The following is a 91,309-nucleotide window of genomic DNA, read 5'->3' as shown; positions in this document are numbered from 1 at the left end:
CTCCCACCGCGCCCTGCGAACCGGCGGAGCCCTGCGCTCCCGTCGAACCCTGGAAGCCCTGCGGGCCCGTCGTGCCGGCCTCTCCCTGAACCCCCGTGGACCCCTGCGGGCCGGCAGAACCCTGGTTCCCAGCGGAACCCTGCGCACCCTGGGGCCCTTGGCCGCCGGTATCGCCCTGTGCCCCGGTAGCCCCCTGCGGGCCCGCAATACCCTGCGAGCCGGTCGAACCCTGGAAGCCTTGTGTGCCCTGAGCGCCTGTCACGCCCTGGACTCCGGTGGAGCCCTGGACGCCTGTCGAACCTTGCGGTCCACCAGCGCCCTGATGGCCCTGCGGGCCCTGGGTTCCCGTATCCCCCTGTGCTCCCACCGCGCCCTGCGAACCGGCGGAGCCCTGCGCTCCCGTCGAACCCTGGAAGCCCTGCGGGCCCGTCGTGCCGGCCTCTCCCTGAACCCCCATGGACCCCTGCGGGCCGGTGGGTCCCTGGGAACCGTCCGATCCCTGGAAGCCCTGCGGGCCCGCGACCCCTGCCTCCCCCTGGGCCCCGGAAGCGCCCTGAGCACCGTCGCCGCCCTGGGCACCGGTCGCCCCCTGGGATCCCGGAGTGCCCTGTGGTCCCACCGAGCCCTGGGAGCCCTGTGCGCCGGTCGCCCCCTGAGTTCCCGCGGTCCCCTGTTGACCGATGGCCCCCTGAGAGCCCTGCGGACCCGGTGTGCCCGCCTCTCCCTGGACGCCAGTGGCGCCCTGGGATCCTGCCGAGCCTTGTGGTCCACCAGCGCCCTGAACGCCCTGTGGGCCCTGGGTTCCCGTATCTCCCTGTGCTCCCGCCGTCCCTTGCGTCCCGACGGGGCCCTGAGCGCCGGTGGAGCCCTGGAAGCCCTGCGGACCGTTGGCACCCTGCGCTCCTGTCGAGCCCTGCGGACCACCGGCACCCTGCGCTCCTGTCGAGCCCTGCGGACCACCGGCACCCTGGGCCCCTGTCGAGCCCTGCGGACCACCGGCACCCTGGGCCCCTGTCGAGCCCTGCGGACCACCGGCACCCTGCGCTCCTGTCGAGCCCTGCGGACCACCGGCACCCTGGGCCCCTGTCGAGCCCTGCGGACCACCGGCACCCTGGGCCCCTGTCGAGCCCTGCGGACCACCGGCACCCTGGGCTCCGGTGGGCCCCTGCGTCCCTGCGGAACCCTGGAAGCCCTGAGGGCCCTGAGGCCCCGGCGCACCCTGAGTACCCGATCCCTGAGGCCCCTGGGCTCCTGTCGCGCCTTGCGCGCCCTGCGCGCCCTGCGTTCCTTGGGCACCCTGTGGCCCTTGCTGCCCTTTCGGCGGTCTCGGCCATGGGCCGTGGGAGTCGTGTCCGTCGCCGCCCTGGGGCCCGTGGAGCGCATCCGTCTGGCGTTCATGCGCGTCGGGGTGCTCGTCACCCGCGGGCATCAGGCGCCGGGGCAGGACATCGGCACTCACGGCACCCTTGGGACCAAGACCGGCATGCGCTCTCTCCAGAGCGTCGGCCACCGCAACCGCCGTCGGGACCATGGGGGAGACCATGGCCAGGGCGCCGGCCCAGGAGAGCAGGCCGACCATCTTGAGATGGGATCTCCGAAGCGAAGTCCTCATATGCGAAATTATGCCTCTGTAATTTATCTGAAAAATGCCGGACGGGGAAGGCGTCTACGCGCATTTGAAGGCGTGATTTCACTTCCGCCAACTATTGATACCTACCGACCGCCACTTTTTCCGGAGGCTGTCCGGGAGCGGCCGGGAAATAGATACGGAAAGCGAGAGGTATATGCCGCAATGATATGCGGTGCGAATCGGTCGCGTCAGGAGAACGGGCGGTTGCTGCGAGGCGTACGCGCCCCCGCTCTCACGGCTGGTTCCGGTGGGAGTCTTCGTCAGGACGTCGCGTGCGCGGCTGCGCTGCAAGAGCGCGAGCGGCGCGGTCGCTGTCGGCGCCGACCGCACGCCCACCCCAGCGAGTACGTGAACGGCGTGCACCGCATCAGGTTGAACTGCCCGCCCGCCCCCCCAAGCCGGACGCCCCCACCGACGTCCTCGAACAGCCGCCGTACGCCGCCGACGAGTGCGGTCGGCCCGACTGAACCGCGGCGCTCGCCGGGGCCCTCGAGCGTGCACGGCGTGCGACGGACGCCTACGAGGCGCTCCGCGTCGACGTCATCACCGCGGCGAAGTACATCGCCCAGCAGCAGCGCCTCGGCCGCTTCCGGCGCTCCAGCCGGACCACGATGCTCGCCGCGCTCGCGGGCGCAGGGGAAGGAACGGCAGGCCGTCGCCATTGCCGCCGCGCTCGTCTTGATCGCGCTCGTCGCCAGCCACCTGTAACCGGCATGCCGAGGGTGCCGTACGCGATGCGTGCGGCCCCCTCGACGTTCCCGGCGGCCGTTACCGCTTCACGATGCTCGGGTCCGCACCCGGCTGCTGGATGTACCAGTCGTAGGGGACGACGACCGACTTCGGGCGGCCCTTGTCCTCGATCAGCTTGTGCTCCGGGCCCCGCTTACGGCGGCGCGGCACGTTGTGTGCGCGAGCGATGAGCCGCACCTGTTCCTCAGCCCACGGCACATGCGTGGCCATCTCCGCGTTGGTCAGGGCCGGGTTGGCCCTCAAGTCGTCGGCGATGGCCTCGTCCACTGCCGCGCGGGCCTTCTTCTCGTCGTCCAGGACCTGGTGCCAGTCGGCGAGCAGGTCACGGAGCTGCTCGCTGGGCTTGCAGACCGGCGGGTCACCCTCCTCCTTGCGGTGCCGCTCGCGCGGCGGCACGCCCCGGCCGGCCATGAGGAGGCGGATGTTCTCGGCCGTCCATGGCAGATGCTCAGCGAGGGTGGGCAGGTTCAGCCGGGGGTTCTCGGTCAGCTCGCGCGCGATGCCGAGGTTCAAGTCCGGCTCCGGGCACCACCTCCCTCTCGACGCCGTGTCGACGCCGGCGGTCTCACCCCTCGTACACCGTCATCACGGCACCCCCCACCTGGATGTGCCGGCCCGCCCGCAGGCCCCCCGCCCGCAGCGTGCGCAGACAGGTGTGGAACAGCTCCAGCTCCTCCGTGTCCAGGATCGCGGCGGCCAGGTCCATCAGCTCGGTCACCGCGTCCTCGGTGAGCACCTCGGGCAGCTCGCCGGAGAGCAGGACGACCGATTCACCGGCGGGACCCCGGACCACCGCGGTGGCCGGCCCGCCATGCACGAACAACACGTTCCCCCCAAAGAGCCCGGGGACGTGCGGCTGTCGCTCCTCGGGCAGGACGAGAGACTAGCGGGGGATCTCGCCGCATTCGGGTGCAGTCGGATATTTTTCCGATGCGACGGAGAGCGGGCGGTTTGCGGTCACTTCTCCGGGGTCGACTGTGCGGAGCGCCCCAGCAGGGACTCCACCAGGGCGGCGACATGCCGGCGGTCCTCGGCCGACAGTTGCTGCACGCTCGCGATCAGCAGGTCCACCTCGGGGTCGGCGGCCCGGACGGCCGTCTCGTCGGCGTCCCGGCCGGAAGGGGTGCCGTACACGTGGATGCCGCAGGCCTCGGCCGCGGCCCGGCGCACCGTGTCGAGCGGCAGTTCCAGGCCCTTCGCCAGGCCCTCCAGCGTGGCCGACTGGGGCATGCGGACGACCCGGTCGGTGGTGGCCAGGTGGTGGACGGTGGAGCGGGGCACGCCGCCGCGGCGCGCCACGTCGCCGTAGGACCAGCCCTTGCGGTCGAGGCGCTCACGGATCAACTGCTGCAGTGCGTTGGCCACCGAAGTCCACTTCCTGCTCGCCGTTCGACCGGACCGTCCCTGTCGGCGCCGATTCTACGGGCGGGTAGGCGGGCCGCCGAAAGGGTGATTCCCCGAACGGGTTGCGGACCGGTGCCGCGAGGGCCTAGTGTCCAATCTCGTTGGACAGCTCGTCCGACCAAGTTGGACAGAGTCCGGGGGGAACCTGACTCTCTCCGACCGGAACCGCCTGTTTCCCGAGGGGGAATGACATGTTGAACGCCCACGAGCTCGACGCCGAGTCCGCGGAGCTGCTGCCGGGTCGCGAGGCCCTCGGCCGGCTGAAGTTCAGCTTCGGCAAGACGGTCAACGTCACCAAGCACGTCGCGAACATCAACGCCCACAACGAGTCCGCCGCCCTGAACGACCACTCCTCGTGGTCCGTGGCCGACTCCGGCGCCGGCCAGACCATCAGCGTCACCCAGTAACGCTCGCGCCCCACCACCCGAAACCACAGGAAGGAACACCATCATGAGCATGGACATGCGCGAGCTGGACGGCGAGTCCGCGGAGCTGCTGCCGGGCCGTGAGGCCCTCGGCCGGCTGAAGTTCAGCTTCGGCAAGACGGTCAACGTCACCAAGCACGTCGCGAACATCGACGCCCACAACGAGTCGGCCGCCCTGAACGACCACTCCGCGTGGTCGGACGCCGAGTCGTCGGCCCAGCAGACGATCACCGTCAAGCAGTAACGGCACCGCCGCGACGACGGCTGTGGGGGCGGATCGCACATGGGCGTGCGGGGCGGTCCGCCCCTCGGCCGGTTTCCGGGGGGAAAGCGGTGCCCACGTGGGGGGAGACCACATATGACGGTGCTCGGAGACGGGCCCACGCTCTACGACACCGGTCCGGTGCCCGGCCCCGGGGGCTGGCCGGTGACGTACGAGCAGGTGACGACCGGCACTCTGCCGATCGTCGGAACGCCGACGGGCCCCGTCCCGCGGCTCAGCGCCGGGCTGCAGTTGCACGGCGAGTACCAGGGCTCGGGCTTCACCGACCCGAAGTACATCGCCCGTCGGGGGGACGGGCAGGTCGTCCAGCTGTCCCGGCTGCTGTACCTGGTGGCGTCGTCCGTCGACGGTGTGCGCGACGTCGACACGATCGCCCACCGGGTCAGCGCCCGCTTCGGTCGCGAGGTCAGCGGCGAGAACGTCCGCTACCTGGTGGAGAACAAGCTCGAACCACTCGGCGTGTGCGTGCCCGAGGGTCAGGAGGACGGCGAGGTCGACGCCCCGCGCTCCGACCTGCTCCTCGCCCTCAAGGGCCACCGGGTGATCTTCGACGAGCGGCGCACGGCGTGGATCGCGCGGTCGCTGGCCTGGCTGCACCGGCCGGCCGTGGTCGCCGCCGTGCTGCTCGCGGCCGTCGCCATGGACGTGTGGCTGTTCGGCTTCTTCGGGGCGATCGAACCGGTGCTGGAGGTCCTGGACCAGCCGGTGCTGATCCTGATCGTCTTCGGCCTCACCGTGGCCTCCCTCGTCTTCCACGAGTTCGGCCATGCCTCCGCCTGCCGGTACGGCGGAGCCCGCCCCGGCTGCATCGGCTGCGGGCTCTTCCTCATCTGGCCGTCGATGTACACCGACGTCACCGACGTCTACCGGATCTCCCGCGCCGGGCGGCTGCGCACCGACCTCGGCGGGGTGTACTTCAACGTCGTCTTCATGCTGGCCATGGCCGGGGCCTACTTCGCCACGGGGGCGCAGTTCTTCCTGGCCGCGGTCTACCTCGGGCACTTCGAGATCCTGGAACAGCTGATGCCGGCCGTCCGCCTGGACGGCTACTACATCCTCGGCGACCTCGCCGGAGTCCCCGACCTCTACGGCAAGATCAGACCGATCCTGCTCGCCCTCGTCCCGGGCGCCAAGGGCCGGGCGGCGCGCGCGGAGGTCGCCGGACTGAAGAAGTCCGCGCGCACCATCGTGGCCACCTGGGTGCTGACGATGGTGCCGCTGATCGTCGGCGAGATGGGCTACGCGCTGTGGAACCTGCCCCGGATCCTCACCACCATGGTCCGCTCGCTGACCGAGCAACTCCTCGGCACCGGATCGGCGTTCGCCCACGGACAGATCGTCGCCGGACTCGTCGGGGTGATCGGCAGTGTCATGCTGCTGTGCCCGATGGCGGGTGTCGTCTATCTGTCCGTGAAGATCGGCGGCCGGCTCTTCCGGGCCGCGAAACGCGCCACGGCCGGCCGGCCCCGGCTGCGGCTGGCGCTGTGCGTGCTCGCCCTCGCCGGACTGACCGGGCTCTCGTACGCCTGGGTGTCCGGGGTGACCCCGAAACCCCTGCCGAAGAAGCCTCCGATCGCACCGATCCTGCAGCCCGGGGTGCCCACCCGGGAGCCCGCGCCGGGGGGCACGACCACCCCGGCCGACGGCGAGGACGGAGCGTACGGCACCGGTGGCGACGCCTCCGCGTCCCCGTCGGCGCTGCCCGGGGCGTCCGTGTCGCCTGGCGGGAGCCCGTCGGCCGGGGCGTCGGAGAGCGCGTCCGCCTCCGCGCCGCAGTCGTCGGCCTCGGGAGCACCGGGCGAGCCGACCGGCACCAGGCCGCGGCAGCCGGGCTCCTCCTCCGGCGGGACCAGTGCGCAGCCGGGGCCGCCGCCCACCACCTCGGACCCGACTCCGCCCGCCTCCCCGACCCCGTCGGAGAGCGTGCCGGCGTCGCCGTCCTCCGAACCCTCGTCATCCGCGCCCGGCGAATCGCCCGCGCCGGCGTCGTCCTGACGTCCCGTCCACTCCCCGAAGGGAGTCCTCATGACACCACAGGAGATCCCATGAGCAGCCATCGCAAGGCACGCCCCGGCCCCCTCACCCAGCGCGCTCTGCGCCTCGGCCTCTTCGCGGCCGGGGTCGCCGGTGTGGCCACCACCGTCCCGGCCCAGGCGGCGACCGGCAGCGCGCACGCGGCGTTCGCCTCCGACCACGTCTTCAGCCATGCCGACCGGGCGCACCACACCCAGAGCAGGGACTCCTTCACGGTCCGCCAGTTCGGCACCGTGAACGCCGTCGGCGCGCGCAACCAGGCCAACGCCGTCTCCGCGGGCTGCTCGGCCGACGACCACTGCCGGTCGGTCGCGCTGTCCTTCCAGATCGTCACCGTCGCCGGGGAGCACACGCACCTCAACGCCTCCAACTACAGCGACGCGGCCAACAAGGAGTGCACCGGCTGCCAGACCCTCGCCGGGGCCTACCAGTTCGTGGTCTCCACGCCCACCGCGTTCAGCCTCGACGCCGGCACCCGGCACCGGCTCGACGACATCCACCGCCGGCTGGACGCGCTGACCCGCTCCACGCTGCCCGCGGCCGAACTGAGGACGCGGGCCGACGGCCTGGCGGGCGAGGTCACCGCGGTCCTGCGCGACGCCGTGGCCCACGCACCGAAGGCCAAGGCCCAGCCCACCGTCACACTCCACCGGCACCTGGACGGCTGGCCGGGCCACTGACCCCGCAGCCGTCCCGCCCGGCCGCCCGCCGGGTCCGCGAGCGCCTCCCGCGGACCCGGCGGGCGGCCCACCCCTTACTCACCCGTTGACACCGGATGCCCCCCGGCGCAGACTCGACGCCCACCGGAAGGTGAAGGAAATTTCACCAGGCGAACTCAGATCGCTGTGAAGGGGCGGAGTCGATGCGCACCACCGTCGGGATCATCGGAGCGGGCCCGGCCGGGCTGCTGCTCGCACGGCTGCTGCACCGCGCCGGAATCGACTCGGTCGTCCTGGAGAGCCGCGACCGCGCCTACGTCGAACAGCGCCAGCGCGCCGGAATCCTGGAGCAGGGCACGGTCGACGTGCTGCGCGCCGCCGGGGCCGGGGAGCGGATGGACCGGGAGGGGCTGCGCCACGACGGCATCGAGCTCCGCTTCGACCGGCGCCGCCACCGCGTCGACTTCCCTGCCCTGACCGGCGGACGGTCGGTGAGGGTGTACGCCCAGACGGAGGTCTGCAAGGACCTCATCGCGCTCCAGCTGACGGAGGGCGGCCCGCTGCTGTTCGAGGCGGAGGCGTTCGCCGTCGAGGGCGCGGACGGCGACCGGCCGCGGATCCGGTTCCGGCACCAGGGCCGCGAGGACGTGCTGGAGTGCGACCACGTCGTCGGCTGCGACGGCTTCTGGGGCGTGGCCCGGGAAGCCTTCCCGGCCGGGACCTCCCGGGTCTTCGAGCGGTCGTACCCCTACGCCTGGCTCGGCATCCTCGCCGACGTCCCGCCCTCGCACGACGAACTCGTCTACGCCCGCCACGAACGCGGCTTCGCCCTGCTGTCCATGAGGTCACCGTCCGTCTCCCGCCTCTACCTCCAGGTCCCCGCCGGGACGGACGCCGGGCGGTGGAGCGACGAGCAGATCTGGGACGAGCTGGAGCGCCGCTTCGAGACCGACGACGACTGGCGGCTGGAGCGGGGCCCGGTCACCCAGAAGTCGGTCACGCCCATGCGTTCCTTCGTGCACGAGCCGATGCGCCACGGCCGGCTGTTCCTCGCCGGTGACGCCGCCCACATCGTGCCGCCGACCGGCGCCAAGGGGCTGAACCTCGCCGTCGGCGACGTCGTCACCCTCGCCCGCGCCCTCGTCCACGAGAAGGAGACCGGCTCCTCGGACCTCCTCGACGCCTACTCCGCGACCTGCCTGCGCCGCGTCTGGCAGGCCGAGCGGTTCTCCTACGACATGACGACCCTGCTGCACCCCGCCCCGGACGCCACGGCCTTCGACGCCCGCCTCCAACAGGCCCGACTGGCACGGATCGCCTCCTCCCGCGCGGCCGAGACCGACCTCGCCGAGGCGTACACGGGGTTTCCTCTGTAGCGTGTGGCGCAGCACGGTGAAGGGAAGATCCGTAAGGGAAAGATCCTCCCGAGGTATTACGGACGGTCTTTTGCCAATCCATTACTCTTGAGCCAAGGCCGCGCAGGGTGGCCATGGAGGAGTGAAATGAGGAGCAGCAACCCGGTCTTCTCGCGACGGGGGTTCAGCCGCGACAACGGCTACGCCGGCTTCAACACCGCACCGCAGGCCGGGTACGCAGGCAACCCCTACGCGCAGAACCCCTACGCGCAGAACCCTTACGCCCAGCAGGGCGTGCAGTACGGCGCCCCGCCGCAGGCCCCGGCCACCACCGACCGGATGACCATGGACGACGTCGTCGTCCGTTCGGCCCTCACGCTCGGCACGGTCGCCGTCGGCGCCGTCCTCGCCTGGGCGCTGCTGCCGGTCTCGACGACGAGCTACGGGCTGGCCGTCGGTTCCGCGCTGATCGCGTTCGTCCTGGCGATGGTCCAGAGCTTCAAGCGCACCCCGGTTCCCGCGCTGATCCTCGGGTACGCCGCGTTCGAGGGCGTCTTCCTCGGCGTCATCAGCGAGATGTACAACAGCCGTTGGAGCGGCGCCCCGTTCCAGGCGGTACTCGGAACCATGGCGGTCTCGGCCGCGACCCTGCTCGTCTACAAGGCCGGCTGGATCCGCGTCACCGCCCGCTACGCCCGCATCGGCATGGCCATCGCCATGGCGTTCCTGGTCGTCATGGCGGTCAACCTGCTGCTGGTCGTGTTCGGCGTCGCCGAGAACGGCGGTCTGCGCAGCTTCGGCCCGCTCGGCGCGCTCGTCGGCATCATCGCCATCGTGCTCGGCGCGTTCTTCCTGACCCTCGACTTCAAGCAGATCGAGGACGGCATCGCCTACGGCGCCCCGCGCAACGAGTCCTGGCTGGCCGCGTTCGGCCTGACCGTGACCCTGGTGTGGATCTACCTGGAGATGCTGCGACTGGTGGCCATCTTCACCAACAACGACTAGCGCACGCGCCGGTCGCGCAGAAAGGCCCCGGGCTGCACGGCCCGGGGCCTTCGCACGTCTAGAGCAGCTTGCGAGCCGCCCTCCTCAGGTCGTACTCGTGGACGATCGCCTTCGCGTGGCCGTACGCGAGGTCGTACTCGTGCCGGAGCCAGCTGACCTTCTCCTCGAAGCGGAACAGTGCCGGGCCTTCTTCGACGGTGCGCAGCCAGTCGGAGACTTCCCGGCCGGTGCAGTGGGGGATGCGGGCGAGCAGATTGCGGTGGGTCTCCTCGGAGAAGAGCTGGGACATCGGCGCCTCCGAACGCAAAGGGGATGTAAGCCGGTCCTTCACGTCACCGTGCCTGAGCGTTCGCGTATTGGCAACAGTGCGGCGCGTTACGCTCGGCGCGTGGTTGATACGACGCCCTTGACCCAAGCAGTGGATCACTTCGCCGACCGGCTGCGGGCGGCGCCCCAGAGTCGCCTCCAGCGGGGCGCCGCGGCCGAGGCCCTGGCGCTGGCCAGGGAGTTGGCCCTGCGGGCCCAGCGGATCGAGGATCCGGCCCGGGAGCCGCGTGAGATGCCGGACGCGGGGATGTTCGCGGCGGCCGATCAGGTCCTCGTGGCCGCACACGACTTGGCCGTGGTGCTGACGAGTGAGGACGAGGTCGCCGAGGCGGTACGGGTGGTGGAGGAGGCGCGGCAGCGGGCGGGGGTCTGAGCGCCGCCGGCGGGCGGCGCCGGCTCAGAGGGACGCGATGACCCGGTCCGCCAGGATGTAGACCGTCTCCTCGCCGCAGGCGAAGGTGAGGGTGTAGGCACCGGAGATGCCGGAGCCGCCGAGGAGGTACGGGGTCTCGCCCGCCGCCACGGCCGCCGCCAGGCGTTCGGCGGTGTCGCGGTGGCCCGGAGTCATGCACAGGGTGGTGCCGTCGGCGAAGACGTACACGTCGAGGGTGCCGAGCGGGCCGGGGCGCACGTCGGCGAGTTCGACGCGCTCGGCGGCCAGTTCCTCCAGCGTGGTGACCGTGCGCTCGTGGTCGTTGACCGCCGACGACTGCACCGGGACGAAGTCCGGGTGCGAGGGGTGGCGACGGCGGGCCGCGGCCAGCTCCGGGGAGTCCCCGGGGAACTCCTCGGGCTCGGCGGACGGCTCGGACACCGGCTCCAGGCCCACGAAGTCCGCCTGCCGGGGCAGGAAGAGATCGGTCTCGGTCAGCCCGAGCAGGGAGGGCGTGTCCGAGGCGTCACGCGCCTCCTGGGCGGCCCAGAAGGCGCGCGCCTCGGCCAGCTCGCGCTCCCGCTCCTCGGCGAGCGCCTCGGCCACGGCCGCACGTATCTGCTCGGCGTCGGCGTGGCTGCGGGCGTGCGGCAGCAGGGCGCGGGTCGCGGCCGCCTGGTCCTCGGTGAGCTGCCGCTGCAGCTCCGAGAGCTGACGGCGGAGCTTCAGGACGGTGCGCAGGACAGCGACGCCCACGGCGCCCGTGGCGGCCGTGGTGAGCAGCAAGGCGATCGGCATGGCGCTCACTGACGTACTCCCGGTTCAAAGTCGACCCCCGACTTCCTACATCAGCTTGAAGGGCGGACTAACCAGCTGTCAGTGCGTAACGTCACGAAACGGACATGACTTTGGGCCGCTGGGTTCGTCGCCCGGTGCGCTGACCTGTGTTGACCTGCACCGATGCGTCCAGGGGGCGATATAGGTCACATCATGAGGGAGATTGGATCACAGAAAGGCCCAGAACCTTGGGGTTTCCTCGGTTCTGGGCCACTTCCTGACGTAAGGTGTCCGACTCGCTACGGACGGTGTGTCAGCTGAGACGCTCGATGACCATCGCCATGCCCTGGCCGCCGCCGACGCACATCGTCTCCAGACCGAACTGCTTGTCGTGCCACTGCAGGGAGTTGATGAGCGTGCCGGTGATGCGGGCTCCGGTCATGCCGAAGGGGTGGCCGACGGCGATGGCGCCGCCGTTGACGTTCAGCTTGTCGAGGTCGATGCCGAGGTCCCGGTAGGAGGGGATCACCTGGGCGGCGAAGGCCTCGTTGATCTCGACCAGGTCGATGTCGTCGATGGTGAGGCCGGCCCGCTGCAGGGCCTGCTTGCTGGCCTCGACCGGGCCCAGGCCCATGATCTCGGGGGAGAGGCCGGAGACGCCGGTGGAGACGATGCGGGCCAGCGGCGTCAGGCCCAGCTCGCGGGCCTTGGTGTCGGACATGATGACGACCGCGGCGGCGCCGTCGTTGAGCGGGCAGCAGTTGCCGGCGGTGACGAGCCCGTCGGGGCGGAAGACCGGCTTCAGACCGGAGACGCCCTCCAGGGTGACGCCGGCGCGCGGGCCGTCGTCCTTGCTGACGACCGTGCCGTCGGGAAGCGTGACGGGGGTGATCTCCCGCTCCCAGAAGCCGTTCTTGATGGCTTCCTCGGCGAGGTTCTGCGAGCGGACGCCGAACTCGTCCATGTCCTGGCGGGTGACGCCCTTGGTGCGGGCCAGGTTCTCGGCGGTCTGGCCCATCGCGATGTAGGCGTCGGGGACCAGGCCGTCCTCGCGCGGGTCGTGCCAGGTGGTGCCCTCCTGCTCCGCGACGGCGGCGGTGCGGGCCTCGGCCTCGGCGAAGAACGGGTTGTGCGTGTCGGGCAGGCTGTCGGAGTTGCCCTTGACGAACCGGGAGACCGTCTCGACGCCGGCCGAGATGAAGACGTCGCCCTCGCCGGCCTTGATGGCGTGCAGGGCCATGCGGCTGGTCTGCAGGGACGAGGAGCAGTACCGGGTGACGGTGCAGCCCGGCAGGTGGTCCATGCCCATCTGCACGGCGACGATGCGGCCGAGGTTGTTGCCCTGCTCGCCGCCGGGCAGGCCGCAGCCGAGCATCAGGTCGTCGATGTCCCGCGGGTCGAGCTCCGGGACCTTGGCGAGGGCCGCCTGGATGATCGTGGCGGTCAGGTCGTCCGGGCGCAGGTCCTTCAGGGAGCCCTTGAAAGCGCGGCCGATGGGGGAGCGGGCGGTTGACACGATGACGGCTTCGGGCATCACGGCTCCAGTGAACAGGTTCTTCGGGCAGGGCTGGTTGGGAAGTTACCGCTACGTAGAGGCCGGGTCACGGGGACGACGGTGTGACACTGGCCGCATCTTACTAAGCGCTTGCTTGGGTCTGTGGCGGATGGCTTCCCGGGAGCGGGCGGGAAAGGGCGGTCACACCGAGGGGCGTGCGGGCTCGGCCTCCGGCACCCGGCGCCGCCGCCGGCGCTTCAGCAGCGCCCACGGTCCCCGCGGGCCCGTCGGCATCGCCGCCGTCACCTCGGTACCGGCCTCCGAGGCCGCCTCGGCCGCGGCGCGGGCGACCGGCAGGAAGCCCTCGCGGCGGAAGACGTCCGGCCGCTCCTCCTCCGCCGGCCACAGCCCCAGCGCCGCGCACACCGTCGGCAGGACGGCCATCGCCGCCGTCGCGTAGCCCTCGGCCGAGGGGTGGTAGTTGTCCGGGCCGAACAGCTCGCGCGGGTTCGCCTCGAACTCCGGGCCCAGCAGGTCACCGAGGGACACCGTCCGGCCCCCCTGCTCCACCACCCCGATCGTCTGCGCCGCCGCCAGCTGCCGGGACGCCCGCCGGGCCAGCCAGCGCAGCGGCTGCTGCACCAGCTCGATGGTGCCGAGGTCGGGGCAGGTTCCGACCACCACCTCCGCGCCGGCCGTGCGCAGCCGTCGTACCGCCGCCGACAGGTGCCGTACCGAGCGGGTCGGCGGCATCCGGTGGGTCACGTCGTTCGCGCCGATCATGATCACGCAGATGTCGGGGACGGGCAGGGGCGACGACAGCACCAGGGTCACCTGGCGGTCCAGGTCGTCGGACTGGGCCCCGGGCAGCGCGACGTTGCGCAGCTCCACCGGCCGTTCCGCCACGGCCGAGAGCCCCGACGCCAGCAGTGCGCCCGGTGTCTGCCCCGACCGGTGCACGCCCTGGCCCGCCGCCGTGGAGTCGCCCAGCATGGTCAGCCTGAGGGGCGGCGCCCCGGGGGCGTCGTAGGCGTGGCCGTAGACACCGTCGGCCACCGGCACGCGGCCGCCGCTGCCGTTGCCCACATGGCGCCGCGCCAGCCGCACCTCCGCCAGCAGCAGCCCGACGGTGGCCGCGCCGACCAGTCCGACCCCGCCGCCGCCGTACGCCGCCCCGGCCGCGATCCGCCGGGCCACCCTCGCCCTCGACATGCTCGTCATGCGTCGCCGCCACCTCCTCGTAGCCGTACATCCACTCCTTGCCCCGTACGGCCTGTGCATCAATCTCAACGGGGAGTGAACGCCCGCCCCGCGTCACCCGGGGGCCTTAGGCTGGCGACACAACTACGACCACAGTTTTTTGCAAGCAACCGGAGACAACGGTGCATTTCCACGACTCGATGATCAGCCTCGTCGGCAACACCCCGCTGGTGCGGCTCAACAGTGTCACCCAGGGCATCCAGGCCACCGTCCTGGCCAAGGTGGAGTACTTCAACCCGGGCGGCTCCGTGAAGGACCGCATCGCCCTGCGCATGATCGAGGCCGCCGAGCAGAGCGGGGAGCTGAAGCCGGGCGGCACCATCGTCGAGCCGACCAGCGGAAACACCGGGGTCGGACTCGCCATCGTGGCCCAGCAGAAGGGCTACAAGTGCATCTTCGTCTGCCCCGACAAGGTCTCCACCGACAAGATCAACGTGCTGCGGGCCTACGGCGCCGAAGTGGTCGTCTGCCCGACCGCCGTGGCTCCCGAGCACCCGGACTCGTACTACAACGTGTCCGACCGGCTGGTCCGTGAGACCCCCGGCGCCTGGAAGCCCGACCAGTACTCCAACCCCAACAACCCGCTCTCGCACTATCACTCGACCGGCCCCGAGCTGTGGGAGCAGACCGAGGGGAAGATCACCCACTTCGTGGCGGGCGTCGGCACCGGCGGCACCATCTCCGGAACCGGCAACTACCTGAAGGAGATCAGCGGCGGCAAGGTCAAGGTCGTCGGCGCCGACCCCGAGGGCTCCGTGTACTCCGGCGGCTCCGGCCGGCCGTACCTGGTCGAGGGCGTCGGTGAGGACTTCTGGCCGACCGCCTACGACCGCAAGGTCGCGGACGAGATCGTCGCCGTCTCCGACAAGGACTCCTTCCAGATGACCCGCCGTCTGGCCAAGGAGGAGGGGCTGCTCGTCGGCGGCTCCTGCGGCATGGCCGTCGTCGCGGCGCTGCGGGTCGCCGAGCGGCTCGGCCCGGACGACGTCGTGGTCGTCCTGCTCCCCGACAGCGGGCGCGGCTACCTCAGCAAGATCTTCAACGACGAGTGGATGGCCGACTACGGCTTCCTGGAGGACGAGGGCCCCAGCGCCCGCGTCGCCGACGTCCTGAACGACAAGGCCGCCGGTGCCATCCCCTCCCTGGTGCACATGCACCCCGAGGAGACCGTCGGCGAGGCCATCGAGGTGCTGCGCGAGTACGGCGTCTCGCAGATGCCGGTCGTCAAGCCGGGCGCCGGTCACCCGGACGTGATGGCCGCCGAGGTCGTCGGCTCGGTCGTCGAACGGGAACTGCTGGACGCCCTGTTCTCCAAGCGTGCCTCCCTCGACGACCCGCTCGAGAAGCACATGTGCGCCCCGCTGCCCCAGGTCGGCTCCGGTGAGCCGGTCGGCGACCTGATGCAGGTGCTCGGCGCGGCCGACGCGGCGATCGTCCTGGTCGAGGGCAAGCCCACCGGTGTGGTCAGCCGGCAGGACCTGCTGGCCTTCCTGGCCAAGGGCGGGAAGTAGCGGCGAACCTGCGGTGAACCGCGCGTGGCCGAGGCGAACTTCCGGTGTCCCGGGCCGGTCGAGCCGTACCGCAAGTGTCACGTGCGCGCAGTACCCGCTTAACACGGGTCCGGCACATTAGGGGGTGTCGGCAGGGAGGGAGCGGCTCCCCTCCCGGGCCGGCGCCGAACGGCGCCAAGGACCTCCGGAGCGGCTCCCGGACCTCCATGGACGCCACGGACGCGCAAGCCAGGCCCTGACCGGCCCGCGTCCCTCGCGGGGACCGCCGTCGTCCCGCCCCCCGGCAACGGGGGTGCGGCGGTCCCCGCGAAAGTCTTCTCAGCGGGCCGCGCCGCTCGACTCCCAACTGCCCAGCAGGGCCAGGCGTTCCGCCGTCTCCGAACCCGGCTCCGGGGTGTAGACGACTACCGTCTGGTCCGGGGCCGCGGGGAGGCTCAGGGTCTCGTACGGCAGGGTCAGCAGGCCCGCCACCGGGTGCCGGAGCTTCTTCACGCCGTACGCGCACTCCTTGACCTCGTGGTCGGCCCACAGTCGGCGGAAGTCCTCGCTCTTCAGGGAGAGTTCGCCGACCAGCGCGCACAGCTCGGGGTCGTCGGCCCAGCGGCCCGCGCTCAGGCGCAGATGGGCCACCGTCTGGGCGGCCACCGCGTGCCACTCGGGGTAGAGGTCCCGGCCGGCCGGGACCAGGAACACCTGCCGGGGCATGCTCCGCTCCGCCGGCGCCATGCGGCTGAAGCCCATCACCGCGTCGCCCAGGGCGTTCCAGGCCAGGACCTCCATGCGGCGGCCCAGCACGAGCGCCGGACTGCGCTCCATGCCGTCGAGCATGGTCTGGACCCCGGGACGCACCCGGTCCGCAGCGGCCCGCTGCCTCCCGCGCTGCCGGCGGGGACGGGCCACCGTCAGCAGATGGGCGTGCTCGGTCTCGTCCAGCCGCAGCACCCGGGCGATCGCGTCCAGCACGGCATCGCTCACGCTCGGCCCCCGCCCCTGCTCCAGCCGGATGTAGTAGTCGACGCTGACCCCCGCGAGCTGCGCCACCTCCTCCCGGCGCAGGCCCGGTACGCGGCGCCGCCCGTGGCTGGCCAGCCCCACCTCCTCGGGCCGGATCCGAGCGCGGCGCGAGCGCAGGAAGTCGCCGACTTCCCCTTCCAGCCAGTCCCCGTCCATACGCCGATCGTAGGGGAGCGGCCGATCGCCGTCCTGGTACTGGCAGACCCAGGAAAAGCGCATCCCTGGGTACGGCCGCGGAGCCCGGCGAGGGTGGTGTCAGCCGCCGGGGAGACGCCCCGGCGGGAGGAACCAGGGGGAACACCCATGTCGTACGAGAACCTGTCCGGCCGCACCGCCGTCGTCACCGGGGCCGCCAGCGGCATCGGCGAGGCCCTCGCCCGGCAGCTCGCCGCCGAGGGCGCCCGGGTGGCGCTGCTCGCCCGGCGCGCGGACCGGCTCCGGGCGCTGGTGGAGAAGATCCGGGCGGACGGCGGCGAGGCCCTCGCGGTGGCCGCCGACGTCACCGACGACGCGTCCGTGACGGCCGCCCGGGACCTGGTGCACGAGACGTTCGGACCCGCGGACCTCGTCGTCAACAACGCCGGTGTCATGCTCCCGAACCCGGTCGTCGAGGGCCGGATCGACGAGTGGCAGCGGATGCTCGACACCAACGTCACCGGTGTGCTGCGGGTCATCCGCGGCTTCGGTGCCGACCTGGTCGCCGCCGCCGGCGAGGGCCGCGCCGCCGACCTGGTGAACATCTCCTCCATCGGGGCCCACGTCCCGTTCCCGAACTACGCGGTGTACGGCGCCACGAAGGCCGCCGTCACCTACCTCTCGCAGTCCCTGCGCACCGAGTTCGGGCCGCGTGACGTCCGGGTGACGAACATCGAGCCGGGGCTGACGGAGACCGAACTGGCCTCGCACGTCGACAGCACGGAGCTGTCCGGGCAGCTGGACGGCATGTTCGAGGCGATCGGCGGGCTGGCGGCGGCCGAGGTCGCGGACGTCGTCGCCTACGCCACCAGCCGGCCCCGGCACGTCAATCTCCGCCAGATCATGGTCCTGCCGACCCGGCAGGCCTGAGCCGGGCGGGTCCGCTCAGTCCCGCTGCGCGGACCGCCCGCGGAGTCCGTCGAGGAGCTCCGGGTTGAGCCGCACGGCCTGGGCGATGTTCACACCGACGATGCCGCCCCAGGTGACCGCAACCCCGCCGATGCCGGCGAAGACGCCGCCGAGCGCGGTCAGCGGGATCGCCAGGACCAGCGAGACGATGGCGAAGCCGAACCGCTCGCCCCAGGAGTCGGCCGACCTCGGCTGCCGGGTGCCACGGGCCACCGTCATCTGCTGCTCGGCCAGGTGCCGGCGCACCCGGCGGTCCACGGTGTCGTCGATCCGCTGCTCGACCTTCTCCAGGAAGGAATCCACCAGGACGGTGTCGTAGTCGTCGCCCAGTTCCCTGCGTGCCCGCACGGTGGCGTCGAGGTCCTTCTTGAGGTCGACGTCCCGGGCATCCGGTGTGCTCATGCCGTTCAGCCTAAGGAGCGGTCAGACCCGGCGCACTGGGGTTAGCCCCCCTGTCCTGCGGGTGCTCCGCCGGGGGCGCCGCGTCCTTCCGGGCGACCAGCCGGTACAGCAGCGCCGGTACGGCCAGGCCGACGATCCAGGAGACGTCCGCACCGCCCGGCGGGTCCACCAGGGGACCGGTGTAGAAGCCCGTGGCGAGGAACGGCAGCTGGGCGAGGAGGCCGGCCGCGTACACGGCGAGCGCGTCCCAGCGCCATGCCCCGTAGCGGCCGTGCGGGTCGGACAGGGCCGGGATGTCGTAGCGCTCCTCGGAGATGAGGTGGTAGTCGACCAGGGGCGTAGGCGTTCGCCACGTCCACGTCGCCCTTCTTCAGGGCGCCCTTGACCGGCGGGCCGTCGGAGTCCAGCGACTTGAACTCCTTGAACTCCACGCCGTACACCTCCTTCAGGCCGACCGCTCCGACCTGGCGCTTCTTCACTTCGGGGGCGGCGCCGACGACCAGGCCCTCCGGCATCTCCAGGCTGAGGTCGTGGACTGCTGTGGTGCCGTTCGGGAAACGCTTGTGGACCGCATCGCACTGGATCATGAGATGTCCCTTGCCCGGCTGCATAACGTCATGCAGAGTTCTTGGTGTCTGAATAGGTTGTCAATGCTCCGGTGTTAAACCGAGGTAATCGATGACCGCAGAGGAAGAACGGATGTCCGGGATGAGGGGAGTTTGGGCTTGATGTCGTCTCGCATCGTGGACGCGCCGGTGTCCGTGCGGTCCGCGCCCGTCGTCCTCGACGGCGCCGCACTCGGCGTCGAGGACGTCGTACGCCTGGCCGACGGCGCGGCGCGGCCCGTCCCCGACCCCGACGCGATGAGGCGGGCGGAGGAGTCCTGGAACGCCGCCCGGAGCATCGCGGCCACCGGACGCGTCTACGGCCGCTCCACCGGCGTCGGTGCGAACCGGAACGAGGACGTGCCCACCGACGCCGCCGCAGGACACGGCCTGCGTCTGCTGCGCAGTCACGCCGGCGCCATCGGGGAGCAGCTCCCGGCCCGCCAGGTGCGCGCGATGCTCGCCGTCCGGGCCAACCAGCTGCTGGCCGGGGGTGCCGGGCTGCGGCCCGGCGTGGTCACCGCGCTGTGCGAGGCCCTGCGGGCGGGCGCGTACCCGGTCGTCAACGAGTTCGGCTCCGTCGGCACCGGCGACATCGCGGCCCTGGCCCAGACGGGGCTCGCGCTGGCCGGTGAGCACCCGTGGCGCGGCGCGGGCGCTCCCGAGCCGCAGCTCCTCGACAACAACGACGCCCTCGCCCTGATCAGCAGCAACGCCCTCACTCTCGGCCAGTCCGCGCTCGCCCTGCACGAACTGCGCGGGCTCGTCGGCGCCACCCAGGTCGTCGCCGCGCTGTCCCTGCTCGCCGTCGACGGCTCCCACGAGGCGTACGCCGCCCCCGTGCACGCCGCCCGACCGCACCGGGGAAGCACCGAGGTGGCCCGGCGGATGCGGGAGCTGATCGGTGCCGCCGACCGCCCGACCCCGCCGCTCGGCCGGATCCAGGATCCCTACGGCTTCCGCTGCCTGCCCCAGATCCACGGCCCCGCGCACGACGCGGCCGACACCCTGGAGCAGGTGCTGGCCGTGGAGATCAACGCGGCGGCCGAGAACCCGCTCATCGCCCCCGAGGACCTCGCCGCCTACCACCACGGCGGCTTCTACCAGGCACAACTCGCCCTCGCCCTGGACCACTTCCGGCTCGCGGTGACCCAGGTGGCCCGGCTGTCCACGTCCCGCCTGTCCACCCTCAACGAGCCCGCCTACACCCGGCTGCGCCCCTTCCTCGCCGACCACGAGCCGGCCTCCTCCGGCGTGATGATCCTGGAGTACGCGGCCGGGGCGGCCCTCGGTGACCTGCGGGCCTTCTCCGCCCCCGCCTCCCTGGGCCACGCTGTACTCTCCCGGGGCGTCGAGGAACAGGCGAGCTTCGCCTCGCTCGCCGCGCGGCAGACCCTGCGCGCGTGCGGTGCGTACCGCCTGGTGGTCGGCTGCGAGCTCGTGGCCGCCGTCCGGGCGCTGCGCCAGCGCGACCTGAGGCCCGACCCGGGGCTGCCGGCCGGACGGGCGTTCGCGCTGGCCGAGTCGCTCCTCGAGGACGCCCCGGCCGACCGGCCGCTCACGGACGACGTGACGACGGCGGCCGCACTGCTCGACCGGTTCACGGACATCTGGAGGGGGAGCGCGTCATGAGCGTGGACGGAAGCGTCGACAAGAGCACGGGGCAGAACACGGAGAAGAACGCGGACAGGAACGCGGACCGGAGCGCGGACAGGACTGCCGACAGGAGTACGGGGATGACATCCGGCGTGACGGACAGCCCGGCCAACCGGCTGCAGGCGCTCTTCGAGGGTCACCGCCTCACGCCGACCCAGCGCCGGATCGCGCACAGCATGGTCCGGCGCGCCGCCGACGTACCGTTCCTGTCCAGCGTGGAGCTGGCCGAACTGGCCGGGGTCAGCCAGCCCTCGGTGACCCGCTTCGCGGTCGCCCTCGGCTTCGACGGCTACCCCGCCCTGCGCAAGCACCTGCGCGAGGTCGTGCCCGCCGAACCGGCCCCCGAGGGCGGCGTCCACAACGAGTACCAGCTCGCCGTCGAGGCCGAGATCGAGAACCTGAGGCACCTGGCCGAGCTGCTCGCCGACCCGCGTCCGGTGCAGAAGGCCGGCCGTGTCCTCGCCGCCTCCCGCCCGCTGCCCGTGCTGGGGCTGCGCGCCGCCGCCTCCCAGGCGTACGGCTTCGCCTACTTCGCCGCCAAGGTCCACCCGGACGTCCGGCTGCTCAACGAGGGCGGCACGATGATCCAGGACCGCATCGACGCCGCCGTCCGCGCGGGCGCCACCGCGCTGCTGTGCTTCGCCCTGCCCAGGCATCCGCGCGAGGTCGTCGACACCCTCGCCTACGCCCAGGAGGCGGGGCTGAGCGTCGTCACGGTCGCCGACTCCGCCTTCGCGCCGGTCGCCAAGCACTCCGACCTGCTGCTGCCCGCCGCGGTCGGCACCGGCCTCGCCTTCGACACCGCGTGCGCGCCGATGCTGCTCGGCCGGGTCCTGCTGGAGGCGATGTGCGACGACCTGCCGGACGCCCAGGCCCGCCTGGAGGACTTCGACGCGGGCGCGGCGGCGCGCGGCCTGTTCGTCGAGTGAAGGCCGGGCGTTCTCAGATTCGTCTCACGTTCTGCCGCTAGCGTGCCGAGGAAGTCGTTGACGAGACGCAGGCGCTGTGTGCGGACGTGACACGGGAGGCTGACGTGGCGCGCGGAGGACAGGGGCTGGCCCGGGTGGCCGTCGTCGTACGGGCCGGGGCCGCCCCCATGTGGTGGTTCGGTGTGATCGCCGCCGGGATCGGCGGAGTGCCGGAAGGGCTGACCGGGCGACGGATCGGGGTGTCGGCCGGGGCCGCGCTGTTCCTCGTGGGCGCGGCCGTGGTGGCGCTGGCGCGCCGCAAGCGCTACGCCGCCCTCGCCCGCGGGGCGGCCCGTGCGGGCAAGTACGACGTGCTGCAGGACCGGGCGGTGACCGTGCGCAACTGGCGCCGGGGCCATCGATGGTGGCTGCTGCTGGCCTTCGCCGTGGCGCTCGGCTCCGGCTTCGCGGTGCCCGCGGCCGGCGGCTCGCTGCTCGCCGGGCTCGGTGCCGGGCTGAGGCTGAAGGCCGCCTGGATCGGGCGGCGCGAGCGCGCCGGGGACCTGCTGCTGTGGGTGCGTGTCGACTGGCTGGACCGGCGCGGCGGGCGCCCTGCGGGCAAGGCCGTGAAGGGCCTGCGCGGTACGGGCATCGCGGCCGGCGACGCCGCCCCGGGCGGGGCCCGCCGCCGTACCGCTGCCCTCGTCTGACGCCCCCGGCGGGTGGCTCAGACCTCCAGTTCCTCCTCGATCTTCTTCAGCTGGTGCCGGGCCATCGCCAGGTTGGCCCGGGAGGCGTCCAGCACCAGGTAGAGGAACAGGCCGTTGCCGCCGCGGCTCTTGAGCAGCCGGATCAGGTGGTACTGGTCCGAGAGCGTGATCAGGATGTCCTCGATATCGCCTTTGAGGCCGAGCATCTCCATCGTGCGCATCTTGGCGCGGATCACGTCGGTGTTGCCCGCGGCGGCCACGTTCAGGTCGAAGGTCTTGCTGCCGCCCATCGTGCCCAGTGCCATGCCACTGGTGTAGTCGACGAGCGCTACGCCGGAGGCGCCCTCGATGGAGGTCAGGCATTCCTTCAGCGCGGTCTCGGTGTTGGCCATGGTGAGTCCTCTCGGATCGTTCAACTGTCGGTTGCAGGGCGCGCTTCGGCGCTCGTGGTGCGGGGGGTACGGGTGCGGGTACGGATCGGGGGCGCGGCGCTGACGGCGCCCAGCGGCCTCCCGGTCGGCCGGGAGGCCGGGGCCGCCGCCTCGGCGGCGTCGAGCAGCTCCCCGATGCGGGCGCCGGACCGGCGGCCCTCGAGGTGCAGCCGGCCGACGTTGACCCGGCCCTCGGCGAGCAGGGTCAGTACGGCGGTGCGGCCGGCCGCGTAGGTGGCGACGTAGCCGCCCTCGCCGCGCACCAGCAGCTCCCGGAAGCCGCCGTGTCCGGTGGAGTCGGAGATCCGGACGGCGACGCCGAGCGCGGCGGCGGTGAGCGCCGACAGCCCCTCCGGGTCGACTCCGGGAGTGTCGTGGGCGACGACGAGGCCGTCGACGCCTGCCGCCAGGGCGCCGGTGAGCTGCGGGACACGGGTGCGCAGCCGGTGCAGCTCGTCCAGGACCACCTTGAGGTCCTCCTGGGACACCATCAGCTCTCTCCTTTCGGCGGGGCGGTGCCGTTCAAAGCGCCTCCAGCGCATCCCTGAGCCTCTTCAGCAGCGCGATGTCGGGGTCGGTGACCCGGGGTGGCAGTGGGGGTGGGAGTGGGGGCGGCGGTGCGGAGGGCGTGGGCAGCGGCGCCACGGGACGCGGCGTGACGTGCCCGGCCGCCGCCAGCCGGCGCACGTCGACCAGCGTGTGGAACGCCTGCCGGCCCAGGTCCCGGGCGATCCCGGTGGCCGTCCGGACGCCGTCCACGCGGTCCAGGACCGCCCGCTGCCGGGGCGCTACCGGCGCCACGCCGGCCGGTCCGGCGGCCGGGTCCGCGCGGATCAGCGGGGCGCTGTCGGCGGCCGGGTCCGGCCACAGCCGGTGCAGCAGCAGCCGGCGGCGCAGCGTCTCGCGCTCCAGCGCGACGACCGGCACCGAGGGCAGCGGGCCGAGGCGGGGCGTGGAGTCGTACCGGAACCGGCCCGGGGTGCTGCTCGGCGCCAGCGCGAAGAACCCGGCGTCGTACAGCGCGTCCAGATGGCACAGCTCCAGTGCGCCCGCCGGCAACAGGTCGGATCCCCAGAGCAGTTCGGCGGCCTTCAGCGGGCCGGCGGACTCGGCGGCGGCCCGCTGCCAGGCGGCGGTCGCGAGGGTGCCGTGGGCCGTGAGGAGCACGTCGAGACCGGGGGCGAGGGGGCTCTCGGCGTGCACCACCCGGCCCTCGGCCAGGTACAGGGTGCCGTGCTCGCGCTCCAGGACGCCGGTGGCCCGCTCCTCGGCGAGCCGGGTCAGCATCGGCGACAGCGCGCGCGTGGCCGCCTTGTCCCGCACCGGCAGGGGCGGCGGAGGTGTCCGCACCATGGTCATCCCAGCACCAGCCGGGCGGCCATCTCACCGAGCCGGATCCGGGCGAGCGCGAGATTGCCGTCCTCGCGGCCGAGCCACAGGTGCAGGAAGACGCTGCTGTCGAAGGACGTGTCCAGGAACCGCAGCAGGTGGTAGCTGTCGCGGTTGCTGATGATCAGGTCCTCCACCGGGGCGTGCTCGTTCCCCGGTGCCGCGAAGGAGCCGTGCTCGGCGGCCATCCGGGCCAGCTCGGCGGCCTCGGCGGCGGTCGTCTCGTGATCCCCGCCGGGCGCTTCCCCGACCGTGCCGAGGGCGAGCCCGCTCGTCCAGTCCACCAGTGCGGCGCCCCGGGCACCGGGCAATCGCATCGCTTCCAGCAGGCACTCGTCGATTCCGGGCACCGTGGCTCCCCTCCCGCGCCTGGGACTCCGGTTGAGTGACGCCGACACTACGCACCGTGCGCGGGGAAGGTGGAGCCTTTGGCATTTTCCAGTGGAACGTGCTTTCGGCGTACTAGGGTTGGTCAACTGACGTGTGTTACACGACCGTTGATCCATTTGTTCGAGGGCGACAGGAGTACGTCAACGGCTCTCGGGAGCATGCAGGGTGGTGAGCGTGGACGAGTGCGCCCCTCCGGATTCCGCCACCACCTCCGCGATCGTCTGCGGCTCCCGTACCGTCGCGAAGACCACGCCCCCCGACCCGTCCGGCGCGAAGCCGTGGATGCCGGGCCGGGCGAGGGAGTTGTAGGCGTAGTGGTGCGCGAAGTAGTACGCCCCCGTGTCCAGCGCCGCCGCGTAGTCCCCCTGCTCCAGCGGCGGCAGTGCGCGCGCCTCGGCCAGCAGGTCGCCGGAGAAGCAGGCCGGCCCGGCCACGTCCTGCACCACCTCCGGCCCCGCCTTCGGCCGCCCCTTGGCGTCGTACGCGGCGATCCTGAGCGGCCACGCCCCCGGCGCGTACACCGTCCGCGTCGCCACCTGCACGCCCGCGTGCGTCACCGCGATCCGCCGCCCGCCCGCGCTCTTGGCGTACTCGACCCGCGCCACCACCGTCCCGTGCTTGGCCAGCAGTGACCGCCCGAACTCGGTCACCAGCCCGTACCGCCCGTCGCACAGCCCCGGCACCTGGTCGGCCAGCAGCCGCGCGTAGTCGGCGTAGGACGGTGTCGTGGCCTCGCCCGTGAAGTTCACCGGCAGCCCGCCGCCGATGTCGAGCGTGTCGATCTGCCGCCGCCCCGCGCACGCGTTGATCTCCTCCGCGAGCGCGTACGTCTCCGCCGCGCCCCGCACCATCAGTGGCAGCGGGATGCCCTGCGAACCGGTGTGCGCGTGCAGCCGGGTCAGCCACGGCCGCTCCAGGTACGCGCGTACGACCCACTCGCGCGCCCCCTCGTCCCGCAGCGCCACGCCGAACTTCGAGGTCTCCGTCGCCGTCGAGGTCGCCCCGATGGTCCCGCCGCCGACCTGCGGGTTCACCCGGATGCCCAGGGGGGACCGCGGGGGCGTGGAGCGTACGAGGGCGTCCAGGCGGTCCAGCTCCTGCGGATTGTCGGCGTTCACGGCGATGCCCAGCGTCAGCGCCTCGCGCAGCTCGGCCGGGGTCTTGGCGGGCGAGTCCAGCACGGTCAGGGCCGGCGGTACTCCGGCGGCCCGCGCCAGCGCCAGCTCGCCCGGGCTGGCCACCTCCGCGCCGATCCCCGCCTCGTGCAGCAGCCGCAGCACCGGCACCAGCGGGGTCGCCTTCACCGCGAAGGCGTGCAGCACCGGCGTCCCGGGCGCGAGGACCGCCTCGAACGCCGCCCGCAGTGCCGCCGCCGACTCCCGGATGCCGGTGACGTCCAGCAGCCCCACCACGGCCGCCTCGGGCCCCAGCAGTCCCTGCTCCACCGCCGCCCGCACCGCCTCGTCCCGCCGGGCGGCACGGTCTCGCGCCTCGGTCTCGATGTCGTGCGCCACGAATCTCTCCCCTCGGGTCCGCCTCACGTACATCCAGCCAAACACCGACGGCGTGCGGACGGAGGCACCCCGATGTATTGACTAGTTCTATTCAGACGTCCAGGATGTGAATAGACGTAGTAACAGGAGGAGGCAGACGATGTCGGGACCCCGCCCCGTACGAGCTCCGCGCGGCACGGAACTCAGCGCCCTGGGATGGCAGCAGGAAGCCGCCCTGCGCATGCTGCAGAACAACCTCGACCCCGAGGTCGCCGAGCACCCCGACAAGCTCGTCGTCTACGGCGGCACCGGCAAGGCCGCCCGTGACTGGCGCTCCTTCGACGCGATGGTGCGCACCCTGCGGACCCTCAAGCAGGACGAGACCATGCTGGTCCAGTCCGGCCGTCCGGTCGGCGTCATGCAGACCCACGAGTGGGCCCCGCGCGTCCTCATCGCCAACTCCAACCTGGTCGGCGACTGGGCCAACTGGGAGGAGTTCCGCCGTCTGGAGGCCCTCGGCCTGACCATGTACGGCCAGATGACCGCCGGCTCCTGGATCTACATCGGCACCCAGGGCATCCTCCAGGGCACCTACGAGACCTTCGCCGCCGTCGCCGCGAAGAAGTTCGCCGGCACCCTCGCCGGCACCATCACCCTCACCGCCGGCCTCGGCGGCATGGGCGGCGCCCAGCCCCTCGCCGTCACCATGAACGACGGCGTCGCGATCTGCATCGACTGCGACCCGCGGGCCATCGACCGCCGCATCGAGCACCGCTACCTCGACGTCAAGGCCGACTCCCTGGACCACGCGCTCCAGCTGGCCACCGAGGCTCGGGACGCCCGCCGTCCGCTCTCCATCGGCGTCCTCGGCAACGCGGCCGAACTGGTCCCGCAGCTGCTCGCGATGAACGCCCCCATCGACATCGTCACCGACCAGACCTCCGCCCACGACCCGCTGTCCTACCTGCCGGTGGGTGTGGCCTTCGAGGACATGGCCGACGCCGCCGCCAAGGACCCGGCCGGCTTCACCACGCGTGCGCGCGAGTCCATGGCGAAGCACGTCGAGGCCATGGTCGGCTTCATGGACGCCGGTGCCGAGGTCTTCGACTACGGCAACTCCATCCGCGGCGAGGCCCAGCTGGCCGGCTACGACCGGGCGTTCGCCTTCCCCGGCTTCGTCCCCGCGTACATCCGCCCCCTCTTCTGCGAGGGCAAGGGCCCCTTCCGCTGGGCCGCCCTGTCCGGCGACCCGGCCGACATCGCCAAGACCGACAAGGCGCTCCTGGAGCTGTTCCCGGAGAACGAGTCCCTGGCCCGCTGGATCAAGATGGCCGGCGAGCGCGTCCACTTCCAGGGCCTGCCCGCGCGCATCTGCTGGCTCGGCTACGGCGAGCGGGACAAGGCCGGTGAGCGCTTCAACGACATGGTCGCCTCCGGTGAGCTGGCGGCTCCGCTGGCGATCGGCCGCGACCACCTCGACTGCGGGTCGGTGGCCTCGCCGTACCGCGAGACCGAGGCCATGCTCGACGGCTCCGACGCCATCGCCGACTGGCCGCTGCTGAACGCCATGGTGAACGTGGCCTCCGGCGCGTCCTGGGTCTCCATCCACCACGGTGGTGGCGTGGGCATGGGACGGTCCATCCACGCCGGGCAGGTCACGGTGGCCGACGGTACGAAGCTCGGCGGCGAGAAGATCCGGCGTGTCCTCACCAACGACCCCGGCATGGGTGTCATCCGGCACGTCGACGCGGGGTACGACATCGCGGAGTCCGTCGCGGCCGAGCGGGGCGTGCGCATTCCCATGCGCGAGGGTGACGACGCGTGAGTCAGGATCAGGTCTCGCAGCCCGTCGGTGGCAGCTCCTTCCACGAGATGTGGGCGGAGCTGCTCCCCCTCGGGCGGCACCCCGAGTCCCGCGGTTACCGCCGTTACGCCTGGACCGGGGCCGACGCCGACTGCCGGGCCTGGTTCAAGCAGCAGGTCGAGGACCGCGGGCTGGCCTACGAGGTCGACCGGAACGGCAACCAGTGGGCCTGGCTCGGTGACCCGGCGGCCGGCGACGCGGTGGTCACCGGGTCGCACCTGGACTCCGTGCCGGACGGAGGGGCCTTCGACGGGCCCCTCGGGGTCGTGTCCTCCCTGGCCGCCCTGGACGAGCTGCGCGGCAGGGGGGTGCGGTTCACCAGGCCCCTGGCCGTCGTCAACTTCGGTGACGAGGAAGGGGCCCGGTTCGGGCTCGCCTGTGTCGGCTCCCGGCTCACCGCGGGGCAGTTGACGGTCGAGGCCGCCCACCGGCTCACCGACGGCGACGGTGTGACCCTGCCGCAGGCCATGGAGACCGCCGGATACGACCCCGATGCCATCGGGGCCGACCCCGAGCGGCTGGCCCGCATCGGCGCCTTCGTGGAACTGCACGTCGAGCAGGGCCGCGCGCTGGACCTGTCCGGCGACCGGGTCGGCATCGCCAGTGCCATCTGGCCGCACGGGCGCTGGCGGTTCGACTTCCGCGGCGAGGCCAACCACGCGGGCACGACCCGGATCGTCGACCGGCGCGACCCGATGCTGTCGTACGCCGAGACCGTGCTCGCCGCCCGCCGGGAGGCCGAGCTGGCCGGTGCCGTCGCCACCTTCGGGAAGATCTCCGTCGAGCCGAACGGCGTCAACGCGATCCCCTCGCTGGTGCGCGGCTGGCTCGACTCCCGCGCCGCCGACCAGGAGACCCTGGACACGGTGGTCGGCGGCATCGAGAAGGCCGCCCGGGAGTACGCCGACGCCCACGGCATCGACCTGGACGTCGTCCGGGAGTCCTTCACGCCGGTCGTGGAGTTCGACCACGCCCTGCGCGACGAACTCGGCCGCATCCTGGGCAGGGACAGTGAGCTGACGGTGCCCGTCCTCGGAACCGGCGCCGGACACGACGCCGGAATCCTCTCCGGCAGCATTCCGACCGCCATGCTGTTCGTGCGCAACCCCACCGGTGTCTCGCACTCCCCGGCCGAGTTCGCGGCCGAGGACGACTGCGTGGCCGGGGTGCACGCGCTCGCCGACGTACTGGAAGGGCTGGCCTGCAGGTGACCCGAGGAACCTACTGGTTGGAGCACGCCTGGCTCGGCACGCACGTCGAGCCGGGCGTCGTGGTCGAGGTGGCGGACGGGCGGATCAGCGCCGTCCGTACCGGGACGCCCACCCCGCCGCCCGGCGCAGAGGTGCTGCGCGGCCTGACCCTCCCCGGCCTGGCCAACGCCCACAGCCACGCCTTCCACCGGGCGCTGCGCGGCACGGTCCAGGTCGGCTCCGGGACCTTCTGGACCTGGCGCGAGGTGATGTACTCCGTCGCCGAGCGCCTCACCCCGGAGCGCTACCACGCCCTCGCCCGCGCGGTGTACGCCGAGATGGCGCTGGCGGGCATCACCTGTGTCGGCGAGTTCCACTACGTGCACCACGCGCCAGGCGGCACCCCTTACGCCGATCCCAACGCCATGGGCGAGGCGCTGATCGCGGCCGCCGCCGAGGCCGGCATCCGGATCACCCTCCTCGACACCTGCTATCTCTCCTCCGGCTTCGGCGAGCCGCCGAGCCCGCACCAGCTGCGGTTCTCCGACGGCAGCGCGGAGGCCTGGGCCGAACGCTGTGCAGTTCTCAAGGAACGGGATCACGCACGGATCGGGGCGGCGATCCACTCCGTACGGGCCGTGCCCGCCGACCAGTTGGCGACCGTGGCACGGTGGGCCGAGGAGCGACGGGCCCCGCTCCATGTGCACCTGTCGGAGCAGACCGCCGAGAACGACGCCTGCCTCGCCGCGCACGGCCGCACACCCACCCGGCTGCTCGCCGACCACGGTGTCCTCGGTCCGCGCACCACCGGTGTGCACAACACCCACCTCACCGACGACGACATCGCCCTGCTCGGCGGCTCGGGCACCGGCACCTGCATGTGCCCGACGACCGAGCGCGACCTCGCCGACGGCATCGGCCCCGCCGTCGCCCTGCAGCGGGCAGGCTCCCCGCTCTCCCTCGGCTCCGACAGCCACGCCGTCATCGACCTGCTCGAAGAGGCGCGCGCGATGGAGCTGAACGAGCGGTTGCGCACCCGCACCCGGGGCCACTGGACGGCCGCGGCCCTGCTGCGGGCGGCCTCGGCGGACGGTCACGCGGCCCTGGGCTGGGAGGAGGCGGGCACCCTGGAGACAGGAGCACCGGCCGACTTCACGACCGTCGCCCTCGACTCCGTCAGAACAGCGGGGCCGGTGCCCCGGCTGGGCGCCGAGACGGCCGTATTCGCGGCGAGCGCGGCGGACGTACGGCACACGGTCGTGGGCGGCCGGCACGTCGTACGCGACGGAGCGCACACGCTGGTACCGGACGTGCCGCAGGCGCTGGCCGCCGCCGTCGAAGCCCTGCGCGGCTGAGGACCGCCGACCCCCACAAGGACGACACCATGAGCAGCAGCACCGTCATCACCAACATCGCCACGCTGGTCACCAACGATCCCTCCCTCGGATCGGGGTCCCCCCGCTCGAGCAAATTCGAGAGCGGGGGAGGCTCCCCTCTCGGTCTGATCCAGGACGCGGCCGTCGTCATCGACGGCGACCGCATCGCGTGGACCGGTGAATCCAGCAAAGCACCCGCCACTGACAACCGGGTCGACGCGGGCGGCCGGGCGGTGCTGCCGGGCTTCGTGGACTCGCACTCGCACCTGGTCTTCGCCGGCGACCGCACGCAGGAGTTCAACGCCCGCATGTCCGGCCGCTCCTACACGGCCGGCGGCATCCGCACCACGGTGGCGGCCACCCGGGCGGCGAGCGACGCCGAGCTGGAGGCGAACCTCACCCACTACCTCGCCGAAGCCCTCCGCCAGGGCACCACCACCTTCGAGACGAAGTCGGGCTACGGCCTCACCGTCGAGGACGAGTCCCGCGCCCTGCGCATCGCGGCCCGGCACACCGACGAGGTGACGTACCTCGGCGCCCACATCGTCCCGCCGGACCACGCCGACGACCCGGCCGCCTATGTCGCCCTGGTCACCGGCGAGATGCTGGACGCCTGCGCACCGCACGCCCGCTGGATCGACGTCTTCTGCGAGAAGGGCGCCTTCGACGGCGACCAGGCCCGCGCGATCCTGACCGCCGGCAAGGCGAAGGGCCTGCACCCCCGCATCCACGCCAACCAGCTCTCCTACGGCCCCGGCGTCCAGCTGGCCGTCGAGCTGGACGCGGCCAGCGCCGACCACTGCACCCATCTCACGGACGCGGACGTCGACGCCCTGGCGAACAGCGACACGGTGGCCACCCTCCTGCCCGGCGCGGAGTTCTCCACCCGGGCGGAGTGGCCCGACGCCCGCCGCCTGCTGGACGCGGGCGTCACGGTGGCGCTGTCGACGGACTGCAACCCCGGCTCCTCCTTCACCTCCTCCGTGCCCTTCTGCATCGCCCTGGCCGTCCGCGACATGCGGATGACCCCCGACGAAGCGGTCTGGTCGGCCACGGCGGGCGGCGCGGCGGCCCTGCGCCGCACCGACATCGGCCGCCTCACCCCCGGCGCCCGCGCCGACCTGACCCTCCTGGACGCCCCCAGCCACGTCCACCTCGCCTACCGGCCGGGCGTGCCGCTGGTCAGCGGGGTGTGGCGCCGGGGTGAGCGAGTGGTGTGACGGGCGGAGGCGGGGCTGGTGCGACGGGCGGAGGCGGTACCGGGGCCGGGTTCAGGCGGCCCCGGCCCGCCACCGCTGCTCCTGGCCGCCGTCGAGGGGTTCCAGGGCCACGCCGTACCGGCCGTCCGGGGTCACCGCCGTCTCGATGGCGATGTCCGGGCGGATCGTGCCGTCGGGATCGACGGTGAAGCGGAGGTTGTCGCCGTTGCTGCCGTAGACCGAGTCGCAGCCCCAGATGCCCACGCCCCGGTCGACCGAGCCCCGGCTGTCCAGGCAGAAGTCGTCGTCGGCGGCCGAGCGGAGCACACCCAGGCGGGTGTCGTAGCGCCAGCGCTGGGTGGAGGCGGACGAGCAGGGGGCGGTGACGACGTCGTTGCCCTGGTCCAGGTCGCCGTCGCGGATGTCCAGGCAGCGGCCCGTGGCCAGGTTCACCACCTGGGCGAAGGAGGTGCCCGGGGGTGCGGGCGGGGGCGCCGGCGCGGGGGTCGTCCGGCGCGGCGGGGGAGTGGTCGGGGGGTGTGACGTCCTGGTCGGACGCGGCGGCCCGGAGGAAGAGGACCGCGACGGGGAGGCCGAGGGGGACGCCGAGGGGGACGGGGTGGCGGAGACCGTCGCGGTCACCGTCACGGGCGGTGGCTTCGGGGTCGCCGCCGTCCGCTGCTGCCCGTCGGAACCGTCGGCCGGGGTGAGAAGGAACACCAGCAGCGGGACCATGGCCACGCCCAGGGCCGCCGACATCAGCAGGAGACGGCGCGCGGGCGGCCAGGGCGCCTGGTCGGAGGGGCCGCCCACGGGAAGCGGCCGCGGCGGTTCGGACCGGTGCAGGTACGCCGTGCCGTGCCACGGCAGCAGGCCCTCCGCCAGGGTCTCGCGCGGCGCCTCCCTGAGCGCCCGCAGGTCCTCGCACGCGGCCGTGCAGTGCGGGCAGCCCGCCATGTGGGCGTCCAGGTCGGCGCTGTAGCGCGGCGCGTCCGGTCGTACGGCCTCCTCGATCAGCCGGCGGAAGTCGGCGCAGCGCGGGTCGTCGGAGGCGGCGAGGCGGTGTGTGAGGCAGGACCGGGACAGGGCCTTGAGGGCCTGCGGGGTGCCGTGGGCCACGTCGGCGCGGCTCAGGCCCAGGTATGCGGCGGTCCGCTCCTGCGGTTCCCGCTCCAGCACCCCGTACCAGAGCAGCCCCTGGGTGCGGGACGGCAATGCCTGGAAGGCGGTCAGGAGGGGCGGCGTCGGGCCCTCGGGCAGTCCGGCCGCGTTCAGCACCAGCAGCAGGCCCGGGTCGATGCCCGCGGAGCGCTCGTCGCGTGCCCAGGAGGCCGCGGAGGCGGCGGTCACGAGCAGCAGCCGATGGCGCAGCGGGACGCCCGGCTCGGCGCCGCGGGCCGTCTCGCGGGCCACCGTGGTGAACGCCTCCGCCGCCAGCCGGCGCGCCACGGACTCGCTCGCGGCGCACAGCCGCGCGTAGGCGAGGACCGCCGGCTGGTGCCGCCGGCGCAGCTCCTGCAGCGCGGGGTACGCCGTCGGCGTCCGGGTGCGCAGCAGTTCGGTCAGGCGCGCGTCCGGTGTGTCCTCGTGGCCCCCGTCCGTCTCGGCCCGGTCGCCCTGAGCCATCCGGCATCCTCCGTTCGCAAAGGCGTCTGGCCCACCGGCCAGTTGGGGGCCCCATGCTGGTGGAGGGGGACGGCCGGGGAAAGAGGTTTCCGCGGGTAACCGCATAACGGTTGGGGAGTTGGGGTACCCACCGGATCCGGAGAGGCAGGTCCCGACGCGGGAATGCCGAAGCGGTCCGGCACCGACGGCCGGACCGCTTCGACGGATACGACGCATACGACGCATACGACGGATACGACGCGTACGACGCGTTCGTCGAACCTCGACGAACGGAGACGACGACCCGGAGGGTCACTCCTCCAGCGTCAGCCCCTTGCGCAGCCGTACCAGCGTGCGGGACAGCAGCCGGGACACGTGCATCTGGGAGATGCCGAGTTCCTCACCGATCTCCGACTGGGTCATGTTCGCCACGAACCGCAGGGAGAGGATCTTCCGGTCCCGGGCCGGGAGTTCCGCGATCAGGGGCTTGAGCGACTCGACGTACTCGATCCCCTCCAGACCGTGGTCCTCGTACCCGATGCGGTCCGCGAGCGCGCCCTCGGTCTCGTCCTCCTCGGGCTGGGCGTCCAGCGAGGAGGCGGTGTAGGCGTTCGAAGCGGCCATGCCCTCGAGGACCTCGTCGTTCGAGATGCCGAGGCGCTCGGCGAGTTCCGCGACCGTCGGCGCGCGGTCCAGCTTCTGCGCCAGCTCGTCCCCGGCCTTCGCCAGGTCCAGGCGCAGCTCCTGCAGCCTGCGCGGGACGCGCACGGACCACGAGGTGTCGCGGAAGAAACGCTTGATCTCACCGATGATGGTCGGCATCGCGAATGTGGGGAACTCCACACCACGCGAAAGCTCGAACCGGTCGATCGCCTTGATCAGGCCGATCGTGCCGACCTGGATGATGTCCTCCATCGGCTCGCTGCGGGAGCGGAAGCGGGAGGCGGCGAACTTGACGAGCGCGAGGTTGAGCTCGACGAGCGTGTTGCGGACGTACGAGTACTCGTGCGTCCCTTCCTCCAGCGACTCGAGGCGCTCGAACAGGGTCTTGGACAGGGCCCGCGCGTCGACCGGGCCGATCTCGTCGTACGGGGGGATCTCCGGGAGTCCCTCGAAGGCGTCGAGGGCGTCGATGGGATGATCCAGTTGTTCCGGTGGGGGTGTCGACGTCGCGAGCGGGGTAGGCGATGCGTCGAGCCGGGGTGACATGGGTGTCCTCCATCGTTCTCGGCATAAGGCTGCCGGAGCCAAAACGTGCACTGCGGTGTGCGGGCGCCTCCGAAGCCGGCGTGTAGGAGCAGGTGTCCTACTAGCCCTACCCGCTTCACCGAACGGATCGCAAGTGCGTTCTGTTGCGATATGTCCGGTTGTGTGAGGTTGTTCGGGTGTCGGAGTGTGGATGGAAGGCGTAATGTTCGAGGGCATCAGCAGCCACGACCTCGGGAGAGAGACGGCATGGACCACGGGACGGTCGGCAGCGCACAGTCGGGCCGGCTTCTGGTGGAGGTGCGGGAAGAGGGCTCCAGCGCCGTAGTGACACCGGCGGGTGAACTCGACCACCACACCGCCGATCTTTTGCGTGAGCCCCTCGACGACCTCTTGGCCAAGGGCTTCTCGCGGCTCGTGGTGGACTGCTCGCGCCTGGAGTTCTGCGACTCCACGGGGCTGAACGTCCTGCTCGGGGCCCGGCTGAAGGCCGAGGCCGCCGGGGGCGGGGTCCATCTGGCCGGAATGCAGCCGGTGGTCGCCCGCGTGTTCGAGATCACAGGCGCCGAGGCGGTCTTCACCCTGCACGACTCCTTGGAGGCGGCCCTGGCCGACGGTGCCGACTGAGCCCTCGACCCGGCCGCCCCTGCCACGCACCGGCCTCTCCGGGCGTTGCACCAGCCACGCCGAAGACGGTGGTGTTCCCTGGGCTCGGCCGGGCAGGAGAGGGCAGGAGACAGCAGCAGAGAGCCCTGACGACAGCCGGCCGCCGGATCGTCCGGAACCGGCGAACGACCTGGACGGGCCGCGCGGGCGACGGACGGGTGGGCAGGGAGGCCCGCGCAGGCGGCGGGCGTACGGCGTACGGACCGTTCGGCACCGGCCGGTGCCGGACTTTTGAATCGTGAACTGGTGAATCGGTGAGGTGAAGCGCTGATGAGCACCACCCGGCCTTACTCGCCGGGCGACCGCGGCCCGGAGCCCAGCGGCGCTTCCGGGGCGTCCGAGGGGGGTGCGCCGGCTGCCGGCGCCGCCACGGGGGCAGCCGCGCCGTCCGGGGCTTCCGGCGGTACTCCGGAGGTCCGGGGGCCACAGGTTCGCAGGCTCGGCCTGCGGGGTGAGAGCGGGGTCGTCCCGCTCGCCCGCGACTTCAGCCGGCAGGCGCTGTACGCGTGGGGCTGGCTGCCCGCGGCCACCGCCGACCAGCGGGCCGCCGCCGAGGACGTCCTGCTCGTCGTCTCCGAGCTGGTCACCAACGCCTGCCTGCACGCCGAGGGCCCCGACGAGCTGCTCCTCGCCTGTGACAACAAGGTGATCCGGGTGGAGGTCTCCGACTCCGGCACCGGCCAGCCGGCGCCGCGCACTCCGCACCGCGCGGGACGGCCCGGCGGGCACGGCATGTTCATCGTGCAGCGGCTGTGCCTGGACTGGGGCGTGGTCCGGGTGCAGGGCCGTCCCGGCAAGACGGTCTGGGCCGAACTGGGCGCGCCCGCCTGACGGTTGCGGGCACCTCCCGAGTCTCCGTCTCCACTCCGGCACCCCGACACACGCGCCGGATCGCCACAACTCCGGCGTGTGACGTGTCTTCCTTCCTCACGACCCCCGGCGTACCTTGACGGCCAAATCTGATGTGCCGTCAGGAAATGCGTCCGTCATGTCGTCAGGAACGAATGGGGTGGACCGAACGTGTCGTACCCGAAGCGAACCGCCGCGCTCGCGTCCGCCGCGGCCCTGGCGGGCTCGGTGGTGCTGCTGACCGCGCCGGCCGCCCGTGCCGACGTCGTCGACGTCAACTACCGCTGCCAGACGCCGATCGGCGTCAAGAGCGCCGTCTCACCCATCGACATCAAGGGCGTCCAGAGCGGCAGCGGCTACAAGATCACCATGTCCTGGCAGAAGGGCGTCTCCTCCAGCCCGGTGGAGCTGGGCAAGGGTGCGATGAGCCCGAGCGCCACCATCAAGCTGGGCGGCGCGGACAGGGGCAGCCTGCCGGTCAGCGGGCCCGCCAACGCCGCTGCCATCCCCGCCAACACCCCCATCAAAATCAGCGACTTGAGCGGCACGTACACACCGAAGAAGACCGGCAAGGTCACCTTCATGCCGGGCACGCTCATCATCAAGGCGCTGGGTACGACGACGACCTGCACGCCGACCGACACTCCCGGACCGGCCCTCACGCTGGACGTCACCGCGGCCGGCGGCTCGTCCTCCACGGGCTCCACGACACCGTCCGGCAGCGATACCGGCCGACTCCCGCAGACCGGCCCCGAGGACTCCGCGATCGCCCTGGCCACGCTCGGCGGCACGGTCCTCCTCGCCGGAGCGGCAGGCACCCTGTGGCTGACCCGCCGCGGCCAGACCGCGCGGCGCTGAAGCGCCGGTCGGCCGTGGGGGTTCGGGTGCGGCAAGGCGCCTGAAGGTGCGCAGAGCGCGCCCGGACCACCGGCCCCACGCCCTGACCGCGGCCCCACGCCCCGACCGCGGCCCCACGCCCGGACCACCGGCCCCACGCCCTGACCGCGTCCCACGCCCTGACCGCGGCCCCGGCCCCTGACCGCAGCCCCCACCCCAGCCCCGACCCGTGTCCCGGCCGGCCACCGCCCCGGCCGTCGCCGCCCGTCCGGCCCACGACCGTTGGAGCCGCCCATGCCGTCCGCCGCCCGTGTCCTGTCCCGCTGCCGGCGTCTGCCCCCAGCCGCCGCCCTCCCGGCGACGCTCTGCCTGATCGCGCTGGCCGGCGCGGCGCCCCGGGCCGCCGCCGTCGCAGGGGGCTGGTCCGTCGCGCCGTCGGGTGGGGGCCGCCCGTCCCTCTACGCCGAGGGCCCGCCCGGAGCGGTCCTGCAGGACACGGTGTCCGTCACCAACCCCGGCCGGACGCCCGTCGTCGTCCGGCTGTCCGGCACCGGCGTCCGCGTCGCCTTCGCGACGAAGGGCGTACGCATACCCGCCCGCACCCGCGCCGACGTGCCGTTCACGGTGACCGTCCCGGCCGGGACCGGACCCGGTGTCCGCGCCGCCACGATCACGGCGCGCGACGCCGACGGGCGGACGGCGACCGTACGGCTGCGGCTGCGCGTCGGCGGCCCGGCGCTCGCGGCGCTGACCGTGGAGCATCTGTCCGTACACCCGGGCCGGCTCACCTACGAGCTGGTCAACCGCGGTACGACCGTCCTCGTGCCCAGGCTCGCGGTGCGTGCGGACGGTGTCCTCGGCCGGGTGCTGGACCGCCCGCCGCGCGCACTCCCCGTGCACCTGCGTCCCGGCGCGCGGCTGCGTCTCACCGAGCCCTGGCCGGACCAGCCCGCGCTGGACGCGGTCGACGTACGGCTCACGGTGACGGCCCCGGGCGGAGCACACGACACGGCGACGGTGTCCGTGCGGTTCGTGCCCTGGGGCCTGCCGGCGGGCGCGGCGGGTGCGCTGGTCGTGGGCGGGGTGGTCGTCGTACGACGGCGGGGGAGCCGTACGGCGGACGGCGGATCCGCGGCCGGCCACGAGGCCGCGCCCCACGCCCCGGCCGCGGCCGAAGCCCCCACCCGGAGCACCCAGTCGACGGGAGGCGTGCTGAAGTGAGCGGCATCGTGCGGTTTCTGCGGGGGACGGCGTGCGGGGCGGTGCTCGTGCTGTTGGTGGTGAGCCTCGCGGGGCCGGTGCGGGCGGCGGACCGGCCCGTCGTGAAGCTGTCCGCCGGGCAGGCCGGCGCCGGTGGCGCGGTCACCGTCACCGGGACCGGCTGGCGGCCGCGCACCCTGCTGATGCTGCTGGTCTGCGGCCGGGCCACCCCGGCCCGGGGCGTCATCGGCGGCACCAACTCCTGCGCCAACGGCGACGGCCGGGCCGTCACCACCGACGCCCGGGGAACGTTCGGCAAGAAGCTCCCGGTCGCCGAGCCGCCCGTGCCGTGCCCCTGCGTGGTGCACGTGGCCACCGTCACCGGCGCCGGGGCCGAGGCGGACGCCGTGCTGCGGGTCGCCGGGCATCCGGTCGCCCCGCTGCCCGCCGAGCCCGCGGACGGCCGTCTCGCGGTCCTCTCCGACACCCGGCTGACCGGCTCCGGCTCCCTGCTGACCTGGTTCGGGGCCCCGCCGAGCCGCACTCTCGTCCTCACCGTCGGCAACACCGGCACCGGCACGATCAAGGACCCGGTGTTCCAGGTCGGCACCGCGCACGGCGTCTTCGCCCCCCAGTGGGACGACCGGCAGTGGCACGGCACCCTCGCGCCCGGCAGGAGGGCGCAGGTGGAACTGCCGGTCGAGCTGTCGGCGGGGGCGCACGGCGACTACACCGTGTCCCTGAAGTACGACGGCAGGGTGCTCGCCGCGCGGCCGTGGGGCGTGGGCCGCCCCTGGGGCGTGACGCTGTTCTGGATCCTGCTCTGCCTGGTCGTCCCGGCCGCGCTCTTCCGCATCGGCATGGCCGTGGTGGACCGGGTGCGGCCGCGCCGCCCGGCCGGTGGCCGCCGTACCGGCCACCGGCGGCTGCCCCGGCCCGCCCTGCGGCTGCCGCACTCCCGCGCACGCACCCCCGAGGCGGCCGTCCTCGAAGCGGCCCCCACGACCCCGACCCTGCCGTGGTTCAGCCCGGGCTCCGTCCCGGGCGGCCCGGCCGGCCGGCTCTCCGCACCGCACGACGACAGCCCGACGAGTCCGACGACTCCCACCACGAAGGGACCCACGTGAGCATGCGAAGGAGAGGGACAGCGGCCGGCGGACGCAAGCCGGCCGCGGCGGGCGCCGCGCTGGCGCTGAGCGGAGCGGGCGTCCTGCTGGGCCTGGCCGTGGCGCCCGCGCAGGCGGCCGAGGTGGCGTACGCCACCCACTGCGTGCCGCCCGCGGGCATCAGCCCGGTCGACGGCACCACGAAGGTCGAGATCACCGCACCGGCCACGGCGAAGGTGGGCGACACGGTGGACGTCGTGTGGAAGTTCGTCCAGGCCGCGTCCAAGAATCCCGACATCATCGACCTGCCCGCCAACTCGGTGCAGCCCTCCGGCGTGCTGAAGGCGGCCGGGGCGCAGACCGCCGACGTCGCGATGCAGGGGACCCGCACGAACCCGGCGATCCCCAAGGGCGGTGACATGGTGCTGTCCGACATGAAGGGCAGCCTGAAGCTGACGACGGCCGGCGAGGTGACGCTGACGCCGGACGCGTACACGGTCAACGCGATGTCGACCGACACCAAGTGCACGCCCAAGGAGACCGTGCAGAAGGCGGCGACGATCCAGGTGACGGGTGGCGGCGGCTCGTCCAGCGCGCCGCCGACCGGATCGGCGAGCCCCACCGGGTCGGCCTCCCCGACGAGCGGCGGGTCCGCGTCCGCCTCGCCGTCCACCTCGCCGTCCGCGAGCGGCGGCAGCGGACAGACCGACTTCACCGGCAAGGAGGTGCAGATCCCGTACGCCTGCAAGACCCCGATCGGCGACAAGAACGCGACCTCGCCGGTGCAGATCAACGCCAGGAAGAACGGCGGGAACTTCGACCTCACCGTGCAGTTCAAGAAGTCGGTGATGGACAGCCCCGCCGACATCCCGAAGGACTCCGTGAAACCGTCGATGGAGGTGGTCCTCGGCGGCGCCGACAAGGGCACCGTGCATGTGGAGGGGCCGGCCAACTCCGCCCCCATCAGGTCCGGCGACCCGATCACCGTCCCGGACCTCACCGGCACCTACAAGCCCGGCGCGAGCGGCAGCTCCACGCTGTCCCCGGGCGTCCTGACGGTCAAGGCGCTGGGGACGACGACCACCTGCACGCCGACGAAGACGGAGGTCTCGCTCACCCTGGACACCAGCAGCCAGCCGGGCGGCGCGTCCGGGTCCACGTCCACCTCGGGCGGCACGACCGGCGGCAGCAGCACGTCCGGTTCCGGCGGCCTCGCCGAGACGGGCGCGAGCGACCACGGCGCCCTGATGGCCCTGGGCCTGGTGGCCGGCACGGCGATCCTGCTGGGCGGCGCGGTGTTCACCTTCATGCCCAGGCGCAGGACACGCTGACCCGCTGATACCCGGTTCCTCAAACCTTGCTCAGATCCGGTGAGCGAGTTTGCTCCCAAGATCGGAGGTGTCATAGCGTCCCCTGCATTCGCGCAAGCAAGTGCGCGATGGCGTTGCATGTCGCGCAACAAGGCAGTTGAAAGCTTGATCATCTGTCTTGCTGTGCGGCAGGGGAAAGAGGAAGCAAATGACCTGGGGGAAGAAGGCGGCGGGCGTCGCGCTCGCCGCCGTTCTCATGGCGACGGGGACCGGCCTGGCCGCCGCGGGCACTGCCGAAGCGGCCGGGGCCAAGTACAAGTGCACGTCCGTGGTGCACCTCGACCTCGGCCGGCCGAAGGCCACGTCCACGTGCAAGAAGTCGTCCTCGGGCAAGGCGGTGCGGCTGCACCGGGTCAAGCTCGTGTGCGACGTGGTCCGTGGCACGGGCACCGGTGCCGAGCACACCATCCCGTGGTACCTGTGGGGTCCTTGGAAGAAGCCCGGCGAGAAGTCGACCGTGATGTGCGGGTTCCGCAGCTTCACCCGCTCGTGGTCGGTGGAGACGAAGTCCTGACGGCCGACGGCCGAACGGCGAGGGCCGCCGCACCTGATGTGCGGCGGCCCTCGCCTGTGTGCGCCGGTGCGTCAGTGCACGTCGACCATGAGCGACTTGACCTTCCGGCGGTACATCCACACCGCGAAGCCGGCGAGGGCCGCGAGGAGCGCCTCCCCGAACACGGCGCCCGTACCACCGAGGTCGACCCCGGCGATGGCCGGGTTGGACAGCAGGCTGGTGATGGAGTCACCCGCGGTGACCGCGAGGAACCACACGCCCATCATCTGGCTGGCGTACTTGGCCGGGGCCATCTTCGTGGTCACCGACAGGCCGACCGGCGACAGGCACAGCTCGCCGACGGTCTGGATGAAGTAGATGCCGACCAGCCACATCGGGCTGACCGCGGTGCCGTTCGCCGCCATGACCAGCGGGATCAGGAAGAAGAAGAACGACACACCGATCAGGACCAGGCCCATCGAGAACTTCACGATGGTGCTGGGCTCCTTGTCGCGGCGGTTCAGCCACACCCAGACCCAGGCGAAGACCGGGGCCAGCGCCATGATGAACAGCGGGTTCAGCGACTGGTACCAGGAGGTCGGGAAGTCGAAGCCCAGCATCTGGTGCGAGGCCTTGCCCTCACCGAACGCCTGGACCGTGGACGCGCCCTGGTCGTAGATCATCCAGAAAACGGCGGCCGCGACGAAGAACCAGATGTAGCCGGTCATCTTCGACTGCTCGGTGGTGGAGAGCTCCTTGTCGCGCTTGATGCGCAGCAGCACGCCTGCCGGGATGATCAGCCCGATGATCGTCAGCGGGATCATCGCCCAGTTCAGGGTGAAGTGACCGGTGCCGCCGACGACGCCGTAGAACACAGCCGCGATGATCAGCCAGGTCAGGCCCTTGCGCAGCCAGGAGGTGCGCTCCTCGGAGGAGAGCGGCTTGGGGACGAGGTTGCTCTGCGGGCTCAGGTTGCGCGTGCCGAGCAGGAACGCGGCGAGACCGATCGCCATGCCGACCGCGGCCATGCCGAAGCCGAGGTGCCAGTTGACTTCCTGGCCGACGGTGCCGATGGCCAGCGGGGCGAAGAAGGCGCCCGCGTTGATGCCCATGTAGAAGATCGTGAAGCCACCGTCACGGCGCGGGTCGTCCGGGCCGTCGTACAGGTGGCCGACCATCGTGGAGATGTTGGCCTTCAGCAGACCCGAACCGGCCGCGACCAGCAGGAGGCCGACGAAGAACGGCGCCTGGCCGCCCGGCAGGGCCAGCACGATGTGGCCGGACATGATCGTGACGGCCGCGATGGTCACCGTCTTGCGCGGGCCCCAGACGCGGTCGCCCAGCCAGCCGCCGGGCATGGCGAGCAGATAGACCATCGCCGAGTAGACGGAGACGATCACCGTGGTGGTGGCCACGTCCATGGCCAGACCGCCGGCCATGCTGCCCTTGCCGGCATCGGGGCCGCCGGACAGCAGGTAGACGGTGAGCAGGGCCTTCATGCCGTAGTAGGAGAAACGCTCCCACATCTCGGTCATGAACAGAGTGGCCAGGCCGCGGGGGTGGCCGAAGAAGGTCTTCTCGGAGCCGGGGGTGCCCGGGCGGACCGAGTCCTTCGTCAGGCTGGACGCCATGGTCGTTCCTTGCTGGTCGGGACGCGCTGTGGAGCGCTGCGCGCCCGGTGGGGGTGCGGCCGGCACCGGCAGGGTCGGACGTCCACCCCCACGCCCAGGGGGAGTCCGACTTCCGGGTCTCGGAAGCGGCGGACGGCGACCACCGGGATCCACGCTCCGACGCGTCGCTGCGTCCGAGCCCGGCCAGAGGTCATTCCTTTCAAGGCTGATCTTGCTCAGCCCGCACACAAAAGAGACCTTCAGCGTCAAGTGCCCGCCAAAGGTCCCCAGGTGTACTACAGGCGTTCACGTCACTGTACGGCAGGACACTGCCGGATATGGAAGGACTTGAGACGCGGATCACAGGTGTCGAGGGAACCACACGACGGAATTCGAAGGTCCCTCCTACGATCGCATCTCCGGACCAATGGTTCGTACCAGCGGGTCGGGAAGGTAAGAATCCCGGGAACCGATCACACCCCGGCACTGTGTGCGGGCGGTCTACCATCACCTCATGACCCGTGTACTGCTCGCCGAGGACGACGCGTCCATCTCGGAACCGCTGGCCCGCGCCCTGCGCCGGGAGGGTTACGAGGTCGAGGTGCGCGAGGACGGACCCACCGCACTCGACGCCGGGATGCAGGGCGGCGTCGATCTGGTCGTGCTGGACCTGGGCCTGCCCGGCATGGACGGCCTGGAGGTCGCCCGCCGGCTGCGTTCCGACGGCCACACCGTGCCGATCCTCATCCTGACCGCGCGGGCCGACGAGGTGGACACCGTCGTCGGCCTCGACGCGGGCGCCGACGACTACGTCACCAAGCCCTTCCGGCTCGCCGAACTGCTCGCCCGGGTGCGGGCGCTGCTCCGGCGCGGTGCCGCCGAGCCGCAGCAGCCGCCGGCCACGCACGGCGTGCGGATCGACGTCGAGTCGCACCGCGCGTGGATGGGCGACGAGGAACTCCAGCTGACCGCCAAGGAGTTCGACCTGCTGCGGGTGCTGGTGCGGGACGCCGGCCGGGTGGTGACCCGGGACCAGCTGATGCGCGAGGTCTGGGACACCACGTGGTGGTCGTCCACCAAGACCCTCGACATGCACATCTCCTGGCTGCGCAAGAAGCTCGGCGACGACGCGGCGAACCCCCGCTACATCGCCACCGTACGAGGCGTGGGCTTCCGCTTCGAGAAGAGCTGAGCCGCTCCCGGGCGCCAGCGATCACCTCAGGTAACGGAACATGCGCCGACGTCTCATCCAGTCCACCCTCGCCGTCGTCCTCGTGGTGATCGCCGTCTTCGGCATCTCCCTGGTGATCGTCGAGACGCGGACCATCAGCAACAGCGCCCAGGAGCGGGTGGAGTCCGAGGCGGTGCGGCTGGCCAGCATCGTGGACAGCCGGATCCTCGCCGCGGAGCACGTCAACGCCGGCGTGCTGCGCAACCCGGTCAGCAAGGACCAGTACGCGGTGATCCGCATGCCGGGCCGGCCGCCGATCGAGATCGGCACCCGGCCGCGGGGCGATGTGATCCACGCCACGCAGCACGGCGAGGAGGGTGAGACGGTCACCGTCCAGGAGCCACGCTCCGCGGTGACCCGCGAGGTCGGCCGGACCCTGCTGATCATCGGGTTGGTGGCGCTGCTCGCGGTGGTCGCCGCCGTGCTGCTCGCCGTACGCCAGGCCAACCGGCTCGCCTCCCCGCTGACCGACCTCGCGGAGACCGCGGAGCGCCTCGGCTCCGGGGATCCGCGCCCCCGACACAAGCGGTACGGCGTCCCCGAGCTGGACCGGGTCGCCGATGTGCTGGACTCCTCCGCCGAGCGGATCGGGCGCATGCTGACGGCCGAGCGACGCCTCGCGGCCGACGCCTCCCACCAGCTGCGCACCCCGCTGACCGCGCTGTCCATGCGGCTGGAGGAGATCACCCTCACCGACGACCCGGAGACCGTGAAGGAAGAGGCCAACGTCGCGCTCACGCAGGTCGAGCGGCTCACGGACGTGGTGGAGCGGCTGCTGACGAACTCCCGCGACCCGCGTACCGGCTCCGCCGTCACCTTCGACCTCGACGAGGTCATCCAGCAGCAGCTCGCCGAGTGGCGGCCCGCCTACCGCAGCGCGGGCCGGGCCATCGTCAGCTCCGGCAAGCGGCATCTGCAGGCCGTCGGCACCCCCGGGGCGGTCGCCCAGGTGCTGGCCGCGCTGATCGAGAACTCGCTGATGCATGGGGGCGGCACGGTCGCCCTGCGCACCCGGGTCACCGGTAACCAGGCCGTCGTCGAGGTCACCGACGAAGGCCCCGGAGTCCCGGCCGACCTCGGCGCGCGGATCTTCGAGCGGACGATCAGCGGGAGGAACTCCACGGGCATCGGCCTGGCCGTGGCCCGTGACCTGGCCGAGGCGGACGGCGGCCGACTGGAGCTGCTGCAGACCCAGCCGCCGGTGTTCGGCCTGTTCCTCTCCCGCACACCCCCGGCCCGCAAGGCGGACGAGGAACTGCCCACGGTCCGCTGACGGCGCCCAGCCGGCCGGCGGCTACGGCACCCGCTGGGACTTCGGCTCGGGCTCGTTGCTCGGCTTCCTCGCCTCCGCCACCAGGATCGACTCCGCCTCCTGCGCGGGCAGGGCCCGGAACACCCAGGTGCGGTACGACCAGAACCGGAACAGGGTCGCGACGGCGATGCCGATGAACTTGAAGACGTTGCTCTGCAGCGGGCTGTCCCAGCCGAGACCGTAGGTCGCCAGGTACAGCACGCCGTTCTCGATCACCAGACCGATCGCGCTGAAGAACAGGAACAGCGTGAGTTCCTTGGTGCGGCCGTGCTTGTCACGGTCCCGGTACGTCCAGTAACGGAAGCCGACGTAGTTGAAGGCGATCGCGACGACGGTCGCGATGATGCTGGCGCGCACGACCGGCAGCGTGGAGACGTGCCGGACCAGGTTGAACACGCCAAGATTGACAAGGACGCCGGCGCCGCCGACGGCGCCGAACTTGGCCACCTCGCGTACGAGCCGTTGCAGCCCCGAGGAACGAGGTTCCATGGCTGTGCAGCTCCCGTCGGTAGGTTGCGTCAACCCGGCCATGCTATCCACGCCGACCCTCCGCCGCCTCTGCACAAGGCCAAGGCTCGGAAACAGGTCGGAAAGAGACCGGAAAGGGCCGGGTAAGACGCGGTGAGAGGGACGCGATCCGGCCGCCCCGGCGTGGCCGATACGCTAGGGGTGTGACGTTCCCGGTAGTCGGCATGGTCGGCGGGGGGCAGCTCGCGCGTATGACGCACGAGGCGGGCATCCCGTTGGGCATCAGGTTCAAGCTTCTCAGTGACACCCCTCAGGATTCCGCGGCGCAGGTGGTGAGCGATGTCGTCGTCGGCGACTATCGCGACCTGGACACGCTGCGTGAGTTCGCGCGCGGTTGCGACGTGATCACCTTCGATCACGAACATGTACCCACCGAGCACCTCCGGGCCCTGGAGGCGGACGGCATCCCCGTGCGCCCCGGACCCGACGCGCTGGTGCACGCCCAGGACAAGGGGGTGATGCGCGCCAGACTCGACTCGATCGGCATCCCGTGCCCCCGGCACCGGATCGTCGCCGATCCCGCCGACGTGGCCGCGTTCGCCCGCGAGGGCCTGCCGGAGGGAGCGGAGGGCGACGGTTTCCCGGTCGTCCTGAAGACCGTCCGCGGCGGCTACGACGGCAAGGGCGTATGGGTCGTGGACTCCGAAGAGGAGGCCGCGGACCCGTTCAAGGCGGGCGTCCCGGTCCTCGCCGAGGAGAAGGTCGACTACGTCCGCGAGCTGGCCGCCAATGTCGTGCGCTCCCCGCACGGCCAGGCCGTCGCCTACCCGGTGGTGGAGTCCCAGCAGGTCAACGGCGTCTGTGACACAGTCATAGCCCCCGCGCCCGACCTCGACGAGGACCTCGCGCTGCGGGCCGAGGAGATGGCCCTGACCATCGCCAAGGAGCTGGGTGTCGTCGGACACCTCGCGGTCGAGCTGTTCCAGACCCGTGACGGCCGCATCCTCGTCAACGAGCTGGCGATGCGCCCGCACAACTCCGGGCACTGGACCATGGACGGCGCGATCACCTCGCAGTTCGCCAACCACGTCCGCGCCGTACTCGACCTGCCGCTCGGCGACCCGCGCCCGCGCGCCAGGTGGACCGTGATGGTCAACGTGCTCGGCGGCGACTACCCGGACATGTACTCCGCTTACTTGCACTGCATGGCCCGCGACCCCAAGCTCAAGATCCACATGTACGGCAAGGACGTGAAGCCCGGCCGCAAGGTCGGACACGTCAACACCTACGGCGACGACCTGGACGACGTGCTGGAGCGCGCCCGTCACGCTGCCGGCTACCTGAGAGGCACGATCACCGAATGAGCCCCGTTGTTGGCATCGTCATGGGGTCGGACTCCGACTGGCCCGTCATGGAGGCCGCCGCCAAGGCCCTGGACGAGTTCGAGATCGCCTACGAGGTGGACGTCGTCTCCGCGCACCGCATGCCGCGCGAGATGATCACCTACGGCGAGCAGGCGGCCGACCGGGGTCTGAAGGTGATCATCGCCGGAGCGGGCGGCGCCGCCCACCTGCCGGGCATGCTCGCCTCGGTCACCCCGCTGCCCGTCATCGGCGTGCCCGTGCCGCTGAAGTACCTCGACGGCATGGACTCGCTGCTGTCGATCGTGCAGATGCCGGCCGGCGTGCCCGTGGCCACGGTCTCCGTCGCCGGTGCCCGCAACGCCGGTCTCCTCGCGGCCCGCATGCTCGCCGCGCACGACGAGGACCTGCTGCACAAGATGCGTGACTTCCAGCAGGACCTCAACGACCAGGCCACCGAGAAGGGCAAGCGACTGCGCTCCAAGGTCGAGGGCGCGAGCGGCTTCGGCTTCCGGAAGTGACCGCGATGACATCCCTGGAGGAAGCCCGGGAACTGCTGCGCGCGTTCCCCGTCGTCGACGGCCACAACGACCTGCCCTGGGCGCTGCGCAAGAAGGCCGGCTACGACCTCGACGCGCTCGACATCGCCGGGGACCAGGCCGAGCGCCTGCACACCGACCTCCCGCGGCTGCGCGAGGGCGGGGTCGGCGCGCAGTACTGGTCGGTGTACGTGCCCGCGGACCAGCCGGAGGCGGTGGCGGCGACGCTGGAGCAGATCGACTGCGTCCGGCAGCTGCTGGCCCGCTACCCGGCGGACCTGGCGCCCGCGCTGGCCGCCGCCGACCTGGAGCAGGCGCGCCGGGACGGCCGTATCGCCTCCCTGATGGGCGCCGAGGGCGGCCACTCCATCGCCAACTCGCTCGGCACCCTGCGCGGCCTGTACGCGCTCGGCGTGCGCTACATGACGCTCACCCACAACGACAACGTGGACTGGGCGGACTCCGCGACCGACGAGCCCAAGGCCGGCGGCCTCACCGCCTTCGGCCGTGAGGTGGTCCGGGAGATGAACCGGCTCGGCATGCTGGTCGACCTCTCGCACGTGGCGGCGACGACGATGCGGGACGCGCTGGACGCGACCTCCGCGCCGGTGATCTTCTCCCACTCCTCCGCCCGGTCGGTGTGCGACCACCCCCGCAACATCCCCGACGACGTGCTGGAGCGGCTGCCCGGCAACGGCGGCATGGCGATGGTGACGTTCGTCCCGAAGTTCGTGCTCCAGGCCGCCGTCGACTGGACGGCGGCGGCCGACGACAACCTGCGGGCCCACGGCTTCCACCACCTCGACACCAGCCCCGAGGCGATGGAGCTGCACCGCGCGTTCGAGGAGCGCACCCCCCGTCCGGTCGCCACGGTGTCGACGGTGGCGGACCACCTGGACCACATGCGCGAGGTGGCCGGCATCGACCACCTGGGCATCGGCGGCGACTACGACGGCACCGCGTTCACCCCGGACGGCCTGAACGACGTCTCCGGTTACCCGAACCTGCTCGCCGAGCTGCTCGACCGCGGCTGGTCCCGGGCCGACCTGGCCAAGCTCACCTGGCAGAACGCGGTACGGGTGCTGGGCGCAGCCGAGGACGTGGCCCGCGACCTTCGGGCCACCCGGGCGCCGTCCAACGCCACCATCGAGTCGCTGGACGGCTGACGGCCCAGGGCGGGGCGGTCGTCGTAGCCGGCGGCCCCGCCCCCGTACGGGGCCCGGGTGACGGCCCCCGTGATCAGGTCGGTCAGGTCCGGGGCGGCCGCCGTGCCCCGCGGGACGCACTCGGCCAACGGGATGCCGCTGCACCACTTCCTCGCGGACAGCACCAACCGTCGCGAGGTCGGTTACGGCGGCTCCGTGGCGCGGCGGGTGCGGTTCGCGGCGGAGGGTGAGCGGGGCCGTCACGAGCTGGTCGGGGAGCGCCGGCCGAGCCGGGCCGGGCCGGGGCCGGGAAGTCCGTTGTCCGCGTCATGCCGGCCCGGTAGAACTTGACACCGATGTGAGGTTCGAGCCCGGAGGTCCGCGCAATGAGAATCGGTGAACTGGCCCGGCGCACCGGTGTGAGCGAGCGGTCGCTGCGCTACTACGAGGCACAGGGCCTGCTCACGGCCGAGCGCACTCCCGGGGGCCACCGCGACTACCCGGACCGGGCCGTCGACCGGGTCATCCGGATCCAGGAGCTGTACGCGGCCGGCCTGCACAGCGACAAGATCCGGCAGTTGCTGCCCTGCATGCGCGACCGGGACGGCGGCCCCTCCGCCGTCGCCACCCCCCGGCTGGTCTCGAACCTCACCGCCGAACGCGGCCGCATCGACCGCATGATCGCCGACCTGGAGCGGTCCCGGGAGACGCTGGACGAGGTGATCCGCACCGCCCGCGAGGCCTGACCGGGTGCCCCCCGAACGCCCCGTTCACCAGGAAGGCCTCCTCCGCTCCGTGCGACCGTGGCGATAGCCGGGGCCGTACATGGTGCCGCTGACCGCCGAGCGGACCGGCCCGACCGTCCGCGACGTCGCCGGCCACCTCGACCATGTCCGCGACGTGGCCGGCCCCGGGTGCGTCGGCCTGTCCGGCACCTACGACTCCGGCGCCACCCACCCCCGCGACCTCGCCGACACCTCCCGCTCCCCCCCCACCTGATCGCCGAGCTGCTCCGCCGCGGCTGGACAGAGGCCGAGCTGGCCCTGCCGGCCTGGGGAAACGCCCGGCGGGTGCTGCGCAGTGCGGACTTCACCGCCCGCCTCGCACAGCACCGCAGGGAGGCGTCCCGGGCGAGGATCACCGAACTGGACGCCTAGGGCCTGTCTCAGCCCCCGGCACCTGGAGCACTACGGCTGTTCGATCCGGCACAGGCAGAACGGATGCCCGGCCGGGTCCGCGTACACCAGGAAGTCCTTCTTCTCCCGGTCCTCCAGATCCAGCGGACGGGCACCCAGCGCGAGCACCCGCTCATGGGCCGCGTCGATCTCCGCCCAGGTCCGCCCCGCGTCGAAGTCGAGGTGGAACTGCTGGCCGTTGCGGTCGGCGCGGGGCCACTCCGGCGGGGTGTGCCCCTCGGCCCGCTGGAACGCCAGCCGCGGCCCGTCCGGCACCTGCAGCACGACCCAGTCGTCGTCCTCGGCCTGCGGGGTACCCCCGGCCACGGCCGCGTAGAACGCGGCCAGCGCGCGCGGGTCGGGACAGTCGAGCACTACGGAACGGAAACGGGCGACGGACGCCATGATGCCCTCCCTCTCTTCGACGACTCTTCTTCGATGTCTCGCTTCGATGTCTCTCTTCGAAAGGCGCTTCTCAGCAGGCGCAGAGGCAGAACGGGTGGCCCGCCGGGTCGGCGTAGACACGGAAGGTGCGCTCGCGGTCCTCAGCGTCCAGCGGCTTCGCGCCCAGCTCCAGCACCCCCTTCTCGGCGGCGTCCAGGTCCTCCACCACGAGGTCCAGGTGGAACTGCTGCGCGCCGTCCCCGGACGGCCACACCGGCGGCACATGCTCCGGCGCCCGCTGGAAGGCCAGCGCCTGACCACCGGGCAGGGTCAGGTCCACCCACTCCTCGTCCCCCTCCACCGTGCCGCCCAGCACCCCGGCGTAGAAGCCGGCCAGCGCACGGGGATCGGGACAGTCCAGGACCACGACACCGAGCTTGGCGAGAGCCATGACTACCTCCTTGTGTTACCCGTAGAGCCGGGTAACCGGTAACGGTTACTGCATGCTCCCGTATCGGGGGTAACGTCGCAAGCATGAGTGAGAGATCGGCCGCCCCCGCGGGCCTGGCGCTGGTCGAATCGCTGGTCAACACGATCGACCTCGAATCGGGACGCGACGCGCTCGACACGGCGGACGGCCGCGCACGCTTCGCGCTCACCGAGGCGGAAGTGGACCGGGCCCGGGAACTGCGCGAGTCGCTGCGCGCCGTGCTCCTCGCCCACGCCGGGCACCCCCCGCACCGAACGGTCACCCCCCTGGGCGACCTGCTGGCGCACGCCCCGCTGCTCGTCACCGTCGGCGACGACGGCTCCGCCGCCCTCGCCCCCGCCGACGCGCGCCCCCTGCTCTCCCGGGTCGCCGTCGCCGTGGCCGAGGCGCTCGTCGCCGGCACCTGGACCCGGCTGAAGGCCTGCGAGGCCGACACCTGCCACTGGGCTTACTACGACCGCAGCCCCGCCGGACGCGGTCGCTGGTGCTCGATGCAGGTGTGTGGGGCGCGCGCGAAGATGCGGCGCTACCGGGCGAAGGGGACGTGAGGCGGCCGGACTTGGTGCAGAATGCGGAAAGACGCCGGTTCGGCCGACTGAGCCTCGGCCGAACCGGCGTCGCCACTTGCGTCCGCTACGCGGTGGGCCGGCCCATCGCGCGGTACGTCCACCCGGCCCGCCGCCACAGCTCCGGGTCCAGGGTGTTGCGCCCGTCCAGGATCAGCCGGGCCGCCGCCACCTCACCCAGCGTCGCCGGGTCCAGCTCACGGAACTCCCGCCACTCGGTCAGGTGCAGCACCACGTCCGCGCTCCGCACGGCCTCCAGCGCCGAGTCGGCGTACCCCAGCGTCGGGAAGACCCTGCGGGCGTTCCCCATGCCCTTCGGGTCGTACACGGTCACCTGACCGCCCTGGAGATGGATCTGGCCGGCCACGTTCAGCGCGGGCGAGTCACGGACGTCGTCCGAGTCCGGCTTGAAGGTGGCACCGAGCACCGCGACCCGCTTGCCGAGGAAGGAACCGCCGCCCAGCGCCTCCCGGGTCATCTCCACCATCTGACCGCGCCGGCGCATGTTGATGGAGTCGATCTCGCGCAGGAAGGTCAGCGCCTGGTCCGCGCCCAGCTCGCCCGCCCGCGCCATGAACGCCCGGATGTCCTTCGGCAGACAGCCACCGCCGAAGCCGATCCCGGCGCGCAGGAACTTGGCGCCGATCCGGTCGTCGTGCCCGATGGCCTCCGCGAGCCTGGCCACGTCACCGCCCGCGGCCTCGCACACCTCCGCCATCGCGTTGATGAAGGAGATCTTCGTCGCGAGGAAGGAGTTCGCGGCCGTCTTCACCAGCTCGGCGGTCGGGAAGTCGGTCACCACGAACGGCGTGCCCTCGCCGACCGGCGTCGCGTACACCTCCCGCAGCAGCTTCTCCGCCCGCTCGCTGCGCACCCCGACCACGATCCGGTCCGGGTGCAGGGTGTCCTGGACCGCGAAGCCCTCCCGCAGGAACTCCGGGTTCCAGGCCAGCTCGGCGTCCCCGCCGGCCGGGGAGTGATCGACCAGGTACGCCGCGAGCCGGTCGGCCGAGCCCACCGGCACGGTCGACTTGCCGACGACCAGGGCCGGGCCGTGCAGATGCGGGGCGAGGGAGGCGATCGCCGAGTCGACGTACGACATGTCGGCCGCGTAGTCCCCGTGCCGCTGCGGGGTGTTCACGCACACGAAGTGCACGTCGCCGAAGGCCCCGATCTCGGCCCAGTCCGTGGTGAACCGCAGCCGCCCGGTGGACCCCTCGAAGCCGGCCACGTGCCGGCGCAGCAGCTCCTCGAGCCCCGGCTCGTACATCGGGGTCTCGCCGCGCTCCAGCATGGCGATCTTCTCGGGGACGACATCGAGTCCCAGCACCTCGAAGCCCAGCTCGGCCATGGCCGCGGCGTGCGTGGCGCCGAGATAGCCGGTGCCGATCACGGTGATCTTCAGGCTCATGGGGTGCGCTCCAGATCGGGTACGTCGGTGATGCGGAGCCGAGCATAGTCGGGCCGCCCTGCGGGCAATTTCCCCGCTGTCGCGTAGCTCACGTAGGCGTCCCACGGGCGGCCCTCTAAAATTTGAGTTACTTAACGGTAATTAGCGTCAGTATCACTGCGTCTTTGGAGCGTGAGAGACCGTGGCCGGAACGGCTGACTTCGACCTGTACCGCCCGTCAGAGGAGCACGACATGCTCCGCGACGCCGTCCGCTCCCTGGTCGAGGCGAAGATCGCGCCGTACGCCGCGGCCGTGGACGAGGAGGCCCGCTTCCCCCAGGAGGCGCTGGACGCCCTCGTCGCCAACGACCTGCACGCGGTGCACGTCCCCGAGGAGTACGGCGGCGCCGGCGCCGACGCGCTCGCCACGGTCATCGTGATCGAGGAGGTGGCCCGCGCCTGCGTCTCCTCCTCCCTCATTCCGGCCGTGAACAAGCTCGGCTCGCTCCCGGTGATCCTCTCCGGCGGCGAGGAGCTGAAGAAGAAGTACCTGACCCCGCTCGCCAAGGGCGACGGGATGTTCTCCTACTGCCTCTCCGAGCCGGAGGCCGGCTCGGACGCGGCCGGGATGAAGACCAAGGCGGTCCGTGACGGAGACCACTGGATACTCAACGGCGTGAAGCGCTGGATCACCAACGCGGGCGTCTCCGAGTACTACACGGTGATGGCCGTGACGGACCCCTCGAAGCGCTCCAAGGGCATCTCCGCGTTCGTCGTCGAGAAGTCCGACGAGGGCGTCTCCTTCGGCGCCCCGGAGAAGAAGCTCGGCATCAAGGGCTCCCCGACCCGCGAGGTCTACTTCGACAACGTCCGCATCCCCGCCGACCGCATGATCGGCGAGGAGGGCACCGGCTTCATGACCGCCATGAAGACCCTGGACCACACCCGCATCACCATCGCGGCCCAGGCGCTCGGCTGCGCCCAGGGCGCCCTCGACTACGCCAAGGGCTACGTCCAGGAGCGCAAGCAGTTCGGCAAGGCGATCGCCGACTTCCAGGGCATCCAGTTCATGCTTGCCGACATGTCCATGAAGATCTCGGCGGCCCGCGCCCTCACCTACCAGGCCGCCGCCGCCTCCGAGCGCGGCGACGCCGACCTCACCTACCTGGGCGCCGCCGCCAAGTGCTTCGCCTCGGACGTGGCCATGGAGGTCACCACGGACGCGGTCCAGCTCCTCGGCGGCTACGGCTACACCCGGGACTACCCGGTGGAGCGCATGATGCGCGACGCCAAGATCACCCAGATTTATGAGGGCACGAATCAGGTCCAGCGGATCGTCATGGCCCGCAACCTGCCGTAACGGCAAGGGCGGTACGGCTCTCTCGGAAGGCGCCCCCTGGGGCGCCTTTCTGCTGCCCGGCGCACCTCCCGACCGGTCGGTCACATGCGGGGCGGCCCGGGGGGACGTAGGACGGAAGCACACGGGACCCCTCCCCGGTCCCCGCCCCCCCAGGAGGAGCCATGGCCCAGCCCGGAACGATGACCCCCATGACCCAGCAGATGCAGGACTGCGTCAACGCCTGCATGGCCGCGCACACCATGTGCGAGGAGTCCATGAGCTCCTGCATGCACATGGGCGGCCAGGCCCAGATGCAGATCATGCGTGCCCTCATGGACTGCTCCGAGACGACCCGTATGTGCGCCGACATGATGATGCGCCGCTCGCCCATGTCGGGCGAGATGTGCGCGATGTGCGCCAAGGCGTGCGACATGTGCGCCGAGGCGTGTATGGCGATGCCGGACGACCAGCAGATGATGCGCTGTGCGGAGGCGTGTCGCCGCGCGGCGGAGATGTGCCGCGCCATGGCGGGCGCCAAGATGTGAGGTCCGCCCGAACGTGCTCGAGGGCACCCCGCGGGGTGCCCTCGAGCGTCGTGCGGTGACCGTCAGGTGCCGGAGACGGTGACCTTCTGGTCGTGGTTCAGCTCGTCCACCAGCGTCTTGACCTTCGCCTTGTCCCAGACGAGGTTGCCGCCGGTCGAGCCGGAGATCGGCATGTTCATCGAGGTGCCGTCACCGCCCTGGACGCCCTTCATGGCCCAGAACATCGAGGCCAGGTCCCACAGGGACATGTCCTTGTCGACGATCAGGGAGTCCAGGCCCGCGCCCATCACCGGGTAGAACTTGAAGGGGTTGAGGATCGTCGACGGGGTCGCCACCTGGTGGGCGAGTGCCGACAGGAACTTCTGCTGGTTCTTGGTGCGCTGCAGGTCGGACGCGGCGAAGGCGTGCCGGGTGCGGACGAAGGCGAGCGCCTGCTGGCCGTTCAGGGTCTGCTTGCCCGACTTGAAGTCGGCGCCGGACCACTTGTCCTTGAAGCCCTTGTCGATGGTGATGTCCACACCGCCGACCGCGTCCACGATGTTGGCGAAGCCCTGGAAGCCGATCTCCACGTAGTGGTCGATGTGCAGACCGGTGTTGTACTCGATCGAGCGGACCAGCAGCGTCGGCCCGTCCTCGGCGTAGGTCGCGTTCAGCTTCTCGTGCCGGCCCCGCGCCGGGTAGACCTTGCCGGACGTCGAGCCCTGGTACGACGGGACGACCACGTCGGAGTCGCGCGGCAGCGAGATGAGCGTGTCGCCGCTGTCGCCGACGTGCAGGATCATCATCGAGTCCGTGCGCTTGCCCTCGGCGCCGCCGGTGTGCAGCTTCTTCTCGTCCGCCTTGGACATGCCCTCACGGCTGTCCGAGCCGACGATCAGGTAGTTCGTGCCGTCGCCCGAGGAGGGCCGGTCGATGACCTTGGACAGGTCGACCTCGCGGCGCAGCTTGGAGTCGGCCCAGAAGTAGGTCGCGACGGACGTGACGATCAGCACGGTCGCCAGGGTGATCGCGGTCCACTTGATCCGGCGCCGCCAGTTCGGCGCGGGCCGCGGGGCCCGAGGGGGCGCCCCCGTGCCGCCGGGGCCGTGACCGCCCGGGGCGCCGTAGACCTGGCCCGTGTTGTAGCCGCTGTCGTACGCGTCGTAACCGGCGCCGTCGTCGTACCCCTGGCCGTCGACGTACGACGGCTGCTGCGGGACACCGGAGCTGTACGGCGGCGCGGCCGGGCCGTCACCGTACGGCGAGCGCGGTCCGGGCGGTACCGCCGGGCCGCGGCGCACCTGACGCATCACACGGGCACCCTCCGGCTGCGCGCCGGCACTGCCGTGTCCGTAGCGCGGGCCGCGATTGTCGTCGGACCATCCCTCGGGCCAGTCATTCATGCGCCCCAGTGTGCAGGGCGCCGCCGTGTGCCGTACAAGGGCTGTCGGAAAATCAGAGCGGCGCTGTTGCGAAGCTGACACAAATTCCGCGAATGTCACTTCGGCATAAGGTGGAGGGCATGACAGACCAGGTCACGGACACGGAACCTGACATTCCGGGCAAGCCCACCTCTGCCTCGCGCACCACGCTCAGCCACATCATGACCCACAACGACACCAACCTGCTGGGGACGGTCCACGGCGGGGTGATCATGAAGCTGGTGGACGATGCGGCGGGTGCGGTGGCCGGCCGGCACTCCGGTGGCCCTGCCGTCACCGCGTCCATGGACGAGATGGCGTTCCTGGAGCCGGTGCGGGTGGGTGACCTGGTCCATGTGAAGGCGCAGGTGAACTGGACCGGCCGGACCTCCATGGAGGTCGGCGTACGGGTGCTCGCCGAGCGCTGGAACGAGTCCGCCCCGCCCACCCAGGTCGGCTCGGCGTATCTGGTCTTCGCGGCCGTGGACGCCGACGGCAAGCCGCGGCGGGTGCCGCCGGTGATGCCGGAGACCGACCGCGACCGCCGCCGCTGCCAGGAGGCCCAGATCCGCCGTACCCACCGTCTGGCCCGCCGTCGGGCGATCCGCGAGCTGCGCGAGAAGCGCGCGGCGGAGGGCTTCGAGGACTAGCGAGGGCGCGGCCGGTCCTGCGCCCTTTCCGTGATCCCTCGGTCACTCCCGGTTCAACTCCCCGTGCCCTCAAGGGGGTTGTACGGAAGTGGCAAGTATCACGGCGGCTGCCCGTCGAAGACCTGTGCGGATAGTGTGTGCGCAATCTGACTGGTTGTGAGGCGGGCGGGGCGCGTGATGCAGGGCCCCGGCGGGGGGTAGAGGCGTGGACGCACAGGGCCGCGGATGGGGCGACGACATCGACCCCTCGGACCAGTGGGTGCTGAACCCGGAGACGGGGGAGTACGAGCTGCGTTCGGGCCCGGCCGGGGAGCCGTCCGTGCCCGCCGCCCGGCAGCCCTCCGCTCCCGGCACCCGGCAGCCCTCGGCGGGGAAGCCGTCCGTGCCCGCGCCCCGCGGTGCCGCCCCGGCGGAGACCGCGGCCCCCAGCCGCAGGCGCGGGAAGAAGGCCCGTAGGCCCACCGGTGGGAAGTCCACAGGCAAAAGGATTCTGCTGTGGACGAGCGGCACCCTCGCGTTCGTCCTCGCCGCCGGTGCGGGCGGTGTCTACCTCTACCTCAAGCACCTCGACGGCAACATCACGACGACGGACACCGTGGGTGCCACCAGCGACTCCTTCAGCAAGGACAAGGCGTTCAACATCCTGCTGATCGGCACGGACAGACGGCAGGGCAAGGGCAACACCAGCTACGGCGACCTCGAGGACAGCCTCGGTCACGCCGACACCAACATCCTGCTGCACGTCTCCCAGGACCGGACGAACGCGACCGCGCTCAGCATCCCCCGGGACCTGGTCACCGACATACCGGACTGCCCGACCAGGCAGTCCGACGGCTCGACCAAGGTCATCGCGGGCAGCAAGGGCATCCGCTTCAACGAGAGCCTCGGCCAGCTGGGCCGCGACCCCGGCTGTACGGTCCGTACCGTGGAGCGGCTCGCCGGCGGCATGAAGATCGATCACTTCATGATGGCCGACTTCAACGCCGTGAAGACCCTGACGACGGCCGTCGGCGGTGTCGAGGTGTGCCTGGCGCACCCCGTGAAGGACAAGGAGTCGCACCTGGACCTGCCCGCGGGGCCGTCGAAGGTCCAGGGCGAGCAGGCGCTGGCCTTCGTCCGCACCCGGCACAGCTGGGCGAACGAGAGCGACCTGGACCGCATCAAGGCCCAGCAGCAGTTCCTCGGCTCCATGTTCCGCCAGATGAAGTCCGACTCCACGCTCACCAGCCCGAGCCGGCTGATGGATCTCGCGGAGACGGCGACCAAGGCGCTCACGGTGGACAAGGGCATCGGGCACATCACCACGCTCAAGGACGTGGCCCTGGAGCTGAAGAAGGTGCCGCCGAAGAACATCAGCTTCCTCACCCTGCCGGTCAAGGACAACCCGGCCGACGGCATCCACCACAAGACCGTCGTCGAGGACCCGGGGCCCGCCCAGCAGGTCTTCTCCTCGATCGAGGACGACGTCTCCTTCACCGAGGTGAAGAAGAAGCAGAAGGCGAAGGAGTCCGCCAAGCTCAAGGGCCCGCGCTCGGCCGCCGGCGACGTCCGCGTCGACCTCTACAACGCGGGCGCCCCCGACGGCTCCGCCCAGACGACCCTGTCCTGGCTGCAGACCCAGAAGGGCGTGACGAAGTCCAGCCAGCTCGGCAACTCGGGCGCGCACCAGCCGAAGACGACCCTGGAGTACGCCCCCGACCAGGCCGCCCAGGCGCGCGAGCTGGCCGACCTCATGGGGCTCCCGGCGTCCGCCCTGAAGCCGGGCCACAGCGAGAAGAACGCCCAGGGCCTGCCCGCGATGGTGCTGCGCCTCGGCGCCGACTTCAAGGGCGCCGGCATCCCCCTCACCGGCCCGGCGAAGTCCCCGTCGGTGCAGAAGACGACGGCCGACGAGGTGAAGTGCGCGTCCTGAGGCGGGGTCCCGCAGCGGGGGCTACCCGTTCTGCGAGCACACCACCTCGCTGCCCCGCACCACGGTCGTGTCCGGCCGGGTGGGGTCCTCCAGCCGCACCTTCCGTACGTCCTTGAAGTCGGGGCCGGCCGTCAGCTTCATCAGCGGCCCCTGACCCGGCACCGCGCGCAGCTCGCTGCCCGGCAGGGCCGCGGCCAGCGTGCGGGCGGAGCGGTCCCAGCGGGGGTCGTAGGAGACGACCGTGCGCGGTACGTGGGCGGGCGCGGTCACCGGCTGGTGGTTCGTGGCGAAGCCCGCCGCCGCGAGCGCCGCGTCGACCCGCTTGGCCAGCCCGATCGTGCCGGTCCCGTTCGCCACCTGCACCCGGACCTGCCGCGGGTCCACCTCCACCGGCACCGGTGCCGGTCCGCGGTGCGGGGGCGCCACGGCGAGCGGCTTGTCGTCGCGCAGTGAGGCGAACAGCTGCTCCGCCCTCGCCCGGTCCCACTTCAAGGTCGAGCCGATGCCCTTGACCTTGTAGTTCATCTGCCCGATGGGCACGGTGACGAACTCGGAGGAGGACGGGCGGAAGTTCCGCATCGCCCGGCCGAGGTCGATCAGCTCGTCGGCGCCGAACCCCTCGTCGGCGCGGACCGAGCCCAGTACCGCCCGGGTCACGTCCCGGAACCTGATCGGGTTCAGCAGCACCCCGGAGGAGCCGGCCCGCTCGATCAGCGCGGCCAGGAACCGCTGCTGCCGCTTCATCCGGCCCAGGTCGCTGGCCCCGTCGAGGTGCCGGGCCCGCACGTACTGCAGCGCCTGTCCGCCCATGAGGCTGTGCGTGCCGGGCGCGAGGTCGAGCCCGGTGTACGTGTCCTTCAGCGGCGTCGCCGTACAGACCTGCACCCCGCCGAGGACGTCCACGGTCCGCATGAAGCTGGCGAAGTCGACCTCCAGATAGTGGTCGATCTTCACGTGCGTCAAGTCCTCGACGGTGCGGATGGTCAGCTGGGGGCCGCCCTCGGCGTAGGCCCCGTTCAGCTTGAGCGCGTGCGCCGGGTGCTGCCGGCCGGTGGTCGGGTCGGTGTGCGCGGGCACCTCGGCGTAGGAGTCGCGCGGCAGGCTCACCACGGTGGCCCGTTCCCGGTCGTCCGAGATGTGCACGATCATCATCGTGTCGGTGCAGTGGCAGGGCTGACCGCCCAGCCGGTACGCGCGCCGCTCCTGTTCGCTGATCTTGTCGCGGCCGTCGGTGCCGACCAGCAGGACGTTCATGCCGTGGCCCGCGCGGGGCCGGTTCTTCATGTCCTTGAAGGCGTCGATGCGGGCGATGCCCGCGTCCAGGCTGGTCACCACCGCGTGCCCGATCCCGGCGGAGGCGAGGACCACCACGGACAGCGTGGTCACGGCCCGCATGGCCCAGCGGGGCCGCCGGGGCGGCCGGGCGGACGGCACGGGCCGCTCGTGCGGACGCGGGACTCGGTGGGGCGGCTGCGGACCGGGCTGCGGGCGCGCGGGAGACCGAGGCGGGCTGGGCAAGGAGGACACCTCCGGACGAGGCCGTACGTGGGATCCGTGAGCACAGTAGGCCGATACGATCTCCAGCCCGCGTTCTCGCCCCGGTGGCGCGCACCGGTGTCCCCCGTTCGCGGTAACGTGAGGCCCCTATGAACGCCAAGTCCGACGTGCGGCTCCCCGCTGTGTCCGTGATCATGCCCGTCCTCAACGAGGAGCGGCATCTGCGCGGGGCCGTCCAAGCGATCCTCGCGCAGGAGTACACCGGCGAGATGGAGGTCGTGATCGCCCTCGGTCCGTCCACGGACCGCACGGACGAGATCGCCGCCGAGCTGGTCTCCGAAGACCCGCGCGTGCACACCGTCCCGAACCCGACCGGCCGTACGCCCGCGGCGCTGAACGCGGCGATCAAGGCCTCCCGGCACCCGATCGTGGTCCGCGTCGACGGCCACGGCCTGCTGTCGCCGAACTACATCGCCACCGCGGTCCGGCTCCTGGAGGAGACCGGCGCGCAGAACGTCGGCGGCATCATGCACGCCGAGGGCGAGAACGACTGGGAGCACGCGGTCGCCGCCGCGATGACCTCCAAGATCGGCGTCGGCAACGCGGCCTTCCACACCGGCGGCCAGGCCGGCCCCGCCGAGACCGTCTACCTCGGCGTCTTCCGCCGCGAGGCCCTGGAGCGGCAGGGCGGCTACAACGAGGAGTTCATCCGCGCCCAGGACTGGGAGCTGAACTTCCGCATACGTGAGGCGGGCGGCCTCATCTGGTTCTCCCCCGAGCTGAAGGTGTCGTACCGGCCCCGGCCGAGCGTGCGCGCCCTGGGCAAGCAGTACAAGGACTACGGCCGCTGGCGGCACGTCGTCGCCCGCTACCACTCGGGCTCCATCAACCTGCGCTACCTCGCCCCGCCGACGGCCGTGTGCGCCATCGCCGCCGGGATCGTGGTCGGCGCCGCACTGACCCCGTGGGGCTTCGTCGTCCCCGGCGGCTACCTCGCGGCGATCGCCGCCGGGTCGCTCCCCGCGGGCAAGGGCCTGCCGCTGAAGGCCCGGCTGCAGATCCCGGTGGCCCTCGCCACCATGCACATGTCGTGGGGCTGGGGCTTCCTGACCAGCCCGAGGTCCCTGGCGAAGAAGGTCATCGCCTCCCGGCGCCCGGCGGTGCTCAGCTCCCACTGAGACGACGGCAGGGGCCCCTCCTTTCCGAGGAGGGGCCCCTGCCGTGTTCTCACCGGGTCACCACTGGTACGGCTTGTAGACGTCCATGCACTTCGACTTGTCCGAGCCGTTGACCGCGTCGGTGCCCTCCGGCAGGTCTCCGGCCTTCGGCTTCGACTGCTTGGGATAGGACGTGCCGGTGCGCCAGTCCGCGCCGACGACGACCGTCACGCCCGAGACGTCGGTCGACTTCTGCACCGAACTCACCGGGATCCCCAGGGCCTCGGCCACCGCCTGGGCGTCACCCTCCAGGTCCGCGCTCGGGTACTTCACGACCGTCTTGTCCGCGGACAGCGCTCCCGAGGTGTCGGCCTGCGCCCTGCCGTAGCCCGCCTGCACCAGTGCCTGGCCGATCGCCCGCGCCCGCTGCGGCACCGCGGCCTCGGTCGAGGACCGGGTGGCGTTCTGCACCAGCACCCCGAGCCGGCCCGGGTCCGTCGACGGAGCCTTGCTCGCACCGGTCTTGTCGGAGGCCTGCTTCGCGGCCGGCTTCTTGCCGTGCTTGTCCAGCGGCACGTCGTCGCGGAGCATCTCCCACAGCTTGTCGGCGTTGGCCTTGTCCGGCACCACGTGGTTGCTGGGGTTCAGCGGGTCCTCGACGTTGGGCATCGTCACCGACGTGATGCGGTCGGACGGCACCGACTTCATCTCCATGGCCAGGTCGTACAGCTTCTTGACCGTACCGATCTCCTCGGAGACCTTCAGGGACTTGGTGGCCGCCTCGGCCAGGTCCATCAGGCGCCCGGTGTCGGTGAAGACGTTCTGCTGGCGCAACGTGCGCATCATCGAGTTCAGGTACATGTGCTGGGCCCGGGCCCGCATCAGGTCGCTGCCCCAGGCGTGCCGGGTGCGCAGCCACTGCAGCGCCTGCACGCCCTTGACCTTGTGCGTCCCCGCCCGCATCTTCAGCCCGGAGCCGCCGCGCTGATCGGGCGTCGAGCGGTCCCACACGTTCTGCCGCACACAGACGTCGACACCGCCGACGGCGTTGCCCATCCGCACCACACCGGAGAAGTCGATCGTCATCCAGTGGTCGATGTAGACGCCGGTGAGGTCCTCCCAGGTGGACAGCGTGCAGCCGGCCCCGCCCCGGGCCAGGGTGGTGTTGATGATGTCGTTGGTCTCCGGGTAGACCTTGCCGGTCTCCGGGTCCTTGCACTCAGGGATGTGGACGCGGGTGTCGCGGGGGATGCTCACCATGGCGGCGCTCTTGCGGTCCGCGGACAGGTGGATCAGCATCTGCACGTCCCCGAGCGGGGGGCTGCCGACGCTGTCCTTGCTGCCGCCGAGCTTCAGGTTCTCCGCCGAGTTACGGCTGTCCGAGCCGATCAGCAGGATGTTCAGCGGGGTCTGCCCGGCCGCGTTGGGCGCGGTCCTGCGGGCCTTGGAGTCGCCGCTGCTGCGCGCGCCCTTCTGGATGTTGCCGTTGAGGTGCTGGTAGTACAGGTAACCGGCGCCGGCCGTCCCGAGTATCACCACCGCCAGTACGGTCGCCGACCAGCGCAGAGCGCGCCGTCTGCGTCGCCGCCCGTCGGCCTTCGTGCCGCCCTTGCGCCGCCCGCCACCATGCCGGCCTGCGCCCCCCGACGCGTCCGAGGCCTGCGGTGCGAGCGACATCGTGTCGTCCACCGCGGGAGCCTTTCCGCGCACATCGCTCTGCGCCAAACTTCCTGCCCTCCCCACCCTTGCGCCATGCAACGGGTCCGTCCCGCGCCGAGTTAGACGCACGACGGACCCGTTGGGTTACCTACGAGGCGCACTTCACCTTGTCTGCCGTGGACTTGTCGACGTCCGGCGCCTTGGCCGGCGTGGTGAGCGACACGCCCGCCCCCTTGAAGTCCTTGCCCAGGGTCAGCGTCATCGCCGGCAGCCCCTGCGCATTGGTCACGCTCTTGCCGGGCTTCAGTGCCGACCCGGGCAGCCCCATCAGCGCGGCCAGCTCCCGGGCCTGGGCGGCCTGGTCGGGGCCGTACTCCAGCGTGGTCTTCTTCAGCTCGGCCGGGGCGTTGCCCGCGTTCTCCGACTTCAGCACGCCCTTGTCGGTCTGCAGCCAGGACAGGGTCTCCTGCGCGCTGCCTCCCTCGGCGCCACCGTTGAGGATCCGCACCCGCACCTCGGAGGGCGCCGACCTGCTGCCCTTCAGCCGTGCGGCGGCGGCGTCCTTGGCCGCCTTCTGCTTCCTCTTCACGTCGGTGAAGGAGACGTCGTTCTTGATGGCGTCGAACACGGCCGGTGCCGTCGCGTCGTTGACGACGACCGTCGCGTGCACCTTCTCCGCGGGGTTGTCCACCACCGGCACCGTCGTGAAGGTGATGTTCTTCGTCGGGACCTTCTTCATCTCCATCGCGATGTCCTTCAAGGTGCTGACATGGCCGATCGCGCTGTCGACGGTCAGCGCCTTGGTGGCCGCCTCGGCCAGGTCCAGCACCTTGGAGGGGTTGGTCAGCGTGTCGCTGGAGGACATCTTGCGCATCAGGGAGCCCAGGAACTGCTGCTGCGCCTTGATGCGGTCCAGGTCGCCCTGGTTGCCGAAGCTGTGCCGGGTGCGGACGAAGGCCAACGCCTGCTCGCCCTCCACCACCGACTTGCCCGCGGGCAGCTTCAGATGGGACTCCTTGTCGTTCACCGGGTGCGCGACGCACACCTCGACCCCGCCCACCGCGCTGGTCAGGGTCTTCACCGCGTTGAAGTCGGCCATCATGAAGTGGTCGACGTGTATGCCGGTGGTCTCTTCCACGGTGCGCATGGTGCAGCCCGGGTCCCGGCCGTCCTGGCCGAGGCTGGTGTTGAAGCGCACGTTCTCCGTGCCGGAGATGACCTTCGTGCTGCCGTCGGGCTGCTTCGTCGGGCAGTCCGGGACGTCGACGATCAGGTCACGCGGAATGCTCAGCGCGGTCGCGTTCGTCCGGTCCTTGGAGACGTGCAGCAGGATGTTGGTGTCCGCGTGGCCCACGGAGTTCTTGTCGCCGTAGCCCTCGTTGCCCTTACCGGTCCGCTTGTCGGTGCCGATGATCAGGATGTTGAAGGCCTCGTCCTTGCTGAAGCTCTTCGAACCCGCGTCGCCGACGTCGGTCGTGGTGACGTTGCCCTCGAGGTGCTTGAGGTACAGGTAGCCGGCCGTGCCGACGGCGACCAGCACGAACGCCGTACCGCCGGCGGTCCACGCCAGCACCTTCTTGGCCCTCGACTTCTTCTTCACCGGCCGCCGGGCCGCACGCCGGCCCTGCGGTGCCTCCGGCTCGCCGCCCCGCCTGCGGGCCGACCGCGGCGGAGGGACGGACCCCTTGCCGGCCGCGCGCATCTCCCGGGTTTCGCCGGGCGCCGAGTCGTTGCGCCGGCGCGGTGCGCCGCCACCTGCCCGGGGGGACGGCCTGCGGGGCCCGGGGACCGGTGACTGCGGTGCGGAAGGGGTCAGTCGCAGTTCGTATTCGCCGGTGTTCGGATTGAGTACCCACTGATCTGCGGGGTCGATGTTGTCCGCCCGCCCACGGCTCTGCGCGTCCACGGTTGTCCGAATCCTCCGTCGGGGCCACGCGGCGCCTTCCCCCCAGAGGCGCTCGGGTCTCGGTGAATCAGTGCATGACCCCAGGACGGATCTCGCGGTCAGGTGCACCGGATCGCTCACACTATCCGCCCAGTTCAGCGTCGAGCGACGCCGGTGACAAATTCTCTGTTCCTACAACCGGGCAATCCGCCTCATTTGCCGAGCGGAGCGACCGTGGCCGGCCCGCCCCTCACGTACACGGGTGCTCGGCGGCGGTGTTCCCGCGGAAGGTCGGCGGCGGCGACGGAGCGCTCCTTCCGTTCCCTCCCGGGGCCTGATCGGGGTCGTGCCGGGCCACGACCACGGGCTCGTCGGCCCGCAACCGCGTGAAAAGCCTCTCGGCCTCCGGCTCCACGAGTTGATCACGGTTGGTGTCGTAGACGTACGACTCCCTCGGCACCGTCAGGAACTGCACCTGTTCGGTGGGGATGTCGCGCAGCCCACGCACCAACTGGTACAAGCCACGCAGACTGGCCAGGCCCGGATCGGTGGTCAGCGACGAGGTCGCCGCGTCCAGCACCGGGTACAGCTTCACCGGATTCAGCAGGACGTCGTTGCTCTGCACCTTGTCGACGAGCGCGCCGAGGAACCGCTGCTGACGCTCCATGCGCTCGGTGTCGCTGCCGTCGCCGAGCGACTTGCGGGCCCGCACGTACCCGAGCGCCTGCTCCCCGTCGAGCGTGACCCTCCCCGCGGGCAGCTTCAGCTTGGCCGCCGCGTCGTCGACGGGCTCCTTCAGACAGACCTGCACCCCGTCGACGGCGTCGACCATCTCCTTGAACCCGCTGAAGTCCACGACCATGTGGTGGTCGATCCGTACGTCCGTCAGCTTCTCGACGGTCCGGATCGTGCACGCCGAACCGCCCACCTGGAAGGCGTGGTTGAACATCGCGAACACCGGCTCGCTGCGGGTGCCGTCCGCCCGCAGGCAGCCCGGGACGTCCACCATCAGGTCCCGGGGCAGGGAGACGGCCGTGGCGCTGCGCCGGTCGGCGGCCAGGTGCAGCAGGATCGCCGTGTCGGACCGCTCACTGCCCAGGTCCCGCCCGTACGCGCCGTTGCCGTCCCCGGCCCGGGTGTCGGACCCGATCAGCAGGATGTTCTGCGCACCCCGCACCAGCGCGGTGGGCCGCTCCCGCTCGTACCGGGCCAGCTCCCGGGCGGCGGCCTCGTCGGCGGTGATGTTGGCGCTGAGCTTGGCGTAGACCGCCCACCCGGCCCCGGCGGCGGCCACGAGGAACACGCCGACACCGAGCGCGCCCCCTTTCACCCACCGCCGCCTGCGCCGCCGTACCAGCCCGGTCCCGGTGGCGGAGGCCCCGAGACCGGGGCCGAGGGGCTCGCCTGCGGTGTCGGTCACGGCCGGGGCACCCCCTCATGGGCGTACGAGCGTCACGTCCTGCTCCTACGACGATGGCGGGGGAAGGGACGGCGAGCCCCCTGTAGTACTCCGACCGGGGGGCCGGCCGAGGGACGGCCGGGCGAACGACCCGGGGGAACCCTTGCTCAGCGGCGCACCGCGGTCACCCGCTCGCTCTCGATCCGCTGGGCGAGGCTCTCCTCGGCCAGCCGGTCCAGATGCCGGCACAGCACCACCGATCCGCCGGTGGCGAGCGGCGCGAACAGCCCCGCGCTCAGCCCTTCCCAGGTGTCGTACGGCAGAGCGGACAGCAGCCTCGAACCGGGCCCCGTCAGATCCAGTGACGGCGCCTCGGCCGAGGCCCGCTCGACCACCTCCGCCCCGCTGAACTCCCGGCCGGCCACGACCAGCGCCGGCTCCTCCGGATCCACCGGCGCGAACGGGACGAACCGGTCGCCCTGCCCCGGCACTTCGACGGCGTAGTCGACGAACCCGGCCGGAGGCTCGGGGAAGCGCCCGCCCAACGGCCGCAGGGCGAGCGCCACTCGCTCACCGGTGCACGCCCGCGCGGCGTCGAGCGAGTCCGGGCCGCTGACCACCACGTCGGCCGCCGCCGGCTCCCCGCCGACGTCCGCGACCGCGCCCACCGAGGAACAGGCCAGCAGCCACACGGCCGTCTGCCAGTGCGCGGGCAGCAGCAGCGCGACCCGGTCGCCGGGTGCGACGGACAACTCGCCCTGAAGGAGGTTGGCTGTCTTGGCCACCCAGTTGGCGAGGGTGGCCACGGACAGTTCGACGCGTTCGCCCGTGGCGTCGTCGTAGAAGGTCACCAGGGGACGGCCGGGGTCGGCGGCGAGCGCGGAAGACAGCAGGTCGGCTGGGGTGCGATCGGTGGCGTTCACCCGGCACAGCGTACGCGCGGGCGGACACGGGCACCGAGCGCCGCAGGCGGACGGCCCGGTCCGCGACCGCGGTCGCCTGCAAGCCCCCTCCGTCATCCGCAGTAGCCACCGCTACCACTGCCGCGTGAAACTCGGCCTGTTCGGGGCGAAACCGCGCGCATGGACATATCTCGCGCCGGGCGGTGGCAATCTCTAACCCAAGGGTAAGAACGAACGACTGAACGTGATCTCCGACCATACGGGCGGACGCGCGTTCACCGCCGGCACGGGGCCCGCTCTCACCGTTCTCATACCGATCTCGCGGATAACCGCGCGTTCGTCAAGGGTGCCGTCGCTACGGTCTGCATACACTGACCGGCCGAAACGAGTAGTACGAGCAGTTCGGCCGGTCCCGGCAGGAAGCAGAGACGACAGGTGACAGAAGCGATCCTCCTGGTCGGTGGCAAAGGCACGCGGCTGCGTCCGCTCACGGTGCACACGCCCAAGCCGATGGTCCCGGCCGCCGGGGTGCCGTTCCTCACGCACCAGCTGGCGAGGGCGAGAGCCGCCGGCGTCGACCACATCGTGCTCGCGACGAGCTACCTGGCCGAGGTCTTCGAACCGTACTTCGGCGACGGCTCCGCGCTCGGCCTGTACATCGAGTACGTGACGGAGGAGGAGCCGCTCGGCACGGGCGGCGCGATCCGCAATGTGGCCTCCCGGCTCCACTCGGGCCCCGAGGACCCGGTCCTGATCTTCAACGGTGACATCCTCACGGGCCTGGACATCGGCGCCCTGGTGGACACCCACGAGTCGACGGGCGCGGACGTCTCGCTGCACCTGACGAAGGTCACGGACCCGCGCGCCTACGGCCTGGTGCCCACCGACGCCTCCGGCCGTGTCCTCGCCTTCCTGGAGAAGCCGCAGACGCCCGAGGAGATCGTCACCGACCAGATCAACGCCGGGGCGTACGTCTTCCGCCGCTCGGTCATCGACACGATCCCGGCGGGCCGCCCGGTCTCGGTGGAACGCGAGACGTTCCCCCAGCTGCTGTCGGCGGGAGCCCATCTGCAGGGCATGGTCGACTCCACGTACTGGCTGGACCTCGGCACCCCGGCGGCCTTCGTCCGCGGCTCGGCCGACCTGGTCCTCGGCCGCGCCCCGTCCCCGGCGGTGCCCGGCCGCTGCGGCGACCGCCTGATCCTTCCCACCGCCAGGGTGGCGCCGGACGCCAAGCTGACCGGTGGCACGGTGGTCGGCGAGGGCGCGTTCGTGGCCGAGGGCGCCCACGTCTCCGGCTCGACGATCCTCCCCGGTGCCGTCATCGAACCCGGCGCGGTCATCACCGACTCCCTCATCGGCACCCGGGCCCGCGTGGGCGAACGCTCTGTCCTCACCGGCACGGTCATCGGCGACGGCGCGATCGTGGGCGCGGACAACGAGCTCCGCGAGGGCGTACGGGTGTGGTGCGACGCCCGCATCCCGGCAGGAGCGGTCCGCTTCTCTTCCGACCAGTAGCCCCGGGCTCCGCCCCCGGCCCCCGCGCTCCAGGGACAGGACCAGAACCGGCCTGCCCCCGGGCGGCCGTGCTGCTGGGGCCACCCGGCAGAGGGGAGGGGGCGTGGCTGCGGGCGGTCGTATTGCTGGGGTGATGTCCCTCTGGGAGTGGCGGGTGGGGCGTGGGTGTGGGCGGTCGTGCGGCCGGGCCGGCGCCCGTCTGGCAGCGCAGCCATGCCGCGGTGGCTGCGGGCGGTCGTACCGCTGGGCGGTGTCTTTCTGGCAGTGGCGGGTGGGGCGTGGGTGTGGGCGGTCGTGCGGCCGGGCCGGCGCCCGTCTGGCAGCGGCAGCCATGCCGCGGTGGCTGCGGGCAGTCGTGCCGCTGGGGCGGCACGGGTGGGCGCAGCGGCACCCCGCCGGCGCGGGCAAGCGAGTCCCACCCCCGCCCAGCCGCAGCCGAGCGAGTCCCACCCCCGCCCAGCCGCAGCCGAGCGAGCCCTACTCCTGCCCAGCCGCAGCCGAGCGAGCCCTGCTCCCGTCCCCTCACAGCCGAGCGAGACGAACGCTCACTCAGGCACAGCCGAGCGAGACGAACACCCCGGTCAGGCACAGCCGAGCGAGACGAATACCCCCTCAGGCACCAGCCGAGCGAGACGAACACCCCGGTCAGGCACAGCCGAGCGAGACGAATACCCCCTCAGGCACCAGCCGAGCGAGACGAATACCCGCTCAGGCACCAGCCGAGCGAGACGAACACCCGCTCAGGCGCAGCGCACCGCGCCTCAGAGCAACCCGATGTCCACCCGAGGCATCTTCGGCGCCCGCCGCGCAGGCGCGTTCCCGCTCAGCAGGATCAGCCGCGCCGCCCGATGCCGCTGCCCGGCATACGGCTCCAGCAGCTCCAGCATCACGGAGTCGTCCGCGTGCCGGTCCCCCGCCAGGGCCCACCCCACGATCCCCGGCAGATGCAGATCCCCGACCGTCACCGCGTCCGCCGCCCCATGACTGCGCTGCACCACCTCCGCCGACGTCCACGGCCCCACCCCCGGCACGACCTCCAACCGCGCCTGGGCCTCGGCAGGAGTCATCCCCACCGCCTGCTCCAGCCGCGCAGCGACCCGCACGGCCCGCAGGATCGTCGACGCCCGTTTGTCGTCGACCCCGGCCCGATGCCACTCCCAGGAGGGAATCAGCGCCCAGGTACGCGGCGCCGGCATCACGGACATCGGCCGCTCGAACGCCCCCGCGGGCCCCGGCGCCGGCTCACCGAACCTCCGCACCAGCAGCCGCCACGCCCGATACGCCTCGTCGGTCGTGACCTTCTGCTCCAGCACCGACGGGATCAAGGACTCCAGCACCAGCCCCGTCCGCGTCAGCCGCAGCCCCGGCCGCCGGTGCCGCGCCAGCGCCACCACCCGGTGCCGGGGCACGAACGCGTCCGGATCGTCGGCCGCGCCGAGCAACTCGGGCAAGCGGTCCAGCAGCCACTGCGCCCCCGGCCCCCACGCCTCACCGAGCACCTCGCCGCCGTACGCCCGCACCCGCAGCGTGCCCGGCCCGGCGGGCGTCAGGGTGGCCCGCCACACGGAGCCGTCCGGGGTGGCCCGGAACGTGGGGTCGGCGGGCCCGCGCCGCAGCGGTCCGAGCACCAGCCCGACATCGAGCGGTCCTTGGGGCACCCACCGCCGTACCCGGGCCGGGGCCGTCGCCTGGCGGGGTATCCCGGCGGCGCTCCCGGGTACGCCGACATGGCCCCCGCGCACAGTCGTACGCGTGGGCCGCTGAGGAAAACGTCCTGCCACGAGTGAGGTCCTAGAGAAGCCGGTGCCGTCCTACGAGCCTAGGCGCTGCCCGCACCGATTCACCGCACTTCGACGAACCCGCCCGCGTCCCGCTCCGGCCGCGGTCTCGGGTGCTCCGCGGGATGTCCGATCGCCACCGCTCCCATGGGATCCCAGCCGGCGGGCAGCCCGAGCGTCTCGCGCACCACGTCCCGGCAGAACATGGTCGACGACACCCACGCCGAACCCAGCCGCTCCCCGGCCAGCGCGACGAGGAAGTTCTGCACGCCCGCGCCCATCGCGACGACGAACATCTCCCGCTCGGCACCGTCGCGCCGGGCGTCCCCGTAGTGGTGCGAGCCGTCCATGACGAGGCACGGCACGGCCAGGTAGGGCGCATGGCGCAGGACGTCACCGCGGCGCACGCGCTTCGCGACGGACTCCTCACTCCTGCCGTCCCGGCGCAGATCCGCGATCCACGCGTCCCGCATCGCGTCCAGCAGCCGCACCCGCGACTCCTCCGACTCCAGCAGCACGAACCGCCAGGGCGTGGTGTGGTGCGGGGCGGGTGCGGTGACCGCCGCGGCCACCGCGCGCCGGACCGCGCCGGGGTCCACGGGCTCGTCGGTGAAGGCCCGGACCGTACGCCGCTGGGTCACCGCCTCCCGGATCGCCTCGGAGGTGCCGAGCCGGAACATGTCGTCCCGCGAGGCGCGCACCAGCGCCCGCGCCCCCGCGGCGTCCTCGCCGGTCTCTGCGTCCTCCGCGTCGTCGTCCTCCTTCCCGGCGACGACGTGGGGCAGCCCGCGCAGCACGGCCACCGGCCGCCCCTGCGCCTTGCCCTTGACCAGGTCCCCGGCGGCGGCCAGCTCGTCCGCCGTGGCCACGACGGTCGCGCTGAGCGGATTGCCGTACGCGTCCGTGCCCCCGCGCAGATCGTCCAGCACGCGCACCCCGGCGGCGCCGATCGCCACGTCCGTGAGCCCCGCGCGCCACGGGCGTCCGAAGGTGTCCGTGACGACGACACCCACCTGCACGCCGAGGATCTCGCGCAGGCCCGCGCGGATCGCGCGCGCGGAGGCGTCCGGATCCTCGGGCAGCAACAGCACGGTCCCGGCGGGGGTGTTGGAGGCGTCCACCCCGGCGGCTGCCATGACCAGGCCCTGCCGGTTCTCGACGATGCGCAGCGCGCCGCGCCGGGCCACGACCCGTACCGTCTCCGCGTCGATGGCCGCCTCCCGGTCGGCCGCCTCCACGATCCGGCCCTCCGCCTTGGAGACGATCTTGGAAGTGACGAGCAGCACGTCCCCGTCGGCCAGGCCGGGCTCGGCGGCGGCGATCAGCTTGGCGAGGTCGTCGCCCTGCTGCACCTCGGGCATGCCGGACAGGGCCCACACCCGGTACTCGGGGCGCTCGTCGGTCACGCTCCCCGCACCTCCTCGGCCAGCGCCAGCGCCTCCCGGACCATCTGCGCGGTCGCCTCGACGTCGGTCATCATCAGCGGTACGGCCCGGCAGCGGATGCCGTCCGCCTCGACCCGCTCGACCGCCGCCGCGTCCACGGTGTCGACCAGCCAGCCGTCCAGCAGCCCGGAGCCGTAGTGCTCGGCGACCGCGGCGGCCGTGGACTCCACGCCGACCGCGGCGAGTACCTTGTCGGCCATGCCGCGCACGGGCGCGTCCCCGACGATGGGGGACAGGCCGATCACCGGCACGCCCGCCTCCGCGATGGCCTCGCGGATGCCGGGCACGGCGAGGATGGTGCCGATGGACACGACCGGGTTGGACGGCGGGAAGAGGATGACGTCCGCCGCGGCGATGGCCTCCAGGACCCCGGGCGCGGGCTTGGACTGCTCGGCGCCGACCGGGACGACGGCCTGTGCCGGGACGGAGGCGCGCAGCCGTACCCAGTACTCCTGGAAATGGACGGCCTTGGTCTCGCCGTCCACCTCGACCGCCACGTGGGTCTCCACGCGGTCGTCGGTCATCGGGATCAGCTTCACGCCCGGCCTCCAGCGGTCGCACAGCGCCTCGGTGACCGCGCTGAGCGGATAGCCGGCGCCGAGCATCTGCGTCCGCACGATGTGCGTGGCGAAGTCCCGGTCGCCGAGCCCGAACCAGTCGGGGCCGACGCCGTAGGCCGCCAGCTCCTCCTTGAGATGGAAGGTCTCGTCGGCCCGCCCCCAGCCCTGCTCCTCGTTGATGCCGCCGCCCAGCGTGTACATCACCGTGTCCAGGTCCGGGCAGACCTTGAGCCCGAAGAGATGGATGTCGTCGCCGGTGTTGCCGATCACCGTGACGTCCGCGTCCGGCACGGCCCGCTTCAGACCGCGCAGGAAACGGGCACCACCGATGCCGCCTGCCAGAACCACAATGCGCATGGGCCAAGTCTTGCAGGCGGGTACGACAACGTGTCAGGCAGTCACCGGACGCGGCTCGGTGCGCGCCTCGCAGTGCGGGGAGGTGTGCATCGGCATCTCGGTCAGTCCCGGGTAGTACACGTGCAGGCTGACCGCCGGTTCGAGCGTGTCGTTGACGACCTCGTGCACGTAGCCCGGCGCGAACACGCGCTGCGCTCCCGCCGTCAACGCGCGCGTGCGGCGCTCGGTGCGCTCGGTGAGGGCGCCCTCGAGGACGGTGAGGACACCGGAGGAGCGGCCGTGGTCGTGCGGCCCGCTGCCCTGCCCGGGCACCCAGGACAGCAGCCAGACCTCGTAGCCGGGTCCGGTGCGCAGCCTGTGGTACCAGCGGGTGGTGGCGTCGTAGCGGACGAGGTGCGCCCACTGGGAGCGGTCGGCGGCGATCGAGCGGGCGAGACCCGCGAACTCGGCGACCGTGGCCGGGTGCTCGCGCGGCGGCTGGAGCAGGTGCGGGACTTCGAGGATGTCGCCGGCGATCTGGAGGTCGTTGTCGCTGTTCATGGGGTGCGTGGTTCCTCGGTGAAGGAGGTCAGAGGGAACGGAGGACGGAACCGCGTCGGGAAGGGACACGGCCCACAGCCGGAGCGAAGGAGAGGCTCAACAGCTGGAACAGTGACAACAGCTACAGCGAGACCGGGCAGCACCGTGGGACCCGGCGGTGCGGGTCGAGGTGAGTGCCAAGTTCGCGAGCATGCCCCCTAGGACAGCGGTTCACACCCGCAGTGTCAACTCGAGGCCCGGAGTGTGGGACATGTTTCACCTCATCCGGTTCATCTGTCAGGTGAAAGGTTTGTTCATCCGAGTGCCGGGACACATGGGGCACAACCGAGCGCTCGAGCCTCGCGGAACGCGATCGAACACGGAGGCGTCCTCATCCGTACAGAGATCTGGACGGGTCTGCGGTCGCCCCCGGGTCCCGTCTGCGTGTCAGGGTTTATGGCGATTTGAACACTTTCCGCATGGCCTTGGTTCCGCAGAGTGAATAACGGGCCCAATAGCAGATCTCGGCTTGACTCGCCCGGAGCAGCACACTTGTAATTTCACTCGTGTCGTTCAGCCGAAATCGGTAACGGCTACACACGGGGACGCGAAAGACAGACGAGGGGCGCACATGACCGAGCTGGTGCAGCAACTGCTGGTCGACGACGCGGACGAGGAACTCGGCTGGCAGGAGCGCGCGCTGTGCGCCCAGACCGACCCCGAGTCCTTCTTCCCCGAGAAGGGCGGCTCCACCAGAGAGGCGAAGAAGGTCTGCCTCGCCTGCGAGGTCCGCTCCGAGTGCCTCGAGTACGCCCTCGCCAACGACGAGCGCTTCGGCATCTGGGGCGGCCTGTCCGAGCGGGAGCGGCGCCGGCTCAAGAAGGCCGCCGTCTGAATCGGCGCGCACGCACGCGTATCCACGGAAAACGTCACGAACGGCCCGTCGCCCATGGGTTATCCACAGGCGGCGGGCCGTCGTCCTGGTCAGCCGATAGTGTGGTCGCTCGTCCGAGACACCCCGCTGTCCCCTCGCGCACGAGCCGCGCGGGGAGACACAGGCGTCCACCGCAGTCCATCGAACCGGGGCCCGTACCTCGATGTCCGTGCACAGCCATACGGCAGCCCATCACAACCCCGCTGCCACACCTGAGTTCCCGCGTCATGTGGTGACCGCGGTCCTCGTCTCCCACGACGGCGCCCGCTGGCTGCCCGACGCGCTCGCCGGGCTGCTCGGCCAGGAGCGCCCCGTGCAGTACGCGGTGGCCGCAGACACCGGCAGCGCGGACGACTCCGCCCAGCTGCTCACCGACGCCCTCGGTGACGCCAATGTGCTGCACCTGGCCCGTCGCACCGGCTTCGGCCAGGCCGTCGAGGAGGCGAGCCGCATCGCCCCGCTCCTCACCCCGGAGGAGCTGCCGTACCTGAAGCGCCCCAGCGGCTGGGACCCGGTCACCCGCAGCTGGCGCGACGACGCCTACGACCTGCCCGAGCTGCCGCACGGCGAACCCGTCCAGTGGCTCTGGCTGCTGCACGACGACTGCGCCCCCGCCCCCGACGCCCTCGCCCAGCTGCTCCGGGTCGTCGACAACGAACTCGAACTCGGCCGCGACGACGTCGCGGTGGTCGGCCCCAAGCTGCGCGGCTGGTACGACCGCCGGCAGCTGCTGGAGGTCGGCGTCTCCATCGCCAACTCCGGCCGCCGCTGGACCGGCCTGGACCGCCGCGAACAGGACCAGGGCCAGCACGACCACGTCCGCACCGTGCTGTCCGTCTCCACCGCCGGCATGCTCGTCCGTCGCGACGTCTTCGAACAGCTCGGCGGCTTCGACCGCCGGCTGCCCCTGATGCGCGACGACGTCGACCTGTGCTGGCGCGCCCACACCGCCGGCCACCGCGTGCTCGTCGCCCCCGACGCCGTCGTACGGCACGCCGAGGCCGCCTCCCGCGAGCGTCGCACCGTCGACTGCGCGGGCCGCACCACCGCATCCCCGCACAAGGTCGACAAAGCGGGCGCCGTCCACACCCTCCTCGTCAACACCCGTACCGCAGCCCTGCCCTGGGTGCTGCTGCGGCTCGTTCTCGGCACCCTCCTGCGGACCGTCGCCTACCTGGTCGGCAAGGTCCCCGGTCAGGCCGTCGACGAGATCCGCGGCCTGCTGAGCGTCCTGCTGCGCCCCGAGCGGATCATCGCCGCCCGGCGCCGCCGCGGACCCTCGCAGATCGACAAGGGTGAACTGCGCCAGCTCTTCCCGCCGCCCGGCGCCACCGTCCGGGCCACGGTCGAACAGTTCGCGGCCGGCTTCGCCAGCGGCTCGGACACCGACACCTCCTCCGCCGGCCGGCACGGCGGCGCCGTCGAGTCCGGGCCCGGGGGCGACGACGCCGACTTCCTCCAGGTCGAGCAGTTCGCCCGGCTCAAGCGGATCGCCCGCAGGCCCGGCCCGGTCCTGTTCCTCGCGCTGCTGATGATCTCCCTCGTCGCCTGCCGCGCCCTGCTCGGCGGCGGCGCGCTCGCGGGCGGCGCCCTGCTGCCCGCCCCGGCCGGCGCGAGCGACCTGTGGTCCCGGTACGCCGACGCCTGGCACGCGGTGGGCGCGGGCGGCACCCCGGCCGCACCGCCCTACCTCGCCGTCGTCGCGACCCTCGCCTCGATCCTGTTCGGCTCCTCCGGACTCGCGGTCACCGTCCTGCTGGTCTGCTCGGTCCCGCTCGCCGGATTCACCGCCTACTTCGCCTCCCGGCCCCTCGTCACCTCCCGGCTGCTGCGTGCCTGGGTGGCCGTCGCCTACGCCTTCCTGCCCGCAACCACCGGCGCCCTGGCCGGCGGCCGCATCGGCACCGCCGTCCTCGCCGTGCTGCTGCCCCTCATCGCGCGCGCGGGCATCGCCGCGAGCGGTCTCGCGCATCGCACCGGCGCCCGCGGCAGCTGGCGCGCCACGTGGGCGTACGCGCTGCTGCTGACCGTCACCACCGCCTTCACGCCGATCGTCTGGCCCCTCGCGCTGCTCCTCGGCCTCGGCGTGCTCGTCCTGCGCCGCTCCGACGCCGTCGCCTACGGCCTGCGCTTCCTCGCCCAGCTCGGCACCCCGCTGCTGGTCCTCGCGCCCTGGTCGCTCACCCTGCTCCCGACCGGCTTCTTCAAGGAGGCCGGCCTGGCGTACGGCCCCTCCTCCGCCTCCGCGCTCGACCTGCTCGGCGCGAGTCCCGGCGGCCCCGGCACCGTCGACGGCCTGATGCTCATCGGCATCGTCCTCGCCGCCCTCGCCGCCCTCCTGCGCTCCGAGCGGCAGCTCGGCATCCGGACCGCCTGGGTCGTCGCCCTGCTGGGCCTCGTCCTCGCCGTCCTGTCCAACCGGTCCGCATGGGCCGGGCCCGCCACCCTCGTCTACGGCACCGCCCTGCTGGCCGCTGCCGCCCTCGGCGCCGACGGCGCACGCGCACGCGTGGCCGAGCAGAGCTTCGGCTGGCGCCAGCCCGTCGCCGCCCTGATCGCCTTCGCCTCGGCCGCGGGCCCGCTGCTCGTCGCCGTCGGCTGGATGCTCGGCGGCGCCGACGGACCGCTGGAGCGCCGGGACCCGACCCAGGTGCCCGCCTTCGTCGCCGAGGACTCCACCGGCGGTGACCAGGCGCGCACCCTGGTCCTCGACAGCGACTCCGCCGCGCGTGTGCGCTACACCCTGGTCCGCGGCTCGGGCGCCCGCATGGGAGACGCCGAACTGGCCGCCGCCGACGGTGAGAACGCCCGCCTCGACAAGGTCGTCGCCAACCTCGTCGCGGGCTCCGGCGCCGACCAGTCCGACGAACTCGGCGGCTTCGCGGTGCGCTACGTCCTCGTCCACAAGGGCGCGCCCCGCCAGATCGCCCGCGTCCTCGACGCCACCCCCGGCCTGGCCCGGCTCAGCCAGCAGCACGGCAACGCCCTGTGGCGCGTCGACCAGGAGGTCTCCCGCGCGGCGATCGTCCCCGCCGGCGGCTCGGGCACCGCCCAGCCGGTCAGCTCGGGCCCCGTCGAGATCCACACGACCGTCCCCTCCGGCTCGGGCAGCCGCGTCCTGCGCCTGGCCGACTCCGCCGCGCCCGGCTGGACCGCCACCCTCGACGGCAAGCCGCTCACCCGCACCACCGTCGACGGCTGGGCCCAGGGCTTCCGACTGCCCGCGTCCGGCGGCAGGCTGGACGTCACCTACGACGCGCCGCTCACCCACACCGCCTGGCTGTGGGCCCAGGGCGCGCTCGCCGTCGTCCTCGTCGTCCTCGCCCTGCCCGGCCGCCGACGCGACGTCGACGACGACCTCCCCGAGGAGCAGCCGCTGGCCGCCCAGGCCACCGCCGGCGAGGGCCGCCGCGCCCGCCGCCTGCGCGCCCAGGCCGAGGAGCAGGCCGCGGAGGACCAGAGCCCCGAGGAGCACCCGGCCGCACCGCCGCTGCCGCCCCAGGCCCCGGCGGCCGTACCGCACCAGCCGTCCTACGACGAATGGGACGCGTCCACCTACCCGGACGCGAACGCCGGTTACGGCACCGACCAGTACCAGACCGACGCGCAGTACCAGCAGGCCGGCTACGACCAGCAGGCGGCCTACCCGGCCGACCCGGCCGACCCGTACCGGACGGCGGCCCAGTACGACCCGTACGCCTACAGCGGTACGGCCGACCGGATGCCGTACGACCCGACGGCCTACCAGCAGGGCTACGACCCGGCGTACGACCCGGCCCAGCAGGGCTACGACCCGGCCCAGCACCCCCACGGCACCGGCAGCGAGCGCCCCGACGGGAGCCAGCAGTGAACCGCACCACCCTGTCCCTGATCGCCGGTACGGCCGCGCTGGCCGCCGTCACCGCCTTCGCCACGCTCGACCCCCCGTCGGCGTCCGGCGCCTCCGCCCCCGACGCGGCCGCTCAACTGCCCGTCCAGCGCACCAGCCTGCTGTGCCCGGCACCGAGCATCTCGGACATCGCGGACACGTCGTACACGTCGTTCACGCCCGCCACCAAGGGCGCCGCGAGCAGCGGCAAGGCCCAACTCCAGGCCGCCGCCGAGGACTCGGGCGACGGTGCGGACGGCTCCGGGCAGAACCAGAAGGGCCGGTCGTCCAAGACGTCCGAGAAGAAGGCGGACCAGCCGGTGCTCACCCCGAAGGCGCCCGGCACACCGGTCACCGGGGACACCTCCGGCGCCGACACCCCCGCGCTGATCGGCACCGCCGACGGGAAGTTCGCACCCGGCTGGACCGTCCAGGAGACCACCGAGGTCGCCGCCGGCACCGGCCGCGGCCTGCAGGGCGTCACCTGCACACCCGCGGACACCGAGTTCTGGTTCCCGGGCGCCGGCACGGCCTCCGGACGCACCGACTACGTGCACCTGACCAACCCCGACGACTCCGCGGCCGTCGTCGACATCGAGCTGTACGGCAAGAACGGCCGGATCAAGTCCCCCCTCGGGGAGGACCTCACCGTGGAGCCGCACTCCAGCAAGCCGATCCTGCTCTCCACGCTCACCGACGAACGGCAGGGCGACCTGACCGTGCACGTCAGCGTGCGCAGCGGCCGGGTCGGCGCGGCCGTGCAGGCCCTCGACGACAAGGCCGGCGGCGACTGGCTGGCCGCCGCCACCGACCCGGCCGGCAGCCAGGTCCTGCCCGGCATCCCGAAGGACGCCACCGACGTCCGCCTGATCGCCTTCACCCCGGGCGACGCCGACGCCGACCTGAAGATCCGCCTGGCCTCGCCGGACGGCCTGATCACCCCGGCCGGGAACGAGACCGTGCACGTCAAGTCCGGCATGACGACCACGGCCGACCTCGGCGCCGTGACCCGCGGCGAGGCCGGCTCCCTCGTCCTCACCCCCACCGACCAGTCGGTCCCGGTCGTCGCGGCCCTCCAGGTCGTCCGCGGAAAGGGCGACAAGCAGGAGACCGCGTTCATCCCGGCCACCGCCCCCGTGGGCACGCGCGCGACCTCGGCCGACAACAGCGCCAAGGGCACGACCCTCGCCCTGACCGCCCCCACCGCCACGGCCGAGGTGAAGGTGACCGCGTCGGCGGGCAGCGAGGGCGGCTCGGCGGTCTCCAAGACGTTCACGATCAAGTCGGGCACGACCCAGGACGTCCAGGCCCCGGCCCCGTCCGGCGTCCGGGGCACCTACGCCCTGACCGTGGAGACCCTCTCCGGCGGCCCGGCCTACGCCTCCCGCACCCTGACGGCGACGGAGGCGGGAGTCCCCGGCTTCACCGTCCAGACCCTCCCGAACGACCGGGGGCTGGTGGCGGTGCCGGAGACGGACGAGGACCTGTCGGTCCTGCAGAAGTAGCCGGATAGCAGGCCTGGCGATCCGCCCGGTGCCCGTCGCGGCACCGGGCGACCGGAAGGTCCCCGGAACCGGCCTGCGCCCCTAGTCCTCCCCGTACCGGGGATCCACGGTCTCCGGAGTGAGCCCCAGCAACTCGGCCACCTGCTCCACCACGACCTCGTGCACCAGCGCGGCCCGCTCGTCCCGCCCCTTGGTCCGGATCTCCACCGGCCGCCGGTACACGATCACCCGAGCCCGGCGCCCGTCCCGCGCCGGCGCGACCCCGCCCAGCGGCACGGCCTCGTCACTCCACGTGCCCACCTCGTCCCCCCGGCCCTCCAGCCGAGGCACTTCCAGCACGAGGAAATCGATGTCGGCCAGCTGTGGCCACCGCCGTTCGAGACGCTCCACGGAATCCTGCACCAGGTCCGCGAACACCTCGGCACGGCTGGCCGCCAGCGGCACCTGCGGCGGTGCGATCGGCCCCCGCATGCCCCGGCCGTGACGATCACGGCGACGAGGCCCGGGGCCGGCGGCACGGGGCGGTACACGGTTGTCCATCACCGGTGAAGCCTAGTCCTCACCCGCGCCGCCCGCCCGACTCCACGCGGCAACGATCCGGCCCACCCCGTGTCGCAGGATGACCGTTCCAGCCAAGGTCTGGCTCGTTTCCGTAACCCTCCAAGACCGCCGAACTCAAGGCAATTGACGTTGTTTGTACCGACTCATGACCTGACACGGCCTCGCCCGGGATCCGCCGAGCGTGCGTTCATGCAGGTCAACAGGCCCTCCGTAAAAGGGTGTGTGGGGCGTTTCACAGCACGACACGGTGGAGTGACCTGGTGGAGAGTCGTCGCGGCCCGCTCAAGAGTGCGGTACCGTCCAACGTCGTGAGCCCTGTACGTCGCTGTTCGCGCACCGCCTGCGGCCGACCCGCCGTCGCGACGCTGACGTACGTCTACGCCGACTCGACCGCGGTCCTCGGCCCGCTCGCCACCTACGCCGAACCCCACTGCTACGACCTGTGCGCCGAGCACTCCGAGCGCCTCACCGCCCCCCGCGGCTGGGAGGTCGTCCGCCTCCTCGACGGCTCCGCTCCCGCACGGCCCAGCGGCGACGACCTGGAAGCGCTTGCCAACGCGGTGCGCGAGGCGGCCCGCCCCCAGCAGCGCGCGGCCGAGGCGGGCGGCGGCGGAGGCCGTACGGCGGACCCCATGGAGGTCGCCCGCCGCGGCCACCTCCGCGTCCTGCGCTCCCCGGACAACTGAGACCGATCCGACGCCCACCGCACCCCGGCGCCCGGTCACGACTCGGAGTCCCCTGGACGTCCACCCGGTGTCCGCACACCTCGCCCTTACCCCCGGCGGGTAGTTTGTGTGCACCCAATAGGACTTCAGGAGGGTTGGCCGTGGCTGCTGATCTGTCGCAGATCGTGAAGGCGTACGACGTACGCGGAGTGGTCCCGGACCAGTGGGACGAGTCACTGGCCGAACTCTTCGGCGCCGCCTTCGCGGAGGTGACGGGTGCGGCGGCGATCGTCGTCGGGCACGACATGCGCCCCTCGTCCCCCGGTCTGACCCGCGCCTTCGCGCGCGGCGCGGCGAACCTCGGCGTGGACGTCACCGAGATCGGCCTGTGCTCGACCGACCAGCTCTACTACGCCTCCGGCGCCCTGAACCTCCCCGGCGCGATGTTCACCGCCTCCCACAACCCGGCCCAGTACAACGGCATCAAGATGTGTCGCGCGGGCGCCGCCCCGGTCGGCCAGGACACCGGCCTCGCACAGATCCGTGAACTGGTCGAGGGCTGGCTGGAGTCGGGCTCCCCGGAACCGGTCGGCCGGCCGGGAACCCTCGCCGGCCGCGAGACGTTGGACGACTACGCGGCGCATCTGCGCTCCCTGGTCGACCTGACCTCCATCCGCCCCCTGAAGGTCGTGGTCGACGCGGGCAACGGCATGGGCGGACACACGGTCCCCACGGTCTTCGCCGGCCTGCCCCTGACCCTCGTCCCGATGTACTTCGAGCTGGACGGCACCTTCCCGAACCACGAGGCCAACCCGCTCGACCCGGCCAACCTCGTGGACCTGCAGAAGCGCGTCCCGGCGGAGGGCGCCGACCTCGGCATCGCCTTCGACGGCGACGCGGACCGCTGCTTCGTCGTGGACGAGCACGGCGACCCGGTGTCCCCGTCCGCGATCACCGCCCTCGTCGCCGCCCGCGAACTGGCGCTCAACGGCGGCAAGGGCACGATCATCCACAACCTGATCACCTCCCGCACGGTTCCGGAGGTCGTGAAGGAGAACGGCGGCACCCCGGCCCGCACCCGCGTCGGCCACTCCTTCATCAAGGCCGAGATGGCCCGCACCGGCGCGATCTTCGGCGGCGAGCACTCCGCGCACTACTACTTCAAGGACTTCTGGAACGCCGACACGGGCATGCTGGCCGCCCTGCACGTCCTGGCGGCCCTGGGCGGCCAGGACGGCCCGCTGTCCTCCCTCGTCGCCCAGTACGACCGCTACGTCGGCTCCGGCGAGATCAACTCCACCGTCGCCGACCAGACCGCCCGCCTCGCCGCCGTCCGCGCGGCCTACGCGGGCCGCGCCGACATCACCCTCGACGACCTCGACGGCCTCACGGTCGCCGCGGCCGACTGGTGGTTCAACGTCCGCCCGTCCAACACCGAACCCCTCCTCCGCCTGAACGCGGAGGCGAAGGACGAGGCGACGATGACCAAGATCCGCGACGAGGCCCTGGCCATCATCAGGGCCTGACCGACGGCTCCGGCCCAGCCCCCGGCACAGATTCGCCCGTCCCCGTCGCCCGCCCCGCACCGGCGGTACGCTGACCAGGCACAACCACAGACACGCACCCGCCCTCGAAGGGACACCCCATGCCGCTCGAAGCCGGCCTCCTGGAGATTCTCGCCTGCCCGGCCTGCCACGCCCCCCTCAAGGAGCAGGACACCGAGCTGATCTGCACGAGCCAGGACTGCGGTCTCGCCTACCCGGTCCGCGACGGCATCCCGGTCCTGCTCGTGGACGAGGCCCGCCGCCCCGCGTAGCGCCAAGGCCGACCGCCTCGCGCAGCGCCAAGGCTCACCGCCCGTGCTCACCACGCGCGGAACGGCGGGACCCCGGCGCTACGACGCGACGGCGAGGCGGCGCGACGACGAGGCACCCACCCCCTGCGAAGGACCCATTCCGCACAGGATCCGGCGATCGGAGACTCCCGCCCATGCTGGACGAATCGCTGCTCGACACCCCGGAGGGCCTCGCCGAGGCCGACCGCCGAGGCCTGCTGCGCGGCGCCGCCGAGGCCGGCGCCCGCGTCCGCACCGCCGCCCGGCACGCCGCCGAGGCCGGCATCGGCGACCTCAAGCCCGACGGCCGCCCCCGCGCGGTCCTGATCGCGGGCCCCGGAGCCGCCGCCACCCACACCGCCGACCTCCTCGGCACCCTGGCCGGCCCCGGCAGCCCCGTGGTCCGCCTCGCCCCCACCGGCGTCGCCCCCGCCGCGGGCGCCCTGCGCTGGGAGCTCCCCGGCTGGGTCGGCTCCGTGGACCTCCTCCTGATCGCCACCCCGGACGGCACCGAACCCAGCCTCTCCCTCCTCGCCGACCAGGCCTACCGCCGCGGCGTCACCGTCGTGGCCGTGGCCCCCGCCCGTACGCCGCTCGCCGAGGCCGTCGCCGCCGCGCACGGCCTGTTCGTACCGATGGCGACGGCACCGTACGACCAGGAGGAACCCCTCGCCGCGTCCTCCCCGGGCGTCTTCTGGGCCCTGTTCACCCCGCTGCTGGCGCTCCTGGACCGCGTCGGCCTGGTCAACGCCCCGTCCGACGCCCTGGTGAAGGTCGCCGACCGCCTGGACCGCGTCGCCGAGCGCTGCGGCCCCGCGATCGTGACCTACAGCAACCCGGCCAAGACCCTCGCCGCCGAACTCGCCGACGCGCTGCCGGTGGTGTGGACGGAGGGCCCCTCGGCGGGCCCGGCAGGCCGCCGGTTCGCCGCCGCCTTCGCCGAACTCGCCGGCCGCCCCGCCCTCGTCGCCGAACTCCCCGAGGCGCTCGCCGCGCACAGCGCCCTGCTGGCCGGACCGCTGGCGGCCAGCGCCGACCCGGACGACTTCTTCCGCGACCGCGTGGAGGAGCCGCCCGCGCTGCACGCGCGCGTGGTGCTGCTCCGCGACCGTCCCATCAGCGGCCTCTCCGCCGCCCCCACCGCCCGTGACCTCGCCCTCAGTCACGACACGCCGATCAGCGAACTCGAACCGGAGGAGGGCGGCGAACTGGAGACCCTCGCGGAACTGATCGCCGTCACGGATTTCGCCGCCGTTTACCTGGCGCTCGCTTCCAGGGCCTGATCTGGCTCAGGGCCGACCCGCGCCCCCCACCGGCACAGGGGCCGGCACCCCTGTCGGCTGAGCCGCGTACGTACGGAGACAGAGAAGACACATGGACCGCCTCGACAACACCGTCCGCCCCTACGCCTGGGGTTCGACCACCGCCATCCCGAACCTCCTCGGCGTCGAGCCGACCGGCGAACCGCAGGCGGAGATGTGGATGGGCGCGCACCCCGGAGCACCGTCGCGGACCGCGCGGGGAACGCTCGTCGAGGTCATCGAGACCCACCCGGAGCAGGAACTCGGCGCCCGCGCGGTGGCCAGGTTCGGCCCGCGCCTGCCCTTCCTGCTCAAGATCCTCGGCGCCGGCGCCCCCCTCTCCCTCCAGGTGCACCCCAACCTGCAGCAGGCCAAGGAGGGTTACGCCGACGAGGAGCGCCGGGGCATCCCGGTGGACGCCCCGCACCGCAACTACAAGGACGCCAACCACAAGCCCGAACTGATCTGCGCGCTCACCGAGTTCGACGGCCTGTGCGGTTTCCGCGACCCGGTCGAGGCGGCCGACCTGCTGGCCGGGCTCGGCGTCGACTCCCTCAAGCCGTACGTCGACCTGCTGCACGCCCACCCCGAGGACGCGGCCCTGCGCGAGGTCCTCACCGCGATCCTCAGCGCCGACCCGGCGGACATGGCCCGCACCGTCGCCGAGACCACCGCCGCCTGCAGCCGCCTCGGCGGCGACTACGCCCCCTACGCCGGGCTCGCCCACCACTTCCCGGGCGACCCCGGCGTCATCGCGGCCATCCTGCTCAACCACGTCCGCCTGCAGCCCGGCGAGGCCCTGTTCCTCGGCGCCGGCATCCCGCACGCCTACATCAGCGGCCTCGGGGTCGAGATCATGGCCAACTCCGACAACGTCCTGCGCTGCGGCCTGACCCCCAAGCACGTCGACGTCCCCGAGCTGCTGCGAGTCGTCCGCTTCGAGGCGGGCGACCCGGGTGTGCTGCGCCCCGAGGCCTCCCCGGACGGCGAGGAGGTCTACGAGACCCCGATCGACGAGTTCCGGCTCTCCCGCTACGTCCTCCCCGAAGGCGGCAGCGCGCACGACGTCACCCGTGACACCCCGCAGATCCTGCTCTGCACGGCCGGTTCCGTTCACGTGGGCGAGTACGAACTCGGCCCCGGCGAGTCGGTCTTCGTCCCCGCCGACGAGAAGGCGGAGATCTCGGGCGCGGGCACCGTCTTCCGCGCCACTGTGATCGTATGACCGGGGTTGTGGATACCTGACGCGCCGGGCCCCGGCAAGACTGCAACAATGGCCCACCGGCAAAGGCCGGGCAAAGGGCGACGGGCGCTGCCGGGCACCGGCGTGGACAGACGAAGGCGAAGGGACAACGCGGACACATGAGCGCGTCAGGCGGTACGAAGGCGATCGTGGCGGCACTCGGCGCCAACCTCGCGATCGCGGCATCGAAGTTCGTGGCGTTCGCGTTCAGCGGCTCCTCCTCGATGCTCGCCGAGGGCGTCCACTCGCTCGCCGACTCCGGCAACCAGTTCCTGCTGCTCATCGGCGGCAAGAGGGCCCAGCGCGAGGCCACCCCGCAGCACCCCTTCGGCTACGGCCGCGACCGCTTCATCTACGCCTTCCTCGTCTCGATCGTCCTCTTCTCCATCGGCGGCATGTTCGCCATCTACGAGGGCTACGAGAAGATCGCCCACCCGCACGAGCTGGAGAACTGGTACTGGCCGGTGGGCGTCCTCGTCTTCGCCGTCATCGCCGAGGGCTTCTCCTTCCGCACGGCCATCAAGGAGTCCAACGAGCTGCGGGGCACGCTCTCCTGGGCCCAGTTCATCCGTCGCGCCAAGGCACCCGAGCTGCCCGTCGTCCTGCTGGAGGACTTCGGCGCGCTCATCGGTCTGATCCTCGCCCTCTTCGGCGTCGGCCTCGCCGTGCTCACCGGTGACGGCGTCTGGGACGGCATCGGCACCGTCTGCATCGGTGTCCTGCTCGTCTGCATCGCCCTGGTCCTGGCCGCCGAGACCAAGTCGCTCCTGCTGGGCGAGGCCGCCGGCGCCGACGTCGTCAAGCAGATCGAGACCGCGACGGTCGACGGCGAGACGGTCACCGGCGTCATCCACATGCGCACCCTGCACCTCGGCCCCGAGGAGCTGCTGATCGCCGCCAAGATCGCTGTGCGGCACGACGACACGGCCGCCGAGGTCGCGAACGCCATCAACGCCGCCGAGGCCCGCATCCGCGCCGCCGTCCCCATCGCCCGTGTCATCTACCTCGAGCCGGACATCTACAGCGAGGCCGAGGCCGCCAAGGGCCCGGACCCGGAGGCAACCCCGGGCGGCCCGAACCCGCACGCGGCCGGGCACTGACAGCAGGGTCGCTCAGCCCTGGGTCGGCCGCACGGTCCAGGGCGCCGGCGGCACGGGCGTCTTCCGCCCCCGTACCGCAAGAAAGCCGATGCCCAGCCCGATGCCGGTGAGGACCAGAACCGCGGCGAGGAGCAGAGCCGTGCCCAGCAGCACCGGGACGGTACGGCTGTCCGTCACCCGCCCCCGTACGGCGGTCACCGGCACCGTCCCGTCGTTGTCGGAGAAGAAGCGTGAGTCCATGGCGTCGCCCCGGCGGTCGCCCAGCAGGAACAACCGGCCCTCCGGCACCTTCACGTCGTACGACCGGTGCACCCCGTCGGCGTCGCCACCGCTGACGTAGGGCTCCTCGACCGGCTTCCCGTTCACGGTGACCCGCTCCTCGGTGCCCACGCGCGTGCAGCAGGCCACCCGGTCGCCGCCCACCCCGATCACCCGCTGCACCACGGCACCGCCCGACCGGTAGCGCTCCGGCATCGAGAACGCCACGACGTCACCGCGCCGCACCTCGCCGCCGTCCACCCGCTCCCACAGGATCCGGTCACCCGGCTCGTACGTCGGCGACATGCTGTGACTCTGCAGCGTGCCCCAGCCGTAGGCACTGCGTGCGTAGCCGACCGTGCCGACCCCCAGCACCAGCCCCAAGAGCCCCACCACCAGCGCCGCTGTCCCGAGCCCCCGCCCCCGCCTCTTACCCATCAGTCCCGCCCTCCCCATGCGTCCCCATCCGCCGTCGCGCGGACAATAGCGGCTCCCTGTGAACGCCGCGCGCCGTCGCCCTCTGGCTCGACCATGCGCAGGCGGACTGGGGACGACCGGGTTGTCCGGTGTAGCTTGGGACGGAGCCAGACGTCGCTGCTGATGGCGGTCGGGCGGTCCCCCACGGGACCGACCGAGGGAGAGAGGGCCTCCGACGGACTGCGCTGCGCGAACGTGGGCATGCCCGTGTCCTCTTCTCGGGCATCCGTATGTCCGACGCCGCGCAGACCAGCCGTACCCACCTCGACCCGATTCCGAGGAGCAGCTCGCAATGACGACTGTCGAGAACCGACAGGACTTCAAGGTCGCCGACCTCTCGCTGGCCGAGTTCGGCCGCAAGGAGATCACCCTCGCCGAGCACGAGATGCCCGGTCTGATGGCGATCCGCAAGGAGTACGCCGAGGCCCAGCCCCTCGCCGGCGCCCGTATCACCGGCTCCCTGCACATGACCGTGCAGACCGCCGTGCTCATCGAGACCCTGGCCGCCCTGGGCGCCCGCGTCCGCTGGGCCTCCTGCAACATCTTCTCCACCCAGGACCACGCGGCCGCCGCCATCGCCGTCGGCCCGAACGGCACGCCCGACAACCCGCAGGGCATCCCGGTCTTCGCCTGGAAGGGCGAGACCCTGGAGGAGTACTGGTGGTGCACCGAGCAGGCGCTGACCTGGCCGGACAGCCCCACCGGCGGCCCGAACATGATCCTCGACGACGGCGGTGACGCCACCCTCCTCGTCCACAAGGGCGTCGAGTACGAGAAGGACGGCAAGGTCCCCTCCGTCGACACCGCCGAGTCCGACGAGCACCGCGTCATCCTCGAGCTCCTGCACCGCACCATCACCGACGGCTCGCAGAAGTGGACCCAGCTCGCCTCGGAGATCCGCGGCGTCACCGAGGAGACCACGACCGGCGTCCACCGCCTGTACGAGATGCAGCGCGACGGCGTTCTGCTCTTCCCGGCGATCAACGTCAACGACGCCGTCACCAAGTCGAAGTTCGACAACAAGTACGGCTGCCGCCACTCCCTGGTGGACGGCATCAACCGCGCCACCGACGTACTGATCGGCGGCAAGACCGCGGTCGTGTGCGGCTACGGCGACGTGGGCAAGGGCTGCGCGGAGTCCCTGCGCGGCCAGGGCGCCCGCGTGATCGTGACCGAGATCGACCCGATCTGCGCGCTGCAGGCGGCGATGGACGGCTACCAGGTCACCACCCTGGACGAGGTCGTCGACAAGGCCGACATCTTCATCACCACGACCGGCAACAAGGACATCATCATGGCCTCGGACATGGCCAAGATGAAGCACCAGGCGATCGTCGGCAACATCGGCCACTTCGACAACGAGATCGACATGGCCGGTCTGGCGAAGGTCCCGGGCATCGTCAAGGACGAGGTCAAGCCGCAGGTCCACACGTGGAAGTTCCCTGACGGCAAGGTGATCATCGTGCTGTCCGAGGGCCGTCTGCTGAACCTGGGCAACGCCACCGGTCACCCGTCGTTCGTGATGTCCAACTCCTTCGCGGACCAGACCCTGGCCCAGATCGAGCTGTTCACCAAGCCCGACGCGTACCCGACCGGTGTCTACGTGCTGCCCAAGCACCTCGACGAGAAGGTCGCCCGTCTCCACCTGGACGCGCTCGGCGTCAAGCTCACCACGCTGCGCCCGGAGCAGGCCGCGTACATCGGCGTCGAGGTCGACGGCCCGTTCAAGCCGGACCACTACCGCTACTGAGCCGGCGATCCCGCAGTCCCGCCCGCCGGGGTGAGGACAGGACGTCGGTGCACCGACGTACCGCGCACTCACCCCGGCAGCAGGCCCTCCGAGGCAGGCCCCCGCACCCCCGTGCCGGGGGCCTGCCCCTTTGGCCGGAACCGCCCGGCGGCACCGCCCCGCCCGGACCGGCAGCGCCGGCCGGACTACCGCCGGCCCGTCACCACCCAGGACTCCCATGCCCCGCGGCCGCTATTCGCTCCACGATCCGCACGATCACACCCCCCTCGCAGAAGAACACTTCCAATGCGCCCCCGGCCCGTCCGGCTGGCGCTACGTCTCGCAGCTGACCAGCCCCGCCGGTGACCACCGTGGCTCGGTCGACCTCGCCCTGGACGACCTGGGCCGCCCCATCCGCCTCGAACTGCACGCGGGCGGCTGGCAGGTGCGCGGTGCCGCCCTCGACGGCGTCACCTGGGTCCGCACCGACCCCACCGGAACTCAAGCCACCGAAGGCAATGTGCGCGCCCACGCCTTCACCGGCACGTCCCCCGCGTTCCTCATCGCCACCGCTCGTCTCCTGCGCCTCACCCCCTCGTCCGCCGCGACCCGCGTACGGCTCGTGGCCTTCACGGACCCGGTCCTCGCCCCCCGCACCGTGGACCAGTCCTGGGCCCTGATCAACAGCGAAGCACACGCCACTGACAACGGCCCCCTGACCGTGGACGAATACCAGGTCACAGCCCTGGACACCGGAGAACGGCACACCGTCCACATCGCGGGCGACGTCGTCCTGGCCGCGCCCGGCATCGAGCTGGAGGACCTCCGGTCGCCGCCGTCGACCTTCGCCTGAGCGGCGCGACCGGCGCTAGGCGGGCGGCGCGAAACCGGTGGCAGGGCGGCCGGCCGGCTGCTCCTGTCCCAGAACCTGGGGCTGAGCGGCCTGGGCCGGGCCCTGCGCCCGAGCCGCCGCGGGAGACATGTGAGCCGGTGGGGAAAGCGGAGACGGCGAAGAAGCCGGGGTGACCGGTGCACCGGGCTGTGCCACCGGAGAGGGGGAACCGCTCGCACCGAACGCCTGCCGGGCTTCACGGGACTGCCTTTCGTGCACCACGGCCGCCAGGAACGCAGCGGGGGGGACGTCCTGCGGTACCGGAGCCCCGGTCCCCGCCGCCAGATCGGCCGCAAGCCGCTGCGCCATCCCCAGCGAAACCTGCGGCTCCAGCTGTTGCATCCGGGTCAGGTACTGCCGGACGGCGAGCCACAGCCCGTCCGGCACCGCCGACAGATCCAACTCGGCGAACCGCCCCGCGAGCCACGGAGGAGGAGGGGGTACGAATCCGGTCCGCCCGGTGGGTATCCGCTCACGCACGACGAGGGTGCCCGCGAACACGTCCCCGAGCCGCCGCCCCCGCGCCGACACCAGTGAGGCGATGCAGGCCACCACGCCGAACGTCATCAGGATCTCGATGACACCGATCGCACCCCGCACCAGCGCGTGCCGGAAGCGGATCGGCCCACCGTCGTCCCGTACCACCCGCAGCCCGAACGCCAGCTTTCCCAGCGAACGCCCGTGACTGAGCGTCTCCACCGCGATCGGCCCGCCCACCAGCACGAGCAGGAACGACGCGATCGACAGCGCCACCTGTGCGGCATCGTCCAAGGACGACGTCGACGCCACCAGCACGATGGTGACGCCGATGTACGCGACCATCGCCACCACCAGGTCGAGCAGCACCGCCAACGCCCTGCTCGGCACCTTGGCGGGCCGTAGTTCGAGCGCCACCGCCTCGCCCGTCACCAGCTCACTCACGCCCCGCCGTCCTTCCCCTGGTCCGCCCCGTGAACAGCAAGTCTGCCAAGCTGTGGGCGCATCGTGCCTCAGTACGACAAGCTGACAACAGTCACGAGCAGCCACGACGAGCAGTCGACGACCAGCCGAGGAGCAGGCAGACCCCATGGACCTGGACGTCTTCGTCTCCGTACATCGAACCGAATGGGACCGCCTCGACACCCTGCTCCGCCGTCGGCGTCGGCTCGACGGCGCCGAGGCCGACGAACTCGTCGCCCTCTACCAGCGCACTGCCACACACCTCTCCCTCATCCAGTCCAGCGCCCCGGACCCGCAACTGACCGGATGGCTGAGCCAACTGGTGGCACGCGCGCGCAGTGCCGTCACCGGCACGCGCCGCGCCTCGTGGCGGGATGTCACGCGCTTCCTGGGCCAGGGCTTCCCGGCCGCCGTCTACCGCTCCCGCCGCTGGTGGGTGCCGACCGCACTCATCTCCACCGTCATGGCGATCCTCCTGGGCTGGTGGATCGGCACGCATCCGGAGGTGCAGTCCTCCATCGCGGCCCCCAGCCAGTTGCGCCAGCTGACCCGCCCCGGCGGTGAGTACGAGACGTACTACTCCAGCCATCCCGCTGCCGCCTTCGCCGCCCAGGTGTGGACGAACAACGCCCAGGCGGCGGCGATGTGCCTGGTCCTGGGCATCTTCCTGGGCCTGCCCGTCCTCTGGATCCTCTTCGAGAACATGCTCAACCTGGGAGTCGGCTTCGGCCTGATGTCCTCGGCCGGCCGCCTCGACACCTTCCTGGGCCTGGTCCTCCCGCACGGCCTGCTCGAACTGACCGCGGTGTTCGTCGCCGCCGGCACGGGTCTGCGCCTCGGCTGGACGCTGATCGACCCCGGTCCCCGTACCCGTCGCGCCGCCCTAGCGGAAGAAGGCCGGGCCGCGGTCGGCATGGCGATCGGCCTCGCTCTGGTTCTGTTCGTCTCCGGCTGCATCGAAGGCTTCGTCACCCCCTCCGGCCTGCCCACCTGGGCCCGCATCGGCATCGGGATCGCAGCCGAGCTGGCATTCCTCGCCTACGTCTTCGTCCTAGGCGGCCGTGCGGCACGCGCGGGTGAAACGGGTGATCTCGAGGCGACGGACCGCAGCTCGTCCGTGCCGACGGCCGCCTGATGTGCGTCCGACCCCTGTGAGCTGCTAGTCTCCTCTTCGCCCCGCGAGAACTGTTGACACGGATCGCGTGGGGAGGTAGATTCAAACAGTTGCCTAGAACTGGACAAGTTCGAGGGCCGCCGATAGAATCTATGAGCTTCCAGGGAAGTCGTGAACGGCATCTCCGAGAAGCACCTCCCGATTACTCAGGAATGAGCGGCCGGTCAGACCGGCCAAAGACTTCTGATAAAGTCGGAACCGCCGGAAAGGGAAACGCGAGAGCGAGAACCTGGAAAGCACCGAGGAAATCGGATCGAGAAAAGATCTGATAGAGTCGGAAACACC

Annotated in this window: 82 protein-coding genes and 4 pseudogenes; 49 read left to right on the top strand and 37 right to left on the bottom strand. The window is 72.0% G+C overall.

Going from position 1 to position 91,309, the window contains the following annotated elements; genetic code table 11:
* Window positions 1–2,398: 2,398 nt before the first annotated feature.
* The 3 genes from ACIHEJ_RS18115 to ACIHEJ_RS18105 form a co-directional block, all read right to left on the bottom strand.
* Window positions 2,399–2,893, bottom strand: coding sequence for a hypothetical protein (locus ACIHEJ_RS18115; RefSeq protein ID WP_400136352.1), 495 nt, complete (start codon window positions 2,891–2,893; stop codon window positions 2,399–2,401).
* A 52-nt stretch (window positions 2,894–2,945) separates the two neighbouring features.
* Entirely contained in the window at window positions 2,946–3,197 is a 252-nt protein-coding gene (locus ACIHEJ_RS18110) for a hypothetical protein (protein ID WP_400136350.1), read from the bottom strand.
* Window positions 3,198–3,337: 140 nt separating this feature from the next.
* Window positions 3,338–3,745: a helix-turn-helix domain-containing protein gene (locus ACIHEJ_RS18105; RefSeq protein ID WP_400136347.1), complete on the bottom strand. Its 408-nt coding sequence runs from the start codon at window positions 3,743–3,745 to the stop codon at window positions 3,338–3,340.
* A 230-nt stretch (window positions 3,746–3,975) separates the two neighbouring features.
* Here ACIHEJ_RS18105 and ACIHEJ_RS18100 point away from each other — a divergent pair, with 230 nt between their 5' ends.
* From ACIHEJ_RS18100 to ACIHEJ_RS18075, 6 genes are all read left to right on the top strand, one after another.
* Window positions 3,976–4,191 (top strand): hypothetical protein, encoded by a 216-nt coding sequence (locus tag ACIHEJ_RS18100; RefSeq protein WP_400136344.1) that lies wholly within the window; start codon window positions 3,976–3,978, stop codon window positions 4,189–4,191.
* A gap of 43 nt (window positions 4,192–4,234) precedes the next feature.
* Complete coding sequence (locus tag ACIHEJ_RS18095) at window positions 4,235–4,453, top strand: hypothetical protein (protein ID WP_400136342.1); 219 nt, start codon at window positions 4,235–4,237, stop codon at window positions 4,451–4,453.
* Between the two features lie 114 nt (window positions 4,454–4,567).
* On the top strand, window positions 4,568–6,487 hold the full coding sequence (locus ACIHEJ_RS18090) for a hypothetical protein (protein WP_400136339.1): 1,920 nt from the start codon (window positions 4,568–4,570) through the stop codon (window positions 6,485–6,487).
* A 50-nt stretch (window positions 6,488–6,537) separates the two neighbouring features.
* A complete protein-coding gene (locus tag ACIHEJ_RS18085) occupies window positions 6,538–7,206 on the top strand; it encodes a hypothetical protein (protein WP_400136336.1) in 669 nt (222 codons plus the stop codon).
* Between the two features lie 182 nt (window positions 7,207–7,388).
* Window positions 7,389–8,561, top strand: a complete 1,173-nt coding sequence (locus ACIHEJ_RS18080; protein ID WP_400136333.1) for a 4-hydroxybenzoate 3-monooxygenase — start codon at window positions 7,389–7,391, stop codon at window positions 8,559–8,561.
* 126 nt (window positions 8,562–8,687) lie between these two features.
* Window positions 8,688–9,545, top strand: coding sequence for a Bax inhibitor-1/YccA family protein (locus tag ACIHEJ_RS18075; RefSeq protein WP_400136330.1), 858 nt, complete (start codon window positions 8,688–8,690; stop codon window positions 9,543–9,545).
* A 58-nt stretch (window positions 9,546–9,603) separates the two neighbouring features.
* On the opposite strand, the gene ACIHEJ_RS18070 is transcribed toward ACIHEJ_RS18075, so the two are convergent.
* Window positions 9,604–9,834: a DUF4287 domain-containing protein gene (locus ACIHEJ_RS18070; protein WP_020940491.1), complete on the bottom strand. Its 231-nt coding sequence runs from the start codon at window positions 9,832–9,834 to the stop codon at window positions 9,604–9,606.
* A gap of 99 nt (window positions 9,835–9,933) precedes the next feature.
* Between ACIHEJ_RS18070 and ACIHEJ_RS18065 the strand changes: the two genes are divergently transcribed.
* Window positions 9,934–10,245, top strand: coding sequence for a hypothetical protein (locus tag ACIHEJ_RS18065; protein WP_400136327.1), 312 nt, complete (start codon window positions 9,934–9,936; stop codon window positions 10,243–10,245).
* A 24-nt stretch (window positions 10,246–10,269) separates the two neighbouring features.
* Here ACIHEJ_RS18065 and ACIHEJ_RS18060 read toward each other — a convergent pair whose 3' ends face one another.
* From ACIHEJ_RS18060 to ACIHEJ_RS18050, 3 genes are all read right to left on the bottom strand, one after another.
* Window positions 10,270–11,052, bottom strand: coding sequence for a hypothetical protein (locus tag ACIHEJ_RS18060; protein ID WP_400136324.1), 783 nt, complete (start codon window positions 11,050–11,052; stop codon window positions 10,270–10,272).
* A 283-nt stretch (window positions 11,053–11,335) separates the two neighbouring features.
* Complete coding sequence (locus ACIHEJ_RS18055) at window positions 11,336–12,556, bottom strand: acetyl-CoA C-acetyltransferase (RefSeq protein WP_400136321.1); 1,221 nt, start codon at window positions 12,554–12,556, stop codon at window positions 11,336–11,338.
* A 162-nt stretch (window positions 12,557–12,718) separates the two neighbouring features.
* On the bottom strand, window positions 12,719–13,738 hold the full coding sequence (locus tag ACIHEJ_RS18050; protein ID WP_400136318.1) for an SGNH/GDSL hydrolase family protein: 1,020 nt from the start codon (window positions 13,736–13,738) through the stop codon (window positions 12,719–12,721).
* A gap of 161 nt (window positions 13,739–13,899) precedes the next feature.
* Here ACIHEJ_RS18050 and ACIHEJ_RS18045 point away from each other — a divergent pair, with 161 nt between their 5' ends.
* Window positions 13,900–15,288 carry a cystathionine beta-synthase gene (locus ACIHEJ_RS18045; RefSeq protein ID WP_400136316.1) on the top strand — a complete coding sequence of 463 codons (1,389 nt, stop codon included), beginning with the start codon at window positions 13,900–13,902 and terminating at the stop codon, window positions 15,286–15,288.
* Window positions 15,289–15,606: 318 nt separating this feature from the next.
* Here the strand turns inward: ACIHEJ_RS18045 and ACIHEJ_RS18040 are convergent, their stop codons facing one another.
* On the bottom strand, window positions 15,607–16,443 hold the full coding sequence (locus ACIHEJ_RS18040; protein WP_400137474.1) for a helix-turn-helix transcriptional regulator: 837 nt from the start codon (window positions 16,441–16,443) through the stop codon (window positions 15,607–15,609).
* A 162-nt stretch (window positions 16,444–16,605) separates the two neighbouring features.
* On the opposite strand from ACIHEJ_RS18040, the gene ACIHEJ_RS18035 reads away from it, so the two are divergent.
* Window positions 16,606–17,367, top strand: coding sequence for an SDR family oxidoreductase (locus tag ACIHEJ_RS18035; protein ID WP_400136315.1), 762 nt, complete (start codon window positions 16,606–16,608; stop codon window positions 17,365–17,367).
* 15 nt (window positions 17,368–17,382) lie between these two features.
* Here the strand turns inward: ACIHEJ_RS18035 and ACIHEJ_RS18030 are convergent, their stop codons facing one another.
* The 4 genes and pseudogenes from ACIHEJ_RS18030 to ACIHEJ_RS18015 form a co-directional block, all read right to left on the bottom strand.
* Window positions 17,383–17,808, bottom strand: coding sequence for a hypothetical protein (locus ACIHEJ_RS18030; protein WP_400136313.1), 426 nt, complete (start codon window positions 17,806–17,808; stop codon window positions 17,383–17,385).
* 10 nt (window positions 17,809–17,818) lie between these two features.
* Window positions 17,819–18,142, bottom strand: a pseudogene (locus ACIHEJ_RS18025) (cytosine permease); the annotation flags it as partial.
* Between the two features lie 4 nt (window positions 18,143–18,146).
* Window positions 18,147–18,311 (bottom strand): annotated as a pseudogene (locus tag ACIHEJ_RS18020) (ABC transporter substrate-binding protein); the annotation flags it as partial.
* Window positions 18,312–18,419, bottom strand: a pseudogene (locus ACIHEJ_RS18015) (ABC transporter ATP-binding protein); the annotation flags it as partial.
* A gap of 117 nt (window positions 18,420–18,536) precedes the next feature.
* Between ACIHEJ_RS18015 and ACIHEJ_RS18010 the strand changes: the two are divergent.
* The 3 genes from ACIHEJ_RS18010 (at window position 18,537) to ACIHEJ_RS18000 (ending at window position 21,687) form a co-directional block, all read left to right on the top strand.
* Complete coding sequence (locus tag ACIHEJ_RS18010; protein WP_400136310.1) at window positions 18,537–20,045, top strand: aromatic amino acid ammonia-lyase; 1,509 nt, start codon at window positions 18,537–18,539, stop codon at window positions 20,043–20,045.
* A gap of 104 nt (window positions 20,046–20,149) precedes the next feature.
* Window positions 20,150–20,998 carry a MurR/RpiR family transcriptional regulator gene (locus ACIHEJ_RS18005; RefSeq protein WP_400137471.1) on the top strand — a complete coding sequence of 283 codons (849 nt, stop codon included), beginning with the start codon at window positions 20,150–20,152 and terminating at the stop codon, window positions 20,996–20,998.
* 104 nt (window positions 20,999–21,102) lie between these two features.
* A complete protein-coding gene (locus tag ACIHEJ_RS18000; protein WP_400136307.1) occupies window positions 21,103–21,687 on the top strand; it encodes a hypothetical protein in 585 nt (194 codons plus the stop codon).
* Between the two features lie 17 nt (window positions 21,688–21,704).
* Here ACIHEJ_RS18000 and ACIHEJ_RS17995 read toward each other — a convergent pair whose 3' ends face one another.
* The 5 genes from ACIHEJ_RS17995 to ACIHEJ_RS17975 all read right to left on the bottom strand — a co-directional run bounded on the left by ACIHEJ_RS17995 (window position 21,705) and on the right by ACIHEJ_RS17975 (window position 25,411).
* A complete protein-coding gene (locus ACIHEJ_RS17995) occupies window positions 21,705–22,079 on the bottom strand; it encodes a hypothetical protein (RefSeq protein WP_400136305.1) in 375 nt (124 codons plus the stop codon).
* Between the two features lie 20 nt (window positions 22,080–22,099).
* Entirely contained in the window at window positions 22,100–22,609 is a 510-nt protein-coding gene (locus ACIHEJ_RS17990) for a roadblock/LC7 domain-containing protein (protein WP_400136303.1), read from the bottom strand.
* Between the two features lie 31 nt (window positions 22,610–22,640).
* Window positions 22,641–23,477 (bottom strand): transcriptional regulator, encoded by an 837-nt coding sequence (locus tag ACIHEJ_RS17985; RefSeq protein WP_400136300.1) that lies wholly within the window; start codon window positions 23,475–23,477, stop codon window positions 22,641–22,643.
* Complete coding sequence (locus ACIHEJ_RS17980) at window positions 23,474–23,857, bottom strand: hypothetical protein (RefSeq protein WP_400136298.1); 384 nt, start codon at window positions 23,855–23,857, stop codon at window positions 23,474–23,476. Before ACIHEJ_RS17980 ends, ACIHEJ_RS17985 begins: the two co-directional genes overlap by 4 nt.
* 180 nt (window positions 23,858–24,037) lie before the next feature.
* The gene (locus ACIHEJ_RS17975; protein ID WP_400136295.1) at window positions 24,038–25,411 is read right to left on the bottom strand and encodes a diaminopimelate decarboxylase; all 1,374 of its coding nucleotides are present in this window, start codon (window positions 25,409–25,411) and stop codon (window positions 24,038–24,040) included.
* Window positions 25,412–25,550: 139 nt separating this feature from the next.
* Between ACIHEJ_RS17975 and hutU the strand changes: the two genes are divergently transcribed.
* The 4 genes from hutU to hutI are packed head-to-tail and all read left to right on the top strand — an operon-like array spanning window position 25,551 to window position 31,040.
* Window positions 25,551–27,215, top strand: coding sequence for a urocanate hydratase (hutU, locus tag ACIHEJ_RS17970; RefSeq protein WP_400136292.1), 1,665 nt, complete (start codon window positions 25,551–25,553; stop codon window positions 27,213–27,215).
* Window positions 27,216–27,262: 47 nt separating this feature from the next.
* Window positions 27,263–28,465 (top strand): allantoate amidohydrolase, encoded by a 1,203-nt coding sequence (locus ACIHEJ_RS17965; protein ID WP_400137469.1) that lies wholly within the window; start codon window positions 27,263–27,265, stop codon window positions 28,463–28,465.
* The gene (locus tag ACIHEJ_RS17960; RefSeq protein ID WP_400136290.1) at window positions 28,462–29,799 is read left to right on the top strand and encodes a formimidoylglutamate deiminase; all 1,338 of its coding nucleotides are present in this window, start codon (window positions 28,462–28,464) and stop codon (window positions 29,797–29,799) included. The genes ACIHEJ_RS17965 and ACIHEJ_RS17960 overlap by 4 nt, the downstream gene beginning before the upstream one ends.
* 29 nt (window positions 29,800–29,828) lie before the next feature.
* Window positions 29,829–31,040, top strand: a complete 1,212-nt coding sequence (gene hutI, locus ACIHEJ_RS17955) for an imidazolonepropionase (RefSeq protein WP_400136287.1) — start codon at window positions 29,829–29,831, stop codon at window positions 31,038–31,040.
* 51 nt (window positions 31,041–31,091) lie between these two features.
* On the opposite strand, the gene ACIHEJ_RS17950 is transcribed toward hutI, so the two are convergent.
* Complete coding sequence (locus ACIHEJ_RS17950) at window positions 31,092–32,645, bottom strand: ricin-type beta-trefoil lectin domain protein (protein WP_400136284.1); 1,554 nt, start codon at window positions 32,643–32,645, stop codon at window positions 31,092–31,094.
* A 291-nt stretch (window positions 32,646–32,936) separates the two neighbouring features.
* Entirely contained in the window at window positions 32,937–33,833 is an 897-nt protein-coding gene (locus ACIHEJ_RS17945; RefSeq protein ID WP_400136282.1) for an RNA polymerase sigma factor SigF, read from the bottom strand.
* A gap of 246 nt (window positions 33,834–34,079) precedes the next feature.
* Between ACIHEJ_RS17945 and ACIHEJ_RS17940 the strand changes: the two genes are divergently transcribed.
* The 7 genes from ACIHEJ_RS17940 to ACIHEJ_RS17910 all read left to right on the top strand — a co-directional run bounded on the left by ACIHEJ_RS17940 (window position 34,080) and on the right by ACIHEJ_RS17910 (window position 40,372).
* Window positions 34,080–34,457, top strand: a complete 378-nt coding sequence (locus ACIHEJ_RS17940; protein WP_400136279.1) for an STAS domain-containing protein — start codon at window positions 34,080–34,082, stop codon at window positions 34,455–34,457.
* A gap of 309 nt (window positions 34,458–34,766) precedes the next feature.
* The gene (locus ACIHEJ_RS17935) at window positions 34,767–35,327 is read left to right on the top strand and encodes an ATP-binding protein (protein WP_400136277.1); all 561 of its coding nucleotides are present in this window, start codon (window positions 34,767–34,769) and stop codon (window positions 35,325–35,327) included.
* 189 nt (window positions 35,328–35,516) lie between these two features.
* Window positions 35,517–36,203 carry an LPXTG cell wall anchor domain-containing protein gene (locus ACIHEJ_RS17930; RefSeq protein ID WP_400136275.1) on the top strand — a complete coding sequence of 229 codons (687 nt, stop codon included), beginning with the start codon at window positions 35,517–35,519 and terminating at the stop codon, window positions 36,201–36,203.
* Window positions 36,204–36,476: 273 nt separating this feature from the next.
* Window positions 36,477–37,403, top strand: coding sequence for a hypothetical protein (locus ACIHEJ_RS17925; protein ID WP_400136272.1), 927 nt, complete (start codon window positions 36,477–36,479; stop codon window positions 37,401–37,403).
* Window positions 37,400–38,509 (top strand): hypothetical protein, encoded by a 1,110-nt coding sequence (locus ACIHEJ_RS17920; RefSeq protein WP_400136269.1) that lies wholly within the window; start codon window positions 37,400–37,402, stop codon window positions 38,507–38,509. Before ACIHEJ_RS17925 ends, ACIHEJ_RS17920 begins: the two co-directional genes overlap by 4 nt.
* A 2-nt stretch (window positions 38,510–38,511) precedes the next feature.
* The gene (locus ACIHEJ_RS17915) at window positions 38,512–39,819 is read left to right on the top strand and encodes a hypothetical protein (protein ID WP_400137467.1); all 1,308 of its coding nucleotides are present in this window, start codon (window positions 38,512–38,514) and stop codon (window positions 39,817–39,819) included.
* Window positions 39,820–40,006: 187 nt separating this feature from the next.
* Window positions 40,007–40,372 (top strand): hypothetical protein, encoded by a 366-nt coding sequence (locus tag ACIHEJ_RS17910; protein ID WP_400136265.1) that lies wholly within the window; start codon window positions 40,007–40,009, stop codon window positions 40,370–40,372.
* Between the two features lie 71 nt (window positions 40,373–40,443).
* Here ACIHEJ_RS17910 and ACIHEJ_RS17905 read toward each other — a convergent pair whose 3' ends face one another.
* The gene (locus ACIHEJ_RS17905; protein WP_400136262.1) at window positions 40,444–41,982 is read right to left on the bottom strand and encodes a peptide MFS transporter; all 1,539 of its coding nucleotides are present in this window, start codon (window positions 41,980–41,982) and stop codon (window positions 40,444–40,446) included.
* Window positions 41,983–42,475: 493 nt separating this feature from the next.
* On the opposite strand from ACIHEJ_RS17905, the gene ACIHEJ_RS17900 reads away from it, so the two are divergent.
* Together ACIHEJ_RS17900 and ACIHEJ_RS17895 are read left to right on the top strand one after the other, a co-directional pair.
* On the top strand, window positions 42,476–43,153 hold the full coding sequence (locus ACIHEJ_RS17900) for a response regulator transcription factor (RefSeq protein ID WP_070023613.1): 678 nt from the start codon (window positions 42,476–42,478) through the stop codon (window positions 43,151–43,153).
* Between the two features lie 40 nt (window positions 43,154–43,193).
* Complete coding sequence (locus ACIHEJ_RS17895) at window positions 43,194–44,465, top strand: ATP-binding protein (protein WP_400136258.1); 1,272 nt, start codon at window positions 43,194–43,196, stop codon at window positions 44,463–44,465.
* A 21-nt stretch (window positions 44,466–44,486) separates the two neighbouring features.
* Here the strand turns inward: ACIHEJ_RS17895 and ACIHEJ_RS17890 are convergent, their stop codons facing one another.
* A complete protein-coding gene (locus ACIHEJ_RS17890; RefSeq protein ID WP_400136255.1) occupies window positions 44,487–44,993 on the bottom strand; it encodes a GtrA family protein in 507 nt (168 codons plus the stop codon).
* A gap of 182 nt (window positions 44,994–45,175) precedes the next feature.
* Here ACIHEJ_RS17890 and ACIHEJ_RS17885 point away from each other — a divergent pair, with 182 nt between their 5' ends.
* From ACIHEJ_RS17885 to ACIHEJ_RS17865, 5 genes and pseudogenes are all read left to right on the top strand, one after another.
* Window positions 45,176–46,336: a 5-(carboxyamino)imidazole ribonucleotide synthase gene (locus ACIHEJ_RS17885; RefSeq protein ID WP_400136252.1), complete on the top strand. Its 1,161-nt coding sequence runs from the start codon at window positions 45,176–45,178 to the stop codon at window positions 46,334–46,336.
* Window positions 46,333–46,854, top strand: coding sequence for a 5-(carboxyamino)imidazole ribonucleotide mutase (gene purE, locus ACIHEJ_RS17880; protein ID WP_400136249.1), 522 nt, complete (start codon window positions 46,333–46,335; stop codon window positions 46,852–46,854). The genes ACIHEJ_RS17885 and purE overlap by 4 nt, the downstream gene beginning before the upstream one ends.
* A 5-nt stretch (window positions 46,855–46,859) precedes the next feature.
* Complete coding sequence (locus tag ACIHEJ_RS17875) at window positions 46,860–48,038, top strand: dipeptidase (protein ID WP_400137464.1); 1,179 nt, start codon at window positions 46,860–46,862, stop codon at window positions 48,036–48,038.
* A gap of 365 nt (window positions 48,039–48,403) precedes the next feature.
* A complete protein-coding gene (locus ACIHEJ_RS17870; protein WP_400136246.1) occupies window positions 48,404–48,763 on the top strand; it encodes a MerR family transcriptional regulator in 360 nt (119 codons plus the stop codon).
* 70 nt (window positions 48,764–48,833) lie between these two features.
* Window positions 48,834–49,174 (top strand): annotated as a pseudogene (locus ACIHEJ_RS17865) (membrane dipeptidase); the annotation flags it as partial.
* A gap of 30 nt (window positions 49,175–49,204) precedes the next feature.
* On the opposite strand, the gene ACIHEJ_RS17860 reads toward ACIHEJ_RS17865, so the two are convergent.
* Window positions 49,205–49,597 (bottom strand): VOC family protein, encoded by a 393-nt coding sequence (locus ACIHEJ_RS17860; RefSeq protein ID WP_400136243.1) that lies wholly within the window; start codon window positions 49,595–49,597, stop codon window positions 49,205–49,207.
* Window positions 49,598–49,667: 70 nt separating this feature from the next.
* Window positions 49,668–50,027 (bottom strand): VOC family protein, encoded by a 360-nt coding sequence (locus ACIHEJ_RS17855; RefSeq protein WP_400136241.1) that lies wholly within the window; start codon window positions 50,025–50,027, stop codon window positions 49,668–49,670.
* Between the two features lie 83 nt (window positions 50,028–50,110).
* Between ACIHEJ_RS17855 and ACIHEJ_RS17850 the strand changes: the two genes are divergently transcribed.
* The gene (locus ACIHEJ_RS17850; protein WP_400136238.1) at window positions 50,111–50,614 is read left to right on the top strand and encodes a CGNR zinc finger domain-containing protein; all 504 of its coding nucleotides are present in this window, start codon (window positions 50,111–50,113) and stop codon (window positions 50,612–50,614) included.
* Between the two features lie 85 nt (window positions 50,615–50,699).
* On the opposite strand, the gene ACIHEJ_RS17845 is transcribed toward ACIHEJ_RS17850, so the two are convergent.
* Window positions 50,700–52,043, bottom strand: a complete 1,344-nt coding sequence (locus ACIHEJ_RS17845; RefSeq protein ID WP_400136235.1) for a UDP-glucose dehydrogenase family protein — start codon at window positions 52,041–52,043, stop codon at window positions 50,700–50,702.
* A 181-nt stretch (window positions 52,044–52,224) separates the two neighbouring features.
* Between ACIHEJ_RS17845 and ACIHEJ_RS17840 the strand changes: the two genes are divergently transcribed.
* Together ACIHEJ_RS17840 and ACIHEJ_RS17835 are read left to right on the top strand one after the other, a co-directional pair.
* The gene (locus ACIHEJ_RS17840; RefSeq protein ID WP_400136233.1) at window positions 52,225–53,382 is read left to right on the top strand and encodes an acyl-CoA dehydrogenase family protein; all 1,158 of its coding nucleotides are present in this window, start codon (window positions 52,225–52,227) and stop codon (window positions 53,380–53,382) included.
* Window positions 53,383–53,543: 161 nt separating this feature from the next.
* Window positions 53,544–53,906 (top strand): four-helix bundle copper-binding protein, encoded by a 363-nt coding sequence (locus ACIHEJ_RS17835; protein WP_400136230.1) that lies wholly within the window; start codon window positions 53,544–53,546, stop codon window positions 53,904–53,906.
* A gap of 62 nt (window positions 53,907–53,968) precedes the next feature.
* Here ACIHEJ_RS17835 and ACIHEJ_RS17830 read toward each other — a convergent pair whose 3' ends face one another.
* Window positions 53,969–55,288 (bottom strand): LCP family protein, encoded by a 1,320-nt coding sequence (locus tag ACIHEJ_RS17830; RefSeq protein WP_400136228.1) that lies wholly within the window; start codon window positions 55,286–55,288, stop codon window positions 53,969–53,971.
* Between the two features lie 92 nt (window positions 55,289–55,380).
* Here ACIHEJ_RS17830 and ACIHEJ_RS17825 point away from each other — a divergent pair, with 92 nt between their 5' ends.
* Both ACIHEJ_RS17825 and ACIHEJ_RS17820 read left to right on the top strand, forming a co-directional pair.
* Complete coding sequence (locus ACIHEJ_RS17825) at window positions 55,381–55,956, top strand: acyl-CoA thioesterase (RefSeq protein ID WP_400136225.1); 576 nt, start codon at window positions 55,381–55,383, stop codon at window positions 55,954–55,956.
* Window positions 55,957–56,161: 205 nt separating this feature from the next.
* On the top strand, window positions 56,162–57,868 hold the full coding sequence (locus ACIHEJ_RS17820; protein WP_400136223.1) for an LCP family protein: 1,707 nt from the start codon (window positions 56,162–56,164) through the stop codon (window positions 57,866–57,868).
* 21 nt (window positions 57,869–57,889) lie between these two features.
* Here ACIHEJ_RS17820 and ACIHEJ_RS17815 read toward each other — a convergent pair whose 3' ends face one another.
* Complete coding sequence (locus ACIHEJ_RS17815) at window positions 57,890–59,263, bottom strand: LCP family protein (protein ID WP_400137462.1); 1,374 nt, start codon at window positions 59,261–59,263, stop codon at window positions 57,890–57,892.
* Between the two features lie 251 nt (window positions 59,264–59,514).
* On the opposite strand from ACIHEJ_RS17815, the gene ACIHEJ_RS17810 reads away from it, so the two are divergent.
* Window positions 59,515–60,543: a glycosyltransferase family 2 protein gene (locus ACIHEJ_RS17810; protein ID WP_400136220.1), complete on the top strand. Its 1,029-nt coding sequence runs from the start codon at window positions 59,515–59,517 to the stop codon at window positions 60,541–60,543.
* Window positions 60,544–60,600: 57 nt separating this feature from the next.
* Here ACIHEJ_RS17810 and ACIHEJ_RS17805 read toward each other — a convergent pair whose 3' ends face one another.
* The 4 genes from ACIHEJ_RS17805 to ACIHEJ_RS17790 form a co-directional block, all read right to left on the bottom strand.
* Window positions 60,601–62,199: an LCP family protein gene (locus ACIHEJ_RS17805; protein WP_400137461.1), complete on the bottom strand. Its 1,599-nt coding sequence runs from the start codon at window positions 62,197–62,199 to the stop codon at window positions 60,601–60,603.
* Window positions 62,200–62,329: 130 nt separating this feature from the next.
* A complete protein-coding gene (locus ACIHEJ_RS17800; RefSeq protein ID WP_400136218.1) occupies window positions 62,330–64,087 on the bottom strand; it encodes an LCP family protein in 1,758 nt (585 codons plus the stop codon).
* A 229-nt stretch (window positions 64,088–64,316) separates the two neighbouring features.
* Window positions 64,317–65,486, bottom strand: a complete 1,170-nt coding sequence (locus ACIHEJ_RS17795; RefSeq protein ID WP_400136215.1) for an LCP family protein — start codon at window positions 65,484–65,486, stop codon at window positions 64,317–64,319.
* Between the two features lie 146 nt (window positions 65,487–65,632).
* Window positions 65,633–66,388, bottom strand: a complete 756-nt coding sequence (locus ACIHEJ_RS17790; protein WP_400136213.1) for a TIGR03089 family protein — start codon at window positions 66,386–66,388, stop codon at window positions 65,633–65,635.
* A gap of 414 nt (window positions 66,389–66,802) precedes the next feature.
* On the opposite strand from ACIHEJ_RS17790, the gene ACIHEJ_RS17785 reads away from it, so the two are divergent.
* The gene (locus ACIHEJ_RS17785; protein WP_400136212.1) at window positions 66,803–67,885 is read left to right on the top strand and encodes a sugar phosphate nucleotidyltransferase; all 1,083 of its coding nucleotides are present in this window, start codon (window positions 66,803–66,805) and stop codon (window positions 67,883–67,885) included.
* 761 nt (window positions 67,886–68,646) lie between these two features.
* Here the strand turns inward: ACIHEJ_RS17785 and ACIHEJ_RS17780 are convergent.
* The 4 genes from ACIHEJ_RS17780 to ACIHEJ_RS17765 are packed head-to-tail and all read right to left on the bottom strand — an operon-like array spanning window position 68,647 to window position 72,565.
* Complete coding sequence (locus ACIHEJ_RS17780) at window positions 68,647–69,666, bottom strand: DNA-3-methyladenine glycosylase family protein (protein ID WP_400136210.1); 1,020 nt, start codon at window positions 69,664–69,666, stop codon at window positions 68,647–68,649.
* 59 nt (window positions 69,667–69,725) lie between these two features.
* Window positions 69,726–71,069, bottom strand: a complete 1,344-nt coding sequence (locus ACIHEJ_RS17775) for a coenzyme F420-0:L-glutamate ligase (RefSeq protein ID WP_400136207.1) — start codon at window positions 71,067–71,069, stop codon at window positions 69,726–69,728.
* On the bottom strand, window positions 71,066–72,025 hold the full coding sequence (gene cofD, locus ACIHEJ_RS17770) for a 2-phospho-L-lactate transferase (protein WP_400136204.1): 960 nt from the start codon (window positions 72,023–72,025) through the stop codon (window positions 71,066–71,068). Before cofD ends, ACIHEJ_RS17775 begins: the two co-directional genes overlap by 4 nt.
* Window positions 72,026–72,058: 33 nt before the next feature.
* Window positions 72,059–72,565, bottom strand: a complete 507-nt coding sequence (locus ACIHEJ_RS17765) for a cysteine dioxygenase (protein WP_400136202.1) — start codon at window positions 72,563–72,565, stop codon at window positions 72,059–72,061.
* 610 nt (window positions 72,566–73,175) lie between these two features.
* Here ACIHEJ_RS17765 and ACIHEJ_RS17760 point away from each other — a divergent pair.
* From ACIHEJ_RS17760 to ACIHEJ_RS17750, 3 genes are all read left to right on the top strand, one after another.
* A complete protein-coding gene (locus tag ACIHEJ_RS17760) occupies window positions 73,176–73,439 on the top strand; it encodes a WhiB family transcriptional regulator (protein ID WP_003975777.1) in 264 nt (87 codons plus the stop codon).
* Window positions 73,440–73,641: 202 nt separating this feature from the next.
* Complete coding sequence (locus ACIHEJ_RS17755; RefSeq protein WP_400136200.1) at window positions 73,642–77,328, top strand: glycosyltransferase family 2 protein; 3,687 nt, start codon at window positions 73,642–73,644, stop codon at window positions 77,326–77,328.
* Window positions 77,325–78,851, top strand: a complete 1,527-nt coding sequence (locus ACIHEJ_RS17750) for a DUF5719 family protein (protein ID WP_400136197.1) — start codon at window positions 77,325–77,327, stop codon at window positions 78,849–78,851. The genes ACIHEJ_RS17755 and ACIHEJ_RS17750 overlap by 4 nt, the downstream gene beginning before the upstream one ends.
* An 81-nt stretch (window positions 78,852–78,932) precedes the next feature.
* On the opposite strand, the gene ACIHEJ_RS17745 is transcribed toward ACIHEJ_RS17750, so the two are convergent.
* Window positions 78,933–79,322 (bottom strand): metallopeptidase family protein, encoded by a 390-nt coding sequence (locus tag ACIHEJ_RS17745; RefSeq protein ID WP_400136194.1) that lies wholly within the window; start codon window positions 79,320–79,322, stop codon window positions 78,933–78,935.
* Between the two features lie 350 nt (window positions 79,323–79,672).
* Here ACIHEJ_RS17745 and ACIHEJ_RS17740 point away from each other — a divergent pair, with 350 nt between their 5' ends.
* The 6 genes from ACIHEJ_RS17740 (at window position 79,673) to ACIHEJ_RS17715 (ending at window position 85,555) form a co-directional block, all read left to right on the top strand.
* Window positions 79,673–80,098 carry a DUF3499 domain-containing protein gene (locus tag ACIHEJ_RS17740; RefSeq protein ID WP_400136191.1) on the top strand — a complete coding sequence of 142 codons (426 nt, stop codon included), beginning with the start codon at window positions 79,673–79,675 and terminating at the stop codon, window positions 80,096–80,098.
* Between the two features lie 140 nt (window positions 80,099–80,238).
* Entirely contained in the window at window positions 80,239–81,603 is a 1,365-nt protein-coding gene (locus ACIHEJ_RS17735; protein ID WP_400136189.1) for a phosphomannomutase/phosphoglucomutase, read from the top strand.
* Between the two features lie 119 nt (window positions 81,604–81,722).
* Complete coding sequence (locus ACIHEJ_RS17730) at window positions 81,723–81,893, top strand: Trm112 family protein (RefSeq protein WP_079060162.1); 171 nt, start codon at window positions 81,723–81,725, stop codon at window positions 81,891–81,893.
* Between the two features lie 173 nt (window positions 81,894–82,066).
* Window positions 82,067–83,194, top strand: a complete 1,128-nt coding sequence (locus tag ACIHEJ_RS17725) for an SIS domain-containing protein (RefSeq protein ID WP_400136186.1) — start codon at window positions 82,067–82,069, stop codon at window positions 83,192–83,194.
* 91 nt (window positions 83,195–83,285) lie between these two features.
* Window positions 83,286–84,437, top strand: a complete 1,152-nt coding sequence (gene manA, locus ACIHEJ_RS17720; RefSeq protein WP_400136183.1) for a mannose-6-phosphate isomerase, class I — start codon at window positions 83,286–83,288, stop codon at window positions 84,435–84,437.
* A gap of 137 nt (window positions 84,438–84,574) precedes the next feature.
* On the top strand, window positions 84,575–85,555 hold the full coding sequence (locus ACIHEJ_RS17715) for a cation diffusion facilitator family transporter (protein WP_400136181.1): 981 nt from the start codon (window positions 84,575–84,577) through the stop codon (window positions 85,553–85,555).
* 12 nt (window positions 85,556–85,567) lie between these two features.
* On the opposite strand, the gene lepB is transcribed toward ACIHEJ_RS17715, so the two are convergent.
* Window positions 85,568–86,251 carry a signal peptidase I gene (gene lepB, locus ACIHEJ_RS17710; protein WP_400136178.1) on the bottom strand — a complete coding sequence of 228 codons (684 nt, stop codon included), beginning with the start codon at window positions 86,249–86,251 and terminating at the stop codon, window positions 85,568–85,570.
* Between the two features lie 331 nt (window positions 86,252–86,582).
* Here lepB and ahcY point away from each other — a divergent pair, with 331 nt between their 5' ends.
* Both ahcY and ACIHEJ_RS17700 read left to right on the top strand, forming a co-directional pair.
* Window positions 86,583–88,040, top strand: a complete 1,458-nt coding sequence (gene ahcY, locus ACIHEJ_RS17705; protein ID WP_400136176.1) for an adenosylhomocysteinase — start codon at window positions 86,583–86,585, stop codon at window positions 88,038–88,040.
* 217 nt (window positions 88,041–88,257) lie between these two features.
* Window positions 88,258–88,872: a hypothetical protein gene (locus tag ACIHEJ_RS17700; protein ID WP_400136173.1), complete on the top strand. Its 615-nt coding sequence runs from the start codon at window positions 88,258–88,260 to the stop codon at window positions 88,870–88,872.
* 15 nt (window positions 88,873–88,887) lie between these two features.
* On the opposite strand, the gene ACIHEJ_RS17695 is transcribed toward ACIHEJ_RS17700, so the two are convergent.
* On the bottom strand, window positions 88,888–89,832 hold the full coding sequence (locus ACIHEJ_RS17695; RefSeq protein WP_400136170.1) for an RDD family protein: 945 nt from the start codon (window positions 89,830–89,832) through the stop codon (window positions 88,888–88,890).
* 145 nt (window positions 89,833–89,977) lie between these two features.
* On the opposite strand from ACIHEJ_RS17695, the gene ACIHEJ_RS17690 reads away from it, so the two are divergent.
* Window positions 89,978–90,985 (top strand): stage II sporulation protein M, encoded by a 1,008-nt coding sequence (locus tag ACIHEJ_RS17690; RefSeq protein ID WP_400136167.1) that lies wholly within the window; start codon window positions 89,978–89,980, stop codon window positions 90,983–90,985.
* Window positions 90,986–91,309 lie beyond the last annotated feature (324 nt).

The organism is Streptomyces sp. NPDC052301, assembly GCF_044593395.1.
In the GTDB taxonomy this organism is placed as follows: Bacteria; Actinomycetota; Actinomycetes; order Streptomycetales; family Streptomycetaceae; genus Streptomyces.
Note: the sequence above shows the minus strand (reverse complement) of the source record. Positions and strands in the feature narration are given on the sequence as shown.

Excerpts from the sequence above, each read along its gene's own strand:
- ACIHEJ_RS17900 (WP_070023613.1), top strand. The coding sequence starts at position 42,476 with ATGACCCGTGTACTGCTCGCCGAGGACGACGCGTCCATCTCGGAACCG.
- ACIHEJ_RS17995 (WP_400136305.1), bottom strand. The coding sequence starts at position 22,079 with ATGGCCAACACCGAGACCGCGCTGAAGGAATGCCTGACCTCCATCGAG.
- ACIHEJ_RS18005 (WP_400137471.1), top strand. The coding sequence starts at position 20,150 with ATGACATCCGGCGTGACGGACAGCCCGGCCAACCGGCTGCAGGCGCTC.
- ACIHEJ_RS18050 (WP_400136318.1), bottom strand. The coding sequence starts at position 13,738 with ATGACGAGCATGTCGAGGGCGAGGGTGGCCCGGCGGATCGCGGCCGGG.
- ACIHEJ_RS17945 (WP_400136282.1), bottom strand. The coding sequence starts at position 33,833 with ATGTCACCCCGGCTCGACGCATCGCCTACCCCGCTCGCGACGTCGACA.
- ACIHEJ_RS17690 (WP_400136167.1), top strand. The coding sequence starts at position 89,978 with ATGGACCTGGACGTCTTCGTCTCCGTACATCGAACCGAATGGGACCGC.
- ACIHEJ_RS17940 (WP_400136279.1), top strand. The coding sequence starts at position 34,080 with ATGGACCACGGGACGGTCGGCAGCGCACAGTCGGGCCGGCTTCTGGTG.
- ACIHEJ_RS18080 (WP_400136333.1), top strand. The coding sequence starts at position 7,389 with ATGCGCACCACCGTCGGGATCATCGGAGCGGGCCCGGCCGGGCTGCTG.
- ACIHEJ_RS17915 (WP_400137467.1), top strand. The coding sequence starts at position 38,512 with ATGCGAAGGAGAGGGACAGCGGCCGGCGGACGCAAGCCGGCCGCGGCG.
- cofD (WP_400136204.1), bottom strand. The coding sequence starts at position 72,025 with ATGCGCATTGTGGTTCTGGCAGGCGGCATCGGTGGTGCCCGTTTCCTG.
- ACIHEJ_RS17725 (WP_400136186.1), top strand. The coding sequence starts at position 82,067 with ATGCTGGACGAATCGCTGCTCGACACCCCGGAGGGCCTCGCCGAGGCC.
- ACIHEJ_RS17815 (WP_400137462.1), bottom strand. The coding sequence starts at position 59,263 with ATGCGGGCCGTGACCACGCTGTCCGTGGTGGTCCTCGCCTCCGCCGGG.
- ACIHEJ_RS18010 (WP_400136310.1), top strand. The coding sequence starts at position 18,537 with ATGTCGTCTCGCATCGTGGACGCGCCGGTGTCCGTGCGGTCCGCGCCC.
- ACIHEJ_RS18030 (WP_400136313.1), bottom strand. The coding sequence starts at position 17,808 with ATGAGCACACCGGATGCCCGGGACGTCGACCTCAAGAAGGACCTCGAC.
- ACIHEJ_RS17890 (WP_400136255.1), bottom strand. The coding sequence starts at position 44,993 with ATGGAACCTCGTTCCTCGGGGCTGCAACGGCTCGTACGCGAGGTGGCC.
- ahcY (WP_400136176.1), top strand. The coding sequence starts at position 86,583 with ATGACGACTGTCGAGAACCGACAGGACTTCAAGGTCGCCGACCTCTCG.
- ACIHEJ_RS17860 (WP_400136243.1), bottom strand. The coding sequence starts at position 49,597 with ATGGCGTCCGTCGCCCGTTTCCGTTCCGTAGTGCTCGACTGTCCCGAC.
- ACIHEJ_RS17760 (WP_003975777.1), top strand. The coding sequence starts at position 73,176 with ATGACCGAGCTGGTGCAGCAACTGCTGGTCGACGACGCGGACGAGGAA.
- hutU (WP_400136292.1), top strand. The coding sequence starts at position 25,551 with ATGTCGGGACCCCGCCCCGTACGAGCTCCGCGCGGCACGGAACTCAGC.
- ACIHEJ_RS17965 (WP_400137469.1), top strand. The coding sequence starts at position 27,263 with ATGTGGGCGGAGCTGCTCCCCCTCGGGCGGCACCCCGAGTCCCGCGGT.
- ACIHEJ_RS17730 (WP_079060162.1), top strand. The coding sequence starts at position 81,723 with ATGCCGCTCGAAGCCGGCCTCCTGGAGATTCTCGCCTGCCCGGCCTGC.
- ACIHEJ_RS17765 (WP_400136202.1), bottom strand. The coding sequence starts at position 72,565 with ATGAACAGCGACAACGACCTCCAGATCGCCGGCGACATCCTCGAAGTC.
- lepB (WP_400136178.1), bottom strand. The coding sequence starts at position 86,251 with ATGGGTAAGAGGCGGGGGCGGGGGCTCGGGACAGCGGCGCTGGTGGTG.
- ACIHEJ_RS18090 (WP_400136339.1), top strand. The coding sequence starts at position 4,568 with ATGACGGTGCTCGGAGACGGGCCCACGCTCTACGACACCGGTCCGGTG.
- ACIHEJ_RS17805 (WP_400137461.1), bottom strand. The coding sequence starts at position 62,199 with ATGTCGCTCGCACCGCAGGCCTCGGACGCGTCGGGGGGCGCAGGCCGG.
- purE (WP_400136249.1), top strand. The coding sequence starts at position 46,333 with ATGAGCCCCGTTGTTGGCATCGTCATGGGGTCGGACTCCGACTGGCCC.
- ACIHEJ_RS17910 (WP_400136265.1), top strand. The coding sequence starts at position 40,007 with ATGACCTGGGGGAAGAAGGCGGCGGGCGTCGCGCTCGCCGCCGTTCTC.
- ACIHEJ_RS17870 (WP_400136246.1), top strand. The coding sequence starts at position 48,404 with ATGAGAATCGGTGAACTGGCCCGGCGCACCGGTGTGAGCGAGCGGTCG.
- ACIHEJ_RS17845 (WP_400136235.1), bottom strand. The coding sequence starts at position 52,043 with ATGAGCCTGAAGATCACCGTGATCGGCACCGGCTATCTCGGCGCCACG.
- ACIHEJ_RS18055 (WP_400136321.1), bottom strand. The coding sequence starts at position 12,556 with ATGCCCGAAGCCGTCATCGTGTCAACCGCCCGCTCCCCCATCGGCCGC.
- ACIHEJ_RS18095 (WP_400136342.1), top strand. The coding sequence starts at position 4,235 with ATGAGCATGGACATGCGCGAGCTGGACGGCGAGTCCGCGGAGCTGCTG.
- ACIHEJ_RS18100 (WP_400136344.1), top strand. The coding sequence starts at position 3,976 with ATGTTGAACGCCCACGAGCTCGACGCCGAGTCCGCGGAGCTGCTGCCG.
- ACIHEJ_RS17875 (WP_400137464.1), top strand. The coding sequence starts at position 46,860 with ATGACATCCCTGGAGGAAGCCCGGGAACTGCTGCGCGCGTTCCCCGTC.
- ACIHEJ_RS17715 (WP_400136181.1), top strand. The coding sequence starts at position 84,575 with ATGAGCGCGTCAGGCGGTACGAAGGCGATCGTGGCGGCACTCGGCGCC.
- ACIHEJ_RS17925 (WP_400136272.1), top strand. The coding sequence starts at position 36,477 with ATGCCGTCCGCCGCCCGTGTCCTGTCCCGCTGCCGGCGTCTGCCCCCA.
- ACIHEJ_RS18070 (WP_020940491.1), bottom strand. The coding sequence starts at position 9,834 with ATGTCCCAGCTCTTCTCCGAGGAGACCCACCGCAATCTGCTCGCCCGC.
- ACIHEJ_RS17985 (WP_400136300.1), bottom strand. The coding sequence starts at position 23,477 with ATGACCATGGTGCGGACACCTCCGCCGCCCCTGCCGGTGCGGGACAAG.
- ACIHEJ_RS17830 (WP_400136228.1), bottom strand. The coding sequence starts at position 55,288 with ATGAATGACTGGCCCGAGGGATGGTCCGACGACAATCGCGGCCCGCGC.
- ACIHEJ_RS17850 (WP_400136238.1), top strand. The coding sequence starts at position 50,111 with ATGAGTGAGAGATCGGCCGCCCCCGCGGGCCTGGCGCTGGTCGAATCG.
- manA (WP_400136183.1), top strand. The coding sequence starts at position 83,286 with ATGGACCGCCTCGACAACACCGTCCGCCCCTACGCCTGGGGTTCGACC.
- ACIHEJ_RS17855 (WP_400136241.1), bottom strand. The coding sequence starts at position 50,027 with ATGGCTCTCGCCAAGCTCGGTGTCGTGGTCCTGGACTGTCCCGATCCC.
- ACIHEJ_RS17990 (WP_400136303.1), bottom strand. The coding sequence starts at position 22,609 with ATGGTGTCCCAGGAGGACCTCAAGGTGGTCCTGGACGAGCTGCACCGG.
- ACIHEJ_RS18075 (WP_400136330.1), top strand. The coding sequence starts at position 8,688 with ATGAGGAGCAGCAACCCGGTCTTCTCGCGACGGGGGTTCAGCCGCGAC.
- ACIHEJ_RS18085 (WP_400136336.1), top strand. The coding sequence starts at position 6,538 with ATGAGCAGCCATCGCAAGGCACGCCCCGGCCCCCTCACCCAGCGCGCT.
- ACIHEJ_RS17905 (WP_400136262.1), bottom strand. The coding sequence starts at position 41,982 with ATGGCGTCCAGCCTGACGAAGGACTCGGTCCGCCCGGGCACCCCCGGC.
- ACIHEJ_RS17810 (WP_400136220.1), top strand. The coding sequence starts at position 59,515 with ATGAACGCCAAGTCCGACGTGCGGCTCCCCGCTGTGTCCGTGATCATG.
- ACIHEJ_RS17745 (WP_400136194.1), bottom strand. The coding sequence starts at position 79,322 with ATGCGGGGGCCGATCGCACCGCCGCAGGTGCCGCTGGCGGCCAGCCGT.
- ACIHEJ_RS18035 (WP_400136315.1), top strand. The coding sequence starts at position 16,606 with ATGTCGTACGAGAACCTGTCCGGCCGCACCGCCGTCGTCACCGGGGCC.
- ACIHEJ_RS17755 (WP_400136200.1), top strand. The coding sequence starts at position 73,642 with ATGTCCGTGCACAGCCATACGGCAGCCCATCACAACCCCGCTGCCACA.
- ACIHEJ_RS17700 (WP_400136173.1), top strand. The coding sequence starts at position 88,258 with ATGCCCCGCGGCCGCTATTCGCTCCACGATCCGCACGATCACACCCCC.
- ACIHEJ_RS17835 (WP_400136230.1), top strand. The coding sequence starts at position 53,544 with ATGGCCCAGCCCGGAACGATGACCCCCATGACCCAGCAGATGCAGGAC.
- ACIHEJ_RS17950 (WP_400136284.1), bottom strand. The coding sequence starts at position 32,645 with ATGGCTCAGGGCGACCGGGCCGAGACGGACGGGGGCCACGAGGACACA.
- ACIHEJ_RS17895 (WP_400136258.1), top strand. The coding sequence starts at position 43,194 with ATGCGCCGACGTCTCATCCAGTCCACCCTCGCCGTCGTCCTCGTGGTG.
- hutI (WP_400136287.1), top strand. The coding sequence starts at position 29,829 with ATGAGCAGCAGCACCGTCATCACCAACATCGCCACGCTGGTCACCAAC.
- ACIHEJ_RS17935 (WP_400136277.1), top strand. The coding sequence starts at position 34,767 with ATGAGCACCACCCGGCCTTACTCGCCGGGCGACCGCGGCCCGGAGCCC.
- ACIHEJ_RS17825 (WP_400136225.1), top strand. The coding sequence starts at position 55,381 with ATGTCACTTCGGCATAAGGTGGAGGGCATGACAGACCAGGTCACGGAC.